Here is a 115343-nt window from a genome sequence, read left to right as displayed (position 1 = left end):
TCGTGATGTGATGGAGGGCGTTGGAATCTGAAGATTCATCACCCGATGTCCCTGCAGCACGCTATTGCGCGCGCAGCCCCCACGTGCGTGGGCACGGCGCAAAGCAGGCGCGACAGGGGGTTGATGTGTCGAAGGTCAATTGCATCTAACAGTGAGTGGGCTTCCAGCATTTATGGGCAATCACAAGATCGGCATTCGTCGGGTCAACGTCGAAAAAATTCTGCTGGCAGCGGAGAAAATCTTCGCTGAGAAAGGCTATGGCAGCACCGCCATGGCTGACATCGCCGAAGAAGTGCAGTTGCCGCGCTCCAACCTGCATTACTACTTCACCACCAAGAGCGAGCTGTACAGCGCGGTGCTGTTCGACCTGCTGGAGTTGTGGAAGCAGGATGCCCTGAGCTTCGAAACCTTCGATGACCCACGGGTGGTGCTCAGCAGCTACATCCGCGCCAAGATGCAGCGCTCGCGCACGCGGCCGTATGGCTCGAAAGTCTGGGCCAATGAAATCATCCACGGCGCGCCGACACTGGGTGAGGCGCTGGACGAAAGCCTGTACGACTGGGCCAAGATGAAGGAAGCGAAAATTCGCCAATGGGTGGAGGACAAACGCATTCTGCCAGTGGAGCCGTCGAGCCTGCTGTATATGATTTGGGCGTCGACCCAGCACTATGCGGACTTTGATCACCAGGTGAAGATTTTGAATGATCACCAGCCGTTGTCGGATATGCAGTTTGAGAAGGCAATCCAGACGGTGACGGGGGTGATTTTGCGGGGGATTGGGTTGGAGCCTTAAGAGGTGGGGTGAGGCTTAGGGCCCTTCGCGAGCACGCCCGCTCCCACCGTTGACCGCGTTTTGTCTGAAGCAGTGCAGTCGAAGGTGGGAGCGGGCTTGCTCGCGAGGGTGGTCCAAGCAGCTACACCGCCTCCCGGTAAGGATTACGCGGGTCCTGGGTCCAATTCAAAAACGGTTTACCCGTCTCTATCGGCACCATCTCAATGCAATCGGCCACCGGGCAGGTGATCTGGCACAAATTGCAGCCTACGCACTCATCGTCAATGACTTCGTATTTGTGCGTGCCATCCGCCTGTTTCAAGCTGGCGATGGCCTGGTGCGACGTGTCCTCACAGGCAATATGGCAACGTCCGCAGCCAATGCACGCGGCCTGGTCAATCTTCGCAATCACCTGGTAGTTGATGTCCAGGTACTTCCAGTCCGTGGTATTGCCCACCGCCCGCCCGGAAAATTCCTGCAAGCTTTTGTAGCCCTGGCTGTCCATCCACCGCGACAGGCCATCCTTCATCTCCTCGACAATTCGAAACCCATGCAGCATCGCCGCCGTGCACACCTGCACTGCGCCGCACCCCAGGGCGACGAATTCCGCCGCGTCACGCCAGTTGCCGATGCCGCCAATCCCGCAGATAGGCAGGCCCTGGGTCTGTGGGTCACGAGCGATTTCCGCGACCATGTTCAAGGCGATCGGCTTCACCGCCGAGCCGCAATAACCGCCATGGGTACTTTGGCTGCCGACCGTGGGCAGGGCGACCATGCGCTCAAGGTCGACACTGGTGATGGAGTTGATGGTGTTGATCAACGACACCGCATCCGCGCCCCCGCGATACGCCGCGCGCGCCGCCACGCGAATGTCGGTGATATTCGGCGTGAGCTTGACGATCACCGGCAGCGAGCAATACGTCTTGCACCAACGCGTCACCTGTTCCACATACTCCGGCACTTGGCCGACCGCCGCGCCCATGCCGCGTTCGGGCATGCCATGGGGGCAGCCGAAGTTGAGCTCAATGCCGTCGCAGCCGGTGGCCTCCACCAACGGCAGGATAGCTTTCCAGGATTCTTCAACGCAGGGCACCATCAACGACACGATCAGGGCGCGGTCGGGCCAGTCCTTTTTGACCTGGGTGATTTCCCGCAGGTTGATCTCCAGTGAGCGGTCGGTGATCAGCTCGATATTGTTGATGCCCAGCACTTCACGGTTGGTGCCGTAGTGCGCCGAGTAGCGCGACGACACGTTGACCGCCGCCGGGTCTTCACCGAGGGTTTTCCACACCACGCCGCCCCAGCCCGCTTCGAACGCGCGGACCACGTTGTAGGCCTTGTCGGTGGGCGGCGCGGAGGCCAGCCAGAACGGGTTGGGGGCTTTGATACCGGCGAACACAATCGAGAGATCGGCCATTACGCAGCCTCCACATTCAGCATGAGTTGGGCGTGCATGGCTTCGGCGGCCAGCTTGCCGTGTTGCACTGCTTGTACCGTGAGGTCCTGGCCGAGGCTGACGCAATCGCCGCCGGCGTATACCCCGGGAATGCTGGTGCGCAGGTGTTCGTCGACGAAGATTCTTTCGCCCACGCGGTGCAGTTGCTGGGCCAGTGGATCGTGCAGTGCGGCGTTATCGAAACCTTGCCCGATGGCTTTGAAGATCGCGTCGGCGGCCAGCTCGAAGGTCTCGCCAGTGGCGTGCAGTCGCCCGTTTTCCATGCGTGTACGGGCGAAACGCATGCCGCGTACGTGGCCCTGATCATCGAGCAAGACCTCTTCGGGCTGGGCCCAGGTCAGCAGCCGTACCTGATTGGCTTTGGCAATGTCCTGTTCATGCTGGGTGGCGCCCATGTCGGCAAGGCCACGGCGGTACACCAGGTTCACGTCGCGCGCACCGAGACGGGCCATTTGCACGGCCATGTCGATGGCGGTATTGCCCGCGCCGAGCACGATACAGCGGTCGGCCAGAGGCAGTTGCGAGAGGTCGTCGGCCTGGCGCAGTTCGCGAATATAGTCGGTGGCGGCAAGCAGTCCGGGGGCGTCCTCGTGGGGTAAACCGAGCTGTTTGCTGGCGGCAAGGCCCAGGCCAAGGAATACTGAATCGAATTGCTGGTGCAGTTCGCTCAAGGTGAGGTTGTCGCCCAGGCGCTGACCGTGGCGGATCTCGATGCCGCCGATCTGCAAGAGGAACTCCAGCTCCTTCTGGGCGAAGTCATCGACCAGTTTGTATTTGGCGATCCCGTATTCATTCAGGCCACCGGCCTTCTCGCGCGCTTCGAATATCACCACGTCGTGACCGTGCAAAGCGGCGCGATGGGCACAGGCCAAACCCGCTGGTCCGGCGCCGACCACGGCGATGCGTTTGCCGGTCGGCGCAGCGCGTTGGAACGGGTGTTCGCTGAAGTGCGCATTGTCGATGGCGTAACGTTGCAGCAGGCCGATCAACACCGGCGCGCATTCTTCGGCGTTGTTACGCACGCAGGCTTGCTGGCACAGGATTTCGGTGGGGCAAACACGTGCGCAACTGCCGCCGAGGATATTCGCCGAGAGGATTTTCTGCGCCGCGCCTTGCACGTTTTCGGTGTGGATATTGCGGATGAACGACGGGATGTCGATCTCGCTGGGGCACGCATTCACGCACGGCGCGTCGTAGCAATACAGGCAGCGCGAGGCTTCCAGTTGGGCCTGGCGGGCGTTGAGCGGCGGCGCCAGGTCGGTGAAGTGGCTGGCGAGTGTCGCCCCATCTTCATGGGGATGGGGGAGGTGGGTCAGGGTCTGGATCACGGTTTTGGCCTCAGGGTTTCTTTTGGATTGCCTCTAGCGGGCATCTTTGTTGCCTGTGCTGGCGCCGATTGGCGGTATCAGCGTTTCACGGCAGTGGGCCTGGAATGCTCCGCCCGCTTGCTCAACTGCTCAAACACCGATGGGTACGCGGGGCGTTCAACATATCGCCCGGCACCGCGTTCGGCGCGCAGGTCGCCATCGGCCCAGACCAGCTTGCCCTGGCTGATGGTGTGGCTCGGCACGCCGCGCACGGTCTTGCCTTCGAAGATGTTGAAGTCGACTTTCTGGTGGTGGGTCTTGGCCGAAATCGTGCGCGTGCCCTCGGGATCCCACAGCACCAGGTCTGCATCGGCGCCCACGCGGATCGCGCCTTTGCGCGGGTACAGATTGAAGATCTTCGCGGTATTGGTCGACGTCAGCGCAACGAACTCCTGCATCGACAACCGCCCGGTGTTCACGCCTTCGTGCCACAGCAGCGCCATGCGGTCTTCGATACCGGCGGTGCCGTTGGGGATCTTGCTGAAGTCATCACGCCCTGCGGCTTTTTGCTCAGCGCAAAAGCAGCAGTGGTCGGTGGCGGTGGTGTGCAGGTTGCCCGATTGCAGGCCGTGCCACAGCGCTTCCTGGTGCCCGCGCGGGCGGAACGGCGGGCTCATCACATAACCGGCAGCGGTGTGCCAGTCGGGGTGCTGGTAGACACTGTCGTCCAGCAGCAAGTGGCCGGCCAGCACTTCGCCGTACACCGGCTGGCCCTTGCCACGGGCATAGGTGATTTCGTCCAGGGCTTCCTTGGTTGACACGTGCACCAAGTACAGCGGCGTACCAATTGTCTCGGCGATGCGGATCGCACGGCTGGCCGCCTCACCTTCCACCTGCGACGGGCGCGACAGCGGATGCGCTTCCGGCCCGGTGATGCCCTGGGCCATCAACTTGCGTTGCAGGTGATACACCAGTTCGCCGTTTTCCGCATGCACGGTGGGCACTGCGCCCAACTCCAGGCAGCGTTCGAAGCTGGCGACCAGCGTGTCGTCAGCCGCCATGATCGCGTTCTTGTATGCCATGAAATGCTTGAAGCTGTTGATGCCGTGGTGGCTGACCAGCTCGGCCATCTCCTCACGCACTTGTTCGCTCCACCAGGTGATCGCCACGTGAAAGCCGTAGTCGGAGGCGGACTTTTCTGCCCAGCCGCGCCACTGGTGAAAGGCTTCCATCAAGGACTGCTGCGGGTTGGGAATCACAAAGTCGATGATCGACGTCGTGCCCCCGGCAAGGCCTGCTGCGGTGCCGCTGAAAAAGTCTTCACTGGCAACGGTGCCCATGAAGGGCAATTGCATATGGGTGTGCGGGTCGATGCCGCCGGGCATCAGGTATTGGCCGCTGCCGTCGAGCACTTCAGTGCCGGCGGGAACATCCAGACCTGTGCCAATCGCGCGAATTAGACCGCCTGCGCATAAAACATCGGCGCGGTAACGTTCATCATGGGTAATAACGGTGGCGCCACGGATCAACAGCGACATGTCGAGTTCCTCACAGGCTTGACCGGCTGGTGCCAGTTCTAAGTGTTGTAGTGCTGCGTGCCGATGGCTATTCAAAACCTGTCATCGGTGACAGGAATAGAAACTAGCCCGAGTTTTTATAATGAGCAAGAAGATTTTTTATAAGCATATAACGTGTTTAAAGTATTGATTATTAAGGATAAAAAACAAATATCACCAAAATGTAGCGACCTCTCACCATTTTGACGCACTTGACAGGTTATCAATTTGAGCAACATTTCTTATTGCAAATCAGACGCTTGAGAGATGCCTCTTGACGGGGGCGGGAAATAAAAATAATTGTGTTGCACCAGATTGAGTCCCGCGGCGTCGGACAACTTCCGCGTTAGTTAGCCTGAGTGGCGCGGACAGTACCGAGGGGCCAATCGGATAAAGAAATAAAGCTGATAAACATCAGCAGGTTATATAAGCGGTGCGGGTTAACTGGCGGTTGTCGGCACGGTTATTGAGTGCAGTGGCGGCTGGCCGGTCCCGTGATGTCATGTTGTTTACGAGGTACTCCGGCCACCCCGCACTCAGCGTGGGGGTGAGCAACAATAATTCGAAAAAACCGTGGAGCGGCCATGCAACAGAACAGATCGCAAGTCATTGAGCGCAACGGCCTGTACGAACTCGACGCCGGCCCCGACGTCCTCGACAGCCCTCGCTACAACCACGACATGGCACCGACCAAGGTGCACGAACGCACCTGGAACAAATGGCACATCACCGCGCTGTGGGTCGGCATGTCGATCTGCGTGCCCACCTACACCCTCGGCGGGGTATTGACCGCGTACTTCGGTTTGTCGGTGGGCGAGGCGTTGATGGCGATCCTGCTGGCCAATATCGTGGTGCTGATTCCGCTCACCCTTAACGCGTTTCCCGGCACCAAGTACGGCATTCCGTTTCCGGTATTGCTGCGTTCTTCCTTTGGCATTCTCGGTTCCAACGTGCCGTGTTTGATTCGGGCGCTAGTGGCGTGTGGCTGGTTTGGCATCCAGACGATGTTTGGCGGGTTGGCGATTCACCTGTTTCTGGGCTCGATTTTCGAGGGTTGGAAAGCCCTTGGCGGCACCGGTGAAGTGATCGGCTTCATGATTTTCTGGACCTTGAATTTGTGGGTGGTGCTGCGCGGCGCCGAGTCGATCAAGCGCCTGGAAACCCTGTCGGCGCCGTTGTTGGTGGCGGTGGGGATTGGCCTGCTGGTGTGGGCAATGCCGAATGTATCGCTCAGCGAGCTGATGGCGATTCCCCCCAAACGGCCTGAAGGCGCGAGTCTGACCGGTTACTTCATGGCGGGGCTTACTGCGATGGTGGGCTTCTGGGCCACCTTGTCGCTGAATATTCCCGACTTCAGCCGCTACGCCAAAAGCCAGAAAGACCAGATTCTCGGGCAGATTTTCGGGCTGCCGCTGACCATGTTCCTGTTCGCCGCGCTCGGCGTGATCATGACTGCCGCGTCGGTGAAACTGGTGGGCGTCAGCGTCTCTGATCCGGTGACCCTGATCGGGCATATCCAGAGCCCGGTGTGGGTGGCCATTGCCATGCTGCTGATCATCATCGCCACCTTGTCCACCAACACCGCAGCCAACATCGTCTCGCCCACCAACGACTTCCAGAACATCGCGCCCAAGCTGATCAATCGCACCACGGCGGTCATCCTCACCGGCCTGGTTGGTTTGGTGTTGATGGGGCATGAGTTGCTGAAAAAACTCGGGCTGATCGTTTCGGATGTGAGCCTGGAAACGGTCTATTCCAACTGGTTGCTGGGTTACTCAAGCCTGTTGGGGCCGATTGCCGGGATCATGGTGGTGGACTACTTCATCACACGCAAACAGCAGTTGGACCTGGCCGGCCTGTACCGCGATGACGTTTATCCTGCGTGGAACTGGAGTGGCTTTGTCGCCTTCGGCGTGCCGGTGGTGCTGACCCTGTTGTCGCTGGGCAGTGATGCCTTCAGCTGGTTCTACAGCTACGGCTGGTTCACCGGTTCGGCGTTGGGCGGCTTGCTGTATTACGGCCTGAATGCCAAGCGCAGAGCCAGCCCGTTGGCGCTGAAAACGCCGTTATAAAAGATTGAAAGGCAAGCCAAATGTGGGCGCGGGCGTGCTCGCGAAAGCGTTGAGTCAGTCAGCGCATCAGTCGCTGACAGACTGCATTCGCGAGCACGCCCGCTCCCACATGGATGACCTCATTCCAGTGCTGGAATCGAGTCAACTCATAACAAATGTAGCCTGAGGAGATCCCCATGAACGCTGCCCTGGACGTTCTGCAATCCACCCATCAGCACATCAACCGCGACCGCTTGTGGCAATCCCTGATGGACCTGGCCAAGCTCGGCGCAACGCCCAAGGGCGGCGTATGCCGCCTGGCCCTCACTGACCTTGACCGCAAGGCTCGCGATCTTTTTGTGCAGTGGTGTGAGGCGGCGGGTTGCAGCGTGACCGTCGACGGCATCGGCAACATCTTCGCGCGCCGCCCGGGACGCAATCCCAACCTGCCACCGGTGATGACCGGCAGCCATATCGACACTCAGCCCACGGGCGGTAAATTCGACGGGTGCTTCGGCGTGCTGGCGGGTGTCGAGGTGCTGCGCACCCTCAATGACCTCAACATCGAAACCGAAGCGCCGCTGGAAGTGGTGGTGTGGACCAACGAGGAAGGCTCGCGCTTCCCGCCGTGCATGATGGGTTCCGGGGTGTTTGCCGAGAAATTCACCCTGGCCGATACCCTGGCCAAAGTCGACGTGGACGGAGTCAGCGTCGGCGATGCATTGAATGCGATTGGCTATGCGGGCACGCGGCCAGAGAGCGGGCACAAGGTCGGCGCGTATTTCGAGGCCCATATCGAACAAGGCCCGATTCTTGAGGATGAGAAGAAAACCATCGGCGTGGTGCTGGGAGCCTTGGGGCAAAAGTGGTTCGACCTGAAGCTGCGCGGCGTTGAAGCCCATGCGGGGCCGACGCCGATGCACCTGCGCAAGGATGCTCTGGTGGGCGCGGCGGCAGTGGTGGCTGCCGTGAATGCGGCGGCGTTGGGGCACCAGCCGCATGCGTGCGGCACCGTGGGTTGTTTGCAGGCCTATCCTGGCTCGCGCAATGTGATCCCGGGTGAAGTGCGCATGACCCTGGACTTTCGTCATCTGGAACCGGCACGCCTGGATTCGATGATTGCCGAAGTGCGCAAGGTGATCGACGACACCTGTGCCAAGCACGGCTTGAGTTTTGAAATGGAACCCACCGCCGACTTCCCGCCGTTGTACTTCGACAAGGGTTGCGTGGACGCTGTGCGTGACGCGGCGAATGGGTTGGGGCTGTCGAACATGGACATCGTCAGCGGGGCAGGGCACGACGCGATCTTCGTCGCCGAACTCGGCCCGGCCGGGATGATCTTTGTGCCCTGTGAAGGCGGCATCAGCCATAACGAAATCGAAAACGCCGCGCCGGACGATCTGGCAGCCGGGTGTGCGGTGTTGTTAAGGGCAATGCTGGCCGCTTCGGCAGCAATCGCCAGCGGCAAACTGGCCGCCTGAAATGCCGTAGGAACATGTGGGAGGGGGCTTGCTCCCGATAGCGGAGTATCAGCTACGGCTGAGCTGACTGACCCACCGCCATCGGGAGCAAGCCCCCTCCCACAGGGGGCAGCGGTTTTCATACAGTGTGTGTTTACCGCAGTATTGATGTGGGAGGGAGCAAGTCCCTCCCCATTTATCAGGCGCCGGGTTGCCAGCCGCCGCCGAGCGCGGTGACTAATCCCACACTTGCCTGCAATTGCCGCGTCTGCACCGCCTGCAATGTGCGTTGCGCCTGCAACGCCGCCGTCTGCGCGGTTACCACGTCCAGGTAGCTGACGGCTCCCGCCTGATAGCTGTTCATCGCCAATGACTGTGTGTGCTGCGCGGCATCTGCCGCTGCTTGCTCATCCTGGGCCTCCTGCTGCAAGTCGCGCAGTTGCGCGAGGTTGTCTTCCACCTCACGCACGGCTTTCAGTACATGACTGCGGTACTGCGCCGCAGCCTCTTCAAACTCGGCCTTGGCCTGTCGCTCGTTGGCACTCAAGCGTCCACCGTCAAAGATCGGCAAATTAACCAGCGGCCCCAGCGCCCAATAGCGATTACCGGCGGACAGCAAATTACCGATCCCTTGTGTCTGGCCGCCGATCAACCCGGTCAAACTGAAATCCGGGTACCACGCCGCTTTCGCCACGCCGATATTCGCGTTGGCTGCGAACACCCGGCGTTCCGCTGCGGCGATGTCCGGACGACGTTGCAGCAGGTGGCTCGGCAGTTGAGAGGGAATCCCCGGCAACGCGATCAATTGTTGACTCGCCGGCAACCTGAAGTCGCTGGCTGCGACACCCACCAGTTCGCCAATCGCATGCTCGGTCAGGTTGCGCTGGCCACGCACTTCGTCCAGTTGCGCCTTGGCTTCGGCCAGTTGATTTTGCGCGCGGGTCAGGTCCAGCTCCGAGGCAATCTGGCCCTCATAACGACTGCGCGTCAGTTGCAATGCCTGGCTGAAATCATCCAGCGAGCTATTCAGAATCCGGCGCTGCGCATCCAGCCCATTAAGCTGCACATACAGCGTCGCCAATTGATGCTGCAGGCTCAGGCGCGCCACCGCCAGGTCATCCCCGGAGGCTTGCGCCTGGGCATCGCCTGCCGCGACCTGGTTGCGGATTTTGCCCCACAGGTCCAAGTCATAGCTCAACGAAAAGCCCGCCGTATTGCTGTTGTAGACCGACGGCTGGGTATCACCTCGCAGCGGCCGCGAATCGGATTGACGCTGGCGTAACGGCTGTGCGCTGGCGCTAATCTGCGGGAACAACCCGGCATGTAACTGGCTGGCATAGGCCTGGGACGCATCGAAGTGCGCCAGTGCCGCCGCGAGGTCCGGGTTGGCCTTGAGCAGTTGTTGTTGCAGGTCATTGAGGCGCGAATCGTTGTAGAGCTTCCACCATTCGGGCGCCAGTTGATCGGACGGTTGCGCACTGTGCCACGGGCCATCACTGGTCTGTTCGCGGTAGCCGGCCGGCAGGTCGACCGACGGCACCGTATACGTGGGCGCCAGCGAGCAACCCTGCAAGGCCAGCAGCACCAACGCCGCGAGGGGGTTAAGCCTTGGGCGCATGCGCACCTCCGGCGTCGGCGAGTTGCACGGGGTCGCCTTCGCGCAGGGCGTCCGGCGGGTTATCGACGACACGGTCGGCGGGCTTCAGGCCTTGGTCGATCACCAGACGCTCGCCGAGGTCGAGGCCGATGTGGATGTCTTGCAAGTGCACATGGTTGTGCGCATCCAGCACGGCGACCTGGGTGCCTTGGGCGCGGAAGATCAGGGCACTGGCCGGGATGCTCACGCCATGGGTGTCCGCTGGAATCGGCAGGGTGGCTTCAGCGTAATCGCCAGGCAGCAATTCGCCGTTGGGGTTGTCGGCCACGAACTGGGCGAGCAAGGTGCCGGAGCGGCGGTCGATGGCGGTGGAGTCGCCGATCAGGCGCGCCTTGAAGTGCTCGCCGGGGTGCTCGGGCACGGTCAACTCGGCTTCGAGGCCGGGGTGGATGACCGCCGCGTAGTTCTGCGGCACCGGCACGTAGAGGCGCAACTGTTGGGTGTCGGCGATGTTGAACAGCTCGGGATCGCTGTCGGTGTCGGCCTTGATCAACTGGCCAATGTCGGTGTTGCGCGCGGTGATGGTGCCGGCGAACGGTGCGCGGATGGTCTTGTAGCTTTCCAGGGCGGACAGCCGCGCATAGTCGGCCGCCGCCGCCTCGGCGTTGGCTTTGGCCGCGGCGGCGTTGGAGGTTTTTTCATCGGCCTCCTGACGCGACACCGAATGGCTGGCCAACAGGTTTTGCCAGCGCGTGGCGGTGGTTTCGGCCAGGCGCGCGTTGGCCTGTTCCTGCACCAGGCGGGCGTGGGTTTGCGCCAGTTGCTGGTCAAGGTCCGGGCTGTCGATTTCGGCGAGGACTTGCCCGGCTTTGACCTGGGTACCGATGTCGGCTTTCCAGTCTTTCAAGTAGCCGCTGACCCGCGCGTGAATCGGCGCCTTGCTCCAGGCCTCAAGGTGCGCGGGCAGGCGCAAGGTGTCGCCGGCCACGTTCTGTTTCGGTTGGAACACCATCACTTGCGGGATGGCGGCGGTTTCGGTCCAGGCGGTGACCGATTGTTCGTGCATCGTGCGGGCGTGCAGGCCGTTGGCGACCAACAGGGCGGCCAGTGTCAGGCCGCCGACACCCATGAGCATCAGACGCTTGCGCGAGGGGTTGTGATCAGACGACATGTGAAGTTTCTCCAGCAACTGCGCGAGTAGGGTGACGACCGTGGACCAGGCTGAAGACCACGGGAACAAACAACAAAGTGGCGACGGTGGCGAAGATCAAGCCACCGATAACGGCACGGCCAAGCGGGGCGTTCTGCTCCTCGGAAATTGCCAGCGGCAGCATGCCGATGATCATCGCCAGCGCGGTCATGCACACCGGCCTAAAGCGCGTGTAACCGGCTTCCAGGGCGGCCTTCAGTGCATCGCCATGTTCGGCCAGGCGTTCACGACAAAAGCTCACCACCAGGATCGAGTTGGCGGTGGCCACGCCCATGCACAGGATGGCGCCGGTGAGTGCCGGCACCGACAGCGAGGTGCCGCTGAGGAACAGCATCCACACAATCCCTGCCAGCGCCGCCGGCAGTGCCGTGATGATCACGAAGGGGTCGGCCCACGATTGGAAGTTGACCACGATCAGCAGGTAGATCAGCACCACCGCGCCAAGCAAACCAAAGCTCAAACCACTGAACGCTTCATGCAGGGCATCGATCTGCCCGTGCAGGCTGATCACCGCACCTTTGGGGCGCATGGAGGCGGTGTCGTCCAGCACTTTTTGCACGTCGCGGGCCACGCCACCGAGGTCGCGACCTTGCACGTTGGCGTACAGGTCCAGGGTCGGTTCGATGTTGTAGTGGGTCACGACTGCCGGGCTTTGCACGCGCGAGATGGTCGCCACGCCGCCGAGGATTTGTGATTGGCCATTGGCACCGGTCACCGGCAAGGCTTCCAGCGACGGCAGGCTGTCGAGGCGGTATTGCGGGGTGGCGGCGACGATCGAATACGACACGCCGTTGGCCGGGTTGAGCCAGAAGGTCGGCGCGGTTTGCGAGCTGCCGGCGAGGGAGGCGACCATGCTGTTGGTCACGTCACGCTCGGTGATGCCCAGGCCATTGGCGCGCATGCGGTCGACGTTAACTTGCAGCGACGGGTAGCCGGTGGACTGCTGGATACGCAGGTCGGCGATGCCCGGCACGTGTTGCAGGCGCCGCTCAAGCTCCACGGCGTAGGCACGGTTTTCTGCATCGCTGCGCCCGGAGATTTTTACATCCAGCGGCGCGGGTGCACCGAAGTTGAGGATCTGGCTGCTGATATCCGCGGGCAGGAAGGCGAAGTGGCTGCCGGGGAAACTTTCCGGCAAGGCTTCACGCAGTTTTTTTACGTAATCGGCAGTCGGTGCGTGGTGCTTTTTCAGGCTGACTTGAATATCGCCATCCTGCGGGCCGATGGTGCCGCTGCTGCTGTAGGCCATGTCGATGCCGCTGAGCGGAATGCCGATGTTGTCGACGATGGTGTCGAGTTCTTCGGCCGGGATTACTTCGCGAATCCGCGCTTCAATCCGGTCGAAGGCGGCGGCGCTTTCTTCAATCCGCGTGCCCAGCGGCAAACGTACGTGAAGGGCGAGGGCGCCGGCGTCGGTGGCCGGGAAGAAGTCCTGGCCCAGGCTCGGCAGCAGCAGGAACGACGCCAGCACGCAGGCCAGGAAGCCGACGATAAAGCGCTTGCGGGCGCCGAGGGCCAGCGTCAACAGACCGTGGTAGGTATCGCGGATAGTCGAGAAGTGCCGCTCGAACCCTTGCTGGAAATTCAGCACTGCTTGCAGCACACGATTGCGAGGTTTGTTGTGCTGCTCACCCTCGTGGTGGTTGATGAATTGATCTTCCGGGTGATGCCCTGCGCCTTGTTCCGGCATATGTGGCTTGAGCAGGAACATCGCCAGCGTTGGCACCAGGGTGCGCGAAAGGATGAACGAGCTGGCCATGGCGAAGATCACCGCGAGGGCCATCGGCCGGAACAGGTAGCCGGCGATGCCTTGCAGCAGGAACATCGGCACAAATACGATGCAGATGCACAGCAGCGAGACGAACGCCGGACCGACAATTTGCGCGGCGCCGTCGAGGATCGCGGTCTTCACCGCCTTGCCTTGCTCCAGGTGCCAGTTGATGTTTTCGATGGTCACCGTGGCGTCGTCCACCAAAATCCCCACCGCCAACGCCAGCCCGCCGAGGGTCATCACGTTGAGGGTTTGCCCGCTGACGGCCAGCAGTGCGATGGCGGACAGCACCGCCAGGGGAATCGACGCGGCGATGATCAGTGTCGAGCGCCAGCTGCCGAGAAACAGCAGGATCATCGCACTGGTCAGCAGTGCGGCGATGATGCCTTCCTGGGCCACGCTGCCTACCGACTGCTTGACGAACACCGAGGCGTCACCCAACAGCGAAGTCTTCAGCGACGGCGGCAGGGTTTCGTTGATACGCGGCAGCATCTGGCGGATGCCATCGATGATCGACAGGGTCGAGATGCTGCCGTTTTTCAAGGCCGGCATGAGTACTGCGCGGTGACCGTCGACGCGCACGATGTTGGTCTGCGGCGGCGAGCCGTCACGCACGTGGGCCACTTGGCCAATGGTGATGATGGCGCCGTCGACGGTCTTGATCGGCAGGTCGTTCAGCTCGTCAATCGCCTTGGGGCTGTTGTTGAGCAGGATCGTGTATTCGTTGGGGCCGAGCTTGGCGGTGCCCACCGGGATGATCTGGTTTTGCAGTGCCAGGGCATTGCCTACGTCCTGCGCCGACAAACCTTTGGCGGCCAGCGCCTGCGGGTCAAGGTCGAGGGTGATCTGGCGTTGCTTGCCGCCCATTGGCGTCGGCATGGCCAGGCCGGGCAGGGCACTCAACGGCAGCCGGATATTGTTCTGCACCAGGTCGCGGATCTTGGCTTCCGAGAGGCTGGGGCTGGAGAACGCCATTTGCAGGATCGGCACCGTGGAGGCGCTGTAGTTAAGGATCAACGGCGGCGTGATGCCCGGTGGCATCTGCTTGAGCACGGTTTGTGAAACCGCCGTCACTTGGGCGTTGGCGGTGCGGATGTCCACGCCGGGTTGGAAGAAGATTTTCACGATGCCCATGCCGGGCAGCGATTGCGATTCGATGTGTTCGATGTCGTTAACGGTGGTGCTCAGTGAACGTTCGTAGGTGTAGATCACCCGACCGGCCATGGCGTCCGGTGACAGGCCGTTGTACTGCCAGACGACGGCGACGACGGGTATGCCGATATCGGGGAACACATCCGTAGGGGTTCGCAGGGCCGCCATCGGCCCGATGATGCAGATGAATATGGCCAACACGATGAACGTGTACGGCTTTTGCAGTGCGGTCTTTACCAGCCCGAGCATGCGTGAACCTCCGAAGGAGCAGGATTGCAAACCCCGGCAGTCTTGCCCGACCCACCTAACACGCACCTTTCAGCCAGGTGAAGGAACATTTAGTTAAGCGCTGAAGATCGTTTCATATGTATTCATTTGTTCTACAAAGGGTGGGTCTCCAAGCTTGTCCCCCATCGGACTCGACACCTTTCAGATCCGGACAACGTTCTTTTTTGGAGCCCTGCCATGACATTTAAAGCACTCAAACCCCTGTTGTTGATTCCCGCCCTCGGCGCTGTTCTGTTGTTGTCGGCGTGTGCCGGCCCGCTGCCCAAGGCTGACCCGAGCGAAGCGTGGATAGGATTGACAGAAGAGGCCCCGAACGACCTGATGGCCGAGCGCGTCGACGGCAAGCGCGTGGATGACGGCCGCTACTTTGAAGTGACCCCGGGCGACCACCGTCTGGACGTGACGTTATTTGAAGAAGAGGCGGGCGACGACAACCAGCAAGACTGCCAGGGCCGGGTCGAGTACAAGCACTTCAAGGCGGGGGAACACTACACGTTGGCGGAATCGAGCCTGGGCACCACCGTACGTGCCGTCCTCAAGGACGGTCACGGCAAGGAAGTCGCGGCGACTCAAGACTTCAATTGCATGCCAGGCTAAGCGTGGTGCGCCGCCGCCTTGTGGGGCTTGGCCGGTGCAGCAGGTCTGACGTGGGGGTGATGATGCCGGCGGGTCACGCGCATCACGCCCCACAACATGGCGCTGGCGACCGCCAGCCAACCGCAGATCAACAGGAAAATCGTCGTTGCAAGGCTCATTCTGGCCTCCTTTCGCCCCGCTGGGGGCACACACAGTCTTCTCAATGGACAGTCTAGCTACCTGGCGGTTGCGTGCTATTGACCAATGGTCGAGTCCATCCAACTTGTTTGCTATATCCGCGCCTCCTCTCTGTTACCTAAACGCGATTGGGCTATGATCAGGGCCCTCACCGGCCGTTGATCAAGCGAGTCAAAAATTGCGGTTACGTTCGAACATTAAAACTTCTTTGCTGCTGGCATGCGCCCTCGGGCTTGCCGCCTGTTCCGGTCACCCCTCGAAACTGGCGGGCTTGCCGGAGCGTGTCGAACTCACCGGGGTGCCGGCCTTTCGCAGTGAGGCTTACCTGAGTGGTCCATCGGCTTTAGCCAGCATGCTGTCGCAACAAGGCATTGTGATGACACCCGGCTTGCTGGATAAACCGCTGCACCTGCCCGGCGCTGAAGCTGATCTTGAGCGCAACATGCAGGTCCTTGCGCGTGAATACGGGCTGATGGTGTACCCGCTGGATAGCCGGCTCACGGCGGTACTGGAACAGGTGGCCGCGGGGTATCCGGTGATGGCGCGGATCGACTCAAGCTTCTGGTCCGGCGCGCGGTACGTCGTGGTGGTGGGGTTCAATCAGCAGAAGAGCACCGTGCTGCTGCGCTCGGGCAAGGAACGACGTTTGTTGATGAGCTTCAGCGATTTTGAGTCGGCGTGGAAGAGTGCCGGTCACTGGGGCATCCTGACCCAGCGTCCGAGCCAGTTGCCGGCAAATGTAGATGCGCAGCGCTGGCGGGAGGCGGCTAACGCGACCGCACAAGCCGGCCAGGAGCAGTCAGCGGCGCAGGCACTCAAGGTGCTGGCAGAAAGGAAATAACCTACCCAGGGTTCAACAATACGGGAGGCTGGCTTGCCCGCGATACCGGCAAGCCAGCCTTCCATCTTCGAACGGCGTTGCTCAGCGACGTACTTCAGCCGCGTTCGGGCGATTCTTCAGGTTCTTGTCGGCCTTGTAGCGCAACGCGACGTCCGGCACCGAACCACTTTTGCCGGTCTCAACCCAATTGCGGATACGCGTGGCATCGGCGAAGTGGGTGAACTTGCCGAAGGCATCAAGAATGACCAGCGACACCGGGCGGTTACCCATGCTGGTGACCAGGACCAGGCAGTGGCCGGCCTGGTTGGTGAAACCGGTCTTGGTCAGTTTGATATCCCATTTGGCACGGTTGATCAGGTGGTCGGTGTTGGAGAAACCCAAGGTGTAGTTGGGTTTACGGAACGACACGGTCTTTTCTTTGGTCGTGCTCAGTTGGCTGAGCAGCGGGTATTTGCGTGCGGCGGCCAACAGCTTGCTCAGGTCACGGGCGGTGGACACGTTGTGAATCGACAGGCCGGTAGGCTCGACGTAGTGTGTGCTGGTCATGCCCAGCGCCTTGGCTTTGGCGTTCATGGCGGCGATGAAGGCCGGGTAGCCGCCAGGGTAGTGGTGCGCCAGGCTCGCGGCAGCGCGGTTTTCGGAGGACATCAGGGCGATCAGCAGCATTTCCTTGCGGGGCATTTCGCTACCGATTTTCACTCGGGAGAACACGCCTTTCATTTCCGGCGTGTCCTTGATGTTGATGTCGATGTATTCATCCATGTTTTGCTTGGCTTCCAGCACGATCAGGCCGGTCATCAGCTTGCTCACGGAAGCGATCGGCACCACCACATCGGGGTTGCTGGAATAGATGACTTTGTTGGTTTGCAGGTCGACCAGCATGGCGCTGCCGGAAGCGATTTGCAGTTTGGAGGTATCACGCGGAGCCAGAGTGGTTTCGGCTGCGTGCGCGAAGGTGCCTGTAAATGCGAAAAATAGGCTGACAATAGAGAGACGAATTTTCACGCGGATGAACTCGCTAAAAAGTAAGGAAATACCGTTTGGAAACGGGTTTTATGACAAATGCCGTTACATTTTAGGAGTATGGATCAGAAACTGTCGAATGTTCTTCGAGAACCAGACGAAAGTGCTTAAAAACTAACAAAAAACGGGTTTTATCCGCGCATTAAAAAGCCCTGCTATAAGGCAGGGCTTTTTCAGTACGACGGGTTATTAGCTGTGCAGCGTTTCTGCCGCATACAGCGTATTTTCCAACAGGCATGCACGGGTCATCGGGCCGACACCGCCGGGTACCGGTGTGATCCAGCCAGCGCGGGGCAGGGCGGTTTCGTACACCACATCGCCTACCAGCTTGCCGTCTTCCTGGCGGTTGATGCCTACGTCGATGACGATGGCGCCTTCCTTGATCCACTCACCCTTGACCAGGCCCGGCTTGCCGGCGGCAACCACCACCAGATCGGCACGGCCGACATGGCCGGCGAGGTCCTTGGTGAAGCGGTGGGTGACGGTCACGGTGCAGCCAGCCAGCAGCAGTTCCATGGCCATCGGGCGACCGACGATGTTGGAAGCACCGACCACCACGGCATCGAGGCCGTACAGATCGACACCGGTGCTTTCCAGCAGCGTCATGATGCCTTTCGGCGTGCAGGGGCGCAGCAGCGGGATACGCTGGGCCAGACGGCCGACGTTATAAGGGTGGAAGCCGTCGACGTCCTTGTCCGGGCGAATGCGTTCCAGCAATTGGGAAGCGTCCAGATGCTCGGGCAGCGGCAGTTGAAGCAGGATGCCGTCGATGCTCGGGTTTTCATTGAGGCTGTCGATCAGGTCGGTAAGGGCCTGCTGGGTGGTGTCCTCCGGCAAGTCGTAGGCTTTGGAAATAAAGCCGACTTCTTCACAGTCTTTACGCTTGTGCGAGACATAAACCTGAGAGGCAGGATCGCTGCCGACCAGGATCACCGCGAGGCCAGGCGTGCGCAGGCCTTGCTGGCTACGCTCGGTGACGCGTTTGGCGATCTGCTGGCGCAGGCTGGCGGCGATTGATTTGCCGTCGATAAGTTGTGCAGTCATTACGCGTGATTAACCATCGAGAGGGGGAAGAAAAGTGCGCGTATTCTCGCACGCCAGGACGTGAGGGCAAAGGCGCTTGGTCTGCAAATTGGCCTAACCCCTTAAATAAAATGAATTTTTTTCAAAAAAGATTTGACGGGTTTCAAGGCCCTCTATACTATTCGTCGCACTTGTCGGGCACAGCCTAGCACTGCTTAAGAAGGTCGAGCAGAATTGCTGTTCTGTAAGGCTGGAAGCACTTAGTTTGTAATCCTCCAAGAGTACAGATTAATAAGGCGCCCGTAGCTCAGCTGGATAGAGCATCCGCCTTCTAAGCGGATGGTCGCAGGTTCGAGTCCTGCCGGGTGCGCCATTAGGCAGCTTTGGCACAAGTAGCGCTATATGGTGGGCGTAGCTCAGTTGGTAGAGCACGGGATTGTGACTCCCGTTGTCGAGGGTTCGATCCCCTTCGTCCACCCCATATTTAGAAAGGCGCCAGATTAATCATCTGGCGCCTTTGCTTTAAGAGCTTCAAGCGCGGATGTGGTGGAATTGGTAGACACACTGGATTTAGGTTCCAGCGCCGCGAGGCGTAAGAGTTCGAGTCTCTTCATCCGCACCAATTAAAGCGTTGCCGGGCCGTCAGGCACGGTAAGGCTCGACAAAGAAGATGTGTGAGTTCTTTGTTAATGCAATATGGTGGGCGTAGCTCAGTTGGTAGAGCACGGGATTGTGACTCCCGTTGTCGAGGGTTCGATCCCCTTCGTCCACCCCATATTCAGAAAAAGCGCCAGATCAGTGATCTGGCGCTTTTTTTTGCGTCAGAAATTTCCCGTTGGCCGTGCAAGTCAGCTTGACGCCAAGAAAAAGCAAGCATTCTCAATGCCTTGGCGTTAGAATCGTTGCCGGTTTTGAGCGTGTAGAACTGATCCAGGGCTATATCAGGGTCGGTACAGCTATTTAATAGCGATAACGGCGCAGTACCTGAAAAAGGGCTGTGCCGTTTTTGTTTAAGTGTTTTGAGTTTCAGGGCGGGGCGTTTCGTCGTATTTGTGTTTCTCGATGCCGCCGCCGTGCCCTCCGGTCTTGTTTGCAAGGTCGGTCGCCAGGGGAGTGCGTTTCGGCGCTTCTATATATAGAAGGGTTGATGCAGAGCCCTGGCGTGTTGAGCTGTATTTGCTAACGGAATGAGGTGCATGCGTGCACTTGAACCTATAAATGGCCTGCTGTTTTTCTACCCGTTTTCAGTAGGGTGACTTCTTGAGTTTGACCCACTAGAATGCATGCCCTTGATTCTGGGGTCGGAAACGGCCGGCTAACGTCTGTGCAACGAGGAATATCCATGCAAGTTTCTGTTGAAAATACTACTGCTATCGAGCGCCGCCTGAGCATCACCGTGCCGGCAGAGCGTATTGAGACTGCGGTCAACAAGCGTCTGCAGCAGACTGCCCAAAAGGCCAAAATCGCTGGTTTCCGTCCAGGCAAAGTGCCAATGAGCGAAATCAAGCGTCGTTTTGGCGCCGATGCGCGTCAGGAAGCTGTGGGTGACGTGATCCAGGCTTCTTTTTACGAAGCTGTTGTTGAGCACAAGCTGAACCCGGCTGGCTCGCCTTCGATCGAGCCTAAGTCCCTGGAAGCAGGTAAAGACCTGGAATACGTTGCCGTATTCGAAGTGTTCCCGGAGTTCACCGTTGCCGGTTTCGAAGACATCGCTGTTGAGCGCCTGAGCGCCGACGTGGCTGATGCCGACCTGGACAACATGCTGGAAATCCTGCGCAAGCAGAACACTCGTTTTGAAGTGGCCGATCGCGCTGCCCAGAACGAAGATCAACTGAACATCGATTTCGTTGGCAAGGTTGACGGCGAAGCATTCGCTGGCGGCTCCGCCAAGGGCACTCAGTTGGTGCTGGGTTCCAACCGCATGATCCCTGGTTTCGAAGACGGCCTGGTTGGCGCAAAAGCCGGCGAAGAGCGCGTTCTGAACCTGACCTTCCCAGCTGACTACCAGAACCTGGACCTGGCCGGCAAAGCCGCCGAGTTCACCGTGACGGTCAACAGCGTATCCGAGCCTAAGCTGCCAGAGCTGAACGAAGAGTTCTTCGCTCAGTTCGGTATCAAGGAAACCGGTATCGACGGCTTCCGCACCGAAGTTCGCAAGAACATGGAGCGCGAGCTGCGTCAGGCCATCAAGTCCAAGGTCAAGAACCAGGTAATGGACGGCCTGCTGGCTGCCAACCCGATCGAAGTGCCTAAGGCTCTGCTGTCCAACGAAGTGGATCGCCTGCGCGTTCAAGCGGTTCAGCAGTTTGGTGGCAACATCAAGCCTGACCAACTGCCGGCCGAGCTGTTCGAAGAGCAAGCCAAGCGCCGCGTTGTGCTGGGTCTGGTCGTCGCAGAAGTGGTCAAGCAATTCGACCTCAAGCCTGACGAAGATCGTGTTCGCGAAATGATCCAGGAAATGGCCTCGGCCTACCAGGAGCCTGAGCAGGTTGTAGCTTGGTACTACAAGAACGACCAGCAGCTGAACGAAGTACGTTCGGTTGTGCTGGAAGAACAAGTTGTGGATACTGTTCTGCAGAAGGCTAAGGTGACCGATAAAGCGGTCTCTTACGAAGAAGCAGTCAAACCGGCGGAAGCAGCACAAGCCGACTGATTGTCCAACTCGTTCGAAATACAACCATAAGCCAGCCTCGCGCTGGCTTATGCGTTTTCAAGACATGACTATTTGGGAGTAACTGCAGAGCATGTTCCGTAATTCCTATATTCAGCAGAACTCTGATATCCAGGCCGCTGGCGGCCTGGTCCCGATGGTTGTCGAGCAATCTGCTCGTGGCGAACGCGCCTATGACATCTACTCGCGCCTGCTCAAGGAACGAGTGATTTTTCTGGTCGGCCCTGTAGAGGACTACATGGCTAACCTGATCTGTGCGCAACTGCTGTTCCTTGAAGCGGAAAACCCGGACAAGGACATCCATCTTTACATTAACTCCCCGGGTGGCTCGGTGACGGCGGGTATGTCGATCTACGACACCATGCAGTTCATCAAGCCAAACGTGTCGACCACTTGCATCGGCCAGGCCTGCAGCATGGGCGCTTTCCTGCTGACCGCAGGTGCCGAGGGCAAGCGTTTCTGCCTGCCTAACTCGCGCGTGATGATTCACCAGCCACTGGGCGGCTTCCAGGGCCAGGCGTCGGATATCGAAATTCACGCCAAGGAAATCCTGTTTATTCGTGAGCGCCTCAATACATTGATGGCCAAGCACAGCGGGCACACCCTGGAAGAAATCGAGCGTGACACCAATCGCGACAACTTTATGAGCGCGGAAGCTGCGCGTGCGTATGGGTTGATCGACGCGGTGATCGAAAAGCGCCCCGCTTAATATAAGCAGCTCAAAATAGGGCTGGTCGGCGTGTCCGACTACCGGCGGGCTTGAAAAAGCCCGCATAAGCCTTCATCTTGTGTTGCAAGCCTATCGGATTTGGATCGAACGAATGACTGACACCCGCAACGGTGAGGACAACGGCAAGCTGCTCTATTGCTCCTTCTGCGGCAAAAGCCAGCATGAAGTACGCAAATTGATTGCCGGCCCCTCGGTGTTTATCTGCGACGAGTGCGTCGACCTGTGCAATGACATCATCCGCGAGGAGGTGCAGGAAGCCCAGGCCGAAAGCAGCGCGCATAAATTGCCTTCGCCTAAAGAAATCAGCGGCATCCTTGACCAATATGTGATTGGTCAAGAGCGTGCAAAGAAGGTTCTGGCCGTAGCGGTGTACAACCACTACAAGCGCTTGAATCAGCGTGACAAAAAAGGCGACGAGGTCGAACTCGGCAAGAGCAACATCTTGCTGATCGGTCCTACTGGCTCGGGTAAAACCTTGCTGGCGGAAACCCTCGCGCGCCTGCTGAACGTTCCGTTCACCATCGCCGACGCCACCACCCTCACCGAGGCTGGCTACGTGGGTGAAGATGTCGAGAACATCATTCAGAAATTGCTGCAGAAGTGCGACTACGACGTAGAGAAGGCCCAGATGGGTATTGTCTATATCGACGAAATCGACAAGATTTCGCGCAAGTCCGACAACCCGTCGATCACCCGTGACGTTTCCGGTGAAGGCGTGCAGCAAGCGCTGTTGAAACTGATTGAAGGCACGGTAGCTTCCGTACCGCCTCAAGGCGGCCGCAAGCACCCGCAGCAGGAATTCCTTCAGGTTGATACGCGTAACATCCTGTTCATTTGTGGCGGTGCTTTCTCCGGTCTGGAGAAGGTTATTCAGCAGCGTTCCACACGTGGCGGTATCGGTTTTGGTGCGGAAGTGCGCAGCAAGGAAGAAGGCAAGAAAGTGGGCGAGTCCCTGCGTGAAGTCGAGCCTGACGATCTGGTCAAGTTCGGTCTGATCCCGGAATTCGTTGGCCGCTTGCCTGTCCTGGCCACGCTGGACGAGCTGGATGAGGCTGCTTTGATTCAGATCCTCACCGAGCCGAAAAACGCCCTGACCAAGCAATATGCCAAGTTGTTCGAAATGGAAGGTGTAGACCTCGAGTTCCGTACCGATGCACTCAAATCAGTGGCCAAGCGGGCACTGGAGCGCAAGACCGGTGCACGTGGTTTGCGCTCGATCCTCGAAGGCGTGTTGCTCGACACCATGTACGAAATCCCCTCGCAGTCTGAGGTGAGTAAAGTGGTGATCGACGAAAGCGTTATCGAAGGCAAGTCCAAGCCACTGTATATCTACGAAAACAGTGAGCCGGCTGCCAAGGCTGCACCCGACGCGTAAGCGTTTAGCTGTCGCAGTACAAGCAAGGGGCCTTTCGGGGCCCCTTATTTATTTTCGGGCGATTTTGCAGCGTTGTTTTTTAATTCGCGTTTATTCATGCGTTTAACTGCCAGCATTGAGCTTGTTTTTTTTGCATGCAGCCCCCATCTTGGTTTCAAGCTAATTTTTCAACTGTCATAGAGGCGAAATCATGAAGACAACCATCGAATTGCCTCTCCTGCCGTTGCGTGATGTCGTCGTCTATCCGCACATGGTTATCCCGCTGTTCGTGGGGCGCGAGAAGTCTATCGAAGCCCTCGAGGCCGCGATGACGGGCGACAAGCAGATTTTGCTGTTGGCCCAAAAGAATCCTGCTGATGATGATCCAGGCGAAGACGCCCTGTATCGCGTCGGTACCATTGCCACCGTATTGCAATTGCTCAAGTTGCCTGATGGCACCGTCAAGGTGCTGGTGGAAGGTGAGCAGCGTGGTGCGGTCGAGCGCTTCATGGAGGTGGACGGCCACCTGCGCGCCGAAGTGGCGCTGATCGACGAAGTCGAAGCCCCTGAGCGCGAATCCGAAGTGTTTGTGCGCAGCCTGCTCTCGCAGTTCGAGCAGTATGTGCAGTTGGGCAAAAAAGTCCCGGCTGAAGTCCTGTCTTCCCTCAACAGCATTGATGAGCCAAGCCGCCTGGTCGATACCATGGCCGCGCACATGGCGCTCAAGATCGAACAGAAGCAGGACATCCTCGAAATCATCGACCTGTCGGCTCGTGTTGAGCACGTGCTGGCGCTGCTGGATGGCGAAATCGACCTGCTGCAGGTTGAAAAACGCATCCGCGGTCGCGTGAAGAAACAAATGGAGCGCAGCCAGCGCGAGTACTACCTGAATGAGCAGATGAAGGCCATTCAGAAAGAACTCGGCGACAGCGAGGAAGGCCACAACGAAATCGAAGAGCTGAAGAAGCGCATCGATGCCGCCGGCCTGCCGAAAGACGCCCTGACCAAAGCCACCGCTGAGTTGAACAAGCTCAAGCAAATGTCGCCGATGTCGGCCGAAGCCACTGTGGTTCGTTCCTATATCGACTGGCTGGTGCAAGTGCCGTGGAAGGCCCAGACCAAAGTGCGCCTGGACCTGGCGCGTGCCGAGGATATCCTCGACGCCGACCACTACGGCCTCGAAGAAGTCAAAGAGCGCATCCTCGAATACCTCGCCGTGCAAAAGCGCGTGAAGAAAATTCGTGGCCCGGTGTTGTGCCTGGTCGGTCCTCCGGGTGTGGGTAAAACCTCCTTGGCGGAGTCGATTGCCAGCGCCACCAACCGCAAGTTCGTGCGCATGGCCCTCGGTGGTGTGCGTGACGAGGCGGAAATTCGTGGTCATCGCCGTACTTACATCGGTTCGATGCCAGGAAGATTGATTCAAAAGATGACAAAAGTTGGCGTGCGCAACCCGCTGTTCCTGCTCGATGAAATCGACAAAATGGGCAGCGATATGCGTGGCGATCCGGCGTCGGCGTTGCTCGAAGTGCTCGACCCGGAGCAGAACCACAATTTCAACGACCATTACCTGGAAGTCGACTACGACCTGTCCGACGTAATGTTCCTGTGCACCTCCAACTCCATGAATATTCCGCCGGCGTTGCTGGACCGGATGGAAGTGATTCGTCTGCCGGGTTACACCGAAGACGAGAAGATCAATATCGCCGTCAAATACCTCGCGCCCAAGCAGATTTCGGCCAACGGCCTGAAAAAAGGCGAGATCGAATTTGCGGTCGAGGCGATCCGCGACATCGTTCGTTACTACACCCGCGAGGCCGGTGTACGGGGCCTTGAGCGTCAAATTGCGAAGATCTGCCGCAAGGCGGTCAAAGAGCATGCGCTGGAAAAACGCTTCTCTGTGAAGGTAGACGCCGACTCTCTGGAACACTTCCTGGGCGTGAAAAAATTCCGTTACGGCCTGGCTGAGCAGCAGGACCAGGTCGGCCAGGTGACAGGCTTGGCGTGGACCCAGGTGGGCGGCGAATTGCTGACCATCGAAGCTGCGGTAATCCCGGGCAAAGGCCAATTGATCAAGACCGGTTCGCTGGGTGATGTGATGGTCGAATCCATCACGGCTGCACAGACCGTGGTGCGCAGCCGCGCGAAGAGCCTGGGGATCCCCCTGGACTTCCACGAGAAGCACGACACTCACATCCACATGCCGGAAGGGGCGACCCCGAAGGACGGCCCTAGCGCCGGTGTAGGGATGTGTACGGCATTGGTGTCGGCATTGACCGGCATACCTGTACGCGCCGATGTTGCCATGACCGGCGAAATTACCCTGCGTGGTCAGGTATTGGCCATCGGTGGTCTGAAAGAGAAATTGCTCGCTGCACACCGGGGCGGTATCAAGACTGTGATCATTCCTGAAGAGAATGTTCGCGACTTGAAGGAAATTCCTGACAACATCAAGCAGGATCTTCAGATTAAACCGGTTAAATGGATTGACGAGGTCCTGCAAATTGCGCTGCAATACGCGCCGGAGCCCTTGCCAGATGTGGCTCCGGAGATTGTCGCGAAGGATGAAAAACGCGAGTCTGATTCCAAGGAAAGAATTAGTACGCATTAATGCCGTTAAGCCTGGGGGCTTCCTTGACAGCTTTTTAGAGCCCTTGTTATAAAGCGGCTCTTAAGTGTCTGTAGGCCATTCAGCACTGGTTTTTGCTTTCACCAAAAAACTTAGAACCATACTCAATAGATATATAAGGGGACTTAGAGTGAACAAGTCGGAACTGATTGATGCTATCGCCGCATCCGCTGATATCCCGAAAGCTGCTGCTGGCCGTGCGCTGGACGCAGTAATCGAATCCGTCACTGGCGCTCTGAAGGCCGGCGACTCCGTGGTACTGGTAGGCTTCGGTACTTTCTCTGTGACTGATCGCCCAGCTCGCACTGGCCGTAACCCACAGACTGGCAAAGCACTGCAAATCGCTGCCGCCAAGAAACCAGGTTTCAAAGCCGGTAAAGCCCTGAAAGAAGCTGTTAACTAAGTTTCGCTCAAGCCTTACCTACCCGGGTCAGACGCAGGTCTGGCCTGGCAGCGGAGCGGCAGCTGACCCAAGTATCCATCGGGTCGCCACGCCGGGGGTGTGGGTTCAAACCCCCGTCCGCTCCGCCAGTTACGAGAAGGCGCATCCTCGGATGCGCCTTTCTTCTATCCGGACTCTACCCACGCTCCACGGTTGCCTAATTTTTGAAGATCAACCGTTTCTGGGGGACGCATGCTGCAGAATATCAGGGACAATTCACAAGGCTGGATTGCCAAAACCATTATCGGGATCATCGTCGCATTGATGGCGTTCACCGGTATCGAGGCCATTTTCCAGGCTTCGACCAACAACAAGCAGGACGTGGCCAAGGTCAACGGTGAAGAGATCACCCAAACCGAACTGAGCCAGGCCGTCGACATGCAACGTCGCCAGCTGATGCAACAGCTGGGCAAGGATTTTGATGCGTCTCTGCTGGACGAAAAACTGCTGCGCGAAGCGGCCCTCAAAGGGCTGATTGATCGCAAGCTGTTGCTGCAAGGCGCGGCTGATTCCAAGTTCGGCTTCTCTGAAGCTGCTCTGGATCAGGTGATCCTGCAGACGCCGGAATTCCAGGTGGACGGCAAGTTCAGCGCTGAGCGTTTTGACCAGGTGATCCGTCAGCTGGGCTACAGCCGCATGCAATTCCGTCAGATGTTGAGCCAGGAAATGCTGATCGGCCAGGTTCGCGCAGGTATTGCCGGCAGCGGTTTCGTCACCGATGCTGAAGTGCTTGCATTCGCCCGTCTGGAAAAGCAGACCCGTGATTTCGCGACCGTGAACGTCAAGGCCGACCCTGCGGCGGTGAAACTCACCGACGACGAGGTCAAGGCTCACTACGACCAGCACGCCAAAGAATTCATGACCCCGGACCGGGTGGTCATCGACTATCTGGAATTGAAGAAGTCTTCCTTCTTCGACCAGGTCACCGTGAAGGATGAAGAGCTGCAGGCTGCCTATCAGAAAGAAATCGCCAACCTCGCTGAACAGCGTCGTGCCGCGCACATTCTGATTGAAGTCAACGACAAGACCACCGACGCTCAAGCCAAGGCGAAGATCGAAGAAATCCAGGCACGCCTGGCCAAGGGTGAGAAGTTCGAAGCCCTGGCCAAGGAGTTCTCCCAGGATCCAGGTTCGGCCAGCAATGGCGGCGACCTCGGTTTTGCCGGCCCTGGCGTCTACGATCCTGACTTCGAAACGGCCCTGTATGCCTTGAACAAGGACCAGGTGTCGGCACCCGTGCGCAGCACATTCGGTTGGCACTTGATCAAGCTGCTGGGCGTCGAAGCACCGCAAGTGCCATCGTTCGCCAGCCTGAAAGACAAGCTGACTCGCGAGCTCAAGACGCAACAGGTTGAACAGCGCTTCGTCGACGCTTCCAAGCAATTGGAAGATGCGGCATTCGAAGCGTCCGACCTGGCGCAGCCGGCGTCGGATCTGAAGCTGACCGTGCACACCTCCGCGCCGTTTGGCCGTGAAGGTGGTGAAGGTGTTGCGGCCAACCGTGCCGTGGTGACTGCTGCGTTCAGCCCGGAAGTGTTGGATGAGGGTGCCAACAGCGGCGCCATCGAGCTGGACCCGGAAACCATCATCGTGCTGCGTGCCAAAGAGCACTTGAAACCTGCACAACTGCCTCTGGAAAGCGTCTCTGCGGCGATCCGCACACAGATGACCAAAGAGCGCGCCAGTGCAGCGGCCAAAGCCCATGCCGACGAGTTGATCGCCAGCCTGCGTGATGGCAAGACCCCACTGAACCAGGCGATTGATGGTCAGGCATGGAAAGTCACTGAAGCGGCTACCCGTAGCCAGGAAGCGATTGACCCTGCTGTGTTGCAAGCCCTGTTCCGCATGCCCAAGCCTGCGAGCAAGGACAAGCCGACCTTCACCACGGTTACCCTGGCTGACGGTAGCCTGGTGATCGTACGCTTGAATGGTGTCAACGAAGCGGCGGCGCCTACGGACGAAGAAAAGGCGCAATACCGCCGCTTCCTCGCTTCCCGTATTGGCCAGCAAGACTTTGCTGCGTACCGCAAGCAGTTGGAAACCAAGGCTGACATCAAGAAGTTCTGATGGTGCTTTGACTCAAAAGCCCTCGGTCTGAAAGGACCGGGGGCTTTTTTATGGGCGCTGTCGTGTGCCGATCAAGGCCAGCGACATCAGTAGCACGACCGCCCATGCAAAGGCTGTGACGCCCCAGCTTTGCAAGAGCAACCCGCCCGCCAACCCGCCGCCCGCTATACCCAGGTTCCACACGGTGACCAGCATCGACTGCGCGGCATCCGCCGACGCTCCCGCCGCCTTGGCCAATGCCGTTTGCAGCAACGCCGGCAAACCGCCAAACGCCAGGCCCCATAAAGCCACCGCGCTATAGATAACCGCGGGCGAACTGATCCAGAACGCCAGCATCCCGGCGATCAAGCCAAACAGCCCACAGCTGACCACCAGCAGTGCGGCCAACCACCGATCGATCAGCACGCCGGCTAACCAAATACTCAGCAGCGCTGCCAGGCCGAATACCAGCAATACCCGGTCGATGTCGGCAGTCATCCCGGCAGGCACCAGCAGCGGGGCGATATAGGTGTAGAGAATGTTGTGCGCCAGCACGTAGGTAAAGGTCACCCACAGCACGGGGCGTATGCCTGGCAACGCCAGTACTTGGCGCAGAGCCAGGCGCTTTTCGGCCGGTTCGCCGGCGAAGTCCGGGAGCTGCCAGCGCGCCCATACCAGCAGCACTAGCGTCAGGCCCGACATGATCGCAAAGCTCAGGCGCCAGCCGATGGCCGTTCCCAGGAGTGTGCCCGCCGGTACACCGAGGGACAAGGCCAGCGGAGCTCCCAGCATGGCCACGGCAATCGCCCGACCTTGCAGGTGTGGCGCCACCATGCGGCTGGCATACCCTGCCAGCAGCGCCCACAGCAGCCCGGCAAATACGCCGGCACAGAAGCGCGCGGCGAGGGTCAATCCGTAGTGGCTGGAAAGCGCGGTGACGCTGTTGACCAAGGCAAAGCCGCCGATGGCCAGCAGTAACAGCGGGCGCCGACGCCAGCTGCGAGTCAGCAGTGTAAGCGGGATAGCGGCGAGCAGTGATCCTAGGGCGTACAGGGTGACCAACTGGCCGACCAGTGCAGGCGAAACACTCAACCCCTCGCTCATCTGCGGCAACAGCCCGGCCGGCATGGCTTCGGTGAGGATGGTAATGAAGCCGGCCGAGGCCAACGCCAGTAGGCCGCCGAGGGGGAGCGTGTCGCGTTGGGTGGCAGGTGCTGCATCGGTAAGTGAGGGGCTGTGGTTCATCGCGCTCTATCCATGCATTAAGGGCAAGGCATCAGGGTAGAGGGCTGTTAAGGGCGGAAAAACAGGCTAAGGTTCCGAACTTATCGGACGCTGATGTCCGTAATCTACTGGGGTAGGGCGATGGACAGTCTGGGCAGCCTTTCGGTGTTCGTGCAGGTTGCGGAGATGCGTAGCTTTACGGCCGCTGGCCGCGTGTTGGGGGTGTCTTCTTCTGCCGTGGGCAAAAGCATTGCCCGCACCGAAGAACGCTTGGGCGTGCGCTTGTTTCATCGCAGCACGCGCAGCATCACCTTGACCAGCGAAGGGGCATTGTTCCTTGAGCGTTCGCGACGGATTCTGGCCGAGGTCGAGGCGGCGGAGCAGGAATTGACGGCGGCCAGCGCCACGCCCCGGGGCAAGCTGCGTATCAGCCTGCCACAAGTGCGCGGCCTGTTGCTGCCGGTGCTCAGTGACTTCATGCGCAGCTATCCGGACATTGAGCTGGAGGTGGATTTTTCCGACCGCATGGTGGACGTGATTGAGGAAGGGTTCGATGCGGTGATTCGCACCGGCAAGCCGGAGGATTCGCGTTTGATGGCGCGGCATCTTGGGCATTACCGCTTGGTACTGGTCGGCACCCCGGCGTATTTCGCGCAATACGGTACCCCGCAACAACCACCGGACCTGGCCGGCCACGCTTGTCTGCGTCACAAGTTCTGCGCTACCGGCAAGCTTGAGCCCTGGCCCTTGCGAGCGGTGCCAGGCGCGGTGGAGCCTGTTTTGCGCGCACCGCTGATCACTACCACCATCGAGTCCCTCAACCATGTGGTGCTCGAAGGCCTCGGCGTCGCTTGCCTGCCGGACTTCATGGTCAACGAGGCGGTGCAGCAGGGGCGCTTGCAGCGGGTGCTGGACGACTACCTGGAACATCGCGGCAGCTTCTGGATGTTATGGCCATCAAGTCGCCACGCTTCGGCCAAATTGCGCGTGTTTATCGACCATATGTGTGCCGGGCTTTTTCCTGCAGGCCCCGTCCTGTAAGGCTGTGACGTTTTACCGACAGGAATGCGCGCGCCGGGACCCCGTTCTGTTGCACAATACCGCCCTGACTGTTTTCCTCAGGATTTTCGATGTCGACATCATTTCACTTGCGTAGCCTCGGGCTGGCGCTGGTGCTGGCGGGCGCCGCGGGCTGCTCGTCACCCAAGACCGCCATTTACGAACATGAGAATTTCGACGACTCCGGCACGTTCTCCCGTGATTACCCGGTCAGCGACGCGGCAGCCTGCGAGGCTGCGCGGCGCGCGCTGTTGAGCCAGGGCTACATCATCACCAGCAGCGATCCAAAGCTGGTCGTGGGTAACAAGAGTTTCCAGCAGACCGGCGAAACCCACCTGCAGATCAGTTTCAACGTGGTCTGCGCCGATGATGGCAAAGGCAATAACCACTCGGCGATGTTTGCCAACGCCTTGCAGGATCGCTACGCGCTGAAAAAGGTCAACAACTCCGCTAGCCTCGGTGTGGGTGTGTTGGGCTCGGTGTCGATGCCGATTGGGTCCACCGATGACTCGATGGTGAAGGTGGCGAGCGAGACGGTTTCGGCGCCGAAGTTCTATGAGCGTTACTTCTCGCTCGTGGATGTATTCCTGCCGCAAGAAGTGAAGAAGGCTGCGCATATTCCAGAGACGCCAAAGGCGGAGCTGGGCGTGCCGGAGCCGAAAGCGGCGCCGGTTGCTGAAAAGGTTGAGGCGCCAACGGAAACACCGGCAACGCCTGCCGCTTCGGAGCCGGTTGCCACGCCACCGGAGGCGGCACCGATTGCGCCCAAAGCAGAGCCTGCCGCAACGCCTGCCGCTGAGCCTGCCCCTGCGCCGACCAATCCAAACCTGCCGGCGCCCACAGAGGCGATTCCGCCCCTGCCAACCCCTTCGCAGTAACGTTGAGCGCTACGGGGTGGGGTTTTTCGACCTTCCCCCCGTAGCGGCTCAAGCTGCCACGGGCACCTTTGCGACCGAGATTACCCACACGCCAGCGGCTCAACACCGCCAGTGCGATGAGGCGCGCGCGTTCGTCTCACAGCCCTGAGTGCTAAATCCGCTCAGCGCTGCTACGTTTTATCTTGAAGTGCAGGAACGTCACGGCGTCGACATTTTTTCGTCATCACGGCACTTTAGGCTGGCTGTGCAGGTCATTTATTGGCAGCCGCTTTAAACCAACAAGGAGTCCACCATGGACGAATACCAAGAAGAACTGCTTGAGTACCACGCGTTTGAATTGGATCCGCTGGATCCGGTCGATGACGCAACCGAGCTGTAAGACCGACTTCAGGCGGAATGCCGCTGACTGCGGCGAAATTCCCCTGGGGTCTGGTTGTTCCACCGCCGGAACGCCCGTTGAAAGGCCTGGGCTGAGGCAAAACCGAGCAAGTAGGCGATCTCGCCGAACGCCAGCTCCGTATCGCGAATGTAGGTCATGGCCAAGTCGCGGCGGGTGTCGTTGAGAATCGCGCGAAACTGAGTGCCTTCTTCGGCCAGTTTGCGGCGCAGCGTCCAGGTAGGCAGCTTCAGGCGTGCCGCCACTTCTTCCAGGTCGGGCTCCCGGCCGCCATTGAGCATCGGCCCGAGCAACCGGGTGATGCGCTCGCGCAGGCTGCGCGTGCGGGTCAACTGCTCCAACTCGTGTTCACATAACGTCAACAACAGGTGCCAGGTACTGGGGCAGTGCTGCGGGTTACGCAGGGCCAGGGTCTGCTGGTTGAGGCGCAATTGATTGGCCTCGGCGCCGAAGTGGATCGGGCTGTCACCGAGTACACCGTACTGTTCGCTGTACGCCGGGGCTTCAAACTCGATCTCGATGCGCTGTGCCTGCACCGGTTGCTGTGCCACGCTCGACAATTGCTGCAGCCAGCCGGCGATGATCGAATCCACCACAAAGCGGTTGTAGGCGTTGTAAGGGCTGATGGAATAGAAACGCAGCCAGGCGCCCTCGGGGTCTTCGTGAAAGCTTGATTGGCCGCGGTAGTTGGAGCCGTACAGCGCTTCAAAACGCGTCAATGTTCGCGCCGCTTCTCGCACATTCGGTGCCTGTGCGGCAGTCACTCCGGCCAGCCCGGCCTGGCTCAGACGACTCAGTTGGCCCATGCGCAGCCCCAGGCCGGGGTCGCCGGTCAGTTGGATGGCGGCATGGCCCAGGCGCATGTAGCGCGGAATCGACAGGCGCGCACCGGCTTCGGCGAGGCGCGCCGGGTCCAGGCCGTATTGCAGCAGCAGTGGTTGCGGGTCCAGGCAGTGGCTTTGAATGGCGTCCGCTAGGGTGTGCACGAAGCCCACCGAAAGATCGCCCAGGCGCACCGGCTTCACCGCGCTACAACCAGATATTCAGCAGGCGCGCGCCACGGGCGTCATTGCCTGTGACGACGTGCCCGTTGCTGCTGAGGAAGCTGTGCCCGGCGGTGCCCAGGTCCCAGAATTGCCCGCGCAGGAATACGCTCATCCCGGCGTTTGCCTGGCTGATCGGCTGTTGGCTGATCAGGGTGAGGCGGCGCCAGGCTTCGCCTTCGCTGAGTTCTTCGGGTTTGAGGCTGATTTCCTGCGGCGTGGAAACGCTTTTGAAACCGCGCCATGGACGGTCCCAGGTGTCGCGGCCGGTCACAAAGGCGGGCACTGCGACCAATTGCGCGCCTTGCTCGTTGAGTTTGCGGTAGTTGTCCGGGTACCAGCTGTCGCTGCCTATCAGGATGCCCAGGCGCCCGGCCGGGGTGTCGACCACGCTGACGATGTTCTCATCACCCGGCTCGATAAAGCCGCGCTCGTCGTAGATCGGGTAGAACTGGCGCTGTGGCTGGCCGACCGGCAAACCGTCCGCACCAAACACCAGGCTGGCGTTATATAACGCGCCATGCCCGACCTGCAGTTGCCCCTGACTGACACTCGGGTTGGGCAGGGCGATAGAGCCGGCCACCAGCGTGACCCCGAATTCTTTGGCCAGGCCGCCAAACAGCGCCTGATAGTCGCGGGCCATGGCCGGTGCTTTCATGCGCAGGTAAGCGTCGTCCATGCGGTTATCGCCCGTGGCGCTGATCCACGCGCGGGCGAATTGCAACGGGTTGCTGGCCGACAGCCAATTCATTGCATCTTTCAGGTGAACCGCCTGGTACAGCTCGTTCTTCTCGCCGCTGAGCATCAGCCAGGTGCCGATGTGTTCCGGCAGCACGACAATCGTCTTGTCGTTGATCAAGCCTTGGTCCCGCGCGTTTTGCAGGTAAGCCGCGAGCTTCAGGTGCAGGCGTTCCAGGCTTTGATAATCAGCGGGAAACAGCTCCGGCTGGATACCCAGTAAGTTGCCACGATCGGCGGGTTGGCCTTCGTTGATGGCCAGGGTGATGCGCAGGTCCGACAGGTAATGCGCCACAGGGCGCTCCTGGGTCCAGACCAGATACGCGGCGACGGCGGCAACCAGGGCCATGGTGACGGTGAACGCTAGAAGTTTACGCATGGGGCAACAGACAACAGACCGGGTGCAGGGTTCGCCGACTAGGGTAGGGCCCAGGCAGCGGCTTGCCAAGGGGCGCTGTACATTTGGATCAATAACTTGTCAGTTTCAGTCATTGAGCGCTCGTCCGTCGCCTCTTAGTCTGTGGGACATAAACCGATGGCGCGCCGTTCGAGCGCGTCACGTCCCGTGATGATCCGTTGTGGAGCTGTACCATGACCGCTGCTGCCTACCCGCACCTGCTGGCCCCGTTGGACCTGGGTTTTACCACCTTGCGCAACCGCACCCTGATGGGTTCGATGCACACTGGCCTGGAAGAAAAACCCGGTGGTTTCGAACGCATGGCCGCCTATTTTGCCGAGCGCGCCCGTGGCGGCGTCGGCCTGATGGTCACCGGCGGTATCGGCCCGAACGATGAAGGTGGCGTGTACGCCGGTGCAGCCAAACTGACCACCGACGAAGAAGCACAAAAGCACAAGATCGTGACCCAGGCGGTGCACGAGGCTGGCGGCAAGATCTGCATGCAGATCCTCCACGCCGGCCGTTATGCCTACAGCCCCAAGCAGGTCGCACCCAGCGCGATTCAAGCGCCGATCAACCCATTCAAACCCAAGGAGCTGGACGAGGAAGGCATCGAGAAGCAGATCCAGGATTTTGTCACCTGCTCGCTGCTGGCCCAGGTCGCCGAGTATGACGGCGTGGAAATCATGGGTTCCGAAGGCTACTTCATTAACCAGTTCCTCGCCGCTCACACCAATCATCGCACCGACCGTTGGGGCGGCAGCTACGAAAACCGCATGCGCCTGGCGGTGGACATTGTGCGTCGCGTGCGCGAAGCCGTCGGCCCGAACTTCATCATTATCTTCCGCCTGTCGATGCTCGACCTGGTGGAAGGCGGCAGCACTTGGGAAGAGATCGTGCAATTGGCCAAGGCCATCGAACAGGCCGGCGCGACGCTGATCAACACCGGTATCGGCTGGCACGAAGCGCGTATCCCGACCATTGCCACTAAAGTGCCGCGTGGCGCGTTCAGTAAAGTCACCGCCAAGCTGCGCGGCTCGGTGAAGATTCCGCTGATCACCACCAACCGCATCAACACCCCGGAAATCGCCGAGCAGATCCTCGCCGAGGGCGATGCCGATATGGTGTCGATGGCGCGGCCGTTCCTGGCCGACCCGGAGTTCGTCAACAAGGCCGCTGCCGGCCGTGGGGATGAAATCAACACCTGTATCGGCTGCAACCAGGCCTGCCTGGACCATACGTTTGGTGGCAAGTTGACCACCTGCCTGGTCAACCCGCGCGCGTGCTACGAGACCGAACTCAACTACCTGCCGGTGAAACAGATCAAGAAGATCGCTGTGGTCGGTGCCGGTCCTGCCGGCCTGGCGGCGGCCACCGTGGCGGCTGAGCGCGGTCATCAAGTGACGCTGTTCGATTCCGCCAGCGAGATCGGCGGCCAGTTCAATATCGCCAAGCGGGTGCCCGGTAAGGAAGAGTTTTTTGAAACCCTGCGCTACTTCAAGCGCAAGTTGCAGACCACCCATGTCGAGCTGTGCCTCAACACCCGTGTGGATGTCGCGCAACTGGCGGCGGGCGGCTATGACGAAATTATTCTGGCCACCGGTATTGCGCCGCGCACGCCGGCCATCCCGGGGGTCGATAACGCCAAGGTGTTGAGCTACCTCGACGTGATCCTGGCGCGCAAACCGGTGGGTAAGCGCGTGGCGGTGATTGGCGCCGGCGGTATCGGTTTCGACGTCTGCGAGTTTCTGGTGCATGAAGGCGTCTCCACCAGCCTGGACCGCGAGGCGTTCTGGAAAGAGTGGGGCATCGACACCCAACTGCAAGCCCGTGGTGGCGTGGCAGGCATCCAGCCGCAGCCCCATGCACCGGCGCGCGAAGTGTTCCTGCTGCAGCGCAAGCGCTCCAAGGTCGGCGATGGCCTGGGTAAAACCACCGGCTGGATCCACCGCACGGGCTTGAAGAACAAGCGGGTGCAGATGCTCAACAGCGTCGAATACTTGAAGATCGATGACGAGGGCTTGCATGTCCGCATCGGCGCCGAGGGTGAACCTCAGGTGTTGGCGGTGGACACTATCGTCATCTGCGCCGGGCAGGATCCGTTGCGCGAACTGCACGATGGCCTGGTCGCCGCGGGCCAGAACGTGCACCTGATCGGCGGCGCCGATGTGGCCGCCGAGCTGGATGCCAAGCGCGCCATCAACCAGGGCTCGCGTCTGGCTGCCGAGCTATAAGGCGGCCAAACGGGGCGGTGGTAGACTACCGCCCCGGTTTTTATGCAGATGCTTTCCGATGGGTCCTTTCGACTGGCTTCCCCGTGCTCCACTTGAACCCTTGCCGCTGGATTGGCTGAACGGGGTCGAGTTGGCCGTGCTACGGCTGGACCGCATCGACCCACTGATCAGCGGCAACAAGTGGTTCAAGCTCACCCAGCACCTGGCCGACGCGCAACAGGCCGGGGCCGATGGGATCATCAGCCTCGGCGGCGCGCACTCCAACCATCTGCACGCGCTGGCGGCGGCCGGCAAGCGGTTTGATTTCCCCACCGTCGGCCTGTTGCGCGGCCATCCTCAAGACACGCCCACCATCCTTGATCTGAAAGCCTTCGGCATGCAGCTGCATTGGCTGGGGTATGGCGGTTATCGCGCGCGTCACGACGCCGGTTTCTGGCGGCCATGGCGCGAACAGTATCCGCACCTCTATCCCGTGCCCGAGGGCGGCGGCGGAACCGCCGGTGCAAGGGGGTGCGGGGTGTTGCTTGAGCAGGCGCGCGCGCAACTGAACGCGCTTGGTTGGGCTGATTACCACGCGTGGTGGTTGGCGGCGGGCACCGGCACCACACTGGCCGGGCTGGCGCTGGCAGAGGCGGGTGTGCATCCGGTATTCGGCGCCTTGGCGGTGCCGGATGATCACGGGGTTGCGCAGAACGTGCAGGCGATTGTGCAGCACGGCTATGAACTGCTGGACGCGAGCCGCGGTGGCTTCGCCAAGGTCGACCCGTTATTACTCAATTTTATCCAGGCCACGGAACAGGCATGCGGCCTACCATTAGAGCCGCTTTATACTGGCAAGGCCTTGCTGGCGTTGAAGCAACAGATCGAGGCCGGACGCTTCGCCCCCGGCACTCGCGTGATCTTCGTGCACACCGGCGGCCTGCAAGGCCGCCGGAGCCTGCAGAGCTAGCGCTTAGGCATCATGCGTAACACGGTGTTATCGCGCATGAAGTAATGGTGATACAGGCCGGCCACGGCATGCAGGCCGATCAGCCAATAACCGACGGTGCCGCCCAGCTCGTGCCATTCCTTGATCTGCTTGGACAGGTCTTTGTTTTCGCCAATCAAGGGCGGCAACTCGATCCCGTAGAACATCACGGAATGGCCTTGGGCACTGACGATCAGCCAGCCGAAAATCGGCATGCCGATCATGAACAGGTACAGCGCCAGATGCATCAGTGTCGCCAGTGCCGATTGCCATTGCGGCGGTGCCGGCACGATCTTCGGTGCAACGCCCAAGGTACGTGCAAACAGGCGCAGCCATACCAGCACAAACACGGTCAGGCCGAACATGTAGTGCATTTCTACAATCAGAGCCCGCCCGCCACTGCCTTTGGGAAAGACCCCGCGAAACTCAATGCAGGCGTAAACCACCGCCAGCAGCACCACCATCAACCAGTGCAGTGCAATCGACATGGTGCTGTAGCGCGTATGGGAATTTTTCCACGGCATCGCTTTCTTCCTCACTCATCAGGGCAAACCTCCGTTCTTTAGCGACGGAGTTCTATTACTGTAAGCCTGTTTTAGCGGGTTTGCCCGGTGCGAATGCCGTTGTATTGACCTCTATCAGTGGCTTTGCGGCATTTCACCGCGCGCCAGGCGCTGGTTGATATCGGTGATCACCGCAGGCAGGTCGTTGATGGTGTCGATCAGGTAGTGCGGTCGCGAACCCTCGAACAACTTCTCGATGCGTGTGCGCTCGCTGGCCAGGGCGGCGGCGTCCAGGTCACGAAATTGCTCGTAGGTCAGGCCCAGCGCATTGCCGGAGCAGGTCAGTGCCACGGTCCACATGCCGGCGCGACGGCCTTCGAGGATGCCCGGTACGGTATCGTCGACCTTCACGCACGCTGCCACATCGTCAATGCCCAGCGCGATCACGTTGGCCAGTGCCTGGGCGGGCCACGGGCGGCCGTTGGGCACTTCGTCGGTGGCGACCACGTGGTCGGCGATGTAGCCGTTGGTGGCGGCCAGGGCGACCACCTTGTCCATCACCTGTTTGGGGTAGCCGGAGCAGGAGCCGATCTTGATGCCTTGCACACGCAGGCGGGCGATGGTGTCGAGGGCACCGGGGATCAAGGCCGAGTGCTCGGCGATTTTCTCGATCTGCAAGGGCATGAAACGCTGGTAGATCGAGGTCACATCGTCATCGGTCGGCGTGCGGCCAAAGGCTTTGCGGTAGCGTTCGGCGACCTGCGGTTGGTCGCAGAGCGTGCGGATATGGTCCCACTTGCCCATGCCCATCGGGCCACGGGCTTCTTCGATGGAGACTTGCACGTCGAACTCGGCAAACGCCTCGACAAAGATCTGCGTGGGCGCGAAAGAGCCGAAGTCGACCACGGTGCCGGCCCAGTCGAGGATCACGGCCTGGAGGGTGTTGGGGTTTTGATAGTTCATGGTTCAAATCCTGTGGGTAATGGGGGCAATCAGATGTCCAGCACTTCCATTTCTTGCAGCACCTGGCCGATCGCCTCGACCGCCGCCTGCATGCCCTGCGCGTCAACGTGGCCAATGCAGCCGACGCGGAAGGTTTCCACTTGGGTCAATTTGCCGGGGTAGAGAATGAAACCCTTGGCCTTGACCCGCTCGTAGAAGTCCTTGAACTGGTAGCGCGGGTCTTTTGGCGCATGGAAGGTGACGATGATCGGCGCCTGGATGGCGGCTGGCAGGAAGCTGCGCAGGCCGATTGCGGCCATGCCGTCGAGCAGTGCCTGGCAGTTGTCGGCATAGCGTTGATGGCGTGCGGGCAGGCCGCCTTCTTCCTGGTATTGCAGCAAGGCTTCGTGCAGCGCGGCGACCACGTGGGTCGGCGGGGTGAAGCGCCATTGGCCGGTCTTGGCCATGTAGTTGTGCTGGTCGAACAAGTCCATTGCCAGGGAATGGCAGTTGCCTTGGGCGCCCGCCAGTGCCTGTTTGTCGGCGAAGACAAAGCCCATGCCCGGCACGCCTTCCAGGCACTTGCCCGAGGCGGCGATCAGCGCGTCAAACGGCACTTCGCGGGCGTCGATCGCCAGAGCGCCGAAGGAACTCATGGCGTCGATGATCAGGCGTTTATCGTGCTGTTTAACCACCTGCGCGATGTCCGGCAGCGGGTTGAGAATGCCGGTGCTGGTTTCGCAGTGGATCAACGCGACGTGAGTGATCGCCGGGTCGGCGTGCAGCAGGCGGTCGACGTCGGCGGCGGTAGTGGGTTCGTCTTCAGCGGTTTCGAAGGTGCTGAAGTCGCGGCCGAGCACTTCGCAGATCTTCGCCAGGCGCTTGCCGTAGGCGCCGTTGATCAGCACCAGTACCTTGCCGTTGCGCGGCACGAGGGTGCCAATGGCCGCTTCGACGGCAAAGGTGCCGCTGCCTTGCAGGGGCACGCAGTGGTGGCTGTCGGTGGCGTGCAGGATCGCCAGCAATTGTGTGCAGACGCTGGCGGTCAGTTGGTTGAAGCGGTCATCCCATGACCCCCAATCCACCATCATTGCCTGACGGGTGCGGTTCGAAGTCGTCAAGGGGCCAGGGGTTAGCAGGATCGGCGCGGCAGTGCTCATCTCAAGTCCTCGCAAGGTCATTGGGGGGTGAAGCTACGGCGCCTAAATTGCAGTTTGGCTTGTTATCAATCAAATTGTTTGTTGTTATGCGAGCTATCAGTGAGGCCGATACCTATGAATTTGTTTCAACTGCGTGCATTCGATGCCGTGGCCCGCGAGGGCAGCTTTACCCGTGCCGCCGCACGGCTGTTCATCAGCCAGCCGGCGGTGACCGGGCACATCAAGGCCCTGGAAGAGCACTACCAGATCGCGCTGTTGCGCCGTACCGCCCGGCGGGTGGAATTGACCGAGGAGGGCACGCGTCTGGCCGCGATCACTCGGGCAATTTTCGGCCTGGTGGATGAAGCGCAGGCGTTGCTCGAAGCCAATCGGCAGTTGCTCAGCGGACGCCTGGAAGTGGCCGCGGACGGCCCGCATCTGGTGATGCCGATGATCGCCAGCCTGCGTGCCCGTTACCCCGGCATCACCGTGAACCTGCGTCTGGGCAATGCCCAGGAAACCCTGGCGGCGCTGCTCTCCGAGCATGCGGATGTGGCGGTGCTGACGGAGGTGGAACCGCGCAATGGCCTGCACCTGCAGCCGTTGAGTGAGTCGCGGATTTGCGCGCTTGTCCCGGCCAGCCACCCGTGGGCGGCACTGCCCAAGGGCATTCGCCTGGAGCAGCTCAACGAGGTGATCATGGTATTGCGCGAGCCCAGCTCCATCACGCGGCGAACCTTCGATGATGCGTGTGGAGCTGCGGGTGTGCAGCCCAAGGTGCTGCTGGAACTGGACAGCCGCGAGGCGGTGACCGAAGCCGTGGCGGCCGAGTTGGGCGTGGGCGTGGTGTCGTCAATGGAAGTCAGCCAGGACCCGCGTGTGCAGGCCGTGACGATTCAGGGCGATGGGTTGTTGAACCGGCATATGCTCGGCTGTATGGAGCGGCGCCGCTCGTTGCGGCTGATTCAGGCGTTCTTTGAGTTGGCGTCTTGAGTTGAAGACCGAGTTGAGGCCATCGCGGGCAAGCCCGGCTCCCACATTGGTCCGGTTACTCAGGTACTACTCGGTCAACTGTGGGAGCCGGGCTTGCCCGCGATGAGGCCCTAAAACTCAGCGCAAACTGTCCCGCACAATATCGAGAAACGTCGCCACCACCCGCCTCGAACTCTGCTCCTTGAGGCACACCAGCGTTTCCTTCATGCGCTGGCTGCAATCGCGGATCGGCAGGGCATACACCCGCGAGTCGGCGCCGAGTTCCGCTGCCGACACCACGCCCACACCAATCCCCACCACCACCGCCTCCCGCGCGGCTTCGCGGCCTTCCACCTGGATCGCCGGGCGGATGCGCAGCCCGGCCTGACGCATTTCCTGCTCCAGGGTCTGACGGGTGACCGAGCCGATTTCCCGCAGTACCAGCGGCGTGTCATCCAGGTCGGCGAGGCAGATGGATTCACGCCCGGCCCACGGGTGGTTGCGCGCGACAAAGGCGAGTAGCTGCTCATCGGGCAGCGGCAACGACAGCAGGCGTTCATCGTCGACATCGCGCCCCAGCAGGGCCAGGTCGGCCTGGTAGTTGTACAGGCGAAACAGCGATTCATCCGTGTTGCCGGTTTCGATCTTCACGCTGATCCCCGGATACAACTGGCAGAAGCGTGCGATCTGCGGCAACACGTGCACGGGCGCGTCCACGGCCAGGGTGAGGGTGCCGGTGAGCAGGGCGCGGGAGTCTTGCAACAGTTCTTCGGCTTCGGCCTCGATCACAAACAGGCGCTGGGTGATGCCGAGCAGACGCTCGCCCAGGTCGGTGAGGCGCACGGCGCGTTTGTTGCGGTGAAACAGCAGCACGCCGAAGCGTTCTTCGAGCTTGCGCACCTGGTCGGAAATCGCCGGTTGCGTCAGGAACAGGCGTTCAGCGGCCTGAGTGAAACTGCCGTGTACGGCCACGGCGTGGAAGGCTTTGAGCTGGGCGTGGGAAACCGACATCGCAGATCCTCTTACAAGCTGAGCTTATAGGTGAAATACGATAAATCGATTTTACCTATTAGTCAGCCATTGCTTTGATACGCCAACCGCCGACGGCTGAGTCCTACAACCGCGGCGGCCATGGGTTCTGGCAAACCGGACCCATCTGACCAATGCCGCGCCCTCCAGGGCTTGGCATTGCAGTGCTCAACCATAAAAACAACAGGCATTTGCTTCTAGATCCTGCCGGCACACTCACCTGAGGTCAGAACCACAATGAATATCCAAACGGGTAGCATCAAGCGTTGGCGCGTGCAGATTTTCGCCATCACCTGGCTGGCGTACGCCGCGTTCTATTTCACTCGCAAAGCGTTTTCGGTGGCCAAGCTGGGCATCGTCGATGACCCCAGTTTCCCCCTCGACAAAATGATGATGGCCAACCTTGATGGCCTGTACCTGGCGGCCTATGCCGTGGGGCAATTCACCTGGGGCATGCTGGCGGACCGCTTCGGGCCACGGGTGGTGGTGCTGGGCGGATTGTTGATTTCTGCCGCAGCGGCGTTGGTGATGGGCACCTTTGCCACCTTGCCGATTTTTATCAGTTGCATGTTGATCCAGGGGCTGGCGCAGTCCACCGGCTGGTCGGGGCTGTGCAAAAACCTCGGCAGTTTCTTCCCGGCGCAGCAACGCGGGCGTGTGTTGGGGTTGTGGAGTTCGTGCTACGCCTTTGGTGGCCTGGTGGCATCGCCCTTTGCCGGCTGGTGGGCTTACACGCTGATCGGCACGTGGCATGCGGCGTTTATTTCCAGCGCGGCGGTGGTGGCGGTGGTGGCTGTGCTGTTCTTTATCTTCCAGCGCAATACACCGCAGGATGTCGGCTTGCCGGCTGTTGAGCCGGAGCCGGTCGTGGCGGCCGACACACAGCGAGTCAGCGTGCTGGAACCGCTGCGCGCGATCCTGCGTAACCGTACGGTGCTGGTCTTGGGCCTGGCGTACTTTCTGTTGAAACCGGCGCGTTACGCGATCCTGTTGTGGGGGCCGGTGATCGTTTATGAGCAAATGCCCTCGGTGGGCAAGGTGGGTGCGGCCATCGTGCCCACGGCGTTCGAGTTGGCCGGGTTGCTGGGGCCGATCATGATCGGGCTGGCGTCCGACAAACTCTTCGGCGCCCGGCGCATGCCGGCCTGTGTGCTCAGCCTGCTGGCGCTGACCGTGGCCCTGGCGTTGTTCATGGGCGCGCTGCACACCGGTAGCGTGATGCTGGTGATGGCCCTGCTGTTTGTGATGGGCCTGACGCTGTATGGGCCTGACTCGATGATCAGCAGCACGGCGGCCATCGACTTCGGCACCGCCAAGGCCGGCGCCACGGCCGCAGGCTTTGTGAACGGTTGCGGTTCGGTGGGGGCGATCCTTGGCGGCCTGCTGCCGGGCTACTTCGATACGGTCACGGTGTTTATCGTATTTGCCGGCGCGGCGTTGTTTTCTTCACTGGTGCTGATGCCTTACTGGAACGCCAGGCCCGCCGCGCTGGCGCAGGTTGGCGACTTTGTGCCCGACCGCAACGTCACGATCAAACCCTTGCGTACCTGAGGCACTTGGCCGGTTTTTTGGTGGATTAGAGTGTTTTTGCGCTATAAACTCTGCCCCCAAAGCGCCGGCCAGTAGACGTTTCGGCGCGATGGACGAAAAGAGAGTGAGTCATGGGCGCACAGTGGAAAGTCAAACATAAAGAAGCGGCATCCAATGCCAAGGGCAAGATCTTCGGCAAGCTGGTGAAAGAAATCACCATCGCCGCCCGCAACGGCGCCGACACCGCGACCAACGCCCACCTGCGTTTGGTGGTAGAACAGGCCAAAAAGGCCTCGATGCCCAAGGAAACCCTGGAACGCGCGATCAAGAAGGGCGCCGGTCTGCTCGGCGAAACCGTGCAGTACCACCGCGTGACCTACGAAGGTTTTGCCCCGCACCAGGTGCCGCTGATCGTTGAATGCGTGACCGACAACATCAACCGTACCGTGGCAGAAATCCGCGTGGCCTTCCGTAAGGGCCAACTGGGCGCTTCCGGTTCCGTGGCGTGGGACTTCAACCACGTCGGCCTGATCGAAGCCTCGCCGGACAGCCCGGACGCCGACCCGGAAATGGCCGCCATTGAAGCCGGCGCACAGGATTTTGAAGACGGCGAAGAAGAAGGCACCACCTTGTTCATCACCGAAACCACCGACCTCGATGCCGTGCAAAAAGCGCTGCCGGAGCAGGGTTTCACCGTGCTGTCGGCCAAGCTGGGCTATATCTCGAAGAACCCGGTGAGCGGCTTGAGCGATGAGCAGATGGCCGAAGTCGAAGCCTTCCTGGAAGGCCTGGACAACCACGATGACGTGCAGGATATGTTCGTCGGTCTGGCCGGCTGATTTGTAGCTGAATATATGCAGTAAAAATGTGGGAGCGGGCTTGCTCGCGAATGCAGTGTGTCAGTCGCCAGATCAGCTGACTGACACGCCGCATTCGCGAGCAAGCCCGCTGCCACATTGGTTTAGCGGTGTGGCTGAGCGCTCAGCAGCGATTCGATCTCTTCGAAGCCCGGTCGCGCCAACACATCCGGCTGGCAGCATCGTTTCTGCAGGTCTAGCAGTGCCTCGTCGTTGAACGCGGTGTCGACCCGCTCCAGCAATTCCCCCAGCAACACCCCAAACGCGCGCACTTCGATGCGCTGCAATGCCCGGGTTTCCAAGGTGTCCGCCGTGGCATGGAACGACGCCGCGCCGAAGTCCCCGAGCAAGCAATCGCCTGCCGCATTCCACAAAATATTGTGGCCGTACAAATCGCCGTGGGTGATGCCGTGCCGGTGTAAGTGGGCTGCCACCGAGGCAATGCCGCGTGCCATGCGCAACGCCACTTCAACGCTGAAACGCGTGTCCGGCGCGTAGATATCGCGCGTGCAGGACGCCAGGCTCGGCAATGCCGCCAGGTTGCGGTAGCTCGGATCGATCAGGTCCATGACCAGTGCGGCTTGGTCATCGGGATGACCGTTGATGCGGCCTTCTACCTTGATCAGGTTGGGGTGTAAACCGGCGGCGATGCACGCCTGCATTTCATGCAGCGGTGAACCGTCGCTGGTGATCGTGCCTTTGTACAGTTTGACGGCCACAGGCTTGGCCGCTGCTGCCCACCGCGCTTTACGAATGATCCCCGAGGCGCCTTCGCCGAGCACTTCGCCCAGGTCCAGTTCTGACCAGGGAATGTTCGGCGTCACGTCATCAGCGGCCACGTCCACGGCCATTTCCACCGGGTTACCGGCATAGGCCAGCCACGTCAGGCTCGGCAGCGTCAGCAGCCATTCCGGCAGTTGGGTCAGACGGTTGGAGGCGATGCGGATCAGCTCCAGGTTTTTGCAGTTGGCCAGGCTCTCCGGCAGGTGCGCCAGATGGTTGCCGGCCAGCATCAGTTTCTGCAGCAACGGCCGCTCGCCCAATTCGCTGGGCAGTTGGCTGATGCAGTTGTCGGTGAGGATCAGCCAGCGTAGCTGCGGCGGCAGTGCGGCGGCGGGTACATGGCGGATCTGGTTGGCCTTGAAGCCGATCATGCTTAACTGGGCGCACTGGCCCAGGCATTCGGGCAGCGCGGTAAACGCATTGTCCGAACAGAACAGCACCCGCAAGTGCGACAGGCGATGCAGGTCGTCCGGCAGGCTGCTCAGGGCGTTACCCGTGAGGTTGAGGATTTCCAGGGTGTCGGCCAGCTCGAAGATCTCTTGCGGGAATTCGGTCAGCCCGCAGGACAGGTCCAGACGCTTGGTACCGGCCAATTGGCCAGTCTTGAGTTGGTCGAGGGTATTCATGAACGGCGCGGTCACTCGGCAATAGGCGGTAAAAGGCGCTCATGATACCGGGTCGGGCGCACGTTGCGGGCAGACGGTTTGCAATTGGTTCAGGCGGCTGGCAGTGCGGGCGAGGTCGATGGCCTGGCCTTCCAGAGACGCGGTCAACGGCTGTTGGCCGATCAGGGTCAGGCGTTTGTCCTGGTCGTAGAGCACGTCTATCAGGTTGATAAAACGCTGCTGCACAGCAATGGGACACTCGGCCAGTGGCGGCAGGCCATCGATCACCCAGTGGTCGAAGTCCACGCATAGCAGCAGGTAATCCATGACGGCTGTGAGCTGTTCGCACAGGTCATTGAAGGTGAACACGATGGTGCGCGCCTGATGGCCGCGGCAAACCAGCTGGCGGTTGCCGACCGTCAGGGCGTGTGCCGGGCCTTGTGTGGCGGGCAACCCGAGCGCTTCACGCTGGTCGGTGGTACCCGGCCATACATATTGGCCGCCGGTAAAGCGCTGTTCGGCATGGGCCTGGGGCAAGCTGCGAAAGTCCTCGGGCGAGCTGACCTCCAACACCGCCATACGCGCGGCGATCAGGTCAATCACCGGCTTGAACCGCTCGTGGTACAGCGGGTTGGGCAGCAACCCTTCGGGCGCATAGTTGGAGGTCACCAGCACCAGCACGCCGCGCTGGAACAACGCTTTGAACAACCGGCTGATGAGCATGGCATCGCCGATGTCGTGGACGTGGAATTCGTCGAAACACAACACCCGGCAACCCGCCAGCAGCTCATTCAGGGTGGCGGCCAGGGCGTCGTCATGCTCACGGTGCTTGAACATGCCCCGGTGCAGGCGGGCAAAAAAAGTGTGGAAGTGCACACGCTGCTTCTCGGCAATCGGCAGTGCCTGGAAAAAGCCATCCAGCAGCCAGCTTTTGCCACGCCCCACCGGGCCATACAAGTAAAGGCTGCGGGTGGGGCGCCCGGCGAGCAGGTGCTGGGTTTCGCGAGCGAGGGCAGTGATTGCCCGGGTTTGGCCGGCACTGAGGGTATAGCCCTGTTGCTCGGCCTTCGTCTGAAAAAAACGCGCGATCGGGGACGCGTCCGGGGTAGCCGTTTTGTTACCGAGCAGACGCTGAATCAAGGAAAGCACAGCCAATGCGATTCACTCTGTATTTCTGTGGTCCCTCACTTTAGGGCGCTCGGCGTGATTTGACCAATAGAGAAGGGCGCCGGCAGCTATCTCGAAAAGGCATGGATGGCGGCAAAACCTGACCGAACTGGCGGTTTATCGTTAAATGGCTAACCTCATACAAAGTTGTCACCCCTGTATAAGGAATTGGGGCTGTGAAGGGACGAGCAGTATTGGCAGTAATGGGCGCCATGCTCTGTAACACGTTGCACGCTGCGCAACTTCAGGTTGAGGTGCGCATTGAAGTGCAGCGCGGTTGTCAGCTGGTGGGCACCACCCGCAGTGCTGGCATCGAGCAACTTGGCGTACTGGATTTCGGCAGCGGCCCGCGTCTGGACGACGCGGCCGGCCCGCTCAGTGCGGCGCTGATCAGCCAGCGCCAACCGCGCCTGGAATGCAACCCTGATACACCTTACCAAGTGCGCGTGGATGGCGGCCTGCATGGCGGCACGGGCGAAGTGCGCTACCTGACCACCGCCACATCCTCCACCCCACCCATCGCTTACCGACTCTACGCCGACGCCGCGCGGCGTATCCCCTTGCCCGTGAATGAGCCCCTGAGCGGTCGCGTGCCGGACTCCGGCAGTGTCGATCTGCCGTTGTACGGGCGCATTGAACCGCTCAAGGACATCCCCGCCGTCGGTCGCTACACCGACCTGCTCAAGGTCACGGTCACATGGTAAGCCGGGGCTGGGCCCTCGTGGCGATGGGCGGCCTGTTGCTGCTGGCCGACGACGCCCAGGCGGCAGTCACCGGGCAGATCCACGCACGCCTGGTGATCACTGCCAGTTGCCAAGTAAGCAAAGGCGTTGAGGGCGCACCGGTCAGCCCTTCGGGCGGCGGTGCATTGCTCGACTTCGGTAGCCAGGGCCCGACATGGAGCAACCCATTGGGCGCCGGGGTGACTGACGGCGCCAGTGCCCCGGTGTCGGTGTCGTGCAACCCCTCGGTGGTCAGCAGCTTCACGGTGACCATTGACGGCGGTGCCCACGGTGACGGCACCACGCGACGCCTGAGCAACGGGCGCTACACCATTCCGTATCGGCTGTCCGCTGACGCGCTAGGCCACCTCGCCTACAGCATCGGCCAGCAACACAATTTCGTCGTGGCCAAGGGCACACGAGTACCGATCCCGGTATTCGGCTCGGTGGTGGCGAATACCAGGGCCCTACCGGCCGGCATCTACACAGACACCCTGACGGTGACTCTGGATTGGTAAACCATGAGGATGAAGATCATGCATGCACTCGTATCGAAAGCCGTTTTTCCATTGATAGCGCTGGTGTGGGTGTCGGGCGCGCAGGCGGCGACCGTGGCCGGCACCGTGAGCGCGACCCTGGTGCTGACCAGCAGCTGCCAGGTCAATGGCGCGGCGGCCACCGGCGGGATGAGCTTCGGTAACTTGAACTTCGGTACGGCCAATAGCCTGTTCACCGAAGCCGACGGCCAGGTGTTGGGCGGAGGCGGCGGGGCGTTGTCGATTCTGTGCTCGGCGGGTACCACGCCGACATTGACGGTGTCTGCCGGCGCCAATGACGGCAAGTCCACGGGCGGCGCGCGCGCACTGTATGACGGCGTCGCCAATTACGTGCCCTACGATCTGTATACCGACAGTGGCCATTCGAATTTGCTGGCAATCGGTGGGGTGATCAACCTGGCGCCCAGTACCGGTGTGGCTCAAGCCGTGAATATTTACGGCAAAGCCAACGGCAAGGCGGGGCTGCCGGCGGGTACTTACACCGACACGGTTAACGTGACCCTGACGTTCTGAGAGCCATGAGCCGTGCAGCGTGGGCGTTGGCGGTGTGCATCGGCTGGGGAATGCCGGTGTCGCTGCAGGCGGTAACGAGCCAGTCGTTCCAGGTCAGCGCGACCATCACCCCCGGCTGCCTGGTGGTCGGCGGCGGCGCCAATTACGGCAGCCTGGCCTTCGGCACGTATTCGGCACTGGCAACCAGCACGGCGACCGTCGCGCTTACCGGTGGCGTGACCCTGCAATGTACCCCGGGGGTTGCGCTGAATATGACGGTTGATGGCGGTTTGCATAACAACAGCGGCCGCCGCCTGCAGCTCAATAGCGGCAGTGCGCAGGTTGGCTATCAGCTGTTTCGCGACGCGGCCTTCAGCCAGAGCCTTGGGATCAGCCAAAGCGTCAGCGTGGCTTACAGCAACGCCGCGAATATTACCTTGCCAATTTATGGGCGAGTGCAGTTACCGGGTAATCAGCCTGGGGGGACGTACAGCGACACATTGCAGGTGCAACTGTCGTGGTAAAGCGATTGGCAATGAGGAGTAAGACCTATGTATGCAGCGTCCCGGCACTGGTGGGCAGCGGGTTTGAGCGGGTTGTTGGGGGTGGCGGCGGGGCAGGCCCAGGCGGCCAGTTCGGTGCTGATCTGGCCGATTGATCCGGTGCTGGAGGCCGCTCAACAGGCCAGCGCACTGTGGCTGGAAAATCGCGGCACGGAAACCGCCAACCTGCAAATCCGCGTGTTTGCCTGGTCCCAGAGCGGCTTCGATGAGCAGTACCAGAACCAGCGCGACGTGATCGGCAGCCCGCCGGTGGCGAAAATCGAACCGGGCCAGAAGCAGTTGGTGCGCCTGACCCGTACCAAACAAGTGCCACCGGGCCAGGAGCTGGCCTATCGCATCATCATCGATGAGATCCCTTCGGCGACGCCTCCACCGGCGCCTGCGGATGGCAAGACTGCCGCTGCGATCCGTTTCCAAATGCGTTATTCGGTGCCCTTGTTCTCTTATGGCCCCGGCCTTTGGAGCAAGGTTGACGGCACACGCGACCGTGACCCCAAGAGCGCGGGCAAGCCGGACTTGAGCTGGAAAAAAGTCACCGTGGGCGGGCGCAACTACGTCGAAATGCGCAACCAGGGTGCCGTGCACGCGCGCTTGACCGATGCCACATTCAAGCAGGGCGGCCAACCTCGTCCGCTGGTGGAAGGCTTGATGGGGTATGTACTGCCGGGTGCGACCATGCGCTGGCCAGTACCGGCTGGACTGCCGGCCGATCAGCCGCTGCAGGTACGCGTCAATGGTGCAACGCAATTGGAGAGCCTTGCGCCGGGGCGATAAAACACTGCTTGTCGGGCAAGGATCAGCCCGTTGTGTTAACGGATGGAGATGTCCATTGATGGACACAAAGCCTTGGTGAGCCTCGATAGGGCTCGTTGTCTATGGCGATCGGTGTGGGTGGTCAGTGGCTTGTCCGGGCTGGTGCTTGCGCCGCTGGGCGCGGCCGCGCCGTTGCCGCCCCCGCCGAGCAGTATGGAGGCTGTTGCCGATGCACAGTTATTCCTGGAGTTGGTGGTCAATCAGCGGGACACCGGCCGCGTGGTCGCCGTCAATCAGCGCGCTGGGCAGCTGTTTTTACCGGCGTCGGTGTTGCAGGAAGTCGGCATGAAACTGCCGGGTGAGGTCCCCGTCGAAGTGGCGCTGGAACGTCTGCCTGGCCTGCACACCGATTACGACAGCCAGGGCCAGCGGCTGATACTCACGGTGCCACCCGCCTGGTTGCCGGAGCAGTTTATCGGCAGTCGTGACAATTACCCGCGTACCCAGGCACTCACCAGTTTTGGCGCGTTGCTCAACTACGATGCTTACCTCAACGATACGGATGACGCGGGCACCTACCTCGGCATCTTCAACGAAGTCAGGCTGTTCGATACCTGGGGCACCTTGTCCAATACCGGCCAGTACCGCACCACCCTTGGCCGGGAGACCGTCGGCAGCAGCCTGGACAATGGCTATCGGCGCTATGACACCACCTGGCGATTCTCCGACGATGAGCGCTTGTTGACCTATGAAGCGGGCGACGTCATCAGCGCTGCCTTGCCGTGGAGCAGCTCGGTGCGCCTGGGCGGCGTGCAAGTGTCGCGGGACTTCGGGGTGCGCCCGGACCTGGTCACCTACCCGTTGCCGCAGTTTGCCGGGGAGGCGGCCGTACCGTCGTCGGTGGACCTGTTTATCAACGGTTATAAATCCAGCAGCGCCGATCTTCAGCCCGGCCCCTACACCCTCACCAATGTGCCGTTTATCAACGGCGCCGGGGAGGCAGTGGTAGTCACTACAGATACGCTGGGGCGACAGGTCTCGACCACGGTGCCGTTCTATGTCACCAGCACCCTGTTGCAAAAGGGCTTGTCAGACTTCTCAGTGGCAGCCGGTAACCTGCGCCGCGATTACACCCTGCGCGATTTCGGCTACGGCCCCGGCGTGGCCAGCGGCACCTTTCGTTACGGGCTGTCGGACACGGTTACCCTGGAAAGCCACGCCGAAGCCTCCAATGACCTGACCCTGGGCGGTGTGGGCGGCAACCTGCGCGTCGGCAATCTCGGCGTGCTCAACACGGCTATCAGCCAAAGCCGGTATGACGGCCGCACCGGGCAGCAATTGAGCCTGGGCTACCACTACAGCAACCCGCGTTACAGCCTGTCGTATCAGCGCGTGGAGCGCCGCGATCAATATGCTGACCTGAGCCTGATCGACACCCCCTACGCCAGCCTCAGCAAGCGCAGCCAGCAGGCGACTCTGAGCGTTAACCTCAACGATTTCGGCAGCCTGGGCGTGGGCTATTTTGATGTGCAGGCCGCCGACAATTCCCGCACCCGCCTGGTCAACATGACCTGGAGCAAGTCGCTGTGGCGCAACAGCAGCGTTTACCTGTCGGCCAACCGTGAAGTCGGTGACAGCAGTTGGGCGGTGCAGGCGCAAGTCGTGGTGCCCTTCGACGTCTACGGCAGTCTTAGCCTGGGCACAGAGCGCAGTAAAACCGGGCAAAGCCAGCAGCGGGTCAATTACAGCCGTGCGGTGCCTGTCGAGGGGGGCGTGGGCTTCAACCTGGGTTACGCCAGCGGCGATGGGCCGGCCTATCGTCAGGCTGACCTGACCTGGCGCCTGCAGTCGGTGCAGTTGCAGGCGGGCGTGTATGGCAGCAGCGATGCGCAAACACGCTGGGCAGACGCTACCGGCTCGCTGGTATGGATGGACAATCAAGTGTTCGCCGCCAACCGCGTCAACGATGCGTTTGTGGTGGTGAGCACGGATGGCGTAGGGGGCGTGCCGGTGCGCTACGAAAATCAGGTGGTCGGCGAAACCGACCGCCACGGCCACCTGTTGGTGCCGTGGACCAGCGCCTACTACCGCGCCAAATATGAGATCGACCCGTTGAACCTGCCGTCCAACGTACAAGTGCCGAATGTGGAGCAACGGGTTGCCGTGCGCCGGGGCAGCGGCTATTTGCTTGAGTTCCCGCTGCGCCGGGTGCTCGCAGCGAGCATCACGCTGATCGATGCCCAGCATCAGGAACTGCCCCTGGGCAGCCAGGTACGCCATGAGCAAAGCGGTGCCCTGGCGGTGGTGGGCTGGGACGGCCTGGTGTACCTGGAAAACCTGGCGGCCCATAACACATTGCAAGTCAGCGTCGGTGACGGCCAGACCTGCCAGGCAACATTCGAGCTGGATACCACGCAAGCGCAGGTGCCGCTGATCGGGCCATTGGTGTGCCAATGACATAAGGAGTGTGCGTGTGCGGGTCAAGGAATGGTTGTTGGGGTGGCTGCTGTTATCAAGCCTGGGGGTGTCGATGCCGGTGCAGGCGGTGTGCTCGGTGGTCGCCACCGTGCCCGCCAGCTTTGGCACGTCGGTGAGTTCGATGACCGTGCGTACCACCTCCCAGCCCAGCTCAACCACCAACGCCGGCTTGAGCTGTACCCCGGCGGTGCTGTCGGTATTGACTTCCAGCGACCATTTCTACGCGACCATCACCGGTTCGTCACAGGGTGGCCTGGTCGGGCCGACCGGAGATGTCATCAACTATACGATCTACGCCAACAACACCCCGTCGTTTCCAATGACACGTGGTACTGCGTTCGATTTTGGCGGCAGTGGCGGCATCGCCGCGTCCCTGGGGCTGGTCTTTGGGCCCGGCACAAAAGTAGTGCCGCTGTACCTTGCCACCACGCTTGGCAGCAACGTGGCGGCGGGTGTGTACAGCGAGACCCTGAGCATTTTCTGGAACTGGAATTATTGCTCGGGCATTGGCATTGGCGGGGTATGCCTGGGCCGCGAGATCAACAGCGGCACGACCACGCTGAACGTCAGCATGACCGTGGTCAATGACTGCCAGATCACCACTCCACCGATCGCATTCGGCAGTGCCCCGGTGGTCAGTGCCTTCGCCACAGTCACCGGGCAGGCCAGTATTGCCTGCACCAAGGGCAGTGCGTATACCGTCGGGCTCAGTGATGGGCAGAACCCGGTCAGCGTGGGCGGCCGTCGGCAGATGGTGTCCGGCAGTAATGTGCTTGCCTATGACATCTTCCAGGGGGCGGGCTCCACCCGCTGGGGTAGCGTGGGCGCGGCGCGGCGAGCCAGCGCCTCGGCGGAGATCAACCCGGGCAACGGCTTGGGCACCGGCAGCCAGGTATTCAACTACAACGCGAAAATCTACACCGACCAGGCCACCCCGCCGGGCGGCACTTATCTCGACAACGTGGTCCTGGACGTGGGTTTCTAGAACTTCAACATCGGTGTGGAGGGCTGATCCACCGGGCTGACCATCGCATAGTTGTACCCGGCGCCGGACCAGTACTCGGCTTGCAAACCATCGGCGCTGCGGCTGCCACGGGGCAGGAAACCGTTGTCCGGGCCCGGCGGACGGATATAGAAGCTGATACGGCGACCTGTCGGGTCTTCGTACAGCACCATGGCTGCCGCGCCTTGGTCCGTGGTGAGCAGGCGCCCGCTCACCGGTTTGAAACCGGACGGGCTCAAGTCCGGCAGGCGATGCGCCTGGTTGAAATAACGGTCCAGCCAAGCCTGCATGCTGCCGCCATCCTGCGTCGTGTAGTCGGCGGGCATGATGCCGTCCTGGGCAAACAGGCGGTAAGCCTGCATGGCATCGGCCATCGGCAACATCGGCGGTTGAGTGGCTTCGCGCGCATGCCAACCCGCCACGCCGCCGAGGCTGACGGCGATCAGCAACACGGCGGCGGTGGCGAAGTGGCGACGGGACTGATGCTTGATCCGTTGGCGAATCAGTGCCGGGTCCAGGTCGGGGTTGGCCGGTTGTTGCAAGGCACCGCTCAGTGACGCACGCAGCAAGTGCGCATCCTGCTGCCACGCCTGTACCTGAGCGGCGACGTCGGGATGGGCCGCCAGGTAGGTTTCAAGCACGCGGCGGTCGCTCTCCAACAGTTGGTGGTCGACGTAGGCATGCAAATCGCGTTCGCTGGGGGGCAGGCTGATCATTTGAGTATCCGCAGGGAAGGGCTGGTAATTTCGCCATCGCTGAGTTGACGCAAGGCTTGGCGCGCCCGGGACAGGCGCGACATAACGGTGCCCACAGGCACCTTCAGAATATCGGCAACTTCCTTGTAGCTTAAGCCTTCGACCGACACCCACAGCAGCAGGGCGCGTTGTTCGGCGGTGAGTCGGTCGAAGGCTTGCAGGGTCGATTGGGCGATCACGGTGCGCTCCACCGAGGGCTGCGCGTCGTCACGGCCGGTGAAGAATTCGAGCATGCGTGCATAGCGCCGACTGCGGCGGTGGGTATCGAGGAACTGCCGGTAGAGGATCGAGAACAGCCAGGCGCGAAGGTCGCCTTCGAGGCGTTTATCGGCCCAACTGATGATCGCCCGTTCCAGGGTCGACTGCACCAGATCGTCGGCGCTGCTGGCGTTACGCGTCAGTGACACGGCAAACCGCCGCATTCTGGGGATGAGTTCACGTAACTGTTCGTCGAGTTCATGCATGGCTGCGATTCTGATCGGTTTTGCAGAGGAAGACGCCAGCCAGCGTGAGTTATTCCATCAATGGCTGTGGGAAATTTTTAGGTTCTAACTAGGGATCATCTGCAATGCAGAAGGGGCTGTAATACAGCTCCCACACCTCAATCAATCGTCGTAACCGCCGGGAACAACTTCGGCGGTTAACTGATGAGGGTGTATGCATGACATGTTCTCCGACCGATAAACGTTTATTTTTCCGAACTGCATTGGCTCACTTGCCTGCCGCTCAGCAAGTCGTGTTTGAGCAGTGGGGTTGCGGCCTGTCGACCAAGGCTGCCTACGACAGTGTGCACCACGCTATCGAGTTTCAAGCGGCGCTGTCACCGCAAGCGATTGCTGCAGTGTGGGCGGGCCAGCGTATCAGCTATGAACAACTCAACCGTCAAGCCAATCGCTTGGCGGTGCACTTGATTGAGCTGGGCGTTAAACGCGGCGATACGGTGGGACTGTTCGTCGAGCGTTCGATTCCCATGCTGGTGGGGCTTTTGGCGGTGTTGAAGGTCGGCGCCGCGTATGTTCCTCAAGACGTCAGAATCGTACCGACGCTGCAACTGAGCATGGTGCTGGAGTCGTTGACCAGCCCAGTGATTCTGACCCTGTCGAACCTGACCGATTGCATACCGGCCGCTTCGGCCCATCGCTGCCTGAGCCTGGACACGTTTCTGGCCGAAACACCCTGGATCACCGAGGACAACCGTCAGGCGTTCGCCGCTGCCGACACCGATGACCTGTGTTTCGTGCTGTTCACCTCTGGCACGACCGGACGGCCCAACGGCGTCTGTGTCAGTCACCGCAATGTGTGCAACATCCTGCTGACGCAGCCGGGGCGGATGGGCATGGCACCGGGGTGCAACGTGGGGCAGATCCTCAATATCGGTTTTGATATGGCGGCCTGGGAAATACTCGGTTGTCTGGCGCATGGAGCGACCTTGTTGATTCGTGGTAAAGACATTGCGCAAACCGCTGCACAGTGTCACGTGTTAATCGCAACACCCTCGATATTGGCGAGCCTTGACCCTGAACAGTGCCCTGACCTCAAGACTGTTGCGGTGGCGGGCGAGCCCTGCTCCCAGGCGCTTGCCGAGCATTGGGCCGAGCACTGCACGTTCTACAACGGCTGCGGCCCCACTGAAACCACCATCGTCAATACCTTGCACCGGCATGTGCCTGGCACCCTATTGACCATCGGCAAGCCGACACCGAATAACACCGTGTATGTGCTCGACGAACACGGCCGCGCGTGTGAGCTGGGTGAAACCGGTGAAATGTGGGCCGGCGGCGCAGGGGTAACGGCCGGTTACTTGAACAATCCTGCACTGACCCAAGAGCGCTACCGGCCGGACCCCTTTATAGGCGGTGATGCCATGATGTTTCGTACACGGGACTTGGGGCGCTGGACGGACGAAGGGCAACTTGAACACTTGGGGCGCGTCGATGATCAGGTAAAGGTTCGCGGGTTTCGTGTGGAATTGGATGCCGTGTCCACGGCCCTGGAGGCTGGCGATGGCTGCACACGGGCTGTCACATTGAAACTGGACAGCCGCAATCTAGTCGCTTTTGTCTCGCCTGCCAGTGCTGACGTCGAGTCTTGCCGAGCCCAATGCCAGCAGCGCCTGGCCTACTACTGTGTGCCGTCGTCCATCTACGCGATGGAGCATTTTCCACTGACCGCCAGGGGCAAAATCGACAAGGCAGTGTTATTGCAACGGGCTCGGGAGAGGCACGTGGCAAGGTTGGCGCTCGCGACTGAGGAGGCCGCTCATGATTGATGCGCTGACCCGTACTGTCGTACCGCCCAAGCCGGCGTTATGGCGCCGCTGGACGTCACTGCCAATGTTTTCTTACTACAACCGCCTGATGGCAGTGGTGCTGCTGGGTAACGCAGCGTGTGTGCTGATGGTTGTCGACGTTCACACCATCACAGTTGAAACGCTCTCGGGCATGGTGTTGATCAACCTGTCGGTTGCCATTCTGATTCGCCAGCAATATCTGATCAACGCACTGTTCTGGCTGGCGACCCGCGTTCCGCTCGCATGGCCGCTACGTGTGCGGCGCAGCGCGGCCAAGGTCTACCACTTTGGGGGGCTGCACAGTGGCGCAGCGGTGGCGGCGACCGGCTGGTTTGCGGCCATGGTCGGTGTTCAGGTCGCGCGCCATCTGCAGCAGCCGGGCAGCGTTTCGTCAGCCTGGTTGTGGCTCAGCAGCGTGCTGCTCGGCCTGTTGATGTTGATCGTGGTCATGGCGCTGCCCTGGATTCGTGGCCGGTTTCACAATGGCTTCGAGCGGGTCCATCGGTTCGCCGGTTGGGGCGCACTGCTGCTGTTCTGGGGGCTGACGTTACTGGCGTCCAGCGAAGCTTCGACGCCCTTGTCGCACAGTGGGTCGTTCTGGGTGCTGGTGCTGCTGACGCTGAGTATTGCGTCGCCTTGGTTGCGTCTGCGTAAGGTGGCCATTAAACAAACGAGGCCTTCGACGCATGCGGTCCTTACCCGTTTCAGCCACACCACGCCTTTCGCAGGTTCATCCACCGCGATCAGCCGAAACCCACTGCTGGAGTGGCACTCATTTGCGAATATTCCTGCGCCAGGCGAAGCGGGGTTTCGCCTGATCATTTCCAGAGCCGGAGATTGGACCGGGCGTTTCATCGAGGACTTGCCCAGCCACGTATGGGTCAAGGGCATCACTACGGCTGGCGTTGCCAATGTGGAAACCCTGTTCAAGTCAGTGGTGTATATCGCCACCGGGAGCGGCATCGGGCCGGTCATGCCGCATTTGCTTGCAGCTCAGGTGCCGATCCAGTTGATCTGGTCTACCCGCAGCCCGAGGAAGACCTACGGCGATGAGTTGGTCGACGAAATCCTGCGCGCCCAGCCCGGCGCGTTGATCTGGGACACCGACGAGCGCGGTAAACCGGACTTGGTGCAACTGGCTTATGGCGCGGTGCAAACCGTAGGTGCAGAAGCCGTGATCTGTATTGCAAACCAGGCCTTGACTCAGCGTGTGGTGCACGAGATGGAAGCGCGAGGCATACCCGCTTATGGCGCGATCTGGGATTCCTGAGGTCGCGTCAGTGGGTGACAACATCAATCAGAGGAGGTGTTTATGCACGTATTAGTGGAACGTCATGGTCGGGTAGTCCTGGTCAGGCTCAACCGTCCGCACGTCAAGAATGCGCTGAATTCGGCGCTGATGACGGAGTTGGTCAGCCGCCTGGATGCTTTGGATCGTGACCCTCAGGTCGGCTGTTTTGTCATCACCGGCAGTGCGGACTATTTCGCTGCAGGGGCCGATATCAAAGAGATGAGCGGCAAGTCTTACCTGGACATGCTCAACGAGGACTACTTCGTCGGCTGGGAAGCCTTTACGCGTCTGCGCACGCCAACGATCGCCGCAGTAGCGGGTTACGCATTTGGCGGTGGCTGTGAACTCGCGCTGATGTGCGACATGATTTTCGCCGCCGATACGGCGACCTTTGCGCAGCCGGAAATCAAGTTGGGTGTGATTCCGGGTATGGGGGCGACCCAGCGGTTAACGGGGCTGATCGGTAAGGCCAAGGCCATGGACCTGGTGTTGACTGGTCGGACAATGACTGCCCAAGAGGCCGATCAAGCTGGGTTGGTGTCCCGTGTGTTCCCGGCGGCAATTCTGATGGAGCAGACATTGGCAGTGGCTGCGCAGATTGCCGGGTTCTCCCGGACAGCCACCCGGGCGGCGCGAGAGGCCGTTGAACAATCCCTTGAGGTGGGCTTGCACGACGGCGTGCGTGTGGAGCGTCGGCTGTTTCATGGCCTGTTTGCCACGCCTGATCAGCAGGAGGGGATGCAGGCGTTTCTCTGCAAACGTCCGGCAGTGTTTAACCCCACGTAGAAGGAAAATCGACTCGGCGGCGTATCTGTTCAGAAAAAAACTACAGTGAAAAGGGAATAGACCTATGTGAGGTTCGTCTCATAGTTCATTTTCCTTGCGGCCATGCGCCCTGGAGTTCTTCATGGTAGATCACTCATCACCGCCCCGTCCTCCCTTGAGTACCGCGAGCCTGATCGCGCGGCTCGCCGGTATCGGTGCCGTGGTTGCCGTTGTTGCTGGGGCGTTTGCCTACGTCAACGGCACGCTTGACCCACAGCGCCTGCGCCCCAAAACCCTGGTCAATGCTCTGGAAGCCAATAACGGTGTGCACCCGGGCTTCCGGCGTAACCATGCCAAGGGCGTGTGTGTAGCCGGTTACTTCGAGAGCAGTACAGAGGCGCGCGGGTACTCCAGCGCACAGGTGTTCAGCGCGGCTAAAACCCCGGTGATTGGTCGATTTGCCTTGCCCAGCGGCAACCCCTATGCGCCGGACAGCAGTGTGCCGATCCGCAGCTTCGCGCTGCAATTCAGCCAGGCCAACGGCCAGCAATGGCGCACGGGGATGAACAGCATGCCGGTGTTCCCGGTCGGCACGCCTGAGGCGTTCTATCAGATGCTCAAGGCCGGTGCGCCAGACCCGGCGACCGGCAAGCCGAACCCGGCGAGCATGCCGGCGTTTTTTGCCGCGCACCCGGAGGCAGCGCCGTTCCTGGCATGGGTAAAGACCGCCAGGCCATCGGCAAGTTACGCGACTGAAACCTATAACGGCATCAATACGTTTTACCTGGTGGGCGCCGACGGCAAGCGCCAGGCGGTACGTTGGGGCGTTGTGCCACAGAGCCAGGATGCGCCGGGTGATACCGCGCCGTCGGGCAGCGATTTCCTGGAAAAAGACCTGGTGCAGCGCCTTGCGTCGGGCCCGTTGCGCTGGCAGTTGAATATGACCCTGGCCAACCCCGGCGACCCCTTGGACGATGCGAGCAAACCCTGGGCCGGCGAACACAAGGTACTCAACGCCGGCTCGCTGGTCCTGCAAAGCAGCCAGCCGCAAGCGGACGGTGATTGCCGTGATATCAACTTTGACCCGCTGATTTTGCCCAGCGGTATCCAAGCCTCCAACGACCCGCTGCTGGCCGCACGTTCGGCTGCTTATGCCAGTTCGTACCTGCGCCGCGCCGGTGAAGTCAGCCCCTTGCACAGCGCCCCTCTGGAGTCGAAGCCATGAATGTTCAACCACGGTTTTTCGCGCCGCTGGCCCGCCTGCTGCATTGGCTCATGGCACTGATGATCATCGCCATGTTGTTTATCGGCGCGGGTATGGCCGCGTCGGTGTCGGAGCGCCATGAGTGGCTGATTCACCTGCACAAGCCGCTGGGTATCGCGATTCTGGCGTTGGTGATCGTGCGCTTGGTGGTGCGCTTTTCCACCCGGCAACCGCCGCTACCGGTCGATTTGCCGTTATGGCAAGTGCTGGCCGCCAAGGCTTCGCATGTGCTGCTGTACGCATTGATGCTGGTGCTGCCGGTGCTGGGCTGGGCGATGATTTCGGCGGCGGGTGACCCGGTGATGCTCAGCAGTTCGGTGCAACTGCCGGCGCTGATGGGCGCCAATGCGCCGTTGTTTGCGCTGTTGCGCAAAGCCCATGGCTATCTCGCCTATCTATTGTTCTTGACGGTGCTGCTGCACCTGGCGGCGGCGCTGTTCCACGGGCTGATTCGTCGCGACGGTGTGCTGCAAAGCATGACCGGCACCAAGGACTGATGCCGGGGGCAGCGGGGTTAGCGTAGCACGGTGACGATGTCGGCCACGGTGCTCAATACGTCCTTGCCCAGCTGTTTGGAGCGTTCACCTGACCAACCGGTCTTCGGGTTGGGCGCGTCGTCGTTGTCCTTGAAGGGCATCTCCAGGGTCAGTGACAGGCAGTCATACCGTTCACCGACCGCATTGCAGGCCAGCGTCATGTTGGCTTCGCCCGGCAGGTCACGGGTGTAACCGTGAGTGGTCTGGAAGTCGCGGGTCAGGGCGCTCAAGTGGCTGCGGAAGTGTTTTTCCAGCGCCTCGATACGCGGGGTGTAACCGGGGTTGCCTTCGCAGCCGGCGGTGAACACGTAGGGGATTTCCTCGTCGCCGTGGATATCGAGGAACAGGTCGACGCCGTATTTTTCCATCTGTTGCTGGGCGAACAGCACTTCCGGGCTGATCTCCTGGCTGGCGTTCTGCCAGGCACGGTTCAGGTCCTGGCCCATCGCGTTGGTGCGCAAGTGGCCATGGAACGCGCCGTCAGGGTTCATGTTCGGAATAAGGTACAGGTCGGCGACGGACAGGAGTTTTTTCAGCTCGGTGTCACCGTCCTGTTGCAGGCGTTCGATAACCCCTTCCATGAACCATTCGGCCATGTGTTCGCCGGGGTGTTGCTGGGCGATGATCCAGACATTGCGCCGGCCTTCGCCACCTTTGCCGCGACGCAGCAGTTGGATGTCGCGGCCCTCGGCACTTTTGCCGGTAGCGAGCAATTGGGTGCCGGCGCGATTCAACGCCTGCTCGATCAGCCAGTCATGACGTTCACGGCTGTAGGGTTCGAAGTAAGCGATCCACGCGTGTTTCTCGCAGGTTTCCAAACTGATGTGCAGCGTTTCGCCATCAAAGCGCGTGGGCACGCGGAACCAGTTGATATGGTCGTAGGACGCCACGGCGTTATAGCCGCTCCAGGCGTTTTTGTAGGACGACTGGCTGGCGTTGCTCAAGCGGAAAGTGTGGGTGTGGCCCACGTGCATACCTTCGGCCTTGAAGTGGAACCATTGGAAATGCGCGCTGCGGGTATCGGGTTTGATCGCCAGCAACAGGTGGTACGCGTCGCTGGCATCCAGGACCTGGATGTTGCCGCTGTCGAAGTCGGTGCTGATCTTGATGGAGGTCAAGGCCACGGTCATAGTCTGGGCTGCCTGAGTATGATTGTTGTGGCGGATATCTTACACAGGAGTCGGACGAAATCTTGATGCAAAATTGTTGCATGGGGGAGGGGGCGTCATCCTTGACGCAACAGCAGCTTAGAATCTATGAGATTGATTCTCAAGCGCTATTTCGCAAAGATCCGGGCCAGAGCGGCCACTCGACTTTGTTTTGGCAATGGTCTTTTGCTACCATGCGCGCCATCAAGCAACACACAGTCTTCATTAGCCTGAAGCCAAGCCAGGGAAACTGGCAAAAAAAAGACCCGGCCAAAGAGCCGGGTCAAAAACCGTGATTAGCCTGATGAGGAGATATTCCAAGAGTCCGACCTAAGGTCTCTTGGTCTATCGACTGATCTCGCGATCAGCTGGGTCCAATAGTAATCATTATCATTTGCAAGTCAAATGTTTTTATCCGTCGGATAGAAATATTTTTCTTTCGTGCCCGTCATGCGCTGGCTTGAGCCGCAGGCACGTGCAACGTCTGCTCCACCATCGCCTTCGCCATATCTATCAAATACACCACCGAAAACGCCAGGTCCCGTTGATTGCCCTGACGGCTGCTGGCCGATTCATAGGCTGCCGCTGCCGCGCTGCGTAACAGATCCGACGCGTGCACCAGTGCGTCCTCATGGCTGATGCCGGGCTTGATGTCGAAGAACGGCGCGTCCGTGATCGGCGCCGACACATCCACTTTCAAGTAAAAATCGAGTGCGCGCTTGGCGGCGCCGCTGTTGCGCATGAGCAATAGTTCGTCGGATTCAATTGCGCCAGGCTGGTGATTGGGGCTGGTCGTCATGAGGGCGGTTACTCTGAGTGAATGTCGAAAACCTGCACCTGATATTAATACGAATCGTATTTATGTCATTTGATGGATTACTACAAACTGTTTATTGTCGTGGCGAACACGCAACGTATCGTCACGCCCCATGGATAACTGGATAGCGTTGGTCAAAGCCAACATGAAAGACCGCAAGGTCACGCAGGACGAGTTGGCCGAACGCTTGGGCATGTCCCAGGGCGGCGTTGGGCATTGGCTCAACAAACGTCGTGTGCCAAGCCTGGCGGACATGAACCGGGTACTCGCCGAGTTAGGGCTGGGCGACCTGGAAGTCGCGCTGGAAATTCGTGAGAGGGCCCATGCAGCGCCGGCTTTGGCAAAACACTACAACCCATATTTTCGCTACCCGGTCAGCGACTGGAAGGGCGTCTGTGAAGTGCGTGAAGAACGCCCGACCTACGGCCCGGCACGGTTCGAATTAACCGATTACCACGCCCGGGGTGATGCCTTCTGGCTGCCCGTGACAGGAGACGCCATGACCGCCCCCAGCGGGCTGAGCATCGGCGCAGGCATGCTGATCCTGGTGGACCCGGCCATTGATGCCGAACCCGGTAAACTGGTAGTCGCGCAATGGGCCGACAGCACCCAGGCGACCTTCCGCCAGTTGATGGAAGAGAGCGGCCAGCTTTACCTGGTGCCGCTCAACCCGACTTACCCCAAATTACGGTTCACCGGCGATTGCCGAATTCTTGGGGTCGTCGTGCAAGCCACTGCGAAGTTCTAGTCCGCCGTTTCCAGCTCCGCCAAGGCACTGCCTTCGGCAACCATTTCGCCTTCCTGGCAATACAGCGCCTTGACCACGCCGGTTTGCGGCGCGCGGATGCTGTGCTCCATCTTCATCGCCTCCAATACCACCAGTTGGGTTCCGGCTTCCACGCGTTGTCCGACCTCCACCAGCACCCGCACGATGCTGCCATTCATCGGCGCGGTGAGGCCACCCTGATGAGACTGGTTGGCCTCGACCGCCGCAATCGGGTCAAACAGCGTGACGGCGTGCATCTCACCGTTCCAGCGCAAGTACACAGCGCCTTCGTCACGCACCGCCAGATGAGCGCGGCGTACGCCGTTGTGTTCGACCAGTAGCTGATCGCCTTGCAACTGCGGCGAGTTCCCGCACAGCCTGACCCATTGATCTTGCCCATTGCAGCTCAGGTGCAGCGAAACCTCGGCCGGTAACCCCGCGCGAAACCCGCGTGTATCCGCCCAAGGCCCGTCACCGGCCGGCAAACTCTGCATAAACGCCGAGCCCGCTGCCTGCCAGAATTCATCGCTCAAGGTGCCGGCCACGGGCAGCAGCTCGTCCTGATAGCGCGGAATAAACCCGGTATCCAATTCAGCTGCCGCAAATGCCGGGTGGCCGATGATGCGCCGCAGGAAGCCGAGGTTGGTCTTCAGCCCGCCCACGGCGAACTCATCCAGCATGCTCAACAAGCGCAGACGCGCCTGTTCCCGGTCTTCGCCCCAGGCAATCAGTTTGCCGAGCATCGGGTCGTAGAAGGGGGAAACGCTATCGCCTTGTTCTACGCCGCTGTCCACCCGACGGCCCGGCCCCGGCGCAGATTCGCGGTACAGCGCAAGGCGCCCGGTGGCCGGCAGGAAATCATTGGCCGGGTCCTCGGCATACAAGCGCACTTCAATCGCATGACCGATCAACGGCACCTGGGCTTGAGTGATCGGCAGTGGCTCACCCTGAGCGACACGAATCTGCCAGGCCACCAGGTCGAGGCCGGTAATTGCCTCGGTCACCGGGTGCTCCACTTGCAATCGCGTGTTCATCTCCATAAAGAAAAATTCGCCGCGGGCGTCCAGCAAGAACTCCACGGTCCCCGCGCCCACGTAGCCGATCGCCTGGGCCGCGCGCACCGCGGCTTCGCCCATCGCTTTGCGCTGTTCAACCCCCAGGCCCGGCGCCGGCGCTTCCTCCACGACTTTTTGGTGACGACGTTGAATCGAGCAGTCGCGTTCATTGAGGTACAGGCAGTGGCCGTGCTGATCGGCAAACACCTGGATTTCCACATGGCGTGGCTTGAGCAGGTATTTTTCCACCAGCATCTGCCCGTTGCCGAAGGATGAAAGCGCTTCGCGCTGGGCCGACGCCAGGGCTTCGGCCAGTTGGCTGACTTCCTCGACCACTTTCATGCCTTTGCCGCCGCCGCCCGCCGTGGCCTTGAGCAACACCGGATAACCGATACGTTCACAGGCGTCGCGAAAGGTTTCCAGGTCCTGGGCGTCGCCGTGATAACCCGGCACCAGCGGCACGCCGGCCTTTTCCATCAATGCCTTGGCTGCCGATTTGCTGCCCATGGCGTCAATGGCCGAGGCGGGCGGGCCGAGGAAGATCAAACCCGCCGCTTCAATTGCACGGGCAAACCCGGCATTTTCCGACAGGAAACCATACCCCGGATGGATCGCCTGGGCGCCGCTGGCCTGGGCGGCGGCGATCAGCTTGTCGATTTGCAGGTAGCTGTCGGTGGCCTTGCTACCCCCCAGGTCGACACGAATATCCGCTTCGCGGCTATGCCGCGCATCGCGGTCCGTGGCGCTGTGTACCGCCACGGTGGTCAGGCCCATGGCCTTGGCTGTGCGCATCACTCTGCAAGCAATCTCGCCACGGTTGGCCACCAGCACGGTGGTCAGTGTGCTCATGAACGGGGCTCCTGCACTTGCCAGCTGGGCGAGCGTTTTTGCAGGAAGGACCGCAAGCCTTCCTGACCCTCGGCGCTGACGCGGATCCGCGCAATCGCATTTTCGCAGTAACGACGCAAGGCCGGGGTGAGTGCGCCGTTACCGACTTCACGCAACAAATCCTTGCTGGCGCGCATGGCGGCCGGGCTGTTAAGCAGCAGATTGGCGACCCACTGTTCTACGTGCTGGTCCAGTTCGCCCACCGGGTAACTGTCCGCCAACAAGCCGATATGCCGTGCCTGCTGACCACCAAACCGCTCGGCCGTCAGCGCATAGCGGCGCGCCGCACGCTCGCCGATGGCCTGCACCACGAACGGGCTGATTACCGCCGGTGCGAGGCCGATGCGCACTTCCGACAGGCAGAACTGCGCGTCATCGGCGCCAATCGCCATGTCGCAGCAACTGATCAAGCCCAGTGCGCCGCCGTAGGCCGCGCCTTGTACAACCGCCAGCGTCGGGATTTTCAGCTTGGCCAGGTTGTACATCAGTTCGGCCAGTTCGCGCGCGTCGTCAAGGTTGGTGTGATAGTCCAGCTCGGCAGATTGCTGCATCCAGGCCAGGTCAGCACCGGCGCTGAAGTGTTTGCCGCGTCCACGCAGCACCAGGAAACGCAGCGACGAATCACCCTGCACCTGATCCAGGGCAATGATCAGTTCGCGGATCATCTCGGCGTTGAACGCGTTGTTCTTGGCTTCACGACTGAGCCACAGCGTGGCAAAGCCACGGCTGTCGGTGATCAGTTCGAGGGTGTTGAAATCGCTCATGGGTACAGCTCCATTTACATGCGGAACACGCCGAAGCGGCTCGGCTCGATGGGGGCATTCAGCGCAGCGGACAAGGCCAGCGCCAGCACGTCACGGGTCTGCAACGGGTCAATCACACCGTCATCCCACAGGCGCGCGCTGGAGTAGTAGGGGTGGCCCTGGGTTTCGTACTGGTCGAGGATCGGCTGCTGGATGGCGGCTTCTTCCTCGGCGCTGAACCCGACGCCAGCACGTTCGGCCTGTTCACGCTTGACCTGGACCAATACGCCGGCCGCTTGTTCGGCGCCCATTACGCCGATGCGCGCGTTCGGCCACATCCACAGAAACCGCGGGTCGTAGGCGCGGCCGCACATGCCATAGTTGCCGGCACCAAAGCTGCCGCCGATGATCACCGTAAACTTCGGCACCTTGGCGCAGGCCACGGCGGTGACCAACTTGGCGCCATGTTTGGCGATGCCGCCGGCTTCGTACTTTTGGCCGACCATAAAGCCGGTGATGTTTTGCAGGAACAGCAGGGGAATCCCGCGCTGGCAGGCCAGTTCAATAAAGTGCGCACCTTTTTGTGCCGCTTCGGCAAACAGAATCCCGTTATTGGCGAGGATCGCAATCGGGTAGCCGTGAAGGTGGGCAAAGCCGCAGACCAAGGTGGTGCCGAACAGCGCCTTGAACTCATCGAACACCGAGCCGTCCACCAGGCGCGCAATCACTTCGCGCACATCAAACGGTTGCTTGGCATCGGCCGGAATTACGCCATAGAGCTCTTCGCCGCCGTACAGCGGCGCCACCGGCGGGCGTTGTAACAGCTCGCCCTGTTTGCGCCAGTTAAGGTTGGCCACGCTGCGCCGCGCAAGGGCCAGGGCGTGTTCATCACTGTCGGCATAGTGGTCGGCGACACCGGAGATCTTGCAGTGCACATCGGCACCGCCCAGGTCTTCGGCGCTGACCACTTCTCCGGTCGCCGCTTTGACCAGTGGCGGCCCGGCGAGGAAGATCGTCGCTTGCTGGCGCACCATGATCGCTTCGTCGGCCATCGCCGGCACATACGCGCCGCCGGCGGTGCACGAGCCCATCACCACGGCGATCTGCGGGATGCCCTGGGCGCTCATGTTGGCTTGGTTGAAGAAGATGCGCCCAAAGTGTTCGCGGTCGGGGAACACTTCGTCCTGACGGGGCAGGTTGGCGCCGCCGGAATCCACCAGGTAGATGCACGGCAGGCGATTTTGCTCGGCGATGGTCTGGGCGCGCAGGTGTTTTTTTACCGTGAGCGGGTAGTACGAGCCGCCTTTTACCGTGGCGTCGTTGGCGACGATCATGCATTCGACGCCTTCTACGCGGCCGATCCCGGCAATCACGCCGGCGGCGGGTACGTCTTCGCCGTACACCTGATGAGCAGCCAGTTGGCTGAGTTCAAGGAACGGCGAGCCAGGATCGAGCAGGCGGTTGATTCGCTCGCGAGGTAGCAGCTTGCCGCGTGAGGTGTGCCGCTCCTGGGCTTTTGCGCCGCCGCCTTGTTGCACGTGGGCGAGCAGGGTGTGAAGGGCGTCGACCTGGTGGCGCATCGCTGCGCTGTTGGCGGCAAACTCCGCCGAGCGCGGGTTGAGCTGGGTGTGCAGGGTGGCCATGGCGCGCTCCGTCAGCGGGTTTCGTTAAACAGTTCGCGGCCGATCAACATCCGGCGAATCTCACTGGTGCCGGCGCCAATCTCGTACAGCTTGGCGTCTCGCAGCAGTCGCCCGGCGGGGAATTCGTTGATGTAGCCGTTGCCGCCGAGAATCTGGATTGCGTCGAGGGCCATTTGCGTGGCGCGTTCGGCGCTGTAAAGAATCACCCCGGCCGCATCCTTGCGCGTGGTTTCGCCACGCTCGCAGGCCTGGGCCACCGCGTAGAGGTAAGCGCGGCTGGCGTTGAGCTGGGTGTACATGTCAGCCACCTTGCCCTGGATCAGTTGGAACTCGCCGATGCTCTGGCCGAACTGCTTGCGGTCGTGGATATAGGGCACGATCAGGTCCATACAGGCTTGCATGATCCCGGTGGGGCCGCCGGACAACACCACGCGTTCGTAGTCCAGGCCGCTCATCAACACTTTCACGCCACCATTGAGCGTGCCGAGGATGTTTTCTTCGGGCACCTCAACGTCATCGAAAAACAGCTCGCAGGTGTTGGAGCCGCGCATGCCGAGCTTGTCGAACTTGTTGCTACGGCTGAAGCCTTTCCAGTCGCGCTCGACGATGAACGCCGTGATGCCATGGGCGCCTTTTTCCAGGTCAGTCTTGGCGTAGATCACGTAAGTCGTGGCGTCGGGGCCGTTGGTGATCCAGGTCTTGCTGCCGTTGAGGACGTAACGGTCGCCGCGTTTGTCGGCGCGCAGCTTCATCGAAACCACGTCGGAGCCGGCGTTGGGCTCGCTCATGGCCAGGGCGCCGACATGCTCGCCGCTGATCAATTGAGGTAGATAGTTGAGTTTCTGCGCGTGATTGCCGTTGCGGTTGATCTGGTTCACACACAGGTTGGAGTGGGCGCCGTAGGACAGTGCAACCGACGCGGAACCGCGGCTGATCTCTTCCATGGCCACCACGTGGGCCAGGTAGCCCAGGCCCGCGCCGCCGTACTCTTCCGGCACGGTGATACCCAGCAGGCCCATGTCGCCGAACTTGCGCCACATATCGGCGGGGAACAGGTTGTCGATGTCGATCTGTGCCGCGCGGGGAGCGATTTCCTTGGCCACGAAGGACTGCACCTGATCGCGCAGCATGTCGATGGTTTCGCCGAGGGCGAAGTTCAGGGACGGGTAACTCATGGACAGGCACCTTAATGTGAGCATTGTTTTTGTGTGGGTTGAGCGCCGGGGGAGGCTGCTCACCTTTACGTTAACGTAAGCTTGCGTTGCGAGGCTGTCAATCGTAGTTTACGTTTACGTCAAGCAACCGCCGTCCACCTTACAAAAAAGACAAAAGGGGTCGTTATGGATCAACCGAATCAGAGCTACAGCCGTGGCGCTCAGGACAAACCGTTGCTGGCCATGACAATTGGCCAAGCCTTCGACGCTACGGTCTCGCAGTACCCCGATGGCGAAGCGCTGGTGGTGCGCCATCAGCAGCGTCGCTACACCTGGCGACAGTTGGCCGAGGCCGTTGAGCTGCACGCCCGTGCGTTCCTGGCCTTGGGTATGCAAACCGGTGACCGTCTGGGTATCTGGGCCCCCAATTGCGCCGAGTGGTGTATCAGCCAAATCGCCAGCGCCAAGCTCGGGGTGATTCTGGTGAATATCAACCCGGCCTATCGCAGCAGCGAATTGGCGTACGTCCTCAAGCAATCCGGTTGCCAGTGGCTGGTGTGTGCCGGGTCGTTCAAGCGCTCCGATTACCACGCGATGCTGCAAGAACTGAAGCCCGAGCTGCGTGGCCTTATCAGCCTCGACCCCAGCCCGCCTGCGGGATTCCTGCCCTGGTCACAATTGTCGGCCCTCGGCGCAGGCGTCCCGCCCGAACAACTGCACAGCCGCCAGGCCAGCCTGCACTTTGATCAAGCCGTCAACATCCAGTACACCTCCGGCACCACCGGCTTCCCCAAGGGGGCCACCCTCAGTCACCACAACATCCTCAACAATGGTTACATGGTCGGTGAAAGCCTGGGCCTCACGGCGCAGGATCGTCTGGTGATCCCGGTGCCGTTGTATCACTGCTTCGGTATGGTCATGGGCAACCTTGGTTGCATCACCCATGGCACCACCATGATCTACCCCAATGACGGCTTCGACCCGCTGCTGACGCTGACTGCCGTCGCCGAAGAGCGCGCCACTGGCCTCTACGGCGTGCCGACGATGTTCATCGCGTTGCTCGATCACCCGCGCCGGGGCGAGTTCGACCTGTCGACCCTGCGCACCGGCATCATGGCTGGCGCCACATGCCCCATTGAGGTCATGCGCCGCGTCATCAGCGAACTGCACATGGGTGAGGTGCAGATTGCCTACGGCATGACCGAAACCAGCCCGGTGTCATTGCAGACCGGCGCCAATGACGACCTTGAACGCCGTGTCACCACCGTCGGTCGCACCCAGCCGCAACTGGAAAACAAGATCATCGACATGGCTGGCAACACGGTCGCACGCGGTGAGATCGGCGAATTGTGCACCCGGGGCTACAGCGTGATGCTCGGCTACTGGAACAATCCCGATGGCACCCGTGACGCCATCGATGACGCGGGCTGGATGCACACCGGCGACCTGGCGAGCATGGACGCGCACGGCTACGTGTGCATCGCCGGGCGTAATAAGGACATGATCATTCGCGGCGGTGAAAACGTTTACCCGCGTGAGCTGGAGGAGTTTTTCTTCACCCACCCGGCGGTGGCGGATGTGCAAATCATCGGCATCCCGGATGTGCGTTACGGTGAAGAGATCGTGGCGTGGGTCAAGCTCCATCCTGGTCATGTGGCCAACGAACTGGAGCTGCAAACCTGGTGCGAGGGCCGCATTGCGCACTTCAAGACGCCCAAACACTTTAAGTTTGTGGACGAGTTTCCGATGACGGTAACCGGCAAGATCCAGAAGTTTCGCATGCGCGAGATTTCAATCGAGGAGCTGCGAAGCCAATCTAACTAGCCACATGAGGCCATTGTGGCAGCGAGCAAGCATGCTGCCACAATGTTGATCGGCGTCACACCCGGATTGGTCGAATCCCGCAAAGCACAAAGGGGACCCGAAGGTCCCCTTTAATTTGTCGTTGCGTGCTCTTTTTTTATTATTGAGGGGCGGTCTATTGTTGTTTTTGGCAACCGTTACCCTTTACCGCTGTTTTTGGCGACCCCCAGTCGGGGTCAAGAGCAAACGTATTTTTTTGAGCGCTGATCTGCTTCTTCGTCATCGATCCAACCAGTGGGTAGCTACCTGAGGTAGTTTTATTTTTCTCTAACCGGTTGCGGGTTTCGGCACGCCGAACCCTGCGAAGCACATCTTCTCCAAAAAAATCTGTTAGCTGCGTCTCTGCCGTGTTGTTTTTGTTATGTCAGAGTCGTTTCGTCTTATTTTTATTAGGTTTGGCGCTTTTTATTCTTGTTATGCAATAGACATAGCAGAAGGCGTGCCAACTTTTTAAATCCCTTTAAAATCAATCACTTGGTTTTTTGGTGGGAAATGGCCTGCGGCAAATAAGACAAAATATGTTCCCGTGTTACTCGATGTGTAGTGGTGCGGTAACACATTGTCACGGCTAAGCTACTCAACCGGCTGTTCGGGCCTTCGCCACACGCGAACCGGTCGGGCGAGCCAGAACCTGGCTGATCTGCAGGCCCGCATGAATCAACGCCTGCAAGTCGACGCCGGTGTCGATACCCAGGCCGTTGAGCAGGTACACCACATCCTCGGTAGCGACGTTACCGCTGGCGCCCTTGGCGTAGGGGCAGCCGCCGAGGCCCGCAATAGAGCTATCGAACACGGTTATGCCCTCCAGCAGGCTGGCGTAGATATTGGCGATGGCCTGGCCGTACGTGTCATGGAAGTGCCCGGCCAGTTTGTCCCTTGGCACCTGCGCGCCGACCACGTCAAACAGCTGCCGCGTAGCGCCCGCCGTGCCGGTGCCGATGGTGTCGCCCAGGGAAACCTCATAGCAGCCCATGGCATACAACTCGCGCGCGACCGCCGCGACCTGTTCCGGGGCGACTTCACCTTCGTAAGGGCAACCCAACACACACGACACATAGCCGCGCACGCTGATGCCGTGCTGCTTGGCCGCCGCCATGATCGGCGCAAAGCGCTCCAGGCTTTCGCTGATCGAGCAGTTGATATTGCGCTGTGAAAACGCCTCGGAAGCGGCCGCGAACACCGCCACCTCCTTCACGCCTGCGGCCAACGCATCTTCAAACCCACGCAGGTTCGGTGCGAGCGCACCGTAGGTCACGCCGGGCTTGCGCTGTATCTGCGCAAACACCTCAGCGGAGCCGGCCATCTGCGGCACCCATTTGGGCGACACAAAACTGCCGACCTCGATGTAGCTCAAGCCCGCAGCGCTGAGGGCATCCACCAATTGGACTTTGTCGGCCACGCTGATGGGCTGGGCTTCGTTCTGTAATCCGTCGCGCGGGCCGACTTCCACCAGGCGTACGTGTGAGGGGAGGGACATGGCAGCTACCTTCTGGTTATTGGCCAACCTGGCTCATGGTCTGCGCCAGGGCCTGGGTGCAACGCTCTTCGGCGGTGTCCAGTTCCAGCTTCATCTGTTCGATATCCAGCAATTGTTGCTCAAGCTGTTCGCGGCGCTCGGCGATCTTGGCGAGCATGCTATTGAGCTGGATGTGGTTGCCGCTGGTGGGGTCGTAGAGTTCGATCAGCTCGCGGCATTCGGCCAGGGAGAAGCCGATGCGTTTACCGCGCAGGATCAGCTTGAGGCTGACCTTGTCCCGCGCCGAGTAGATGCGCTCCTGGCCCCGACGTTCAGGAGCCAGCAGGCCTTGTTCTTCGTAGAAACGAATGGCGCGGGTAGTAATGTCAAGCTCGCGGGCGAGGTCGGAGATGCTGTAGGTCGTGCTCATGGGGGCGCTCAAGAAGGTCTTGGCGCTAAGCTAATGGCACGTTGACGTAAACGTCAAGCGCTGCCGCGCAGCCCAGCGCAAGCAAGCCCCCTGCGACGTTCAGGCTGGCTTGCCATCGAGCTTCTTCTCATGCGCCGTCACCTGTTGGCACAACTCGATCATCTGCTCACGCATCCAGCGGTTGGCCGGGTCCTGGTCGGTGCTCTCGTGCCAGTACAGGTGGGTTTCGACCGGTGGCACGTCGTTGACCGGCAGGTTGAACCAGTGCAGTTCATGGCGGCGAGCGAAGCGCTCGGGCACGGTCATCACCATGTCGGTCTGCTGCAGCACTTGCGAGGCCATCAGGTAATGCTGGGAACGCAGGGCGATCTTGCGCTGGATGCCCATTTTGCCCAACGCCAGGTCGACATGGCCCAAGCCGTTACGGCGGCTGGAGATATGGATATGGGTCAGTGACAGGTAGTCATCCAGGCTGAATTTGTCCTTGCTGGCCAGGGGATGGCCCTTGCGCATGGCGCACACGTAGCGGTCTTCCATGAGTTTGACATGACGCACTTGCGGGTCGGTGTTGAGCGGCGCGTCCACGGCAAAATCCAGGCGGCCGGCGGCCAGCTCCTTGGTGGTTTCACGGCGTTTGGAGAGGAAACTTTCGATCACCACGGTCGGCGCCAGGCGGCGCAGGCGCTGGAACAGCAACGGCAGAATCACTGCCTCGGTGAGGTCGGTCATGCTGATGCGATAGGTCTTGGCCGCCTGTTGCGGGTTGAAAATCCGGCTTTCCTGCACCGACACCCGCAGCAGCGACAACGCGTTGCGCACCGGGCCGATGATGTTCTGCGCCATCGGCGTGGGCACCATGCCTTGGGCGGTGCGTACGAACAGCGGGTCGTTGAACGTCTCACGCAGGCGCGCCAGGGCATTGGACACCGCCGGCTGGGTGATGCCGACAATCTGCCCGGCGCGAGTCAGGTTGGCTTCGGTGTAGATCGCGTCGAAGACGATAAAGAGGTTGAGATCGACCTTGCTCAGATTCATGTCGTTGCTCTTATTGTTAGGTGGCGATTTATTAAGGGCTCATACGCCGATCATATATCGGTGATGAATGTTAATACACGCCGAGAATAGGCTAGGTAAATTATCAACGCTGTTCTAGCATCGTTTGCATGACCTAAACAACCTCTCAGAGAAGGGAGCTGCTCATGGATTTCGCCTATTCGCCCAAGGTTCAGGAACTGCGTGAACGCGTCACCGCGTTCATGGACACGTACGTTTACCCGGCCGAGCCGGTGTTTGAACGCCAGGTCAGCGAAGGTGACCGCTGGCAGCCCACCGCGATCATGGAGGAGCTGAAAGCCAAGGCTAAAGCCGAAGGCCTGTGGAACCTGTTCCTGCCGGAATCCGAACTGGGCGCCGGCCTGACCAACCTCGAATACGCGCCGCTGGCCGAGATCATGGGCCGCTCGTTGCTGGGCCCGGAGCCGTTCAACTGCTCCGCACCCGACACCGGCAACATGGAAGTGCTGGTGCGCTACGCCAACGCTGAACAGAAACAACGTTGGCTCGAACCGCTGTTGCGCGGCGAGATCCGCTCGGCGTTCGCCATGACCGAGCCGGACGTAGCGTCCTCGGACGCCACCAACATGGCCGCCCGCGCCGAACGCCAGGGCGATGAGTGGGTAATCAACGGCAAGAAGTGGTGGACCTCCGGCGCCTGCGACCCGCGCTGCAAGATCCTGATCTTCATGGGCCTGAGCAACCCGGATGCGCCGCGTCACCAGCAGCATTCGATGATCCTCGTGCCGGTGGACACCCCCGGCGTGAAGATCGTGCGCCCGCTGCCGGTGTTCGGTTACGACGACGCGCCCCACGGCCACGCCGAAGTGCTGTTCGACAACGTGCGTGTGCCGTACGAAAACGTATTGCTCGGTGAAGGTCGCGGCTTTGAGATTGCCCAGGGTCGTCTCGGCCCCGGCCGTATTCACCACTGCATGCGCTCCGTCGGCATGGCCGAGCGTGCGCTGGAACTGATGTGCAAACGCTCCGTCAGCCGTACCGCGTTCGGCAAGCCGCTGGCACGCTTGGGCGGCAACATCGACAAGATCGCCGACTCGCGGATGGAAATCGACATGGCGCGCCTGCTGACCTTGAAGGCGGCGTACATGATGGACACCGTCGGCAACAAAGTAGCGAAAAGCGAAATTGCGCAGATCAAAGTGGTCGCGCCGGACGTGGCGCTCAAGGTGATCGACCGCGCGATCCAGATCCACGGCGGCGCCGGGGTTTCCAACGACTTCCCGCTGGCCTACATGTATGCCATGCAACGCACCTTGCGCCTGGCCGACGGCCCGGATGAAGTGCACCGCGCGGCGATCGGCAAGTTCGAGCTCGGCAAATATGTGCCTAAAGAGCTGATGCGCGGCGGGCAGTAACACCGCGCTGCCCGTATCGCGGGCAAGCCCGCTCCAACAATTGACTGACTTCCAGCATGGGAATGAGGTCGCATGTGGGCGCGGGCTCGCCCGCGAAGAGGCCGGTGTTTACCCCACAGCACGCAAGGTTCAGTACACCCAAACCTCCACCCGCCGATTCTTGATCCGGCCTTCATCCGCGGTATTCGCTGCCACCGGCATCTGCGCGCCGAACCCGCGAATGTCGCGCAGCACCACGCCGCTTTTGACCAGTTCCCGGCGCACCGCCATCGCCCGCAATTTTGACAAGAGTGCCGCGCGCTGCGGGTCATTCTTGGCATCACCAAACCCCACCAGTGTCACGTGCCGGTCGAGCTTGCCGTGACTGCGGATATACGCCACCACCCGCTGCAAATCCTGGCGAGCCTTGTTGTCCAGGCTGGCACTGCCTTCCTCGAAGCGAAAATTCACCGTCAAACGCTGGGCGTCACGGGCGATGGCCTGATAGCTCTCGGGCATTGAGTCGCGTGGCGCCACGCCAATCGCCTGTACTTGCTGCGCGATAAAACCGTTGGCAGCCACAATCGCCTGGCCTTTGCTGCTCTGGGTAAAGTCCACCAATGCCTTGGCCCAAGGGTTGCGGTTAGCTGGCGGCCAGTAGAAATACAGGCGGCGTGACAGCGGGTAATCCTCGGTGGCAATCAGGCTGGTCAGCGCCGGCATGGGTTGTGAGTCACCATCGACAATCGCCACGGCTTTGGCCTGGCGTACGTAAGGCAGGCCGATGAACCCGATGCCGTGTGGGTCATGGCTGACCGCGTCGGACAACCCTTCACTGGACTCGAAGCGCTGGGCGGACGCGGCGAGAGGCTTACCGCGCAGGCGTAGCACCAGTTCCTTAAAGGTGTCGTAGGTGCCGGATTGATCATCCCGTGCATATAAATGAATGGCACCGCCGGTGCCGCCCAGCGCCTCCCAGGTGCTGACTTCGCCGTTGAAGATCTGCGCCAGTTGCGCGGTGTTCAAGGTCGTCAGCGGGTTTTGCGGATGCAGGATGATTGCCAGGCCGTCAATGGCGATCACTTGCTCGGCCTCGGGGCTTTTCAGGTCGCCCAGGGGCTCAAGGTCGACCAGTTCGCTGTCCTTGATCGGGCGCGAAGACGCCGCAAGGTCGGCGCTGGCGTTTTTAAGCGCGCTGAACCCGGTGCTGGAGCCATGGGCGGCCACCTCGATAATCACGCTCTTGCCCTGACGCGTCTTGCCGATCACCCGTTGTTCGTTGGCGCCTTCGCCGGGCTCGGCGTGCACCGCCTGCAAGCCCTGGTGCTCCATCAAACCCTTGACCAACGCGGGCCCCAAGGCCGCACCAATGGTATTGGAGCCCTGGATGCGCAATGCGGGGCCTTGGTCGGGAACGGGCAGGGCAGCGGCGACAGCGTAAAACGGCAGCAGTAACAGGAGCAGAACGCGCAGCATCATGCCGGCACCTTCTTAAGCCAAAGGGAGTGCCGCCAGATTAAGTCAGCCAGGTTGCATAAATATGACGGGGCGGCGCTGATCAAAATGAGGGCGCTGGCCAGTCAGCGCCCTCACTGAACAGGGTGTCAGCTCAGTTCCAACCAGATCGGCGCATGGTCCGATGGCTTTTCCAAACCGCGCAAATCGTAATCCACCCCGGCATCCTTGACCCGTGACAGCAAGCCGTGGGACGCCATGATCACGTCAATGCGCAGCCCACGCTTGGGCTCATCCTCGAAGCCACGGCTGCGGTAGTCGAACCAACTGAAGCGGTCGGTCACGTCCGGGTTCAAGTGACGGAAGCTGTCGACCAGGCCCCAGTTCTTCAAGCGCGCCATCCACTCGCGTTCTTCCGGCAAGAAGCTGCACTTGCCGGTTTTCAGCCAGCGCTTGGCATTGTCGGCGCCGATGCCGATGTCGCAGTCTTCCGGGGAAATGTTCACGTCGCCCATCACCACCAGCGCCTGGTCATTGCTGAACTGGCTTTCCAGCAGCTGCTGCAAGTCTGCGTAGAAGCGCTGCTTGGCCGGGAACTTGGTGGGGTGGTCACGGCTTTCGCCCTGGGGGAAGTAGCCATTCATGACGGTCACGGGGTTGCCGTTCTCATCGGCGAAGGTGCCCCAGATAAAGCGGCGCTGGGCGTCTTCTTCATCACTGGCAAACCCTTTGTGCACGCTCAACGCTTCTTTGCGCGAGAGCAGGGCCACACCGTAGTGGCCTTTTTGGCCGTGGTAGTACACGTGGTAGCCCAGTGCCTGCACTTCGGCCAACGGGAACTGGTCATCGTGGACCTTGGTTTCCTGCAGGCCAATCACGTCGGGTTGATGCTTTTCAATCAGCGCCGCCAGCTGATGAGGGCGGGCCCGCAGCCCGTTGATATTGAAGGAGACGATTTTCATGGTCGGCAGTCCAGTCTGGCAAAAAAGCCGATGCTAGCCGACAAGTCGGACGGGGGCCAGCGTGGCGGTAGGGCGCATGCACTGCTAATGTCTGGGAACGACTGGTGCTGCGTAGGTTCGTACCCATAAGAACGCCATCTTTTGAATGGCGCCCAGGGAGATTGACTGTATGCCTGACACTTCGACTGCCATCGCTGAAATTCGCCTGCTCAACAGCGGCTATTCCCGCGAGGCGCGTTCCCTGCTGTACCAGGCTTATCGGCATGAGCCGACCTTCGCCTATATCTTTGAAGCCGAGCGTTCGGGTTATGAACAGCGGGTGCGGGCCACCGTGCGCGAACTGGTCAAGCAGCACTTTTTTCAGAAACTTCCCGCCATCGGGCTGTTCGTCAACGACCGGTTGATCGGTATCGCGCTGATCGCGCCACCGCAGCGGCGCCTGGGCATCACCGAGAGCTGGGCCTGGCAATTGCGGATGTGGCTGAGCACGGGGGTGCGCGGTACTCGGCGTTACTTGGAATACCATTACGCAGTGCTGGCGTGCCTGCCCAGCGAGTCGGTACATGTGCTACCGCTGTTGGGCATTCACCCGCAATTCCAAGGCCAGCATTACGGCGAGCAGCTGCTGGAAGCTGTGCACAACTGGTGCGCGGATGACCCGCACTCATCAGGCGTCGTGCTCGACACTGGCGATTCGCGCTACCTGGATTTCTACAAACGCCAGGGCTATGAAGAGATCGGTGAAGTGGCCGTCGGTCCCATCCTGGAGCATGTGTTTTTCCATCCGAACCCTCAGTCGTTACAGGCTGCAAAGGTTTGAGACAGAATTATTCAGACAATTCCGGGTTCAAAGTGTCTCCCCAGCTCGTGTAGCATCCCCGCCTATGAAGCTCCCAGGAAGATTTACCAGCGGCTTGATTCTGCTGTTCACAAGCTGCGGCGCATTGGCGCAAAGCGAATTGGACGTGCGGATCAAGCCTTCAAACGACGCGTTGAAAGCCAACATCGAAGGCTATATCGGCGGGGTAGGCGATCGCGATGAAGAAGCCTTGCTGCGGTTCAGCCGTGGCGCCGAAGAGCAGGCCCGCAAAGCGGCGCAGGCTCTGGGCTTCTATCAGCCGCTGATCAGCAGTGACGTAAAGGGCGGTAAAAACCCGCGCCTGATCCTCACCATCGACCCTGGCGAACCGGTGCATTTGCGCAACGTGACCATTCGTGTCGACGGCCAGGCCGCGAGCCTCAAGGCTTTTCGCGTGCCCGACGGCAGCGACCTCACCTCCGGCGCCGTGCTCAACCACGGCCATTATGAAGACGCCAAGCGTCTGATCCAGAACCAGGCCTCGCGCTACGGCTTTTTCAGCGGGCGCTTTACCCGCCAGAAACTCATCGTTGACCCCAAAGCCGGCGTCGCCGATATCGAACTCGTGTACGACAGTGGCCCGCGCTACACCATGGGGAACGTCAGCTTTACCGGCGATACGCCGTTTGATGAAGACCTGTTGCAACGCATGGTGCCGTTCAAAAGTGGCACGCCTTACGACTCTGAACTGATCGCTGAACTCAATCAGAACCTGCAATCGAGTGGCTTCTTCGAAGGCGTGCGCGTGGACGCGACGCCCGCCGCCTCGGCCAATGACGTAATCCCGGTGGCCGTGCAACTGGAAACCCGCAAGCCACGCACCATGGGCCTGGGCCTCGGTTACTCCACCGACGTCGGCCCGCGTGGCAAGGCCAACTGGACCCGTCACTGGGTCAACCCTCAGGGCCACAGCTATGGTTGGGAAGCCGAACTGTCGGCGCCGCGGCAGAACGTCGGGCTGTGGTACGACATTCCACTGGACCCACCGTTGACCGACAAATTGCGCTTCGCCGGTGGCTATCAGAACGAGGAGCTGGCCAACACCGACACCCTGAGTAAATTGCTCACCCTTGGCCCTGAATGGCACAGCAAACTGCCCAGCGGCTGGACCCGGGTGATCTCGCTCAAATACCAGCGCGAGGAATATCGCCTGGGCAATGACTCGGGCCTGAGTAACCTGGTGATGCCGGGGATCAATTATTCCTACCTGCGCAGCGACAACCGCATCGACCCGCACAATGGCTATCGCCTGATGTTCGACGCCAAGGTCGCCAAGGAAGGCCTCGGCTCCGACACCAACCTGCTTTACGGCACTGCCACGATCAAAGGCCTGACTACCTTGTGGGATAACCACCGGTTCCTCGGCCGTGCGCAGTTCGGCGGCAGCGCCACCAACGGCTACCAGTCCGTGCCGCCGTCGTTGCGCTTTTTTGCCGGTGGTGACCAGAGCGTGCGGGGCTATGAGTACCAGACGCTTTCGCCGGAAAACGACCGTGGTGACCGCATTGGCGGGCGCTACATGGTGGCGTTGAGCGCTGAATATCAATATTCAATCGCGGAAAAATGGCGGATCGCGACCTTTATCGACCAGGGCAACTCCTTTAATACCCTGGAAATGCCCAGCCTGAAAACCGGTGTCGGCGTGGGCGTACGGTGGGTCTCGCCCGTTGGGCCGATTCGCCTCGACCTGGCCCATGCCCTGGAAGACCCGGGCGGTATTCGTTTGCACTTTTCCATGGGGCCTGAGCTGTGATGCGTGGTGTGAAAATAGCGGGGCTGACCCTCGTGGGCGTCCTCGCCTTAGTGTTGGTGGCGCTGTGGACCGTGCTCGGTACCCAGGCGGGCAGCCGCTGGGTCTTGAACCAAGTGCCGGGTTTGACGGTGGACAATTTCCAGGGCCATTTGGGTGGCCAATGGCGTGCCGATCACCTGCTGTGGCAGCAGGACGCCAGCCGGGTCGAACTCAACGCTGCGAAGTTTGACTGGTCGCCGGCGTGCCTGCTACGCATGACCTTGTGCATTGATCACCTGGACGTGGAGCAGGTCAGCCTGCAGTTTCCACCCAGCATAGAGGAAAGTAGCAGCGGGCCGATCCAATTGCCGCAGTTGAAACTGCCGGTAGCGATCCAGTTGGGCGACGTGCGCGTCGGCAGCCTGCTGTTTAATGGCAGCGAAGAGTTAAAGGGCCTGCAATTGGCGGCGCACTGGACGGCTGCCGGTATGCAGATCGACTCGGTGCATTTGCAGCGCGACGACTTGGTGCTGGACCTCGCCGGTGTGCTGCAACCCACCGGCAATTGGCCGCTGAATGCCACCGGCAACCTGAGCCTGCCTTACGCACCCGGCGGCGCACCGTGGAAGGTGGCCCTCAAGGTGGACGGCGACCTGCTCAAGACCCTCAAGCTCGATGCCGACAGTAGTGGCTACTTGCTCGCCAACCTCCGTGGCGAGCTGCAACCGCTGGCGGAGAACCTGCCCGCGCAGTTGCACATCACCGCCGACGGCTTCAAGCCCAGCGCCGAGTTGCCTGACACCCTGCAACTCAATCAACTGGACCTCACCGCCAAGGGCGACCTGAGCAATGGCTACCAACTCTTGGGCAAGGCCGTGCTGCCGGCGGACAAAGGCCCGGTGGACTTGCTGTTGCAAGGCAAAGTCGACGCCAAGGGCGCGCAGATCGCCGGCCTGGACCTGAGTGCCGGGGACAAGCAAAGCCTCAAACTCAGCGCCAATCTGGACTGGCAACAAGGCTTCAGCGCCGACGCCAGGATCGACTGGCGGGATTTCCCCTGGCACCGCCTCTACCCGTTGATCGATGAGCCGCAGGTCGCGTTGCGCACCCTCAATGGCGAGATCGCCTATAAAGATGGCAACTACCTCGGCAACCTCAAGGCCGACCTCGACGGCCCGGCCGGTACATTCAATGTGGTGACGCCGTTCAGTGGCGACCTCAAGCAGGTCTTCCTGCCCGAGCTGAAAGTGACCGCCGGCCAAGGCAAGGCCGAAGGCCACCTGAATCTGCAATTTGCCGACGGCATTGCCTGGGACACCGCCCTGGACCTGTCGGCGTTGAACCCGGCGTACTGGGTGGCGGAGTTGCCCGGCACCTTGGCCGGGCCGCTGCGCAGTAAAGGCGAGTTCAAGCATGAACAGCTCAAGCTGAACGCCGACCTCGACCTCAAGGGCCGTTTGCGCGGCCAAACCGCCGTGCTGGCAGCCAAGGCCGAAGGCGCGGGCGCGCAATGGACCCTCGCCAACCTGGATATTCGCCTGGGCGATAACCGCATCAACGGCAGCGGCAGCCTGCAACAACGCCTGGCCGGGCAGATCGATATCAAACTGGCGCGCCTGGCTCAGCTGTGGCCGCAGTTGCGTGGGCAACTCAATGGGCGCGTCGATGTGGCCGGGACGTTGCAGGCCCCCCAAGGCAAGCTCGACCTTAAAGGTCAGCAATTGGCCTTCGCCGATAATCACCTGCAAAACCTCAACCTTGACGCAACACTCGATAACGCCCAGCGCGCGAAGATCGACCTCAAGGGCACTGGCATCCAAGCCGGCGATACCCAGCTTGGCACCCTGACCGCCAGTGCCCAAGGCGATATCAAGGGCCAAAAGGTCCAGCTGGATTTAGCGGGGCCGCTGCTCAAACTGGCCCTGGCGTTGGACGGCAATCTCGACAAAGGCAACTGGCGCGGGCGCCTCGCCAGCGGCGATGTGCAAGCCGGTGGCCAGGACTGGAAACTGCAGGCCCCGGCCAAGATCGAGCGCCTGGCCGACGGCAAGCTGACCTTTGCGGCGCATTGTTGGGTGTCGGGTCCTGCCAGCTTGTGCGGCGAAGATCAGCGGCTGCTGCCTGAGCCGAAGTTGCGTTACCACCTCAAGCAATTTCCGATCGACAGCCTGGCGGCCTTCTTGCCTAAAGATTTCGCCTGGCAGGGCAAGCTCAACGCCGATGTGCAGCTCGACCTGCCCGCCAGCGGGCCTAAAGGCGTGGTGGCGGTGGACGCCAGCGGCGGCACGTTGCGCGTGAAAGACAAGGACCAGTGGCTGGATTTTCCTTACGACACCTTGAAGCTGGAAACCACCCTCAACCCCAAGCGCATCGACACCCAGCTCAACTTTCGCGGCGGCAAGCTCGGTGAATTGCTGTTGCAGGCGCAGATCAATCCACTGCCCAAGAACAAGCCGATTACCGGTAATTTCAGCCTCAACGGTCTGGACCTCGCCGTGGCGCGGCCGTTTGTGCCAATGGTGGAAAAGCTCACCGGCAAGCTTAACGGCACCGGCCGCATCTCCGGTGGTTTGCTGGCGCCGCAGGTCAATGGCAACGTGAACCTCGTCGGCGGGGAAATCGCTGGGCCGGAATTACCGATCAGCCTTGAAGGCTTGAACATACAGGCGTTGATTGCCGGCGAAAGCGTGCAGTTGAACGGCGCCTGGCACAGTGGCAAAGCCGGGCAGGGTAGCCTCAAGGGGCAGATCGACTGGGGCCAGGCGCTGGTGGTGGATCTGCGCCTGCAAGGCTCGCAACTGCCGGTGACGGTAGAGCCTTATGCCACGCTGGAAGTGGCGCCCGACCTGAAGATCAGCCTCAAAAACGAAAAGTTGGCGATTGCCGGTAAGGTGCACATTCCGCGCGGCGACATCACCGTGCGTGAACTGCCGCCGTCGACGGTCAAGGTCTCGGATGACACGCTGATCGTCGGTAACCAGACCGAAGAGGGCAAGCCGCCCATGGCGATGGCCATGGATATCGACGTGGAAGTGGGCGAAGACCAGCTTAACTTCGCGGGCTTTGGCCTGACGGCCAAAGTGCAGGGCCACGTGCACATCGGCGACAACATGGACACCCGTGGCGAGCTGTGGCTCAACGACGGCCGCTACCGCGCCTACGGCCAGCGGCTCAACGTGCGCCGTGCGCGCCTGTTGTTCGCCGGGCCGCTGGATCAACCGTTCCTGGATATCGAAGCGGTGCGTGTCGTTACCGAACCCTCCAGAACCGTCACGGCCGGGATTCGTCTGAGCGGCAGCGCGGAGCAGCCGACCACGCAGATTTTCTCCGAACCGGCCATGCCTCAGGAGGATGCGTTGTCGTACCTGGTGCTGGGACGTTCGCGTAACAACACCGGTGAAGACAACAACATGCTCGCCGAAGCCGCCCTGGGCCTGGGCTTGATGGGCAGCGCCGGGGTGACCTCCGATATTGCCAACAAGCTGGGCATCCAGGACTTCGACCTCGATACCCAAGGCAGTGGCAACACCACCGCCGTGGTGGCCAGCGGCAAGATCACCGAAAAACTCAGCCTGCGTTACGGGGTAGGCGTGTTCGAGCCGGCCAGCACCATTGCCTTGCGCTATTTGTTGAGCAAGAAGGTGTACCTGGAAGTGGCCAGTGGCGTGGCCAGCTCGTTGGATATCTTCTACAAGCGGGATTTCTAAACCCCGTACTGGGTAAACAATGTGGGAGCGGGCTTGCCTGCGATAGCGGTCCATCAGTCGATGATTCGGTGACTGACACACCGCTATCGCAGGCGAGCCCGCTCCCACATTTGTGTGCGTGACCGCCCACTTGTCGTGAAATTAGCAAGCAAGCTAATAATTCCATTTGACATTCGCTGCCTAAGCAGTAACATCTTGTCATACATTCACTGCCTAGGCAGTAATAAGGTGACTTTCGATGACCCACTTCACCCCTGACAGCTTTCGCAACTGCCACCTCGGCTTGTTGCTGGGCCGGGCTGCGCTGCTCAAGGACCGCATTATCGACACCCACATGGAACCTCACGGCGTGACGGCCGCGCAGTTCAAGGTGTTGATCATCATTGCCCAGTTTGACGTGGATACGCCGGCGGAGCTGTGCCGCAACTTGTCGCTGGACAGCGGTTCCATGACCCGCATGCTCGATCGCCTGGAGCAAAAGGGCCTGCTGGCGCGCAAACGTTCCGAACAGGACCGGCGCCAAGTGCAATTGGTGCTCACCGAAGACGGCCAGCGCCTGGCCGACATGCTTCCGCACATCGGCGCCCAGTCAATGAATGAACTGGCCGGCGCCCTCGAGCCCGGTGAGTTGCAGACCCTGGAAGCCATCCTCACGAAAATTCTGGTAGCTGCCGGTGACGCCATTGTCATCCAGCGGGTAGGTAATAAATGAACACACGTGCACTTAGCCTGGTGCTGGTGGCGATGAGCATGGCCGGTTGCGCCAACTTCAGCGGCCTCGACACCCAAGGCCAGCGCCTCGATGCCAACACCTTGCAAACCGGCAAATCCCTCAGCGGCGTGACCCTGTCGACTGCCGCATGGCCGCGTGCCGATTGGTGGAAAAGCCTGGGCGACCCACAGCTCGACGGTTTGATCCATGAAGCCCTGCAGAACAGCCCCGACATGCAAGTCGCCAGCGCCCGTGCCCACCAGGCGCAAGCCGCCGCCTATGCCGCCGACGCCGCACGAATGCCGACCCTGGATGCCAGCGCCGGCGTGAGCCGTTCGCGCCTGGCCAAAGACCAGGACCCGCGCGGCGAGGGCGATGCCTACGCCACCGTGCGTAATATTGGCGCCAGCTTCAATTACAACTTCGACCTCTGGGGTGGCCAGCGCGCCGCCTGGGAAGCCGCCCTGGGCCAGGCGCGTGCCGCCGAAGTCGATCAGCAAGCCGCACGCCTGACCTTGGCCGCCAACGTGGCCAAAGCCTACAGCGACCTGGGCCAGGCCCATATCGTGCGTGACCTGGCCAATGACGACCTCAAGCGTACCCGCCAGATGCTCGACCTGAGCAAGCGCCGTCTCAGCTCCGGCATCGACAGCCAGTACCAGTACCAGCAGACCGAAAGCCTGGAAGCCAGCGCCCAGTCGCAACTGATCGATGCGGAAAAACAACTGCAAAGCGCCAAGATCGCCCTCGCCGTGTTGCTCGGCAAAGGCCCGGACCGTGGCAATGAGCTGGTGCGGCCGAACGTGTTGAAGCCCAGCGTCGTTGCCGTGCCTGCGGTATTGCCGGCCGAATTGGTGGGGCGCCGTCCCGATTTGATCGCCGCGCGTTGGCGGGTGGAGGCGGCCAGCAAAAACGTGGCCGCGAGCAAAACCCGTTTCTATCCCAACCTCAACCTGAGCGCGAGCGCCGGCGCCGAGTCGTTGTTGGGGGATGCGATGTTTGGTTCAGCCAGTCGTTTCTTCAGCATTGCGCCGACGATCTCGTTGCCGATCTTTGACGGTGGCCGCTTGCGTGCCGACCTGGATGCCCGCGACGCCGATTACGACCTGGCGGTGGCTCAGTACAACAAAACCCTGGTGCAAGCCTTGGGCGATATCGGTAACACCCTGATGCAGTTGCGCGAAACCGGGCGGCAGATCCAGGCACAGCAACATGCCGCGGACATTGCCCAGCAGTCTTACGACACCGGCGTTCAGCGTTACAGCTCAGGCATCGGTAATTACCTGGATGTGCTCAGCATCGAGCAGCAATTGCTGCAGGCCCAGCGTCAGCTGGCGACCCTGAATGCTGCGCAAATCGATCTTTCGATTCAATTGATGCAGGCCCTGGGTGGCGGATACAACGCCGACAACGTGGCCGCGACCACCCCAGCCACACGCACGGAATAATTTGAGGTATTTGTCATGGCCACTGCCGACAGCAACAACGTCACTGAAAAACCGGATAACAACCCACGCAAACGCAAAGTCATGCTGATCGGCCTGGCGCTGATCGTCATCCTCGGCGTGCTGGGCGTGTGGGGCTGGTATGAGTTCTACGGGCGTTTCAACGAAAGCACCGACGACGCCTATGTGAACGGCAACGTGGTGGAAATCACTCCGCTGGTCACCGGCACGGTCGTCAGTATCGGCGCCGACGACGGCGACCTGGTTCACGAGGGCCAGGTGCTGATCAATCTTGACCCGAATGACGCCGCTGTCGGCCTGCAAAGTGCCCAGGCCAACCTGGCGCGCACCGTACGTCAGGTGCGTGGCCTCTACAGCAACGTCGACGGCATGAAAGCCCAAGTGCTGGCCCAGCAGGCCAACGTGCAAAAGGCCCAGGACAACTACAACCGTCGTAAGAATCTGGCCGCTGGCGGCGCGATTTCCCAGGAAGAACTGTCCCATGCGCGTGATGACCTGATCTCGGCGCAAAACGCCCTGGCCAACGTGCAGCAACAGTTCAAGACCAGCAGCGCGCTGGTGGATGACACGGTGATTTCGTCCCACCCGGACGTGCAGGCCGCCGCCGCGCAGTTGCGTCAGGCTTACCTGACCAACGCTCGCAGCACCTTGATCGCCCCCGTCACCGGCTACGTTGCCAAGCGCACCGTGCAACTGGGCCAGCGTGTGCAGCCGGGGACTGCGTTGATGGCGGTAATCCCGCTGAACCAACTGTGGATCGACGCCAACTTCAAGGAAACCCAACTGCGCGATATGCGTATTGGTCAGCCGGTGGACATTGAGTCCGACATCTACGGCAGTGACGTGAAGTTCAGCGGCACCGTGGATAGCCTGGGCGCCGGTACCGGCAGCGCGTTTGCCCTGCTGCCGGCGCAAAACGCCACCGGTAACTGGATCAAGATCGTGCAGCGGGTGCCGGTGCGTATCCATATCAACGCCGAAGAGCTGGCCCAACACCCATTGCGGGTGGGCCTGAGCACCGTGGTCAATGTGGACCTGCACGATACGAGCGGCCCGGTACTGGCGCAGCAGGCGCCGCAAAAGGCTTCGTTCACCACCAACGTGTATGACCGCCAACTGGCCGAAGCCGATGCCATGATCACCCAATTGATCCATGACAACAGCCTCGCCGCACCCAAGGCTGTGCAACGCTGATGAGCAATAACGCCTCCTTCACGCCACCCAGCCTGTTGATGGCCACTATTGGCCTGTCGCTGGCGACCTTTATGCAGGTGCTCGACACCACCATCGCCAACGTGGCGCTGCCGACCATCTCCGGCAACCTTGGGGTGAGTTCGGAGCAGGGCACCTGGGTGATCACGTCGTTTGCAGTGAGCAACGCGATTGCCTTGCCGCTCACCGGTTGGCTGAGCCGGCGCTTTGGCGAGGTGAAGCTGTTTTTGTGGGCGACCATCCTCTTTGTGCTGGCGTCGTTCCTGTGTGGTATCTCCACGTCGATGCCCGAGCTGATTGGCTTTCGGGTCTTGCAAGGCCTGGTCGCGGGGCCGTTGTACCCGATGACCCAGACCTTGCTGATTGCGGTCTACCCGCCGGCCAGGCGCGGCATGGCCCTGGCGTTATTGGCGATGGTCACGGTGGTGGCGCCGATTGCCGGGCCGATTCTCGGCGGCTGGATCACTGACAGCTACAGCTGGCCCTGGATCTTCTTTATCAACGTGCCCATCGGCATCTTTGCGGTGATGGTGGTGCGTTCGCAACTGAAGAAACGGCCGGTGGTCACCAGCTACCAGCCGATGGATTACGTCGGCTTGCTGAGTTTGATCGTCGGTGTCGGCGCTTTGCAGATCATCCTCGACAAAGGCAACGACCTGGACTGGTTCGAGTCCAACTTCATCCTCATCGGCGCGGCGATCTCGGCCGTCGCCCTGGCGGTGTTCGTCATCTGGGAACTGACCGACAAGCACCCGGTGGTCAACCTGCGGTTGTTTGCCTACCGCAACTTCCGCATCGGCACGATTGTGCTGGTGCTGGGGTATGCGGGGTTCTTCGGGATCAACCTGATCCTGCCCCAATGGCTGCAAACCCAGATGGGCTACACCGCCACGTGGGCAGGCCTGGCGGTGGCGCCGATCGGGATTCTGCCGGTGCTGATGTCGCCGTTTGTGGGCAAATACGCGCACAAGTTCGACCTGCGCTTGCTGGCCGGCCTGGCATTTCTGGCGATTGGTTTGAGCTGCTTTATGCGAGCGGGCTTCACCAATGAGGTGGACTTCCAGCACATCGCCCTGGTGCAACTGTTCATGGGTATCGGTGTTGCGCTGTTCTTTATGCCGACCTTGAGCATCTTGATGTCCGATTTGCCGCCGGCGCAAATCGCCGATGGCGCGGGCCTTGCGACGTTCCTGCGGACCCTGGGCGGCAGTTTTGCCGCATCGCTGACCACCTGGATCTGGATTCGCCGCGCGGATCAGCACCATGCGTACATGAGCGAGAACATGACCACCTATGACTCGGCGACCCGTGATGCGCTGCAGGCGCTTGGCGGGGCAGGGCATAAGGCGTATGCGCAGTTGGACCAGATCCTCACCAGCCAGGCGTACATGATGTCCACCGTGGATTACTTCACGTTGCTGGGGTGGATGTTCATGGGCTTGATCGTGATTGTATGGCTGGCGAAACCGCCGTTTGCGGCGAAGGCGGGGCCGGAGGCTTCCGGCCACTGATCTGTAAAGGTTGGAATGCAATCAAGTGTGGGAGCGGGCTTGCTCGCGAAGGCGGTGGTTCAGTCAGTATCTGTGTTGACTGGCACACCGCCTTCGCGAGCAAGCCCGCTCCCACATTTGGCTCTCTTTTCACAAGAGATCGGTGGTGTCGGGAGGTCAGGCGCCGGGCAACGCCAACTGCGGATTGACGAAGTCAAACGCCGCCAGCTGAAACCCTTGCTCATCCACCTGCAATGCCCAACCCTGCTTGTCCCAATCCCCCAGCACAATGCGCTTGGCCGCCTGGTCACCAATCTGCAACTTATGAATGGCCGGGCGGTGCGTATGGCCGTGGACCAGGGTGCGCACGCCGAATTGCTGCATCACCTGCGGCACTTCCGCGGGGGTCACATCGACTATGTCGTTGGCTTTCATGCGGACCTGGGCGCTGCTCTCGCTGCGCAGTTTGCGCGCCAGCTTGTGCCGGGTACGCAAGGGCAAGTGACGCAGGATAAACAGCACAATCGGATTGCGCAGGATGCGCCGCAGCTTCATATAGCCGACGTCGCGGGTGCACAGGCTGTCGCCGTGCATCAACAGCACAGGTTCGCCATAGAACTGCACGACACTGGGGTCCTTGAGCAAGGTGGCGCCTGCCGCTGTGCAGAATGCCTTGCCGATCAGGAAGTCCCGGTTGCCATGCATGATAAAAATCGGGGTGCCGCTGTCGCTCAGCTCACGCAGCGCCGCGCAAATCGAACGCTGGAAAGGTGTCATTCCATCGTCGCCAACCCAGGCTTCAAAGAAGTCCCCCAGAATGTACAACGCCTGGGCGCCACGGGCGCGACCGTGGAGCAAATCCAGAAACGCCCGGGTAATGTCCGGGCGCTCCTCTTCCAGATGCAAATCTGAAATCAGCAATATCACCCAACGATCTCGGCTTTCTCGACGATCACGTCTTCTACCGGAACATCCTGGTGACCGGCTTTACCGGTGGTTTGCACGCCTTTGATCTTGTCGACGACGTCCTGGCCTTCGGTCACTTTACCGAATACCGCGTAACCCCAACCCTGCACGTTCTTGCCGCTGTGGTTCAGGAAGGCGTTGTCGGCGACGTTGATGAAGAACTGCGCGGAGGCTGAATGCGGCTCCATGGTACGGGCCATGGCGACGGTGTACTTGTCGTTGGAGAGGCCGTTGTCTGCTTCGTTCTGGATGCTTGGGCGCTTGTCTTTCTTTTCTTTCATGCCTGGCTCGAAACCACCGCCCTGGACCATGAAGTTGCCGATGACACGGTGGAAAACGGTGCCATCGTAGTGGTGAGCATTCACGTATTCGATGAAGTTGGCGACGGTGTTCGGCGCTTTCTCGGCGTTCAGCTCGATGACGATGTCACCGTGGTTGGTGGTCAGTTTGACTTGAGTCATGTTCACTACTCTTTTCAGGGAATTCGTGGGTTTGGACGCCGGGGCGTCTTACCTGTCTGGCTAAACGAGGGCCAAGGCGCGCAGTTTAGCGTGCCCAGCGGGAATTTCGAGGCGGTTTTTTATCGCCCCGGTCATTAAAAGCGGAATTAAACAGCAGTTTTTGGTCCCAGCCTGTCAGTGTCTTGACTGCTTCGGCTATTATGAGCCCTTTGTTTTATCTGGCCCCACCTGGCCACGAACCTGTCTGTTCAAGGATCCTATGAGCAAGCCCACTGTCGACCCTACCTCGAATTCCAAGGCCGGACCTGCCGTCCCGGTCAATTTCCTGCGCCCGATCATCCAGGCGGACCTGGATTCGGGCAAGCATACGCAGATCGTCACCCGCTTCCCGCCAGAGCCCAACGGCTACCTGCACATCGGTCATGCCAAGTCGATTTGTGTGAACTTCGGCCTGGCTCAGGAGTTCGGTGGCGTTACGCACCTGCGTTTCGACGACACCAACCCGGCCAAGGAAGACCAGGAATACATCGACGCCATCGAAAGCGACATCAAGTGGCTGGGCTTCGAATGGTCCGGTGAAGTGCGCTATGCATCCAAGTATTTCGACCAGCTGTTCGACTGGGCCGTCGAGTTGATCAAGGCCGGCAAGGCCTACGTTGACGACCTGACCCCCGAGCAAGCCAAGGAATACCGTGGCAGCCTGACCGAGCCGGGCAAGAACAGCCCGTTCCGCGACCGTTCGGTCGAAGAGAACCTCGACTGGTTCAACCGCATGCGCGCCGGTGAGTTCCCGGACGGCGCCCGCGTGCTGCGCGCCAAGATCGACATGGCCTCGCCGAACATGAACCTGCGCGACCCGATCATGTACCGCATTCGCCATGCCCATCACCACCAGACCGGTGACAAGTGGTGCATCTACCCCAACTACGACTTCACCCACGGTCAGTCGGACGCCATCGAAGGCATCACCCACTCCATCTGCACCCTGGAGTTCGAAAGCCATCGCCCTCTGTACGAATGGTTCCTGGACAGCCTGCCGGTGCCGGCGCACCCGCGTCAGTACGAATTCAGCCGCCTGAACCTGAACTACACCATCACCAGCAAGCGCAAGCTCAAGCAACTGGTCGATGAAAAGCACGTGCATGGCTGGGACGACCCGCGCATGTCGACGCTCTCGGGTTTCCGTCGTCGTGGCTACACCCCGGCGTCGATCCGCAATTTCTGCGACATGGTCGGCACCAACCGTTCTGACGGTGTGGTCGATTACGGCATGCTTGAGTTCAGCATCCGTCAGGATCTGGACGCGAACGCGCCGCGCGCCATGTGCGTGCTGCGTCCGTTGAAAGTCGTGATCACCAACTACCCGGAAGACAAGGTCGACCACCTTGAGCTGCCGCGTCACCCGCAGAAAGAAGAGCTGGGCGTGCGCAAGCTGTCGTTCGCGCGCGAAATCTACATCGACCGTGACGACTTCATGGAAGAGCCGCCGAAGGGTTACAAGCGCCTGGAGCCGAACGGCGAAGTGCGCCTGCGTGGCAGCTACGTGATCCGCGCCGACGAAGCAATCAAGGACGCCGAAGGCAACATCGTCGAACTGCGCTGCTCGTACGATCCGGAAACACTCGGCAAGAACCCTGAAGGCCGTAAGGTCAAGGGCGTGATCCACTGGGTGCCGGCCGCTGCCAGCATCGAGTGCGAAGTGCGTCTGTACGATCGTCTGTTCCGATCGCCGAACCCGGAGAAGGCCGAAGACAGCGCCAGCTTCCTGGACAACATCAACCCTGACTCGCTGCAAGTGCTTACAGGTTGTCGTGCTGAGCCATCGCTTGGCGACGCACAGCCGGAAGACCGTTTCCAGTTCGAGCGCGAAGGTTACTTCTGCGCGGATATCAAGGACTCGAAACCCGGTGCTCCGGTATTCAACCGTACCGTGACCTTGCGTGATTCGTGGGGCCAGTGATCAAGTCTTAAGGGATATGTCGTGCTAACGATCTACAACACACTCAGCAAAACCAAAGAAGTCTTCAAGCCGCTGGATGGCAACAAGGTGCGCATGTACGTGTGCGGCATGACCGTGTACGACTACTGCCACATCGGCCACGGCCGCAGCATGGTTGCCTTCGACCTGGTGACGCGCTGGTTGCGTTTCAGCGGCTATGACTTGACGTACGTGCGCAACATCACCGACATCGACGACAAGATCATCAACCGCGCCAACGAAAACGGCGAGTCGTTCGACGCACTGACCGAACGCATGATCGCCGCCATGCATGAGGACGAGGCCCGCCTCAACATCCTCAAGCCGGACATGGAACCGCGTGCCACGGACCACATCCCTGGCATGCACGCGATGATCCAGACCCTGATCGACAAGGGTTACGCCTACGCCCCGGGCAATGGCGACGTGTACTATCGCGTCGCCAAGTTCATGGGCTACGGCAAGCTGTCGCGCAAGAAAATCGAAGACCTGCGCATCGGCGCACGCATCGAAGTCGACGAAGCCAAGCAAGACCCGCTCGACTTCGTGCTGTGGAAAGGCACCAAGCCCGGCGAGCCAAGCTGGGAGTCGCCATGGGGCGCCGGGCGTCCGGGCTGGCACATCGAATGCTCGGTGATGTCCACGTGCTGCCTGGGCGAGACCTTCGACATTCATGGCGGCGGCAGCGACCTCGAGTTCCCGCACCACGAAAACGAAATCGCCCAAAGCGAAGCGGCTACCGGCAAGACCTACGCCAACGCCTGGATGCACTGCGGCATGATCCGCATCAATGGCGAGAAGATGTCCAAGTCCTTGAACAACTTCTTCACCATTCGCGACGTGCTGGAAAAGTACCACCCAGAAGTTGTGCGTTATTTGCTGGTGTCCAGCCACTACCGCAGCGCCATCAACTATTCGGAAGACAACCTCAAGGACGCCAAAGGCGCTCTGGAGCGTTTCTACCACGCGTTGAAAGGCCTGCCCGCCGTGGCGCCTGCCGGCGGCGACGCCTTCGTGGCACGCTTTACCGAAGTCATGAACGACGACTTCGGTACGCCGGAAGCCTGCGCGGTGCTGTTCGAGATGGTGCGTGAGATCAACCGCCTGCGCGAGACGGATCTCGACGCGGCGGCAGGTCTGGCGGCGCGCTTGAAAGAGCTGGCCAGCGTGCTGGGTGTGCTGCAGATGGAAGCTGATGACTTCCTGCAAGCCGGCGCCGAAGGGCGCGTGGATGCGGCCGAGGTTGATGCGCTGATTCAAGCGCGCCTGGCTGCGCGTGCCGGCAAAGACTGGGCGGAGTCCGACCGTATCCGTGACCAACTGACCGCGATGGGTGTGGTGTTGGAAGACGGCAAGGGCGGCACGACGTGGCGGTTGGCTGATCAGGCTTGATCGGTAAACCCTGAATAAAAAACGCCCCGACTGGTTCGGGGCGTTTTTTTTGGCCGGTGTTATTTCAGCGACCTACTCAACCCAAATGTGGGAGCGGGCTTGCTCGCGAATGCGGTGGATCAGTTAAAGATGTATCAACTGACACTCCGTCTTCGCGAGCAAGCCCGCTCCCACATTTTACCGTGCCCGCCCTGCATGCCCGCTGTTGTTGGATTTATCCCTGGGTTTGGCTGGAATTGAGGCTTAGTGTTTTTTCCACCATCAACTGGATTCCCTCCAGCATCCGGCAAATTCCAAGCACCACGCTGCGCGGATTGCCGTCTACCTCAAACGCCAAATGGCTTGCCAGCGCTTGAACCGACGCAAGATCCTCCGACGCGTTGACCAGCAGCGTCTCGACGTCTAATCCTTCACGTACGGTAAACAAACCATGATCCTCAGCAGATGGCTCTGGTTTTTCAGACGGGTTCAGGTAGTGATTGATCGATCGATGAGCGGCAGCGTGAAATGCGGTTGAATCTGACGGTGGATTCGGACTGTCTTTAATCATGGCGTAGCTCCTAGAGTATTGGAGTCACCACCCATCGCTGCGAAACGATATTTGGGTGGCAGCTGTACGCAGGTTCGCAGACCGGGACTCTAGCGCCCGGCATACCCGAAGGTATCCCGCGCACAGCCGCCATAACATCAGGCATTAAAAAGCGCCCGCTATCTGAGGTGGACGCTGTGCGTCTAGAGTTTAACCGAGCTGCGAAACCCGGTCGCTGAATTTGCAGCGACCGCCAAAGATTAGGCGGCCATTTTCTGAGCGGCAACCCTAAAGAGCTGTAGGGCGTTTCCTTGCAATGGGCTCCGAAGTGTTGCTGAGTTCATATGCACTACCAGTCGTGTAGTTATGAACAGTCGCGTGGTATTCACCGTTCTTGAAATGCAGGGCAACGCCGTCATCCAGCGCGTAGGCGGGGTGTATGTTTTTAAGTCGAACCAGTTCAACAAACGAAGATTCTCTCCCCGCCTCTGAGCTGAAGTGCGGGCACAGCGCGCCAGGGAGAAAACCCAGTCCGTCGACCAGCGCATATACGCCCCCTGAGTCGGAATGCCCGTGGTCGAACCAGCAGATGGCGCCGGCACTGACGCCGCAAAGCACTTTGCCGTGTTCCTGGGCTTGCTTCAAAAGGGCGGTCACGTCAAATTCACGCCAGATGGCCAGCAAGGCTCGGGTGTTGCCGCCGGCCACATAGATGATGTCAGCCTGTTCAAACAGCGCGGCAACATGACCCGGGGCTGGAAAAGGCGGAATGAAAAACGTCAATGGCACAACGGTGCAGCCGGCGCTTTGGTATTTGAGCGTGAAGTCGGCAATCTTCGTACGGTCATCGCCATTGGCGGTGGAGATATAGAGCACCGTGGGCTGGGTTTTGCCCGAGGAAGCGACGATATATTCGTCGATGCGGGTCATGCGCGTCATGTCTTCGCTGGACTCGCCGCCGATGACAATAATGTTTCTATCCATGGTGAACTCCTGTCTCAGCACAGCGGGCATACCCAGGTCTTAGGACATTTCCCAAAATGCCCGTAGGGTTTGACGCTCATTCCATCCTAGCTTTAGATGGTTGCCACGACCAAACCCAAGACGAAACTGGCGGTGATTCAAATGGATTGTATTTTCTGCAGCATCGTTCAAAAGACTTCCCCGGCGCACATCCTGTGGGAAGACGACCACCATATGGCGTTCCTTTCGATCTTCCCAAACACGCCAGGTTTCAGTGTGGTGATCCCCAAGCAGCACTACGGCAGTTATGCGTTCGCGCAGTCGGATTCGGTGCTGGCTGATCTGGCTGTGGCGGCCAAAAAGACTGCGTTGCAGATTGACCGGGCGTTTCCCGATGTGGCGCGCACGGGGATGATTCTGGAAGGGTATGGCGTGGATCATCTGCATGCGAAGCTGTTTCCCATGCACGGAACGGGGCAGGACAGTGCGTTCAAACCTCGCAGCTCGAAGGTGGATAAGTACTTTGAGACGTATGAGGGGTATATATCGTCTCACGATTCGGTACGGGCTGATGATCAGGGGCTGGCTGAACTCGCTGCGCATATCAGGTCATTTAGCTAACCTTTTGGAGGGCTCATGCAGCAGTCATTGGGCATTCTTTTGCGGGGCGTGGATCTTGCGGTACTCATTGGGGCTAATGCCCAGGCGACGCACGAACGCACGCCTGAAACCATCCACATTGGCGTACCCAACCTGATTGGCCAGACGCTTGAGGGATACATCGGCGCTGTCGAGCAGTTGGCGGGCTCCGTCGATGCGCGCCCGTTCAACGAATTCGGCTGGGGTCTGGCCGGCGTCAGCCTTGAATACCCTGGCGAAATTGCGTTCGCTCATGCCCATGTGTCGGGCCAGTAGTGGCACGCTGAGGTCGGTCGCCAAGTGTTCGATGATGTAATGCTGTATATCGCGAATCGCGCTGCGCTCGGCGCTCTGGGCTGCCAATTGGGCACTGAACTGCGATTGGCCGCCGGGGCGCTTGAGGTACATCACCATTTCCCTGGCCACGCTCAGTGCCAGGTCCCGACCGTGATCCTCTTCCACCAGGGCCAATGCCAGGTCCATCCCCGCCGTGATGCCCGCTGAGGTATACAGGTTGCCATCGCGGATGAAGATGCTATCGGCGTCCACCTGGATGTTCGGGTACTGGCGAGCCAGGGCCGCACTGGAGTTCCAGTGGGTGGTGGCCCTACGGCCTGCCAGCAGCCCGGCTGCAGCCAGTACGAAGGCACCGCTGCACACCGAGCCGACACGACGCGCCTTGCCCGCCTGCCGACGCACCCAGTGCAATACGCGAAGATTATCGGTGATATCGCCGATTGCCGGGCTGCCGGCGATGAGCAGGGTATCGATGTGGGCGTCGAAGGTTTCAATGCAGTCATCCGTTTCCACGCGCAAGCCACTGGTACCCTTGATAGGGCCGGGTCGGACCCCGATCACCGCTATTCGGTAGGTACGAGGTTTACCCAGTTGGCGTGCGGCTTCAGCGAATACATCGGTCGGTCCGACGAGGTCGAGCATTTGGATGCGTGGGGGTGCAAGAAGAGCGATTTTCATCGAGTTGCCCGTCTAGGCTGTGAATTTGGCTGAAAACGTCGTTAGTTGATGATTGTTGTCATATTTCGATTGGCTGAAAATAGCGTCTACGTCATTTTCAGTCAATTGGGTACATCATGAGTCATAGCAATCTGTCGGTGGCCAAGCCTGCCGAGTCGAGCCAAGGTACACATTCGATCAAGAACCTCCCCATCAACTTGTTTGGCAGTGTCATGGGGCTTGCCGGCTTGAGCTTGGCGTGGCGGTTAGCCAGCCCTGGCCTGAGTGAGGCCAGTATCTTCGGCGAAAATCTTGCCGAGTTCATCGGCATGCTTTCGGCTCTGGTGTTTGTCTTATTAGCGGTGGGTTACACGAGCAAATGGATCAAACACCCTGAGGCGGTAAAAGCAGAGTTTTCTCATCCGGTAACCGGCAACTTTTTTGGCACCGTGACTATTGCGTTACTGCTGCTTTCGGCCATAGCGATGTCATACAGCACGCTGTTGGGCCAGGTGATATGGGCGGTCGGTAGTGGGCTGACTGTGTTGCTGGCGGCGGTCGTGGTTTTTCGTTTGCTCAGCGGCGGCCGGGAGGCCCAGTTGGCCGTGCCTGCCTGGTTGATTCCAGGCGTTGCGGCATTGGATATTGCGGTGACCGGGGCCCATATGCCCATGGCCTGGGCTCACGAACTCAACCTCTTCGCCATCGCAATGGGCAGCACATTGGCAGTGGTGCTGTTCAATCGAATTTTCGCCCGGCTGATTCATGAACCGGCGATGGCCAAGGGCATGACGCCTTCACTCATGGTGATGGTGGCGCCTTTTGCCGTAGGATTTCTGGCTTATGTGAACGTTTTCGGTGCTGTTGACCGTTTTGCCAGCGTTCTTTTTTACTTTGGCCTGTTCCTGTTTGTAGTGTTGGCGTTCAAAGTGTTTCGAAACGCAGCGCCTTTCTCGCCAGTGTGGTGGTCGATCAGTTTTCCCATTGCGGCATTGAGCAATGCCGCGTTGAAGTACGCTGATGCGCAACAGAGCTTGTTTTTAAGCCTGGTAGCTTATGGGTTGTTGGTATTCCTGACGCTTGCATTGGCTGTTATGCTCGTCAAAACGGTGAAAATGGCACTCGACGGGCGCTTGTTGGCAAGCTGACGGGCGCTCTGGCAAGCATTTTCAGGCGCACGCTGGCTCGCTCTTACCTGCTTTTTTCTGTGCGGCTACTGACTTCGGTGGGCACATCATTGCCCGCCATGCGCTTTCTAAACAGCGCAGTACGCGCCAGCAGCAAGGTGGTCACCGGCACCGTGATCGCCAACAAAATCGGAATCAACCAGCCGTGCAGCACCGGCGCGGACTTGAGCACCGAAAAGTAGATAATCGACGCCAACGCCACACACCACGCGCCCAGCGTCGAGGCCAGTGCGGGTGGGTGCATGCGTTGGAAAAAGTCCTTCATGCGCAGTAACCCAATCGCGCCGATCAGTGCAAACAGGCTGCTCAGCACCAGCAGCACCGCCACGATGACTTCAACCCATAACGGCATCATTCAATCACCTCGCCACGTAGCAGGAATTTCGCCAGGGCGAACGACCCGACAAAGCCAAACAGCGCAATCAGCAGCGCTGCTTCAAAGTAGGTGTCACTGGCATAGCGAATGCCGAGCACCAGCATCATCAGCATCGCCAGGATGTACAGATAATCCAGCGCCAGGACCCGGTCTTGTGCGGAGGGGCCTTTGAACAGGCGTAACAGCGTCAGCACCATTGCCAGGGAAAACAGGAACAGGCTGAACAGGATCGCATTGGAGAGCAGGTCGCTCATTCGAAGATCTCCATCAGGGGCCGTTCGTAGGCGTGTTTGAAGTGCTGGATAAACTGCGCTTCGTCACTCAGGTCGAACACGTGGATCAGCAAAATACTGCGGTCCAGCGCCAGTTCCGACCAGACGGTGCCGGGGGTGACACTGGTGATCATCGACAGCACGGCCAGGCCGTTGGGGTCGCGCAGGTCCAGCGGGATTTTCACAAAGCGCGAGCGCGGTGGCCGTGAGCCGCACACCAACACGCCCCAGGCTACTTGCAGATTGGATGCGATCACATCGCGACCCACCAGGAAAAACAGGCGGATGATCACACCTGGGCGGCGGATGCGGATCGGCAAGGGGCGCAACGGTGCCATCAGCAGCGGCGCGAGAAAACCCATCAGCGCGCCCAGCAACAGGTTGCCGGGGCTGATCGACAAGTTCAACACCAGCCACAACACCCACAATGCCAGCGACAACCACGGGGCCGGAAACAGACGCTTCATGGCTGCACCTCCAGCGCGGCGGCTTTGGCTTCAGGGCTGGGTATCGGTCGCGTCGCCATCACCGCCATCACATAGTGTTCCGGGTTGTTCAGGCTCTCGGCGGTGGCTTGGGTGTAGCGCATCAACGGCTCGGCCTTGAAGGTCAGAATGATGCTCAGGCCGAGCAGGAAGAAAATCGGTATGCACTCGTAACGACGCAGCAGCGGCGAGGGGCGCTCTTCCGGGGTCCAGAAACGCTGGATGCCCAGACGGGCGAAGGCGATCAGCGACGCCAGGCCAGACAGGATCAGCAACGCCACCAGGCCCCAGGCGGCCGGACGGATCGGTTCATCCACTGCGTTGCCCAGGCCCATGGGATTGACCAGCGCACTCAACAAGCTGAGTTTGCCGATAAACCCGGACAACGGCGGCATGCCGATAATCAACAGCGCGCAAGCGACAAAGCTCAAACCGAGAAAGGCCATGGTCCAGGGAATCACCTGGCCGACCACGGCTTTCTGCTCATCGTCCAGGTTCACGCCCGGACGCGGGTGCAGGGACTCCATGGCCTTGGGCAGTGCATCGATTTCTTCATCCAGCGGCAGGTCATTGGCCGAACGCGAGCGCTCGATCAACTCAGCCAGCAGGAACAGCGCGCTCAAGGCCAGTGTTGAGCTGACCAGATAGAACAACGCGCCGGCGGTGAGGCTTGGCTGGGCAAAACCCACGGCCGACAGCAGGATCCCGGCCGACACCAGAATGCTCAAACTGGCCATGCGCTCCAGCCGTTGCGCGGCCAGCATCGCCAGCGCCGCGCAGATAATCGTCGCCATGCCGCCGTACACCAGCCAGTCGCCGCCAAACAACGCCGAAGCACCGGCCTGGCCGGAAAACAGCAGGGTCCACAGGCGCAGCACGGTATATACGCCGACCTTGGTCATGATCGCAAACATCGCCGCCACCGGTGCGCTGGCCGAGGAATAGGCGGGCGCCAACCAGAAATTCAACGGCCACATGCCGGCTTTGGCCAGGAATGCCGTCGCCAGAATCGCCGCGCCAGCGTGCAACAGGCCGCGATCCGCCTCCGGCACCAGCGGGATTTTCAGTGCCAGGTCAGCGAAGTTCAGCGTGCCGGTTACGCCGTAGATCATCGCCGCGCCAATCAGAAACAGCGACGACGCCAGCAGGTTGATCGCGATGTAATGCAGCCCTGACGACACCCGCGCGCGGCCCGAACCGTGCAACATCAAGCCGTAGGACGCCGCCAGCAGCACCTCGAAGAACACGAACAGGTTGAACAAGTCCGCGGTGAGAAAGGCGCCGTACAGGCCCATCATCTGAATCTGGAACAGCGCATGAAAACTGGTGCCGGCACGGTCCCAGCGGGCCATGGCGAACAGCAGCGCACTCACGCCGATGATGCCGGTGAGCACCAGCATCAATGCCGAGAGTTGGTCCACCACCAGTACGATGCCGAACGGCACCTGCCAGTTGCCCGGCAGGTACACACCAATCGAGCCGGGGCCGCCTTGTTGCGTCCAGTACAGCAGCAGGATGGCAATGCCCAGGCCGACGATGCTGGAGAACAGGTTGATTTTTGCCTTCAGCGGGCGACGTTTTTCGCCAAGCATCAGCATCAGTGCAGCCGTCAGCAGTGGCAGCAGGATCGGCGCGACGATCATTTGGTTGACCCAATTCATTCCTTGGGCTCCCGGCCGTCCACATGGTCAGTACCGGTCAGGCCCCGGGAAGCCAGCAGTACCACCAGGAACAATGCGGTCATGGCGAAGCTGATCACGATCGCCGTCAGCACCAGCGCCTGAGGCAGCGGGTCGGTGTAGTTGAGCAGGTCTTGCGGCACGCCGTCCTTGATGATCGGCTCCTTGCCGATAAACAGGCTGCCCATGCTGAATATGAACAGGTTGACCCCGTACGACAGCAGGCACAGGCCCATCACCACCTGGAACGTGCGTGGCCGCAGGATCAGCCAGACGCCGGAGGCCGCCAGGACTCCAATGGCAATTGCGATGACTTCTTCCATCAGGCGGCTCCTTCCGTTGCGGCAACGGCTTTCGCCTGGTTGCTCGGTTTATGGGCCCGCACGGATTGGTGACCGAGGGCGGTGAGCATCAACAGCGTCGAACCGACGACCATGGCGTAGACGCCGATGTCGAAGAACAGCGCGCTGGCGATATGGATATCGCCCAGCACCGGCAGGCTGAAGTGCCAGGTGTGGGTCGTCAGGAACGGGTACCCGGCAAACAACGCGCCGAGCCCGGTCAATGTCGCCGAGAGCAGGCCAAAGCCCATCCAGCGCATCGGCCGCAGGCTCATCTGCGCTTCGACCCACTGGGTGCCGGCCACCATGTATTGCAGGATAAACGCCACCGACATCACCAGGCCTGCGACGAACCCGCCGCCTGGCTGGTTGTGGCCGCGCATAAACAGATAGAACGACACCACCAGCGCAATCGGCAGCAGCAGGCGCACCAGCACCGCCGGCACCATCATGAAGCCCAGGGCGGTGTCGCTGGCCTGGCGCGGGTTGACCAGGTCGGTGGCCACGTCCGGCGCCAGTTGGCGTTGTTGTGCGGGCAGTTGCATGCTTTCTTTCGAAGGACGGAACCGGCGCAGCAGGGCGTAGACGGTCAGCGCCACGGCGCCAAGCACGGTGATTTCGCCCAGGGTGTCGAAGCCCCGGAAGTCCACCAGCATTACGTTCACCACATTGCTGCCGCCGCCTTCGGGCAGGGCGCGGCTGAGGTAGAACGAGGAGATATCGTTGGGCGTCTGGCGGGTCAGCATTGCGTAGGACAACAACGCCATGCCGCCGCCCACCACGGTGGACAGCAGGAAGTCACGCAGACGCCGGATGCGTGCCTTGCGCAGCGAGCTGGGCAATGGCGACACTTCTTCGATCCGCCGTGGCAGCCAGCGCAGGCCCAGCAGGATCAGCACGGTGGTGACGACTTCGACCACCAGTTGCGTGAGGGCCAGGTCCGGCGCCGAGAACCACACGAAGGTGACGCAGGTGACCATGCCGCACACGCTGACCATGGTCAGGGCTGCCAGCCGGTGATACTTGGCTTGCCAGGCGGCGCCCAGTGCACAGGCAATCGCCAGTAACCACAGGGTCACGAACACGATGGAACCGGGGATCTTCGGCCTGTCGCCCCAGCTGATCCCGCTGTTCAGCATCGGGATCAAACCTGCCACCACCGCCGCCAATACCAACAGGAATAGCTGGGTTTGCAGGCGCTTGGTGCTGATGCGTTTTTCGATCTTGCGCACGCCGCGCATCATCACCACCAGGCAGCGCTCGAACATGCGCTTGCCGTTGAAGTAGCTGATCACCGGCGGGTATTTGAAGCGGCCACGCTTGAGTTGCTTGCGCAGCAGCAGGTACAGCACCACGCCGCCGGACATGGCTACCAGGCTCATGATCATCGGCGCATTCCAGCCGTGCCAGATCGCCAGGCTGTATTCGGGCAGTTCACCGCCGACAACCGGCAGCGCGGCGGCGGCGAGGATCGAACCGACCACCTGGGCCGGGAAAATCCCCACCAGCAGGCAAGTGAATACCAGCAATTCAACCGGTGCGCGCATCCAGCGCGGCGGTTCGTGGGGCGTGTGGGGCAGGTCGGTTGCGGGCGGGCCGAAGAACACATCGACCGTGAAGCGCAGCGCATAGGCCACGCTGAAGGTGCCGGCGATGGTCGCGATCATCGGCAGGGCGATTTCCACCCAGGCGGTCGATGACACGAACACGGTTTCGGCGAAGAACATTTCTTTGGACAGGAAACCATTGAGCAACGGCACGCCGGCCATGGATGCACTGGCCACCATTGCCAGGGTCGCGGTAAACGGGATCAGCCGCACCAGGCCACTGAGCCTGCGGATATCCCGCGTGCCGCTTTCATGGTCGATGATGCCCGCCGCCATGAACAGCGAGGCCTTGAAGGTCGCGTGGTTGAGGATATGAAACACCGCCGCGACGGCGGCCAGCGGGCTGTTGAGGCCCAGCAGCAGGGTAATCAGCCCGAGGTGGCTGATGGTGGAATAGGCCAGCAGGCCCTTGAGATCATTCTGAAACATGGCGCAGTAAGCGCCGAGGAGGAGGGTGACTGCGCCGGCACCGCCGACGATCCAGAACCATTCTTCGCTGCCGGACAGCGACGGCCACAGGCGGGCCAGCAGGAACACGCCGGCCTTCACCATCGTCGCCGAGTGCAGGTAGGCAGAAACCGGAGTCGGTGCCGCCATCGCGTGAGGCAGCCAGAAATGGAAGGGGAACTGGGCGCTTTTGCTCAAGGCGCCGATCAGCACCAGAGCCAGCATCACCGGGTACAGGGAGTGCGCACGAATCTGATCGCCCGCCGCCAGCACCTGGTCCAGGTCATAGCTGCCGACGATATGCCCCAGCAGCATCACGCCCGCCAGCAGGCACAAGCCGCCCGCGCCGGTGACCATCAAGGCCATATAGGCGCCACGCCTGGCGTCGGCGCGGTGGTGCCAGTAGCCGATCAGCAGGAACGAGAACAGGCTGGTCAGTTCCCAGAAAAATACGATCTGGATCAGGTTGCCGGAAATCACCAGGCCGAGCATGGCGCCCATAAAAGCCAGGAAAAATGCGAAGAAACGCGGCACCGGGTCGTCCGGCGACATGTAGTAACGCGCATACAGCGACACCAGCGTACCGATGCCCAGCACCAGCATCGAGAACAACCAGGCAAACCCGTCCATGCGCAACACGAAGTTCAGCCCAAGGCTGGGCAACCACATGAATTCTTCGCGGATCACGCCACCGTGGGCGATCTGGGGGTAGAGCAGGGCGACTTGAACAGTGCCGACCAAGGCCACCAGGCCGGCCAGCAGGGATTCGGTGTTACGTGCATTATGCGGCAGCAAGGCCGCCAGACAGCTGCCGATAAAAGGCAGAAGCAGTAGAACTATCAGGGACATAGGCTTCTAATCTGCGGGAGTTTGGGATGCATCATACGTGCCGCTTTCTCGATCACCAAACGGCAAGATGTGGCAGGATCCTACAAGGTAGGCCGAAAACCCCCGTTTGGCATTGTTTCAGGTGGCCCCTTTCAACAACGCACCACGCTCCTGTGTGGGCGCCGGGCTTGCCCGTAATGGCAATCTGACAGTCGGCCTGCATGTCCGACCTTACCCTTGCTGTTCCTGTTCCCTTTCATCGCGTAATTCGAGTGCCTTCTGCCCCTTCGTCTTCCACTCACTGACAATCACCGCCGCCACAATCAACGCCGCGCCGACCATCGCAATCGGTGGAAAGCGCTCCCCGGCAATCCGCCCGATCACGCCTGCCCACACCGGCTCACCGGCATAGATCAGGGTGGCACGGGTGGGCGAAACACTCTGCTGCGCCCAGTTCATCGCGACCTGGATCACCGCACTGGTCAAACCCAGGCCCACGGCGCTGAACAGCAGCAACCAGGAGAACCCGGGCAATGCCTCACCCATCGGCACCACCATCAGAAACGACAACAGCGACGCCGTGGCCAATTGCACGACGGTTACCCGACGCACATCCACCTGCCCGGCAAAGGCGCTGATCAGGATGATTTCGGCCGCCACCGCCACGGCGCAGATCAACGTGGCAATTTCGCCGGGGCTGAAGTTCAGCGAGGCACCGGCCGGGCCGGTGAGCAGCATCAACCCGGTGAACGCCAGCATGATGCCGATGGCCGGCATCAGCGCCGGGCGGCGTCCCAGCACCAACCACTGCAACAGGGGCACAAACGGCACATACAGCGCAGTAATGAACGCCGATTGGCTGCTCGGAATGGTCTGTAACCCGATGGTTTGCATGCCGTAGCCGAACATGATCGACGTGCCGATGAAGGCGCCGGCTTTCAATTCAAACAGGGTCAGGCCGCGCAGGGTGCGCAATGAGAAGAAACCCACCACGATGGCTGCCGCGGCAAACCGCAGGCCGACAAAAAACATTGGCCCGCTGACGGTCATGGCATGTTGCACGAGCAAAAACGTGCCGCCCCAAATCATGGTGATCACCACCAGGATGCATTCGGCTTTACTGAAACGGTTGAAACGTGTGGAAGCGTTCGGGGCGGTCATGGCGGCTCGGTCTTGCAAGGGAAAGGCACGGACCGCACAATGCGCCGCACGCTGGGCAGTATACTGCGCACACCTACCTATTGAGCAATATAGTGCACAAAGAAAATCCACAACGGGCTTCGGTCCTGCAACACGTCAGCCAGAACGTTCGTCGTCTGCGGCATGCTGCCGACTTGAGCCAAACCGCGCTATCGGAAAAGTCCGGGGTCAGCCGCCGCATGCTGGTGGCTATCGAGGCGGGCGAGAAAAACGTCAGCCTGTCCACTTTGGACCGTGTCGCCGAAGCGTTGGACGTGGCCTTCAGCGACCTGATCCAGGCGCCGGATGCGGGCGACCACAGCCGCATCAACGAGCTGGCCTGGGCTGGTGACATTCCCGGCAGTAAAGCCGTATTGCTGGCCAAAGCCACCGCGCGCCGCGAAGTGGAATTGTGGGAGATGCGCCTGGAACCCGGTGATCGTTACAACCCCGAGCCAGACCCGGAAGGCTGGAGCGTGCAGCTGTTCGTCTTCGAAGGCAGCCTGACGCTGATTCTCGATGGCGTAGAACAGCACGTCGCCGCTGGCGAGTTCTACATGTTCGCCAGCCGCCAGGCCCACGGCTATCGCAATGACGGTGAGGTCGCCGTGCGCTTTGTGCGTAACGTGGTGATCTAACTGTTTACCCGGCAACAGTCGATGGACACTTTGCTGGTTTGACGCGTGGTCTATCGCCGTGTTTTACCAGCAACTCACTGATTTTATTGGCGATTAAATTCAGGCACGACTCCTGCAATCACCCAGGTATCCCATCGGAGCCTGGAGTCGGCCCATGTCAGCCCATCCTCAACAACCTGCCCATATTATCCGCTCGGATGCCGAAGCGATTGAGGTCGCCATTCGGTTGGCCGCCCGCTTCGCTGTCGACGCCAGCGTGCGCGACCGCGAGCGACGCTTGCCGGTCGCCGAACTTGAAGAGTTTTCCGCCAGCGGCCTGTGGGGTATCACCATTCCCAAGGCCTACGGTGGCGCCGAGGTGTCCTATGTGACCGTGGCCGAGGTGATCAAGGTGATCTCCGCCGCCGACCCGTCCTTGGGGCAAATCCCGCAAAATCACCTGGGCGTGGTGGACATCCTCCTGCAAACCGCCAGCGAGGAACAAAAGCGTCACTACTTCGGCAAGGTCCTGGCGGGCTACCGATTCGGCAACGCCTTCTCTGAAGCCAAGAGCAAAAACGCCGGCACGTTTGACACCCAGATTCGTTTCGACGGCGACACCGCGCAAATCAACGGCGAAAAGTTCTACTGCACCGGCGCGTTGTTCGCCCATCTCGTGCCCACCGTCGGCAACAACGAAAACGGCCAGGCCTTCATTGCCTTCGTCGAACGCGATGCGCCGGGCCTCACGGTGGTCGACAGCTGGGACGGCTTCGGCCAGCGCACCACCGCCAGCGGCGGCGTGACGCTCGATGGCGTGGTTGTGCCACGCAGTGCGGTGATCCCGGCCCATCAGGCCTTCGACCAACCCACCGCCAACGGTCCGATCTCGCAGATTATCCAGGCGGCCGTCGATACGGGCATCGCCGTGGGCGCGCTGGAACAGGCGAAAACGTATGCGCGCCAGGCACGCCCGTGGATCGACAGCCAGCAGGAGCACGGCTGGCAGGACCCGTTTACGATTGCCGCCATTGGCGACCTGGAGTGGCGCGTGCACGGCACCGAAGCCATCCTCGCCAACGCTGGCAAGGCGGTTGACCTGGCCCTGGCGGAGCCCAACGAAGACACCGTGGCCAACGCCTCGCTGGTGGTCGCCCAGGCCAAAGTCCTGTCGGCTGAAACCGCTTTGCTCGCCAGCAGCAAACTCTTCGAACTGGCGGGCACCCGCTCGGTCACGGGCAAGCACAACCTCGACCGCTTCTGGCGCAACGCACGCACCCACACGCTGCACGACCCGGCACGCTGGAAATACCACTTGATCGGCAACTTTGTGCTCAACGGCGTGAAGCCTGCACGCCACGCCTGGAACTGAGGAGCCTGACCCATGACCGCACTCAACGATGCACTCAAGCCTGCGCTGAATCACCCTCTGGACCAGGCGCGCCAACTGTTGGAGAACAGCCGACGCTTTGTGCAGGCCAGCGATGACCCCTATGTGATCAGCCGCTTCGGCGATGTGCAAATTCGCATCGACGTGGCTGCTGCGCTGCTCGACCGCGCCGAAACCCACCCCAGCCCCGTCGCCTTGACGGAAGCGCATATCGCCGCCGCCGAAGCCTTGATTGCCGCCAGCCTTGCTGAATTCGAACTGACCGGCCAGCGCACGTTGCTGCCGTCGACCCTCGACGACCCGCTGCGCCGCAAATACCAGGTTGTCGGCAACTACCACCTGAACGGAGTGCTGTGATGTCCCGTGAAATCCGTTTGAATGCCTTCGACATGAACTGTGTCGGCCACCAATCCCCCGGCTTGTGGGCGCACCCGCGTGACCGCTCATGGCAGTACAAGGACCTGGAGTATTGGACCGACCTGGCGAAAATCCTCGAGCGCGGCAAGTTCGACGGGCTGTTTATCGCCGACGTGCTGGGCATCTATGACGTGTACAACGGCAACGGTGACGCGGCGATTCGCCAGGCCGCGCAAGTGCCGGTCAACGATCCTTTGTCACTGATTGCGCCGATGGCATTGGTCACCGAGCACCTGGGCTTTGGCCTCACCGCGTCGCTGTCCTTCGAGCACCCGTATCCGTTTGCGCGCAGGCTTTCCACCCTCGATCACCTGACCAAGGGCCGCGTGGGCTGGAACATTGTCACGTCGTACCTGGAAAGCGGCGCCAAGAACCTCGGCCAGAAAGCCCAGACCGAACATGACGCGCGTTATGACTATGCCGAGGAATACCTGGAAGTTTGCTACAAACTCTGGGAAGGCAGTTGGGAAGAGGGCGCTGTGCTGCGTGACCGCGAACGACGGATTTTCAGCGACCCGAGCAAAATCCATGAGATCCGCCACGTCGGCAAACACTTCCAGGTGCCCGGTATTCACCTCTGCGAGCCATCGCCGCAGCGCACGCCAGTGCTTTACCAGGCGGGCGCGTCCAGCCGTGGCAAGCAGTTCGCCGCCGAACAGGCCGAGTGCGTGTTCGTCGCCGCGCCATCCAAGGTGCTGCTGAAGAAGACTGTCGCTGACATTCGCCGCCGCGCCGCTGAGGCGGGGCGTGATCCGAACAAAATCCTGATCTTCAACTTGCAGACGGTGATCGTCGCTGAGACCGACGCCAAGGCGAAAGCCAAGTTTGACGAGTACAAATCCTATGTCAGTTACGAAGGTGCAATGGCGCTGATCTCCGGCTGGACCGGCATTGATTTCAGCCAGTTCAAACCGGATGAGCCGCTCAAGCATGTGCACACCAATGCGATTCAATCGGCCGTGGAAGCCTTCTCCACAGCGGACCCGAACAAGGTCTGGACACCGCACGAACTGGCCGATTGGGTCGGCATTGGCGGCTTTGGCCCGCTGTTTGTCGGCAGCCCCGAAACCGTGGCCGACCTGCTGCAGGAGTGGGTTGAAGAGACCGATGTGGACGGCTTCAACCTGGCCTACGCACTGACCCACGAAACCTTTATCGACGCCGTGGACTGGCTGGTGCCGGAGTTGCAAAGGCGCGGCGTGTACAAGACCGAATACGCCCAGGGCACCTTGCGCGAAAAGCTGTTCGGCGAGGGCGCGCGGCTGGCGTCGAACCATCCGGGCGCCGGCTATCGCGATTTGTCGGGTTCACACAAAACCACTGTGGGAGCGGGCTTGCTGGCGAATGCGGACTGACATTCAACATCAATGTTGACTGAACCGGCGCTTTCGCGAGCAAGCCCGCTCCCACAGGTTGATCTTCATTGTTTGATCTAATTCAGCCAGCGGACCACCGCACGCTTAACCACCCAATAGGAGCATTACCCCTATGAGCGTGCACGAACTCAAACGCCCGGCGGTGCCAGAGTGGCCCGCCGAATGGCTTGGCCCATTACCCAAGGCCCAGGCGCACCTGCACCACTGGGCGCAGATCACTCCGCTGCACACCGCCTTGCGGCACAAGCGCCAGGGCCAGTGGTATGCGTGGCGCTGGATCGATGCCTTGCGCGATGTGGAGCGCCTGGCCGACGGCCTGCGCCAGCAGGGTTTTGGCGCGCAGTCGCGGCTGGCCCTCAGTGGGGCTTTCGAGCCCAACCTGTTGCTGCTGGCGCTGGCCGCACAGTCCGTCGGCGGGCAGGTAGTGACCCTGGCCGACGACCTGGAGCCCGAGGCCTTGTACCAGCAGCTATGGCGCATTCAGCCCAGCCATTCTTATGCGCAGGGGCGTCAGCAGGTGCGGCATTGGCAGTCCGCCAACCCGTTGAGTTTTAGCCAATTGCTCGGCCCGGTAGACCCGGCGCAACCGCTGCATCGCTGGTGGCCATCAAGGCCTGAAACCGTGCTGTGGAGTGAGGAGGGCACTCACTGGCAAGGCGGTCTGCAAGTGGTGCTGGAGCAATGGTTGAACAGCGGCCACGGCCTGGCGTTTCCCGAAAGCCTCGCCTCGGCCCGGCGCGATTGCAGCGAGGTCGTGCCTACCGGCCTGCTGCTGTCGCCCGAGCGCTTGCAGCACCTGGCCGATGATATCGAACGCCGTCTTGCGCCCCCCGGCACCTGGCGTCGACGCCTGTGCGACTGGGCCATTGCGTACCCACAAAGCGGTGTGCGGCGCCTGATCAAAAACCGCGTGCGCAAGCTGCTGGGCTTCCAGCGCCTGGCATACATCTGGCAGCCACCCAGCACGCAAAAGACTCACAACGACCCAGCATGGCTGGCTGAATTCAAACGGGACATCGCATGAGCCAGGCCATTCTCCAGGTACGGGATATCTCGCTGTCGTTCAAAGGGGTCAAGGCCATCAATGCCTTGTCCTTCGAGGTGCAGCGCGGCGAAATCTGTGCGCTGATCGGCCCCAATGGCGCCGGTAAAAGTTCGTTGCTCAACGTGCTTAACGGCGTGTATCGCTTTGACGCCGGTGAAATCGTTTTTGAGCAACACCACTTCCACCGCATCGACCCTTTGGGCGCCGCGCGTCGCGGCATCGGCCGCACGTTCCAGAACAACGCGCTGTTCAAGAAGATGAGTGTGCTCGACAACATCCTCACCGGCCTGTCGCGGCATATGCGCACCACCTTTATCGAGCAAGCCCTCGACTTGCCGCGCGCGCGTCGAGAGGCCGCAGCGTTTCGCCTGCGTGCCCAAGGCATTCTCGAATTTCTCGAACTGCAAGCCCATCGCGATGTGCTGGTGGGCAACCTGTCCTATGGCCTGCAAAAGCGCGTAGAGCTTGGCCGCGCGTTGATCGCGGGCCCCAGCCTGTTGCTGCTGGATGAACCCATGGCCGGGATGAATGCCGAGGAAAAACAAGAAATGGCCCGCTTCGTCGCCGATGTGAACCGCGACCTGGGCACCACCGTGGTGTTGATCGAACACGACATGGGCGTGGTCATGGGCTTGTCGGACCATGTGGTGGTGCTCGACTACGGGCGCAAGGTGGGGGACGGCACGCCCGCCGAAGTGCAAGCCAATCCGGACGTGATCGCGGCCTATCTGGGAGTCGCACACTGATGACCTTCTTCTTCGAAACCCTGCTCGGCGGCCTGCTCGCCGGCACCCTGTATTCGCTGGTCGCCATCGGCTTCGTGCTGATCTATAAGGCCAGCGGTGTGTTCAATTTCGCCCAGGGCTCGATGCTGCTGTTTGCCGCCCTGACCTTTGTCAGCCTGCACGACCAGGGTGTGCCGTTTGCCCTGGCGCTGTTGCTGACAGTGATTGTGATGATCGTCGGCGCGTTGCTTATCGAGCGGCTGGTATTGCGGCCGCTGGTCAACCGTTCACAGATCACCCTGTTCATGGCCACCTTGGGCCTGTCGTTCATTATCGAAGGCCTGGCCCAAGGCGTGATGGGCTCGCAGGTGCGCGCGCTGGATTTGGGCATCGACGATGTGCCGCTGTTTGTCGGGCCGCTGATGCTCAGCCAGTTTGACCTGATCGCCGCCGCAGCGGCCGTGGTGCTGGTGACCGTGCTGGCGCTGCTGTTCAACAAAACGCGCATCGGCGTATCACTGCGGGCGGTCGCGGATGACACCACGGCGGCGCTGTCGATCGGCATCAACCTCAACCGTATCTGGCAGATCGTCTGGGCGGTGGCCGGCATTGTCGGCCTGGTGGCGGGCCTGTTGTGGGGCGCGCGCCAGGGCGTGCAGTTTTCGCTGTCGCTGGTGGTGCTCAAAGCCTTGCCGGTATTGATCATCGGCGGCTTTACCTCGATTGGCGGGGCGATCGTCGGCGGGCTGATTGTCGGCGCGGCGGAGAACCTCGCCGAGGTGTACATCGGCCCACTGATCGGCGGTGGCATCACCCCATGGTTCGCCTACGTATTGGCCCTGGCCTTCCTGTATATCCGTCCCGCCGGCCTGTTCGGCGAGCGCGCCATCGAGCGAGTCTGAAACCATGTCGATTCCTGTAGTTCAAGAAACTGCGCCGTTGCTGTTGATTCAGCGGCGTCTGCCCTGGGGCCTTCTCGGCCTGTTGGTGCTGGCCTTTATCGTGGTGCCATTGTGGGGCAATGACTATTGGCTCAATGCGATCCTGATTCCATTTCTGGTGCTGTCGCTGGCCGGGCTGGGCTTGAACCTGTTGACCGGCTACACCGGGCAAACCTCGGTGGGCGCGGCCGGGTTCATGGCCGTCGGGGCGTTTGCCACCTACGGCTTTCTGCTGCGCCTGCCGGAGCTGGGCTTGCCGGTGGCGCTGCTCGGTGGCGGTATCATCAGTGCGTGGGTGGGGTTGGTATTTGGCCTGCCCAGCTCGCGGATCAAGGGGTTCTACTTGATGGTCACGACGCTGACGGCGCAGTTCTTCCTGGAGTGGCTGTTCGTCAAATTCCCCTGGTTCTACAACTACGGTTCTTCCGGCACCATTTCCGCGCCAAAACTCGCCCTGTTCGGCCATGACCTCAACACACCGCTGGGCCGCTACCTGTTGACCCTGGTCACGGTGCTGCTGCTGACCTGGACCGCCGTCAACCTGGTGCGCAGCCAAGTGGGCCGAAACTGGATGGCGATCCGCGACATGGACACCGCCGCCGCCGTGGTCGGCATCCCGGTAGTGCGCTACAAGCGCCTGGCCTTTGCCATCAGTTCGTTCTATCTCGGCATTGCCGGCGCGCTGTGGGCGTTTGCCTACCTGGGCACCGCCAGCGCGAGCAGCTTCGACATCAACCGCTCGTTCCAGATCCTGTTCATCATCATTATCGGTGGCATGGGCAGCATTGCCGGCAACTTCGTGGGCGCGGCGTTTATCAGCCTGCTGCCGATCTTTCTCAGCCATGCCGGGCAGGCATTGTTCGGGGGGGCGGTGGACGCAGGGCAGCTGCAGAACCTGCAGAAAATCATCTTCGGCGTGTTGATCATCGTGTTCCTGATCAAGGAACCCGAGGGGTTGATTCGCCTGCTGCACAACCTGCGTGACCGCCTGCGGCAGTGGCCGCTGCGCTTCTAACATTCCCTCAAGAGAATCCAATATGCGTGCAACCCTGAAACGTTCCCTGATCGGCGCCGCCTTCGCGCTGGCTGCCCTGGCCGGTGCGGTGCCCCAGGCGCTGGCTTCGCCCGACCAGCAATTTATCCCGTTGGCCACTTATCGTGTCGGCGCATATGCGTCCAGCGGCGTGCAGGTGTGGGCCGGGATGATCGATTACCTGCGCTATATCAATGAGGTTGAAGGCGGCATCAACGGCGTCAAATTGGTGTGGCAGGAATGCGAGACCGAATGGACGGCGGAGAAGGGCATCGAGTGCTACGAGCGCTTCAAAAATGGCCTGGATGGCGCGCAGGTTGCGGTCTATCAGCCCAATGGTGCACCCGCCGCTTATGCCCTGAGCGAGCGGGCGGAAGTGGACAAGATCCCGCTCATCACCCTCGGCTACGGCCGCACCGAAGCGACCGACGGCACGGTGTTCCCGTATAACTTTCCGGTGATGCTGACCTTCTACAGCGAAGCGTCGACCCTGGTGAACTACATCGCCCAACGCGAAGGCGGCTTCGACAAACTCAAGGGCAAGAAGATCGCCACGGTCTATCACGACTCGGCCTACGGGCGGGAAACCCTCGGCCCGTTAAAACTCTTGGCTGAGAAATACGGCTTTGAAAATATCCAGATTCCGGTGGCCGACCCCGGTAACGAACAGTCGGCGCAGTGGCGCCAGGTACGCCAGGCCAACCCGGACTGGGTATTCCTGCGCACCTGGGGTGTGTCGACCCCGGTGGCGGTGAAAACCGCTGCGCGTTTCGGCTTTCCGGTGGACCACATCATCGGCGATATCTGGGCCAGTTCCAGCGAAGACGTGTTGCCCGCAGGCGCCGCCGCCAAAGGTTACCTGGCGCTCACGCCATACCCGGCCGGTGCCGATTTCGAGATCCACAAACGCCTCAAGCAGTCCGTCCTCGACAAGGGGCACAGCGACCTTAAGGACCTGAAAAACTTCGGCAGCGTCTACTACAACTCGGGTCTGGTCAACGCCGCCGTGGCCGTGGAAGCGATTCGCACCGGCCAGGCCAGGTTCGGCAAACGCCCATTGAATGGCGAAGAAGGCCGCTGGGGCCTGGAACACTTGAACATCGATGACGCGCGCCTCAAAGCCATGGGCTATCTGGGCCTGATGCAGAACCTCAAGCTGTCGTGCCGCGACCACGAAGGCGGTGGCTCGGCGCGGGTGCAACAGTGGGACGGTGCCAACTGGACGCTGATCAGCGACTGGATTGCCGCCGACCGTGTGCTCTTGCGCCCACTGATCGATGAAAAATCCGCTGCGTTCGCCAAGGAAAAAGGCCTGACGCCGCGCACCTGCACCGGGGACGAATAAGCCATGAGTCAGCCCGCCGCTGAACCCGCGTCCCCGTCGCTGCTGACGGTCAACGACATCGAAGTGATCTACGACGGCGCGATCCTGGCGGTGGCCGGGGTCTCATTGAATGTGCCCAAGGGCGCCATTGTCGCCTTGCTGGGTGCCAATGGCGCCGGCAAGAGCACCACCCTCAAGGCGATTTCAGGGCTGGTGCGTGCCGAGCGGGCCGAAGTCAGCCGCGGCATGATCGAGTATGCCGGCCGCGATCTGGCCGGCGTCGACCCCAGCCAACGCGTCCGCCAGGGCATGGTCCACGTGTTGGAGGGCCGGCACGTGTTCGGCCAATTGAGCGTGGAAGACAACCTGCGCAGCGGCGGCTTTGTGCGGCGCCTGAGCCGCAGGGACATGGAACACGACCTGGAACGCCTCTACGCCTGGTTCCCCCGGCTCAAGATCAAGCGCCATACCCGCGCCGGGCTGACCTCTGGCGGTGAGCAGCAAATGGTTGCCATCGGCAGGGCATTGATGACGCGCCCGACCCTGGTGCTGCTCGACGAGCCGTCGATGGGCTTGGCACCGATGATCGTGCAGGAGATTTTCGAGATCATCGCGCAGCTCAACCGCGAGCAGCAGGTGAGCTTCCTGATCGCCGAGCAAAACATCAACGTCGCGCTTAACTATGCGTCCCAGGGCTACGTGCTGGATACTGGGCGGGTGGTGTTGAGTGGCAGCGCCACAGCGTTGCTGGCGCGGGGCGATTTGCATGATATTTATCTGGGTAAACACTAAGGGCAAATGTGCATGACTGAATCCATCCGCAACGCTGATGTGCTGATCATCGGCGGCGGTCTGAGCGGCACGATGTTGGCGGTGCAACTGCTGCGTTTACCCGGGCAGCGACAAATCCTGGTGATTGAACCGCGCGCCGAGCTTGGCCGTGGCGAAGCCTACAGCGCCGTCGAGTTGGGCCACACCCTCAATGGTAACGCTGCGCGCATGAGTGTCGACCCGGACAACCCGGATGACCTGACGCAATGGCTCACCGGCTACCTTGACGCCGGTGGTTGGCCGCAGGCGCACCAGCAGCCGGTGCCGATCAGTGAGCTGTTCCCGCCGCGCGGGATTTTTGGGTTGTACGCGCAGCAGCGGTTGGCGCAGGCCACGGCGCTGTCAGCGTCGACGGTCGAGCACATCCGTGCCGAGGTGGTCGACCTGCTCGTGGACGACACGTGCACCCGCTTGACCCTCGATAACGGCCAGCAACTGCGCGGCGCCCATGCGGTGTTGGCCACGGGGATGTTCCCGGCGGCGCGCACACCACAGACTCATTCCAGCGGCTTGAACGCCACGGCGGTGGACCCGTGGGACGTCCAGGCGATGACCCGGATCGACCCGCAATCGACGGTGCTGATCATTGGTTCCGGGCTGACCATGGTGGATGCCGTGGTATCCCTGGAGCAGGCCGGTCATCGTGGGCCAATCGAGATTTTCTCGCGCCACGGTTTATTGCCCCATGTGCGCCGCCAGCCGCCGAGCTGGGAGGATTTTCTCGCCGCTGACCCCAGCCTGCGCAGCCCTCGGCAATTACTGCGCGAGGTGCGGCGCCAATGCCGCATCGCGCAGGCCGAAGGCATCGACTGGCAAGCTCCGCTGGACACCGTGCGCGCGCATATCGGGCGCCTGTGGAGCCAGGCTGGCGAGCGCGAAAAACGCCAGTTCGTGCGCCATGTACGGCCCTGGTGGGAAAGCCATCACCACCGCTCGCCACCGTTGAGTGCGCAGTTAGTGGCGCGATTGCAGGAGGAAGGGCGATTGCGCATTCAGGCGGCGTCGTTCAAGGGCCTGGTCGCTTGCGAGGATGCCGTGACGATCAACGTGCGTCGTCGCGGCGAGCAGCTGGTCACTCAGGTGGCGGGCGCGGCACTGATCAATTCCAGCGGCATTGAATACGATTGGCGCCGCGTGGCTCGGCCGTTGCCGCAACAGTTGCTCAAGCGCGGGTTGATCCAGCCCGGGCCGCTCGCACTGGGGATTGCGGCGGATGCGTCCGGCGCGGTTGTCGATGCCGAAGGCAAGGTCAGCCAGCGCCTGTTCGCCATGGGCCCGCCATTGCGCGGGATGTGGTGGGAAAGCACGGCGG

100 protein-coding genes and 4 tRNA genes are annotated in these 115343 nt (G+C 60.8%); 60 read left to right on the top strand and 44 right to left on the bottom strand.

Translation table 11 applies throughout. The annotated features are described in order from the left end of the window. Positions 1–172: 172 nt before the first annotated feature. A complete protein-coding gene (locus A7D21_RS11685) occupies positions 173–793 on the top strand; it encodes a TetR/AcrR family transcriptional regulator (protein ID WP_053256965.1) in 621 nt (206 codons plus the stop codon). A gap of 121 nt (positions 794–914) precedes the next feature. On the opposite strand, the gene preA is transcribed toward A7D21_RS11685, so the two are convergent. The 3 genes from preA to hydA all read right to left on the bottom strand — a co-directional run bounded on the left by preA (position 915) and on the right by hydA (position 5073). Then, positions 915–2189: an NAD-dependent dihydropyrimidine dehydrogenase subunit PreA gene (gene preA / locus A7D21_RS11680; protein ID WP_069551756.1), complete on the bottom strand. Its 1275-nt coding sequence runs from the start codon at positions 2187–2189 to the stop codon at positions 915–917. Beyond that, positions 2189–3556 (bottom strand): NAD(P)-dependent oxidoreductase, encoded by a 1368-nt coding sequence (locus A7D21_RS11675; RefSeq protein ID WP_053256963.1) that lies wholly within the window; start codon positions 3554–3556, stop codon positions 2189–2191. The genes preA and A7D21_RS11675 overlap by 1 nt, the downstream gene beginning before the upstream one ends. Positions 3557–3633: 77 nt before the next feature. Then, positions 3634–5073: a dihydropyrimidinase gene (hydA, locus tag A7D21_RS11670; protein ID WP_053256962.1), complete on the bottom strand. Its 1440-nt coding sequence runs from the start codon at positions 5071–5073 to the stop codon at positions 3634–3636. 602 nt (positions 5074–5675) lie between these two features. Between hydA and A7D21_RS11665 the strand changes: the two genes are divergently transcribed. Further along, positions 5676–7163 carry an NCS1 family nucleobase:cation symporter-1 gene (locus A7D21_RS11665; RefSeq protein ID WP_069551755.1) on the top strand — a complete coding sequence of 496 codons (1488 nt, stop codon included), beginning with the start codon at positions 5676–5678 and terminating at the stop codon, positions 7161–7163. A 176-nt stretch (positions 7164–7339) separates the two neighbouring features. After that, on the top strand, positions 7340–8623 hold the full coding sequence (locus A7D21_RS11660; protein WP_053256960.1) for a Zn-dependent hydrolase: 1284 nt from the start codon (positions 7340–7342) through the stop codon (positions 8621–8623). Between the two features lie 178 nt (positions 8624–8801). Here the strand turns inward: A7D21_RS11660 and A7D21_RS11655 are convergent, their stop codons facing one another. Genes A7D21_RS11655 through A7D21_RS11645 form a run of 3 tightly spaced genes read right to left on the bottom strand, consistent with a single transcriptional unit; the run spans position 8802 to position 14581 of the window. Then, positions 8802–10220, bottom strand: coding sequence for an efflux transporter outer membrane subunit (locus A7D21_RS11655; RefSeq protein WP_069551754.1), 1419 nt, complete (start codon positions 10218–10220; stop codon positions 8802–8804). Then, positions 10204–11370, bottom strand: a complete 1167-nt coding sequence (locus A7D21_RS11650) for an efflux RND transporter periplasmic adaptor subunit (protein ID WP_069551753.1) — start codon at positions 11368–11370, stop codon at positions 10204–10206. The genes A7D21_RS11655 and A7D21_RS11650 overlap by 17 nt, the downstream gene beginning before the upstream one ends. Then, positions 11360–14581, bottom strand: coding sequence for an efflux RND transporter permease subunit (locus A7D21_RS11645; protein WP_069551752.1), 3222 nt, complete (start codon positions 14579–14581; stop codon positions 11360–11362). Before A7D21_RS11645 ends, A7D21_RS11650 begins: the two co-directional genes overlap by 11 nt. A gap of 216 nt (positions 14582–14797) precedes the next feature. On the opposite strand from A7D21_RS11645, the gene A7D21_RS11640 reads away from it, so the two are divergent. Continuing rightward, on the top strand, positions 14798–15217 hold the full coding sequence (locus tag A7D21_RS11640; protein WP_053256956.1) for a hypothetical protein: 420 nt from the start codon (positions 14798–14800) through the stop codon (positions 15215–15217). On the opposite strand, the gene A7D21_RS35775 is transcribed toward A7D21_RS11640, so the two are convergent. Then, a complete protein-coding gene (locus tag A7D21_RS35775) occupies positions 15214–15375 on the bottom strand; it encodes a hypothetical protein (RefSeq protein ID WP_171902608.1) in 162 nt (53 codons plus the stop codon). The two genes, A7D21_RS11640 and A7D21_RS35775, sit on opposite strands and share 4 nt — an antisense overlap. A 197-nt stretch (positions 15376–15572) precedes the next feature. Between A7D21_RS35775 and A7D21_RS11635 the strand changes: the two genes are divergently transcribed. Beyond that, positions 15573–16235 carry a peptidase C39 family protein gene (locus A7D21_RS11635; protein ID WP_069551751.1) on the top strand — a complete coding sequence of 221 codons (663 nt, stop codon included), beginning with the start codon at positions 15573–15575 and terminating at the stop codon, positions 16233–16235. Positions 16236–16316: 81 nt separating this feature from the next. Here the strand turns inward: A7D21_RS11635 and pbpG are convergent, their stop codons facing one another. Further along, positions 16317–17240 (bottom strand): D-alanyl-D-alanine endopeptidase, encoded by a 924-nt coding sequence (pbpG, locus tag A7D21_RS11630; protein ID WP_053256954.1) that lies wholly within the window; start codon positions 17238–17240, stop codon positions 16317–16319. A gap of 207 nt (positions 17241–17447) precedes the next feature. Then, a complete protein-coding gene (gene folD / locus A7D21_RS11625; protein ID WP_053256953.1) occupies positions 17448–18302 on the bottom strand; it encodes a bifunctional methylenetetrahydrofolate dehydrogenase/methenyltetrahydrofolate cyclohydrolase FolD in 855 nt (284 codons plus the stop codon). 275 nt (positions 18303–18577) lie between these two features. Here folD and A7D21_RS11620 point away from each other — a divergent pair. From A7D21_RS11620 to A7D21_RS11605, 4 genes are all read left to right on the top strand, one after another. Then, positions 18578–18654, top strand: a tRNA-Arg gene (locus A7D21_RS11620). A 32-nt stretch (positions 18655–18686) separates the two neighbouring features. Beyond that, positions 18687–18762: transfer RNA gene (locus A7D21_RS11615), tRNA-His, on the top strand. 56 nt (positions 18763–18818) lie between these two features. Continuing rightward, a tRNA-Leu gene (locus A7D21_RS11610) sits at positions 18819–18903 on the top strand. 77 nt (positions 18904–18980) lie between these two features. Beyond that, positions 18981–19056, top strand: a tRNA-His gene (locus A7D21_RS11605). Between the two features lie 3 nt (positions 19057–19059). Here A7D21_RS11605 and A7D21_RS35255 read toward each other — a convergent pair. After that, the gene (locus A7D21_RS35255) at positions 19060–19377 is read right to left on the bottom strand and encodes a hypothetical protein (RefSeq protein WP_139372134.1); all 318 of its coding nucleotides are present in this window, start codon (positions 19375–19377) and stop codon (positions 19060–19062) included. A gap of 246 nt (positions 19378–19623) precedes the next feature. Here A7D21_RS35255 and tig point away from each other — a divergent pair, with 246 nt between their 5' ends. The 6 genes from tig to A7D21_RS11575 all read left to right on the top strand — a co-directional run bounded on the left by tig (position 19624) and on the right by A7D21_RS11575 (position 28171). After that, complete coding sequence (gene tig / locus A7D21_RS11600; RefSeq protein WP_017136463.1) at positions 19624–20934, top strand: trigger factor; 1311 nt, start codon at positions 19624–19626, stop codon at positions 20932–20934. Positions 20935–21025: 91 nt separating this feature from the next. Continuing rightward, complete coding sequence (clpP, locus tag A7D21_RS11595) at positions 21026–21661, top strand: ATP-dependent Clp endopeptidase proteolytic subunit ClpP (protein WP_003238276.1); 636 nt, start codon at positions 21026–21028, stop codon at positions 21659–21661. Between the two features lie 112 nt (positions 21662–21773). Further along, positions 21774–23057, top strand: a complete 1284-nt coding sequence (gene clpX / locus A7D21_RS11590) for an ATP-dependent Clp protease ATP-binding subunit ClpX (protein ID WP_017136464.1) — start codon at positions 21774–21776, stop codon at positions 23055–23057. A 190-nt stretch (positions 23058–23247) separates the two neighbouring features. After that, a complete protein-coding gene (gene lon, locus A7D21_RS11585) occupies positions 23248–25644 on the top strand; it encodes an endopeptidase La (protein WP_053256952.1) in 2397 nt (798 codons plus the stop codon). Between the two features lie 148 nt (positions 25645–25792). Then, on the top strand, positions 25793–26065 hold the full coding sequence (locus A7D21_RS11580) for an HU family DNA-binding protein (RefSeq protein WP_003174819.1): 273 nt from the start codon (positions 25793–25795) through the stop codon (positions 26063–26065). Positions 26066–26296: 231 nt separating this feature from the next. Next, positions 26297–28171, top strand: coding sequence for a SurA N-terminal domain-containing protein (locus tag A7D21_RS11575; protein ID WP_069551750.1), 1875 nt, complete (start codon positions 26297–26299; stop codon positions 28169–28171). 48 nt (positions 28172–28219) lie between these two features. Here the strand turns inward: A7D21_RS11575 and A7D21_RS11570 are convergent, their stop codons facing one another. Then, entirely contained in the window at positions 28220–29395 is a 1176-nt protein-coding gene (locus A7D21_RS11570; protein WP_053256950.1) for an MFS transporter, read from the bottom strand. A gap of 120 nt (positions 29396–29515) precedes the next feature. Between A7D21_RS11570 and A7D21_RS11565 the strand changes: the two genes are divergently transcribed. Both A7D21_RS11565 and A7D21_RS11560 read left to right on the top strand, forming a co-directional pair. Further along, positions 29516–30415, top strand: coding sequence for a LysR family transcriptional regulator (locus tag A7D21_RS11565; RefSeq protein ID WP_069551749.1), 900 nt, complete (start codon positions 29516–29518; stop codon positions 30413–30415). Between the two features lie 89 nt (positions 30416–30504). Beyond that, entirely contained in the window at positions 30505–31311 is an 807-nt protein-coding gene (locus A7D21_RS11560) for a DUF2242 domain-containing protein (RefSeq protein WP_069551748.1), read from the top strand. A 387-nt stretch (positions 31312–31698) separates the two neighbouring features. Here the strand turns inward: A7D21_RS11560 and A7D21_RS11555 are convergent, their stop codons facing one another. Together A7D21_RS11555 and A7D21_RS11550 are read right to left on the bottom strand one after the other, a co-directional pair. Then, on the bottom strand, positions 31699–32733 hold the full coding sequence (locus A7D21_RS11555) for an AraC family transcriptional regulator (protein ID WP_069551747.1): 1035 nt from the start codon (positions 32731–32733) through the stop codon (positions 31699–31701). Positions 32734–32737: 4 nt separating this feature from the next. Then, positions 32738–33868 carry a carbon-nitrogen hydrolase family protein gene (locus A7D21_RS11550; RefSeq protein WP_053256946.1) on the bottom strand — a complete coding sequence of 377 codons (1131 nt, stop codon included), beginning with the start codon at positions 33866–33868 and terminating at the stop codon, positions 32738–32740. 212 nt (positions 33869–34080) lie between these two features. On the opposite strand from A7D21_RS11550, the gene A7D21_RS11545 reads away from it, so the two are divergent. Together A7D21_RS11545 and A7D21_RS11540 are read left to right on the top strand one after the other, a co-directional pair. After that, on the top strand, positions 34081–36120 hold the full coding sequence (locus A7D21_RS11545; RefSeq protein ID WP_069551746.1) for an NADPH-dependent 2,4-dienoyl-CoA reductase: 2040 nt from the start codon (positions 34081–34083) through the stop codon (positions 36118–36120). 58 nt (positions 36121–36178) lie between these two features. Beyond that, positions 36179–37069: a 1-aminocyclopropane-1-carboxylate deaminase/D-cysteine desulfhydrase gene (locus A7D21_RS11540; protein ID WP_053256944.1), complete on the top strand. Its 891-nt coding sequence runs from the start codon at positions 36179–36181 to the stop codon at positions 37067–37069. On the opposite strand, the gene A7D21_RS11535 is transcribed toward A7D21_RS11540, so the two are convergent. The 3 genes from A7D21_RS11535 to A7D21_RS11525 form a co-directional block, all read right to left on the bottom strand. Next, entirely contained in the window at positions 37066–37611 is a 546-nt protein-coding gene (locus A7D21_RS11535; protein WP_069551745.1) for a cytochrome b, read from the bottom strand. The genes A7D21_RS11540 and A7D21_RS11535 overlap by 4 nt on opposite strands. 114 nt (positions 37612–37725) lie before the next feature. Beyond that, positions 37726–38553: a phosphonoacetaldehyde hydrolase gene (gene phnX, locus A7D21_RS11530; RefSeq protein ID WP_053256942.1), complete on the bottom strand. Its 828-nt coding sequence runs from the start codon at positions 38551–38553 to the stop codon at positions 37726–37728. 29 nt (positions 38554–38582) lie between these two features. After that, positions 38583–39692, bottom strand: a complete 1110-nt coding sequence (locus A7D21_RS11525) for a 2-aminoethylphosphonate--pyruvate transaminase (protein ID WP_069551744.1) — start codon at positions 39690–39692, stop codon at positions 38583–38585. 114 nt (positions 39693–39806) lie between these two features. Between A7D21_RS11525 and A7D21_RS11520 the strand changes: the two genes are divergently transcribed. Continuing rightward, the gene (locus A7D21_RS11520) at positions 39807–40664 is read left to right on the top strand and encodes a LysR substrate-binding domain-containing protein (protein ID WP_017136483.1); all 858 of its coding nucleotides are present in this window, start codon (positions 39807–39809) and stop codon (positions 40662–40664) included. Positions 40665–40781: 117 nt separating this feature from the next. Here A7D21_RS11520 and A7D21_RS11515 read toward each other — a convergent pair whose 3' ends face one another. Next, complete coding sequence (locus tag A7D21_RS11515) at positions 40782–41654, bottom strand: LysR substrate-binding domain-containing protein (protein WP_017136484.1); 873 nt, start codon at positions 41652–41654, stop codon at positions 40782–40784. 255 nt (positions 41655–41909) lie between these two features. Between A7D21_RS11515 and A7D21_RS11510 the strand changes: the two genes are divergently transcribed. Together A7D21_RS11510 and A7D21_RS11505 are read left to right on the top strand one after the other, a co-directional pair. Beyond that, the gene (locus tag A7D21_RS11510) at positions 41910–43223 is read left to right on the top strand and encodes an MFS transporter (protein ID WP_017136485.1); all 1314 of its coding nucleotides are present in this window, start codon (positions 41910–41912) and stop codon (positions 43221–43223) included. 110 nt (positions 43224–43333) lie between these two features. Beyond that, a complete protein-coding gene (locus A7D21_RS11505; RefSeq protein ID WP_015884705.1) occupies positions 43334–44041 on the top strand; it encodes a YebC/PmpR family DNA-binding transcriptional regulator in 708 nt (235 codons plus the stop codon). Between the two features lie 122 nt (positions 44042–44163). Here A7D21_RS11505 and A7D21_RS11500 read toward each other — a convergent pair whose 3' ends face one another. Together A7D21_RS11500 and zapE are read right to left on the bottom strand one after the other, a co-directional pair. After that, positions 44164–45468: a leucine-rich repeat-containing protein kinase family protein gene (locus tag A7D21_RS11500; protein WP_069551766.1), complete on the bottom strand. Its 1305-nt coding sequence runs from the start codon at positions 45466–45468 to the stop codon at positions 44164–44166. Positions 45469–45507: 39 nt separating this feature from the next. Continuing rightward, entirely contained in the window at positions 45508–46602 is a 1095-nt protein-coding gene (gene zapE / locus A7D21_RS11495) for a cell division protein ZapE (RefSeq protein ID WP_069551743.1), read from the bottom strand. Positions 46603–46826: 224 nt separating this feature from the next. Here zapE and A7D21_RS11490 point away from each other — a divergent pair, with 224 nt between their 5' ends. Genes A7D21_RS11490 through A7D21_RS11460 form a run of 7 tightly spaced genes read left to right on the top strand, consistent with a single transcriptional unit; the run spans position 46827 to position 53164 of the window. Beyond that, entirely contained in the window at positions 46827–47318 is a 492-nt protein-coding gene (locus A7D21_RS11490) for a spore coat U domain-containing protein (protein ID WP_169875363.1), read from the top strand. Then, the gene (locus tag A7D21_RS11485; protein ID WP_069551741.1) at positions 47312–47854 is read left to right on the top strand and encodes a spore coat U domain-containing protein; all 543 of its coding nucleotides are present in this window, start codon (positions 47312–47314) and stop codon (positions 47852–47854) included. The genes A7D21_RS11490 and A7D21_RS11485 overlap by 7 nt, the downstream gene beginning before the upstream one ends. An 18-nt stretch (positions 47855–47872) precedes the next feature. Continuing rightward, complete coding sequence (locus A7D21_RS11480; RefSeq protein WP_053257999.1) at positions 47873–48406, top strand: spore coat U domain-containing protein; 534 nt, start codon at positions 47873–47875, stop codon at positions 48404–48406. A 5-nt stretch (positions 48407–48411) separates the two neighbouring features. Next, complete coding sequence (locus A7D21_RS11475) at positions 48412–48909, top strand: spore coat U domain-containing protein (RefSeq protein WP_053256936.1); 498 nt, start codon at positions 48412–48414, stop codon at positions 48907–48909. Positions 48910–48936: 27 nt separating this feature from the next. Continuing rightward, positions 48937–49722: a molecular chaperone gene (locus A7D21_RS11470; protein ID WP_069551740.1), complete on the top strand. Its 786-nt coding sequence runs from the start codon at positions 48937–48939 to the stop codon at positions 49720–49722. Between the two features lie 42 nt (positions 49723–49764). Then, the gene (locus A7D21_RS11465; protein WP_069551739.1) at positions 49765–52158 is read left to right on the top strand and encodes a fimbria/pilus outer membrane usher protein; all 2394 of its coding nucleotides are present in this window, start codon (positions 49765–49767) and stop codon (positions 52156–52158) included. 16 nt (positions 52159–52174) lie between these two features. Next, entirely contained in the window at positions 52175–53164 is a 990-nt protein-coding gene (locus A7D21_RS11460) for a spore coat U domain-containing protein (protein WP_141718216.1), read from the top strand. Here A7D21_RS11460 and A7D21_RS11455 read toward each other — a convergent pair. Both A7D21_RS11455 and A7D21_RS11450 read right to left on the bottom strand, forming a co-directional pair. Further along, complete coding sequence (locus tag A7D21_RS11455; RefSeq protein ID WP_053256933.1) at positions 53161–53898, bottom strand: anti-sigma factor; 738 nt, start codon at positions 53896–53898, stop codon at positions 53161–53163. The two genes, A7D21_RS11460 and A7D21_RS11455, sit on opposite strands and share 4 nt — an antisense overlap. After that, entirely contained in the window at positions 53895–54401 is a 507-nt protein-coding gene (locus A7D21_RS11450) for an RNA polymerase sigma factor (RefSeq protein ID WP_053256932.1), read from the bottom strand. Before A7D21_RS11450 ends, A7D21_RS11455 begins: the two co-directional genes overlap by 4 nt. 197 nt (positions 54402–54598) lie before the next feature. Here A7D21_RS11450 and A7D21_RS11445 point away from each other — a divergent pair, with 197 nt between their 5' ends. The 5 genes from A7D21_RS11445 (at position 54599) to A7D21_RS11425 (ending at position 60044) form a co-directional block, all read left to right on the top strand. Beyond that, entirely contained in the window at positions 54599–56206 is a 1608-nt protein-coding gene (locus tag A7D21_RS11445; RefSeq protein WP_053256931.1) for an amino acid adenylation domain-containing protein, read from the top strand. Then, the gene (locus A7D21_RS11440; protein ID WP_171902607.1) at positions 56199–57497 is read left to right on the top strand and encodes a hypothetical protein; all 1299 of its coding nucleotides are present in this window, start codon (positions 56199–56201) and stop codon (positions 57495–57497) included. Before A7D21_RS11445 ends, A7D21_RS11440 begins: the two co-directional genes overlap by 8 nt. 42 nt (positions 57498–57539) lie before the next feature. Beyond that, complete coding sequence (locus A7D21_RS11435; protein ID WP_069551737.1) at positions 57540–58304, top strand: enoyl-CoA hydratase-related protein; 765 nt, start codon at positions 57540–57542, stop codon at positions 58302–58304. Positions 58305–58425: 121 nt separating this feature from the next. Next, positions 58426–59508, top strand: a complete 1083-nt coding sequence (locus A7D21_RS11430) for a catalase family peroxidase (protein WP_053256929.1) — start codon at positions 58426–58428, stop codon at positions 59506–59508. Next, positions 59505–60044: a cytochrome b gene (locus A7D21_RS11425; RefSeq protein WP_053256928.1), complete on the top strand. Its 540-nt coding sequence runs from the start codon at positions 59505–59507 to the stop codon at positions 60042–60044. The genes A7D21_RS11430 and A7D21_RS11425 overlap by 4 nt, the downstream gene beginning before the upstream one ends. 17 nt (positions 60045–60061) lie before the next feature. Here A7D21_RS11425 and A7D21_RS11420 read toward each other — a convergent pair whose 3' ends face one another. Next, entirely contained in the window at positions 60062–61213 is a 1152-nt protein-coding gene (locus A7D21_RS11420) for a M14-type cytosolic carboxypeptidase (protein WP_053256927.1), read from the bottom strand. Positions 61214–61314: 101 nt separating this feature from the next. Between A7D21_RS11420 and A7D21_RS11415 the strand changes: the two genes are divergently transcribed. After that, positions 61315–61527, top strand: coding sequence for a hypothetical protein (locus A7D21_RS11415; RefSeq protein WP_139372132.1), 213 nt, complete (start codon positions 61315–61317; stop codon positions 61525–61527). Positions 61528–61679: 152 nt separating this feature from the next. Here A7D21_RS11415 and A7D21_RS11410 read toward each other — a convergent pair whose 3' ends face one another. Beyond that, positions 61680–62030, bottom strand: coding sequence for a DUF6124 family protein (locus A7D21_RS11410; protein WP_053256925.1), 351 nt, complete (start codon positions 62028–62030; stop codon positions 61680–61682). Positions 62031–62160: 130 nt separating this feature from the next. Here A7D21_RS11410 and A7D21_RS11405 point away from each other — a divergent pair, with 130 nt between their 5' ends. Beyond that, complete coding sequence (locus A7D21_RS11405; protein ID WP_053256924.1) at positions 62161–62796, top strand: LexA family transcriptional regulator; 636 nt, start codon at positions 62161–62163, stop codon at positions 62794–62796. On the opposite strand, the gene A7D21_RS11400 is transcribed toward A7D21_RS11405, so the two are convergent. The 4 genes from A7D21_RS11400 to A7D21_RS11385 are packed head-to-tail and all read right to left on the bottom strand — an operon-like array spanning position 62793 to position 68318. Continuing rightward, complete coding sequence (locus A7D21_RS11400; RefSeq protein WP_069551735.1) at positions 62793–64718, bottom strand: acetyl/propionyl/methylcrotonyl-CoA carboxylase subunit alpha; 1926 nt, start codon at positions 64716–64718, stop codon at positions 62793–62795. The genes A7D21_RS11405 and A7D21_RS11400 overlap by 4 nt on opposite strands. Further along, positions 64715–65521, bottom strand: coding sequence for a gamma-carboxygeranoyl-CoA hydratase (locus A7D21_RS11395; protein ID WP_069551734.1), 807 nt, complete (start codon positions 65519–65521; stop codon positions 64715–64717). Before A7D21_RS11395 ends, A7D21_RS11400 begins: the two co-directional genes overlap by 4 nt. Positions 65522–65535: 14 nt before the next feature. Beyond that, positions 65536–67143, bottom strand: a complete 1608-nt coding sequence (locus A7D21_RS11390; RefSeq protein ID WP_069551733.1) for a carboxyl transferase domain-containing protein — start codon at positions 67141–67143, stop codon at positions 65536–65538. 11 nt (positions 67144–67154) lie between these two features. Further along, positions 67155–68318: an isovaleryl-CoA dehydrogenase gene (locus A7D21_RS11385; RefSeq protein WP_053256920.1), complete on the bottom strand. Its 1164-nt coding sequence runs from the start codon at positions 68316–68318 to the stop codon at positions 67155–67157. A 165-nt stretch (positions 68319–68483) separates the two neighbouring features. Here A7D21_RS11385 and A7D21_RS11380 point away from each other — a divergent pair, with 165 nt between their 5' ends. Beyond that, a complete protein-coding gene (locus tag A7D21_RS11380; RefSeq protein ID WP_069551732.1) occupies positions 68484–70121 on the top strand; it encodes an AMP-binding protein in 1638 nt (545 codons plus the stop codon). Between the two features lie 616 nt (positions 70122–70737). Here A7D21_RS11380 and A7D21_RS11375 read toward each other — a convergent pair. The 3 genes from A7D21_RS11375 to A7D21_RS11365 form a co-directional block, all read right to left on the bottom strand. Next, positions 70738–71637 (bottom strand): hydroxymethylglutaryl-CoA lyase, encoded by a 900-nt coding sequence (locus A7D21_RS11375; protein WP_069551731.1) that lies wholly within the window; start codon positions 71635–71637, stop codon positions 70738–70740. Positions 71638–71653: 16 nt separating this feature from the next. Then, complete coding sequence (locus tag A7D21_RS11370) at positions 71654–72046, bottom strand: MerR family DNA-binding transcriptional regulator (protein ID WP_053256917.1); 393 nt, start codon at positions 72044–72046, stop codon at positions 71654–71656. Between the two features lie 99 nt (positions 72047–72145). Then, positions 72146–73081, bottom strand: a complete 936-nt coding sequence (locus A7D21_RS11365; protein WP_069551730.1) for a LysR family transcriptional regulator — start codon at positions 73079–73081, stop codon at positions 72146–72148. A gap of 164 nt (positions 73082–73245) precedes the next feature. Between A7D21_RS11365 and A7D21_RS11360 the strand changes: the two genes are divergently transcribed. Beyond that, positions 73246–74475: an acyl-CoA dehydrogenase gene (locus A7D21_RS11360; protein WP_069551729.1), complete on the top strand. Its 1230-nt coding sequence runs from the start codon at positions 73246–73248 to the stop codon at positions 74473–74475. Between the two features lie 129 nt (positions 74476–74604). Here A7D21_RS11360 and A7D21_RS11355 read toward each other — a convergent pair whose 3' ends face one another. Then, positions 74605–75933 carry a substrate-binding domain-containing protein gene (locus A7D21_RS11355; RefSeq protein ID WP_069551728.1) on the bottom strand — a complete coding sequence of 443 codons (1329 nt, stop codon included), beginning with the start codon at positions 75931–75933 and terminating at the stop codon, positions 74605–74607. A 125-nt stretch (positions 75934–76058) separates the two neighbouring features. Beyond that, positions 76059–76871 (bottom strand): exodeoxyribonuclease III, encoded by an 813-nt coding sequence (xthA, locus tag A7D21_RS11350; RefSeq protein ID WP_053256913.1) that lies wholly within the window; start codon positions 76869–76871, stop codon positions 76059–76061. A gap of 169 nt (positions 76872–77040) precedes the next feature. Between xthA and A7D21_RS11345 the strand changes: the two genes are divergently transcribed. The 7 genes from A7D21_RS11345 to A7D21_RS11315 all read left to right on the top strand — a co-directional run bounded on the left by A7D21_RS11345 (position 77041) and on the right by A7D21_RS11315 (position 88070). Then, a complete protein-coding gene (locus A7D21_RS11345; protein WP_053256912.1) occupies positions 77041–77691 on the top strand; it encodes an N-acetyltransferase in 651 nt (216 codons plus the stop codon). A 64-nt stretch (positions 77692–77755) separates the two neighbouring features. Further along, a complete protein-coding gene (locus tag A7D21_RS11340; protein WP_053256911.1) occupies positions 77756–79483 on the top strand; it encodes an autotransporter assembly complex family protein in 1728 nt (575 codons plus the stop codon). Beyond that, complete coding sequence (locus A7D21_RS11335) at positions 79483–83169, top strand: translocation/assembly module TamB domain-containing protein (RefSeq protein WP_083272183.1); 3687 nt, start codon at positions 79483–79485, stop codon at positions 83167–83169. The genes A7D21_RS11340 and A7D21_RS11335 overlap by 1 nt, the downstream gene beginning before the upstream one ends. Before the next feature lie 238 nt (positions 83170–83407). After that, on the top strand, positions 83408–83881 hold the full coding sequence (locus A7D21_RS11330) for a MarR family winged helix-turn-helix transcriptional regulator (RefSeq protein WP_053256909.1): 474 nt from the start codon (positions 83408–83410) through the stop codon (positions 83879–83881). Then, positions 83878–85329, top strand: a complete 1452-nt coding sequence (locus A7D21_RS11325) for an efflux transporter outer membrane subunit (RefSeq protein WP_053256908.1) — start codon at positions 83878–83880, stop codon at positions 85327–85329. Before A7D21_RS11330 ends, A7D21_RS11325 begins: the two co-directional genes overlap by 4 nt. A gap of 15 nt (positions 85330–85344) precedes the next feature. Further along, complete coding sequence (locus A7D21_RS11320; RefSeq protein ID WP_069551726.1) at positions 85345–86541, top strand: efflux RND transporter periplasmic adaptor subunit; 1197 nt, start codon at positions 85345–85347, stop codon at positions 86539–86541. Then, entirely contained in the window at positions 86541–88070 is a 1530-nt protein-coding gene (locus tag A7D21_RS11315) for a DHA2 family efflux MFS transporter permease subunit (RefSeq protein WP_053256906.1), read from the top strand. The genes A7D21_RS11320 and A7D21_RS11315 overlap by 1 nt, the downstream gene beginning before the upstream one ends. A 156-nt stretch (positions 88071–88226) precedes the next feature. Here A7D21_RS11315 and lpxH read toward each other — a convergent pair whose 3' ends face one another. Then, positions 88227–88976 (bottom strand): UDP-2,3-diacylglucosamine diphosphatase, encoded by a 750-nt coding sequence (lpxH, locus tag A7D21_RS11310; protein WP_053256905.1) that lies wholly within the window; start codon positions 88974–88976, stop codon positions 88227–88229. Beyond that, on the bottom strand, positions 88973–89476 hold the full coding sequence (locus tag A7D21_RS11305) for a peptidylprolyl isomerase (RefSeq protein ID WP_069551725.1): 504 nt from the start codon (positions 89474–89476) through the stop codon (positions 88973–88975). Before A7D21_RS11305 ends, lpxH begins: the two co-directional genes overlap by 4 nt. Before the next feature lie 259 nt (positions 89477–89735). Here A7D21_RS11305 and A7D21_RS11300 point away from each other — a divergent pair, with 259 nt between their 5' ends. Both A7D21_RS11300 and cysS read left to right on the top strand, forming a co-directional pair. Next, the gene (locus A7D21_RS11300) at positions 89736–91436 is read left to right on the top strand and encodes a glutamine--tRNA ligase/YqeY domain fusion protein (RefSeq protein ID WP_069551724.1); all 1701 of its coding nucleotides are present in this window, start codon (positions 89736–89738) and stop codon (positions 91434–91436) included. Between the two features lie 21 nt (positions 91437–91457). Continuing rightward, entirely contained in the window at positions 91458–92846 is a 1389-nt protein-coding gene (cysS, locus tag A7D21_RS11295) for a cysteine--tRNA ligase (protein ID WP_053256902.1), read from the top strand. Between the two features lie 214 nt (positions 92847–93060). Here the strand turns inward: cysS and A7D21_RS11290 are convergent, their stop codons facing one another. Further along, complete coding sequence (locus tag A7D21_RS11290; RefSeq protein ID WP_069551723.1) at positions 93061–93396, bottom strand: DUF6124 family protein; 336 nt, start codon at positions 93394–93396, stop codon at positions 93061–93063. A gap of 267 nt (positions 93397–93663) precedes the next feature. Beyond that, positions 93664–94359: a peptidase E gene (locus A7D21_RS11285; protein WP_069551722.1), complete on the bottom strand. Its 696-nt coding sequence runs from the start codon at positions 94357–94359 to the stop codon at positions 93664–93666. Positions 94360–94500: 141 nt separating this feature from the next. Between A7D21_RS11285 and A7D21_RS11280 the strand changes: the two genes are divergently transcribed. After that, entirely contained in the window at positions 94501–94959 is a 459-nt protein-coding gene (locus A7D21_RS11280) for an HIT family protein (protein ID WP_046072497.1), read from the top strand. A 24-nt stretch (positions 94960–94983) separates the two neighbouring features. On the opposite strand, the gene A7D21_RS11275 is transcribed toward A7D21_RS11280, so the two are convergent. Continuing rightward, entirely contained in the window at positions 94984–95952 is a 969-nt protein-coding gene (locus A7D21_RS11275) for a GlxA family transcriptional regulator (protein ID WP_053256899.1), read from the bottom strand. A 116-nt stretch (positions 95953–96068) separates the two neighbouring features. Here A7D21_RS11275 and A7D21_RS11270 point away from each other — a divergent pair, with 116 nt between their 5' ends. Further along, positions 96069–97079 (top strand): SLAC1 anion channel family protein, encoded by a 1011-nt coding sequence (locus A7D21_RS11270; RefSeq protein WP_069551721.1) that lies wholly within the window; start codon positions 96069–96071, stop codon positions 97077–97079. Between the two features lie 43 nt (positions 97080–97122). Here the strand turns inward: A7D21_RS11270 and A7D21_RS11265 are convergent, their stop codons facing one another. The 7 genes from A7D21_RS11265 to A7D21_RS11235 all read right to left on the bottom strand — a co-directional run bounded on the left by A7D21_RS11265 (position 97123) and on the right by A7D21_RS11235 (position 104314). Then, a complete protein-coding gene (locus tag A7D21_RS11265; protein ID WP_053256897.1) occupies positions 97123–97473 on the bottom strand; it encodes a Na+/H+ antiporter subunit G in 351 nt (116 codons plus the stop codon). Then, entirely contained in the window at positions 97470–97748 is a 279-nt protein-coding gene (locus A7D21_RS11260) for a K+/H+ antiporter subunit F (protein WP_053256896.1), read from the bottom strand. Before A7D21_RS11260 ends, A7D21_RS11265 begins: the two co-directional genes overlap by 4 nt. Next, positions 97745–98233, bottom strand: coding sequence for a Na+/H+ antiporter subunit E (locus A7D21_RS11255; protein WP_053256895.1), 489 nt, complete (start codon positions 98231–98233; stop codon positions 97745–97747). Before A7D21_RS11255 ends, A7D21_RS11260 begins: the two co-directional genes overlap by 4 nt. Further along, complete coding sequence (locus A7D21_RS11250) at positions 98230–99912, bottom strand: monovalent cation/H+ antiporter subunit D (protein WP_053256894.1); 1683 nt, start codon at positions 99910–99912, stop codon at positions 98230–98232. The genes A7D21_RS11255 and A7D21_RS11250 overlap by 4 nt, the downstream gene beginning before the upstream one ends. Next, positions 99909–100253, bottom strand: coding sequence for a Na+/H+ antiporter subunit C (locus tag A7D21_RS11245; RefSeq protein ID WP_003192163.1), 345 nt, complete (start codon positions 100251–100253; stop codon positions 99909–99911). The genes A7D21_RS11250 and A7D21_RS11245 overlap by 4 nt, the downstream gene beginning before the upstream one ends. Further along, positions 100253–103174 carry a monovalent cation/H+ antiporter subunit A gene (locus A7D21_RS11240; RefSeq protein ID WP_053256893.1) on the bottom strand — a complete coding sequence of 974 codons (2922 nt, stop codon included), beginning with the start codon at positions 103172–103174 and terminating at the stop codon, positions 100253–100255. Before A7D21_RS11240 ends, A7D21_RS11245 begins: the two co-directional genes overlap by 1 nt. 210 nt (positions 103175–103384) lie before the next feature. Next, on the bottom strand, positions 103385–104314 hold the full coding sequence (locus A7D21_RS11235) for a DMT family transporter (RefSeq protein ID WP_053256892.1): 930 nt from the start codon (positions 104312–104314) through the stop codon (positions 103385–103387). Positions 104315–104406: 92 nt separating this feature from the next. On the opposite strand from A7D21_RS11235, the gene A7D21_RS11230 reads away from it, so the two are divergent. From A7D21_RS11230 to A7D21_RS11180, 11 genes are all read left to right on the top strand, one after another. Next, positions 104407–104970 carry a helix-turn-helix domain-containing protein gene (locus tag A7D21_RS11230; protein ID WP_053256891.1) on the top strand — a complete coding sequence of 188 codons (564 nt, stop codon included), beginning with the start codon at positions 104407–104409 and terminating at the stop codon, positions 104968–104970. A 154-nt stretch (positions 104971–105124) separates the two neighbouring features. Further along, a complete protein-coding gene (locus A7D21_RS11225) occupies positions 105125–106321 on the top strand; it encodes an SfnB family sulfur acquisition oxidoreductase (protein WP_053256890.1) in 1197 nt (398 codons plus the stop codon). A gap of 12 nt (positions 106322–106333) precedes the next feature. Then, the gene (locus tag A7D21_RS11220; protein WP_069551720.1) at positions 106334–106696 is read left to right on the top strand and encodes an acyl-CoA dehydrogenase; all 363 of its coding nucleotides are present in this window, start codon (positions 106334–106336) and stop codon (positions 106694–106696) included. Continuing rightward, a complete protein-coding gene (locus A7D21_RS11215; RefSeq protein ID WP_053256888.1) occupies positions 106696–108111 on the top strand; it encodes an LLM class flavin-dependent oxidoreductase in 1416 nt (471 codons plus the stop codon). The genes A7D21_RS11220 and A7D21_RS11215 overlap by 1 nt, the downstream gene beginning before the upstream one ends. 133 nt (positions 108112–108244) lie before the next feature. Beyond that, positions 108245–109156, top strand: coding sequence for an AMP-binding protein (locus A7D21_RS11210; protein ID WP_069551719.1), 912 nt, complete (start codon positions 108245–108247; stop codon positions 109154–109156). Continuing rightward, positions 109153–109923 carry an ABC transporter ATP-binding protein gene (locus A7D21_RS11205; protein ID WP_053256886.1) on the top strand — a complete coding sequence of 257 codons (771 nt, stop codon included), beginning with the start codon at positions 109153–109155 and terminating at the stop codon, positions 109921–109923. The genes A7D21_RS11210 and A7D21_RS11205 overlap by 4 nt, the downstream gene beginning before the upstream one ends. After that, positions 109923–110804, top strand: a complete 882-nt coding sequence (locus A7D21_RS11200; protein ID WP_064452944.1) for a branched-chain amino acid ABC transporter permease — start codon at positions 109923–109925, stop codon at positions 110802–110804. Before A7D21_RS11205 ends, A7D21_RS11200 begins: the two co-directional genes overlap by 1 nt. A gap of 4 nt (positions 110805–110808) precedes the next feature. Beyond that, complete coding sequence (locus A7D21_RS11195) at positions 110809–111858, top strand: branched-chain amino acid ABC transporter permease (protein WP_069551718.1); 1050 nt, start codon at positions 110809–110811, stop codon at positions 111856–111858. A 22-nt stretch (positions 111859–111880) separates the two neighbouring features. Beyond that, positions 111881–113221, top strand: a complete 1341-nt coding sequence (locus A7D21_RS11190) for an ABC transporter substrate-binding protein (protein ID WP_069551717.1) — start codon at positions 111881–111883, stop codon at positions 113219–113221. Between the two features lie 3 nt (positions 113222–113224). Next, on the top strand, positions 113225–113992 hold the full coding sequence (locus A7D21_RS11185) for an ABC transporter ATP-binding protein (protein ID WP_069551716.1): 768 nt from the start codon (positions 113225–113227) through the stop codon (positions 113990–113992). Positions 113993–114004: 12 nt separating this feature from the next. Then, a partial coding sequence (locus tag A7D21_RS11180) for an FAD/NAD(P)-binding protein (protein WP_069551715.1) occupies positions 114005–115343 on the top strand: 1339 nt, incomplete at its 3' end.

This window comes from Pseudomonas sp. AP19 (genome assembly GCF_001728855.1).
Lineage (GTDB): Bacteria > Pseudomonadota > Gammaproteobacteria > Pseudomonadales > Pseudomonadaceae > Aquipseudomonas > Aquipseudomonas fluorescens.
The sequence above is the reverse complement of the archived record's forward strand: the minus strand, read 5'-3'. Positions and strand labels throughout refer to the sequence as shown.

Bases quoted from the DNA above. Each gene is read 5' to 3' on its own strand.
- A7D21_RS11545 (WP_069551746.1), top strand. From the start codon at position 34,081: ATGACCGCTGCTGCCTACCCGCACCTGCTGGCCCCGTTGGACCTGGGT.
- A7D21_RS11450 (WP_053256932.1), bottom strand. From the start codon at position 54,401: ATGCATGAACTCGACGAACAGTTACGTGAACTCATCCCCAGAATGCGG.
- A7D21_RS11500 (WP_069551766.1), bottom strand. From the start codon at position 45,468: ATGAATACCCTCGACCAACTCAAGACTGGCCAATTGGCCGGTACCAAG.
- A7D21_RS11375 (WP_069551731.1), bottom strand. From the start codon at position 71,637: ATGTCCCTCCCCTCACACGTACGCCTGGTGGAAGTCGGCCCGCGCGAC.
- A7D21_RS11330 (WP_053256909.1), top strand. From the start codon at position 83,408: ATGACCCACTTCACCCCTGACAGCTTTCGCAACTGCCACCTCGGCTTG.
- A7D21_RS11290 (WP_069551723.1), bottom strand. From the start codon at position 93,396: ATGATTAAAGACAGTCCGAATCCACCGTCAGATTCAACCGCATTTCAC.
- A7D21_RS11535 (WP_069551745.1), bottom strand. From the start codon at position 37,611: ATGCCGTGGAAAAATTCCCATACGCGCTACAGCACCATGTCGATTGCA.
- A7D21_RS11205 (WP_053256886.1), top strand. From the start codon at position 109,153: ATGAGCCAGGCCATTCTCCAGGTACGGGATATCTCGCTGTCGTTCAAA.
- A7D21_RS11435 (WP_069551737.1), top strand. From the start codon at position 57,540: ATGCACGTATTAGTGGAACGTCATGGTCGGGTAGTCCTGGTCAGGCTC.
- A7D21_RS11220 (WP_069551720.1), top strand. From the start codon at position 106,334: ATGACCGCACTCAACGATGCACTCAAGCCTGCGCTGAATCACCCTCTG.
- A7D21_RS11520 (WP_017136483.1), top strand. From the start codon at position 39,807: ATGAATTTGTTTCAACTGCGTGCATTCGATGCCGTGGCCCGCGAGGGC.
- clpP (WP_003238276.1), top strand. From the start codon at position 21,026: ATGTTCCGTAATTCCTATATTCAGCAGAACTCTGATATCCAGGCCGCT.
- A7D21_RS11215 (WP_053256888.1), top strand. From the start codon at position 106,696: ATGTCCCGTGAAATCCGTTTGAATGCCTTCGACATGAACTGTGTCGGC.
- A7D21_RS11305 (WP_069551725.1), bottom strand. From the start codon at position 89,476: ATGACTCAAGTCAAACTGACCACCAACCACGGTGACATCGTCATCGAG.
- A7D21_RS11200 (WP_064452944.1), top strand. From the start codon at position 109,923: ATGACCTTCTTCTTCGAAACCCTGCTCGGCGGCCTGCTCGCCGGCACC.
- A7D21_RS11405 (WP_053256924.1), top strand. From the start codon at position 62,161: ATGGATAACTGGATAGCGTTGGTCAAAGCCAACATGAAAGACCGCAAG.
- A7D21_RS35775 (WP_171902608.1), bottom strand. From the start codon at position 15,375: ATGAGCCTTGCAACGACGATTTTCCTGTTGATCTGCGGTTGGCTGGCG.
- A7D21_RS11560 (WP_069551748.1), top strand. From the start codon at position 30,505: ATGTCGACATCATTTCACTTGCGTAGCCTCGGGCTGGCGCTGGTGCTG.
- A7D21_RS11370 (WP_053256917.1), bottom strand. From the start codon at position 72,046: ATGAGCACGACCTACAGCATCTCCGACCTCGCCCGCGAGCTTGACATT.
- A7D21_RS11365 (WP_069551730.1), bottom strand. From the start codon at position 73,081: ATGAATCTGAGCAAGGTCGATCTCAACCTCTTTATCGTCTTCGACGCG.
- A7D21_RS11440 (WP_171902607.1), top strand. From the start codon at position 56,199: ATGATTGATGCGCTGACCCGTACTGTCGTACCGCCCAAGCCGGCGTTA.
- A7D21_RS11240 (WP_053256893.1), bottom strand. From the start codon at position 103,174: ATGTCCCTGATAGTTCTACTGCTTCTGCCTTTTATCGGCAGCTGTCTG.
- clpX (WP_017136464.1), top strand. From the start codon at position 21,774: ATGACTGACACCCGCAACGGTGAGGACAACGGCAAGCTGCTCTATTGC.
- A7D21_RS11385 (WP_053256920.1), bottom strand. From the start codon at position 68,318: ATGAGTTACCCGTCCCTGAACTTCGCCCTCGGCGAAACCATCGACATG.
- A7D21_RS11340 (WP_053256911.1), top strand. From the start codon at position 77,756: ATGAAGCTCCCAGGAAGATTTACCAGCGGCTTGATTCTGCTGTTCACA.
- A7D21_RS11525 (WP_069551744.1), bottom strand. From the start codon at position 39,692: ATGAGCACTGCCGCGCCGATCCTGCTAACCCCTGGCCCCTTGACGACT.
- A7D21_RS11645 (WP_069551752.1), bottom strand. From the start codon at position 14,581: ATGCTCGGGCTGGTAAAGACCGCACTGCAAAAGCCGTACACGTTCATC.
- A7D21_RS11270 (WP_069551721.1), top strand. From the start codon at position 96,069: ATGAGTCATAGCAATCTGTCGGTGGCCAAGCCTGCCGAGTCGAGCCAA.
- A7D21_RS11250 (WP_053256894.1), bottom strand. From the start codon at position 99,912: ATGAATTGGGTCAACCAAATGATCGTCGCGCCGATCCTGCTGCCACTG.
- A7D21_RS11575 (WP_069551750.1), top strand. From the start codon at position 26,297: ATGCTGCAGAATATCAGGGACAATTCACAAGGCTGGATTGCCAAAACC.
- A7D21_RS11540 (WP_053256944.1), top strand. From the start codon at position 36,179: ATGGGTCCTTTCGACTGGCTTCCCCGTGCTCCACTTGAACCCTTGCCG.
- A7D21_RS11285 (WP_069551722.1), bottom strand. From the start codon at position 94,359: ATGGATAGAAACATTATTGTCATCGGCGGCGAGTCCAGCGAAGACATG.
- A7D21_RS11265 (WP_053256897.1), bottom strand. From the start codon at position 97,473: ATGATGCCGTTATGGGTTGAAGTCATCGTGGCGGTGCTGCTGGTGCTG.
- A7D21_RS11245 (WP_003192163.1), bottom strand. From the start codon at position 100,253: ATGGAAGAAGTCATCGCAATTGCCATTGGAGTCCTGGCGGCCTCCGGC.
- A7D21_RS11665 (WP_069551755.1), top strand. From the start codon at position 5,676: ATGCAACAGAACAGATCGCAAGTCATTGAGCGCAACGGCCTGTACGAA.
- A7D21_RS11655 (WP_069551754.1), bottom strand. From the start codon at position 10,220: ATGCGCCCAAGGCTTAACCCCCTCGCGGCGTTGGTGCTGCTGGCCTTG.
- A7D21_RS11685 (WP_053256965.1), top strand. From the start codon at position 173: ATGGGCAATCACAAGATCGGCATTCGTCGGGTCAACGTCGAAAAAATT.
- A7D21_RS11275 (WP_053256899.1), bottom strand. From the start codon at position 95,952: ATGAAAATCGCTCTTCTTGCACCCCCACGCATCCAAATGCTCGACCTC.
- A7D21_RS11660 (WP_053256960.1), top strand. From the start codon at position 7,340: ATGAACGCTGCCCTGGACGTTCTGCAATCCACCCATCAGCACATCAAC.
- A7D21_RS11345 (WP_053256912.1), top strand. From the start codon at position 77,041: ATGCCTGACACTTCGACTGCCATCGCTGAAATTCGCCTGCTCAACAGC.
- tig (WP_017136463.1), top strand. From the start codon at position 19,624: ATGCAAGTTTCTGTTGAAAATACTACTGCTATCGAGCGCCGCCTGAGC.
- hydA (WP_053256962.1), bottom strand. From the start codon at position 5,073: ATGTCGCTGTTGATCCGTGGCGCCACCGTTATTACCCATGATGAACGT.
- A7D21_RS11320 (WP_069551726.1), top strand. From the start codon at position 85,345: ATGGCCACTGCCGACAGCAACAACGTCACTGAAAAACCGGATAACAAC.
- A7D21_RS11475 (WP_053256936.1), top strand. From the start codon at position 48,412: ATGAGCCGTGCAGCGTGGGCGTTGGCGGTGTGCATCGGCTGGGGAATG.
- A7D21_RS11400 (WP_069551735.1), bottom strand. From the start codon at position 64,718: ATGAGCACACTGACCACCGTGCTGGTGGCCAACCGTGGCGAGATTGCT.
- A7D21_RS11480 (WP_053257999.1), top strand. From the start codon at position 47,873: ATGCATGCACTCGTATCGAAAGCCGTTTTTCCATTGATAGCGCTGGTG.
- A7D21_RS11640 (WP_053256956.1), top strand. From the start codon at position 14,798: ATGACATTTAAAGCACTCAAACCCCTGTTGTTGATTCCCGCCCTCGGC.
- A7D21_RS11380 (WP_069551732.1), top strand. From the start codon at position 68,484: ATGGATCAACCGAATCAGAGCTACAGCCGTGGCGCTCAGGACAAACCG.
- xthA (WP_053256913.1), bottom strand. From the start codon at position 76,871: ATGAAAATCGTCTCCTTCAATATCAACGGGCTGCGGGCCCGCCCTCAT.
- A7D21_RS11195 (WP_069551718.1), top strand. From the start codon at position 110,809: ATGTCGATTCCTGTAGTTCAAGAAACTGCGCCGTTGCTGTTGATTCAG.
- A7D21_RS11445 (WP_053256931.1), top strand. From the start codon at position 54,599: ATGACATGTTCTCCGACCGATAAACGTTTATTTTTCCGAACTGCATTG.
- A7D21_RS11235 (WP_053256892.1), bottom strand. From the start codon at position 104,314: ATGACCGCCCCGAACGCTTCCACACGTTTCAACCGTTTCAGTAAAGCC.
- A7D21_RS11225 (WP_053256890.1), top strand. From the start codon at position 105,125: ATGTCAGCCCATCCTCAACAACCTGCCCATATTATCCGCTCGGATGCC.
- A7D21_RS11335 (WP_083272183.1), top strand. From the start codon at position 79,483: ATGCGTGGTGTGAAAATAGCGGGGCTGACCCTCGTGGGCGTCCTCGCC.
- A7D21_RS11355 (WP_069551728.1), bottom strand. From the start codon at position 75,933: ATGATGCTGCGCGTTCTGCTCCTGTTACTGCTGCCGTTTTACGCTGTC.
- A7D21_RS11325 (WP_053256908.1), top strand. From the start codon at position 83,878: ATGAACACACGTGCACTTAGCCTGGTGCTGGTGGCGATGAGCATGGCC.
- lon (WP_053256952.1), top strand. From the start codon at position 23,248: ATGAAGACAACCATCGAATTGCCTCTCCTGCCGTTGCGTGATGTCGTC.
- A7D21_RS11510 (WP_017136485.1), top strand. From the start codon at position 41,910: ATGAATATCCAAACGGGTAGCATCAAGCGTTGGCGCGTGCAGATTTTC.
- A7D21_RS11410 (WP_053256925.1), bottom strand. From the start codon at position 62,030: ATGACGACCAGCCCCAATCACCAGCCTGGCGCAATTGAATCCGACGAA.
- A7D21_RS11190 (WP_069551717.1), top strand. From the start codon at position 111,881: ATGCGTGCAACCCTGAAACGTTCCCTGATCGGCGCCGCCTTCGCGCTG.
- A7D21_RS11260 (WP_053256896.1), bottom strand. From the start codon at position 97,748: ATGAGCGACCTGCTCTCCAATGCGATCCTGTTCAGCCTGTTCCTGTTT.
- A7D21_RS11550 (WP_053256946.1), bottom strand. From the start codon at position 33,868: ATGCGTAAACTTCTAGCGTTCACCGTCACCATGGCCCTGGTTGCCGCC.
- A7D21_RS11465 (WP_069551739.1), top strand. From the start codon at position 49,765: ATGGAGATGTCCATTGATGGACACAAAGCCTTGGTGAGCCTCGATAGG.
- A7D21_RS11185 (WP_069551716.1), top strand. From the start codon at position 113,225: ATGAGTCAGCCCGCCGCTGAACCCGCGTCCCCGTCGCTGCTGACGGTC.
- A7D21_RS11515 (WP_017136484.1), bottom strand. From the start codon at position 41,654: ATGTCGGTTTCCCACGCCCAGCTCAAAGCCTTCCACGCCGTGGCCGTA.
- A7D21_RS11210 (WP_069551719.1), top strand. From the start codon at position 108,245: ATGAGCGTGCACGAACTCAAACGCCCGGCGGTGCCAGAGTGGCCCGCC.
- A7D21_RS11395 (WP_069551734.1), bottom strand. From the start codon at position 65,521: ATGAGCGATTTCAACACCCTCGAACTGATCACCGACAGCCGTGGCTTT.
- A7D21_RS11650 (WP_069551753.1), bottom strand. From the start codon at position 11,370: ATGTCGTCTGATCACAACCCCTCGCGCAAGCGTCTGATGCTCATGGGT.
- A7D21_RS11570 (WP_053256950.1), bottom strand. From the start codon at position 29,395: ATGAACCACAGCCCCTCACTTACCGATGCAGCACCTGCCACCCAACGC.
- A7D21_RS11505 (WP_015884705.1), top strand. From the start codon at position 43,334: ATGGGCGCACAGTGGAAAGTCAAACATAAAGAAGCGGCATCCAATGCC.
- A7D21_RS11470 (WP_069551740.1), top strand. From the start codon at position 48,937: ATGTATGCAGCGTCCCGGCACTGGTGGGCAGCGGGTTTGAGCGGGTTG.
- A7D21_RS11360 (WP_069551729.1), top strand. From the start codon at position 73,246: ATGGATTTCGCCTATTCGCCCAAGGTTCAGGAACTGCGTGAACGCGTC.
- A7D21_RS11280 (WP_046072497.1), top strand. From the start codon at position 94,501: ATGGATTGTATTTTCTGCAGCATCGTTCAAAAGACTTCCCCGGCGCAC.
- folD (WP_053256953.1), bottom strand. From the start codon at position 18,302: ATGACTGCACAACTTATCGACGGCAAATCAATCGCCGCCAGCCTGCGC.
- phnX (WP_053256942.1), bottom strand. From the start codon at position 38,553: ATGAACTATCAAAACCCCAACACCCTCCAGGCCGTGATCCTCGACTGG.
- A7D21_RS11300 (WP_069551724.1), top strand. From the start codon at position 89,736: ATGAGCAAGCCCACTGTCGACCCTACCTCGAATTCCAAGGCCGGACCT.
- A7D21_RS11390 (WP_069551733.1), bottom strand. From the start codon at position 67,143: ATGGCCACCCTGCACACCCAGCTCAACCCGCGCTCGGCGGAGTTTGCC.
- A7D21_RS11315 (WP_053256906.1), top strand. From the start codon at position 86,541: ATGAGCAATAACGCCTCCTTCACGCCACCCAGCCTGTTGATGGCCACT.
- A7D21_RS11490 (WP_169875363.1), top strand. From the start codon at position 46,827: ATGCTCTGTAACACGTTGCACGCTGCGCAACTTCAGGTTGAGGTGCGC.
- A7D21_RS11425 (WP_053256928.1), top strand. From the start codon at position 59,505: ATGAATGTTCAACCACGGTTTTTCGCGCCGCTGGCCCGCCTGCTGCAT.
- preA (WP_069551756.1), bottom strand. From the start codon at position 2,189: ATGGCCGATCTCTCGATTGTGTTCGCCGGTATCAAAGCCCCCAACCCG.
- A7D21_RS11420 (WP_053256927.1), bottom strand. From the start codon at position 61,213: ATGACCGTGGCCTTGACCTCCATCAAGATCAGCACCGACTTCGACAGC.
- A7D21_RS11430 (WP_053256929.1), top strand. From the start codon at position 58,426: ATGGTAGATCACTCATCACCGCCCCGTCCTCCCTTGAGTACCGCGAGC.
- A7D21_RS11255 (WP_053256895.1), bottom strand. From the start codon at position 98,233: ATGAAGCGTCTGTTTCCGGCCCCGTGGTTGTCGCTGGCATTGTGGGTG.
- A7D21_RS11565 (WP_069551749.1), top strand. From the start codon at position 29,516: ATGGACAGTCTGGGCAGCCTTTCGGTGTTCGTGCAGGTTGCGGAGATG.
- A7D21_RS11485 (WP_069551741.1), top strand. From the start codon at position 47,312: ATGGTAAGCCGGGGCTGGGCCCTCGTGGCGATGGGCGGCCTGTTGCTG.
- A7D21_RS11455 (WP_053256933.1), bottom strand. From the start codon at position 53,898: ATGATCAGCCTGCCCCCCAGCGAACGCGATTTGCATGCCTACGTCGAC.